Here is an 88875-nt window from a genome sequence, read left to right as displayed (position 1 = left end):
CACATGTATCCGTTGTATTTGCAAGGTATATGATGTTGTCACTAGAGCAGCGCCGGAATGTCGATAAACGGAGCATAGGTGAGCTATTCTATCTCGCTTATGACGAATTGCAGGATCTGCGTTATCTCGATGCCTTGGTGTTGCTCTTGAAAGAACTTATTGCTACGGTAAAGGGAAAGACGTTTTTTATGGAAAAGGAACTGGACATGATGCTCGATTTGTTCTTGGAAAATCTGCCGAATTTATGGAACAAGTGTTTGAAAAGCTGTGCATGAGGCAGACTTTCTAGGAGTCATGGCTCTACACCGCACATAGGTGCTGGCCTGTTTCTCTTGTGCGAAGTTTGAGTTATTAAGATAAGATGCTTAAGTCCTTGTCGCTAATACCAAACATATTTCTATCTGCACGTCAAGAAATCCTTGAACGTGCAGATTTTTTTATTTCGGAAGCCTATCCACAAAATAGACGGGCAGTTGGGCATGGATAATGCTCAAATCCTGGCGGTGGCTTGTCCATTTCTTCGTTATGTCCATCATGGCAAGGTAGAGCATTTTCAGCAGTCTGTTATCTTTGGGGAATACGGACTGGGACTTTGTCGTCTTGCGAAGCTGGTGTATTATTGACAATCTGACCTTCGTTGCTTACCCTTCCTTATTTCCAGAGGAAACCACCTGCCCTTCAAGACTAGGAGCAAAATTTTATAGTTTGATGAATAAAATTTTTCTATGTACAATTTTTTAGACATGCCTACCCCTATAATGTAGATATAGAGGTAGACCAGGTACCATTTAGATAAGAAATATAACTGAAATAGTATATTATTCTCTAATTTACATAAGATTTTGAAGGAGAGACATCACATGATTGTAAAAATTGGATATTGGGCCGAAGAACGACGCGCTATTAAGGTTTGGAAGGAATATGTGCCAAAAATTAGTAACGATAATAAAGAATCAAAAATGGAGTCTATTAAATTAGATGATGAGCGTGTGGATGAACTCTTGAGTGATATCATAAATGCATTAGCTGGCGACTATGAAGGATGGATTAAAGGAGGATTGGGAGGGAAATATAGCAACATAAACACCTATCCTTGGGGGCAACCAAGCGGTATTTCTGATACGTTGTGGGCATCTTGCCTTAATGAAATGACACTGAAAGAGGTCTTGGACTATATCAAGAAGTGGTGTGTGATATCGTTGAATCAATATCCACGTGGTCACAACAAACACGTGATTCTCATCACTGATAAATGGGATGAGAATATCTTCTCTCATTATTCGGATGAATTCCGTAATCTTGCTATGCGTGAAGATTTTTGGTTTATTATAATTTTTAAAACACGTAATGCATGGCTGGAAATTCCATTTTTGTCTAGGTCGTTTTATAAACTCACCCGTCATGCGCCGGATGATTTCTATAAAGCAGATGATTATACAGAGAATGATCAGTTGAATAATATCTTTAAAGATGGCCGAGTATACTCTGTTACGAGACTACCTGTTGATTTTTTCTTTGAGGGTATAGCACATTTTAGAACACTTCCAGGTGGTAAATCGTCTATTTGCTTATTTCTTGAAAACAACAAATATTGTATAATATGTGGAACATGCTATTTTCTGGGAGAAGAACACGCCGTTTTGGCTATTGGAATTAGGGATGATGAGAGAAAGATTTATTCAGCATTGGAAGCAGGATATGCTCCTATTTATTGTAAAAATGGTTTATCTGCAATGTCCTTAGTTAGGGTAGCAAAGCTGAATCCTAAAATCCTGCCTATACCTTAATATGTTAAGAATCTCTGTTAAGGACATAAGATAGCTACCGAACACTTTCAAGGAGGAAAGCCATGAACCTACCCTTTACCCTGACCCAGACCGAACTTTTTGAACTACTGTTGAACCTAGCACCTACCCGGCCCGTCTTTATCTGGGGGGCGCCGGGAATTGGCAAGTCTGCGCTGGTGCAGAAGTTTGCCGATGAGGTGGGAATGCCTTGCGTGTCGCTGTTGGGCAGCCAGCTGGCCCCGGAGGACATCATCGGCATTCCCCAGATCCGGGGCAATACCTCCGAGTTCCTGCCACCCAAGATGATAGCCCGCACCGAGCCTTATGTGCTTTTCCTGGATGAGCTGAATGCCTGTTCCCAGGAGGTACAGAAGGCTTTTTATAGCCTTATCCATGAGCGCAGGGTGGGGGAGTATCATCTGCCTGAGGGCAGTGTGGTCATCGGCGCGGGAAACCGCACCCAGGATGGGGCTATCGTGAAGACCATGTCTTCAGCCCTCATCAACCGCATGTTCCATGTGCAGCTGGTGGCCAATGCCAGGGAATGGCTGAATTGGGCCTATGAAAATGAGCTTCACCCCTGGGTTATTGACTACATCACCCAGCGGCCTGACCATCTTTTCTCCGAGCCTCCCAAGACAGAGGAACCTTACTCCACGCCCCGTTCCTGGCACATGCTTTCCGATGCGCTGAAAGAATACCATGTGGGAGAGGACGGCCAGGACGTTTCTATAGCTACCTTGCGGGTACTGGCTTATGGTTGTCTTACCCCCGGTCATGCGGGAATGTTCCTGGCTTTCACCAAGAATGCAGGCAACAAGCATCTGCTGAATGAAATCATCAAGGGGGATAAGAACTGGCCCGCTAGTCCTGAGGACAGGGATGTGCTCTATTTCGTAGCTCAGTCCTTCCGGGCGAGACTTCTTCATGACCTGCCCCGGGAAAAGCAGAAGTTGAACCAGGAGGCTCAGTACCTCACCCATCGGGCCGAAGCCATGCTCAAACAGCTGGCCCAGATCAATTACGAACTGGCCCAGATGGTGGTTTCGGCTGATGAGGGCAAGACCTTGCCGGAGTGGTTCATGATTGAGATTGTCAGGGATATGCCCCGGCTTGTGACTGATTGAGGGGAGGCCGTCATGAAAGGCAAGAGGTCAAACAAGCTATCCCCACAGGAAAAAGCCATTCGCGAGGGTATAGCCATCATCAAGAGTGCCAGTATCTTTGGCAGCTTTTGGGAACGTGCCAGCTTTGATGTGGAACTTCGTTCCTTTGATAAATGTACTGCCGCCATAGTCAGCTACGGCAGGGGCAAATCCTCCTACTATTCTTGGCGTTATTCCAACCCTTGGCATGGCCGTATCTATCTGAACAAAAATCTCCTGCTGCCTCCCGGCGAATGGGCCTATGCCATGGCTCATGCCATCATGCATCTGGCTTTCGGCCATTTTGATGCTGAACATATGCCGGGCTATGAAGAGTTTGCTGCAGACGGCTCCAGGACATGGAGGGCCTCCTGCGACATCCGGCTTTGGAATGAGGCATGTGATATCTATGTCACCAAATTTCTGGCAGACATCAAATTCGGCAGTCCACTGCGCTATGTTTCTCTGGACGCTTACCACGGCCCTTTGGCAGACGAAATTCGTATTTACAACTACCTGTTGGAAAATGAACATCCTCCCGGCGAATACCGCTTCGGAACTGCTTCCCGTAATGTGATGGATATGCAGGGACTGGAAAAGCCTGCAGTATATGAGCAAGCAAAGAATGCCGCTGGCAATGTAGAGGAGAACCCTTACAGCAAAGCCTTTGCCCGCACTTTGGCCGAAGCTGTGACCAGCGCCGTAGGGGAGGCAGGTGGCATTACCCTCACTGACAAAAATGAGGAAACACCTGCCAGAAAAGCTGCCGCCTGGTTCATAAACCACTATCCCCTGCTGGGAGGGCTGGCTTCAGGTTTCAAGATTGTGGAGGACAATCGTTTCTGCATCAGGAATGAAATATCCGAAGCTGCCGTTAATGTAGAAGTGGCGGAAATCTACGTGAATCCCGCTGCGGGGCTTTCGGATGAGGAACTGAAATTCGTTCTGGCCCATGAATACCTCCATGCGGGGCTGGGGCACTACCACCGCTGTCAGGGACGGAATCCTTATCTTTGGAATGTGGCCTGTGACTTTGTAATCAATGGCTGGCTGATAGAAATGCAGGTGGGGCAGTTTCCTGCCTCCGGGGGACTTTACGATGAGAACCTGAAAGGCAAGTCTGCCGAGGAAATCTACGATGAGATAGTGAAAGAACTGCGCAGGTACAGTAAACTCCCCACCTTCCGTGGCTATGGCAAAGGGGATATGATGGGAGGCAGCCGCAGGTTTGGCGCGGCTGCTTCTCTGGATGATTTTTTCCGCAGCGCTTTGCAGCAGGGGCTGGAGTACCATACAGAGGGAGGCCGGGGATATGTTCCTGCCGGACTGATTGAAGAAATCAGATCTCTTGCCATGCCGCCCATTCCCTGGAATGTGGAACTGGGCCGTTGGTTTGACCTCCACTTCGCGCCACTAGAGCGGCGGCGCACCTATGCCCGTCCCAGCCGCAGGCAGGGCAGTACCCCGGAAATTCCCCGGCCCCGCTATGTCCTGGGGGAATTTCCCGAGTACAGCCGCACTTTTGGCGTGGTCCTGGATACATCCGGCTCCATGAGCGCCCGCCTCATCGGCTACGCCCTGGGAGCCATTGCCAGCTATGCCGCTGCCAAGGAGGTGCCCTTTGCCAGAGTAGTATTCTGTGATGCCGAGGCCTATGATGCTGGTTACCTGGCCCCGGAAGATATTGCCGGAAGGGTGGAAGTCAAGGGTCGGGGCGGCACCATCCTGCAGCCAGGAATCAATCTCCTGCAGAATGCTAAGGATTTTCCAAAAGATGCTCCCATTCTCATCATTACAGACGGATATGTAGAGTCGAACCTCACTGGCAAAAAGGAGCATGCCTTCCTTATCCCCAGAGGAAATCACCTGCCCTTCAAGGCCAGGGGCAAAATTTTTTATTTTGATGAATAAAATTTTGCTATGTGCAATTTTTTAGACATATCTACCCCTATAATGGAGATAGAAAGGGCAACATCTGAAAATTACAAGGGGACTGCAAACAATAATATTATTTGTTTGTCTCGTGCTGAAATTTTAGATTTTATATTTAGGTATAGAAAGATAATGCCAGTAGAAGTGACAAAGATTCCATAATCGTGAACATGTAAAGTTTTCCGATGAATATTGTAGAAATGTAAAGGATGCAGCGATACAGAAAAATGCATTTAATAGTATATCGCCAATGCGAGGCTGTCCCCAAAATTATACATTCCTTTTGCTAAGATAATAATATAATTTCTTTTTAGCCGTATCATTAAATTTTTCATCAAAGGAGCACAGATATGAAATTCATCGACAGTGGCGAGTATATTCGCTTGGACAAAGGACAAAAGATTTCTCAGCCCCAAAAACTTCCCGTTTTCCCTTTACAGACAGTCATCATCATTCACGGAGAACCCTATGACTTTATCTTTGGCACGGAAGGCCTGTGTCAGGAACGTATTACCGTCCCATGGACAGTCTGGACTGATGTTTGGAACAGCAGCACCAATAGCTTTCTGGATAAGTATCTTATGACCTGGTTCCCGGAAAAGAACACCTGCCCTAAAGAACGGGCAGTGGAGAAGTGGCGCTGGAAGGGCGTGACGGAGGTGTTCTCTCTCCAGGAATTCGGTTGTTGCTTGAAGGATGTATTCCTACATGCGGGTTATGACAGGTCTGTATACACGGACTTTCTGCGGGTGAAGCCGAAGGAGGTCTGCCGGGAACCTTTGGTCATGCATTATGAAAACATCATGTGCAACTGCCTAGAATATCTGAATGGCAAGTTCCTATTGGGACATGGTAGACACAATAATATCCTCACAAAATATGATGCTGTCATAGAAATCACCGTTGCCAATGGTCGTCTGAGTGCCGTGCAGGATGTGACTGAACTGGTGAAAAACTTCAAAAGCTGGCTTGTAGCCAACCAAGGAGCTACGGAAGAAAGCATACAGCGAAGTTTTCCTGAAATAGCTGCAGAACACAGTTTTTGGTATAAGTGATGGATATATAGAATCGAGCCTCACTATTAAAAGGGAGCATGCCTTCCTTATACCCAGAGGAAATCACCTGCCCTTCAAAGCCAGGGGCAAAATTTTTTATTTTGATGAATAAAATTTTGCTATGTGCAATTTTTTAGACATACCTCCCCCTATAATGGAGATATAGAAGCAGACCAAACATCATTTAGATAATCGGGGGTAGAGTCATGGGCAGAATCATGGACAGAAAGGCAGAAATTCAGTCACCTGAGATCAGAGTGAAAATCATCGGCGCCGGCGGCGGGGGAATCAGTGCTTTGGAAAGGCTGGTGGAGGATAGTGTCACCAATCTTGAACTGATAGCCATCGACACAGCTGCCAGATCCCTGCGCGATGCTCAGAAATACGGGGCCAGGACCATCCAGATAGGCAAGGCTGTCACCAATGATTATGGCACCGGAGGCAATTCGGAACTGGGGGAGCGGGCAGCCAGGGAAGACAGCGAAGCCATCAGGGAGGCCCTGCGGGAAACGGACATCGTGTTCCTTACAGCAGGTCTGGGCGGGGGTGCAGGCACCGGGGCACTGCCTGTCATTGCGGAAATCATCAAGGAAATGGGCATTCTCTGTGTGGGCATAGTCACCCTGCCCTTCTCTTTTGAGGGAGGCAAGCGCCAGCGGACTGCCGCGGAAGGGCTGGCAAAAATCAAGGATAATCTGGATGCCCTCATCGTCATAGAAAATGACCGCCTCCTGACCCCAACTATTGTGAAGATGAGTATCGAGGCGGCTTTCCGCCAGGCGGACAGCGTTCTCCGTCAGGGTATCCAGCTGATTTTCGAGCTGATTTTGGACATTGGAGATATCAATACCGACTTTGCAGATATTCGCACCATGCTTCGCAGCAGCAACAAATCCGATGCCATTCTGGGCATTGGCGAAAGCGAAACCGGTTCTGTCATCGAAGCAGTGCAGAAAACCATCAACAGCCCCTTCTTTAACCGCAGCCTGAAAGGTGCTAAAGCCATTATCTTCAACGTGACAGCCGGTGAAAATCTGGAACTCATTGCCGTCCAGGAGGCCATGGATTACTTGCGCAAGCAGACACAGAACGAGGACACGGACATCTTCTTCGGTACTGTCATTGACAATGAAATGGGTGAGAAAGTCAGGACGATGCTGATTGCCTCTGATTTTGAGTGATGTTATGCATGTTGGAGGAAAGACTATGCTGCACTTATCAAAAACCAAATACATGAAGGGTGTCCAGTGCCCCAAAAGGCTGTGGCTGTCAGTGCACCAGCCCTGTATTCCTGTGGGGGCCGGGGGAGAATGCCAGACGGATGATGATGTATACGTCCTGGCAAGGAAAATCTTCGGTGCTTATAAACAAGTGTCTGTGGACACGGATGATTTTGCCAGGCTGGTGGAAGAAACGCGGCTGCTCATTCAGGACGGCCATACTGTGATTGTTGAGGGTGTGTTCAGCGGCCAGGACTTGTCCTGTAAGGTGGACTTAGTGAAGAATCTTGGCAATGACCAAGTGGAAATATACTGCATAAAGCGCAGCACGGGGGTAAAGCAGTCATATCTGGAAGAAATTGCTTTCCAGCGGTATGTTCTCACCCTGGCTGGTTATGAGGTGAAAAAGTCTGCCATTATCCATCTGCGCAGGTCTTATGTGCGGCATGGAGAGCTTGATCGGCAGGAGCTTTTTTACATTGCTGATGTAACAGAACAGACGGCGCTCAAGCACTTGAAAGTACGGGACAGGATTGCCATGTTGAATGAATATATGAAGCAGGAAGCTGAACCTGAAAAAGCCACAGGCCAGCATTGCTATAACCCATATACTTGCGAATACTGGAGTTGCTGCTCCGCTGGAGATATCCGGCCGCCAATGGAAATAAAAGAGAAGCTGGATCTGAAAAGTATCGGTTCCTTTCTGGATCAGCTTTCCTATCCCCTGTACTTTCTGGATTTTGAGACCATTTTTCCTGCTATCCCTATGTTTGATGATAGCCGTCCCTATATGCAGATTCCTTTCCAGTTCTCCCTGCACTGGCTGGATAGTGAACGGGGCGTTCCCCAGCATAGGGAATACCTGGCACCAGCTGACGGCAGCGACCCAAGGAATGAGCTGGCAAAGCAACTTTGCGCTGCCATTCCTGAGAATGTATGCACACTGGCCTACTTCGATAAATTCGAGCGAGGACGAATAAGGGAACTGGCTGAGCTGTTTCCCCAGTATGCTGACCATCTGATGAATATACATGACCACATGATTGATTTGTATAAGCCCTTCGGCTACAGATGGTATTGGACAAAGGAAATGAAGGGCTCTGCTTCGCTGAAGTTAGTGCTGCCAGCCCTTTTTCCAGATGATCCCAGCCTGGATTACAGCAAGCTTGAAGAGGTGCAGAACGGTGGTGATGCTTCTTCCTTATTTCTCCGTATGATAAAGGATAAAAACCTGACCGCAGAGGAAATCGACACCATGCGCACTCATTTGTTGGCCTATTGCAAACTGGATACCTGGGCCATGGTGAAGATATGGCAGAAACTTTTGGAAGTAACAGGCAGGATTTGAATCATTGTTGTCGAAAGAAAATACGGCTAGGCCGAACAAAGCTTTGAGAAACTAGAGGTGAGAAAAATGGCAGGCAACAAACGTATGCTGGGAATTTTTATTATTGATATTTTGAGCAGCTATGCCAGCAAGAAGAAACCTATGACACAAAGCGAAATAATTGACAAACTGGATAAAGATTATCAGGAAAGATGTACCCGCAGTACGCTGGCCACACACATTGGAATATTTCAGAGCCCAGAATTTCAAAATACTTTCGGTTGCACTGTCAAATGTGATAAACGCGGGGCAGGTTATTACCTTGAACGTGATATTAGCAATGGGGAGCTAAGGCTGCTCATAGACAGTGTGATGTCTATACGCTCCCTCTCCGATGCTGATGCCAGGAGTCTCATAAAAAAGCTTATTTTCAAGGGAAGCTCTGATTTTCGGGATAAGGCGAACAGCTATACATCATACGATATTGGTGGTCTGCCTTATTCTAATAACAATGAAACTCTTAAAAATATGTCCGTAATCAATGAAGCTATAATTAATAAAAAAAAGATTAGCTTCATTTACAATCAAATTGCACTGGATGCCAAGAATGAAATCATATTAGAACCCAAGCGCATGGAACGCTATCTGGTTAATCCATATCGGATGACGCTGTATGGCGGGCGACTGTATCTGATAGGAAACACAGAAGGACATGAGAATATATCTACCTATCGAGTGGACAAAATAACTGAAATCATGGAAGAAAAAGCCCACATCAAAGAATGGCGTAATATAGACAAAAACTATGATCCTCCCAAAACTATGGTTGAGAGCCTGCATATGTTTCCCTCTGATTCTGAAGATATTGAATTTTGGATAGATGATCATTGCCTGAAGGATGTGGTTGACTGGTTTGGTCGGAAAAATTTCAAAATATGGAGCCATAAGGACAAAAGATTGCTGATTCAGGTAAAGTGCAGCAAAACAGCCATGCAGTTTTGGGCACTGTCTTATGGAGAATACGTAGAAATAACAAAGCCGAAAGGATTAAGGGACGAAGTAAGAAAAGTAGCCCAGAAAATTTATCAAAACCACCAATAATGGGCAATACGGATGTGAAAAGGCATTTATCTGCATTGGATAGATGCCTTTTATTGATTAAAAGTATATAATGCCCAATTTTTTATACAAAGATTGTTTTATAATGAAAATATATAGGATTTGTCAAACAGTATCCAATGCGGAGGTGTGTTTACAATGAGCAAGAACTGGCCTTGCTGGTTCTACGAGATTACCAGGCAGAGAATGGTCAGAAGGGCAAAGAACATGATGAATCATCATGTCAAGACTAAGCTTGAAAAGAAGATTGCCGATGACTATCTGGACTATCTTTATACTTATATGCTCTACCATCTGGATAAAGAAGAACTGGCCGATATGTTGGGGTTCCATTATTATCAGGATACTTTGGATGATGTGAAGAACGGTGAGGCAAAATGGTTTTGGGACAGAGGAAATTATGGCATCAGCCTGATACAAAGCATGTACCACGAGCTATATGAAGATTATTCCTTCGACATAGAAACATTTGATGAGATTCGTTGGCATAAGTATTTGCAAGGCATATCTCCCACAGGCAACCCTGCAGAAAATCCTGTCATCATCAATGGTAGATGTGTGAAGCCGGTGGAATTTTGGCCCTGGCGGAACAAGTTGGCCTGGTTTTATCAGCGCCAGCAAGAAATGAAGGTAACGCAACTTGCTGAGGATAATAACATCAGGCAGCAGGAAATGTATAAGATTGCCTTCCTGGATGAAAACGCCCCTTCCTTTTGCACAGGTTCCACATGCTATCTTACTGATGATATAGATGAGTTCACTGAGAGATGGCTGAAACTGAAACCATCAGAAGACAGGAAAGATCGTTTTCTGATGGCTAAAGCGGGTGAACATATCAGCGAAACTTATGATTCGAAAGAGAGCATAGTTGAAAAATCATCATACAAAATATATGCAAGAAAGTCATTTCTGCTGGAAAATGTTTACTTCCGCAGTACAAACTTTTGGTGCGTTCAGACGTATTACCATGTAGATACTTGGGAACTGGAATTCTTTTGGTTGGCCAGCGGGGGGGCTTATAGGCGCATGGTATCTTACAAAGCTAATGGCGTTTGTATGATAAACATTTTCCCTTGGCGTTTAGAGGCAGTGAGTTCTTATGGAAATAAATTCTTTGAATGTCATACCCCTTATGACCCGTCGGTTTACTTTAGTTCTGATGCCGAATGGACTGATGCATCATTTGCAGATTTTGCGCAAAACAGTATTGCCACGATTTGCTATCAGCCACTAAGATGCTTCTCGACTGAGCAGGAGCTGCTGGAAGACTTGGATGATTTCAAACCTACCTTTGGTGTGCTTGATGTGATATTTGACGAGCTCGACGGTTTGTAAGCAAATCCAACAAGTTGATGTATCTATATGGGATATTTGGTAAGGTGAATTTGTGCTATGAAGCAAAAGATAAACAAACATCCTAAATATGGAGATCTTCCCAAGAAAACACGCTGTAATAATGGTTACAATCGTTCAAGGATAACTCAACACCGCTTGAAATGTGCTTTACAGAGAAATATAATACCCGGATGCAAATATTCCATAATTTGGTTTGACGAAGACAAAGACAGGTATATCTTATATGGTGCATCTATAAATGCAAAGCGTTATTGTAAATATCTAGCTAAAAGAATGCTTCGCCGCACAAGATTTGTTGGCAATTATGGAGGATATAGGAAAATTGGTTGCATATGGTGGTGGCTGAACTGAACATGATGAGTATAATGTTTTGAAGTTCAAGGTTTTGTTACGTGATAGAGGTATGTAAATAATTTTGATTCGAAGGCGTTATGATGAATTTATGAAAACTATAATGCAGATATTAAAATCAATAGATGGTAAAAAATTATTGTCAGCTTATATTAAAGTTGATAAGCCAATGATAAAAATAATGGAGTTAGAGGAAATAGACGGAGAGATATACAGCAATATAAAAAATGGATACAAGGTTGCTTGGCATGAATTTTACAAGGCTGTCCTTTCTTTGAAACCAACAACAAGAGAAATCGGTAAGAGAGGAATTATTATTGGTATTAAGACCGTTGACCATGCTATCTACCATGAGCTAGTTTTTGAGGATGAGGTTATACAGTACGGAGAAAAGGCCAAAGGATATGGTTATTCATTGGTGGATTGGGAGGAAGTCGTGGGTTACTGTGTGGCAGAAACAAGATATACTAGGAAGCATATATATGAAATCATGGCTCAAGTACTTCATAATATGTCCTTTTGGGGTTATACAAAGGAAAAAATTCAGAAGGAGAGAATGTATATTGATGAAGTAGTTGGAGGGGCTGATAATGATATTGAATCTTTATCAGCTGATACAACTGGTTGCTCAGGTTTTCCTACGGAAACAGATAAACATTATCATTCGATAGAGGAAAATAATTATATAATTGCAAGGTCAGCTTATGCTACATTCTTACGCGAAAAGGAAATCAATAACCTTATCAGTTTATTGAAAGTAGATTAGTGATAAAACTTTTGCTGGCGAAGACTTATATCCCGGCATTTGCTTAAAGGCCGCTCGGCTTTGTTTTGGTATTGCGACAAATCACGCTTTTGTGGATGGAAATAAGCGTGTGGCTGTCCATGCTATGGAAGTGTTTCTCTTGGCTAACGGGCTGAACCTGAAGAGTACAGACGACGAAATGGAGAATATCATTTTGGGTGTAGCAGCTGGAGAACTATCTTATAAAGATTTGGCTATATGGATAGAGAAATACATCAGTCGTTGACTTGCATCATGGAATCGGCGGTCACAATATAAGTCTCATAAAGGACGGTTGACGTTTAGGCGTCTATGTGATAGAATTTCCGCTGTAAGATAGATTTGTTATTACCTTGAGAAAATTGCATATACAAGGGAGCTCGCAGACGGGCTGAGAGGAAACTGTGCGTTTCGACCTTTGACCTGATTTGGATAATGCCAACGTAGGGAGGGAAAGCTGCAACGAATGTCCTGCATCAGGTTTCGCTGCAGCTTTTTTGTGTGTAATCTTCTTGAAGATGGAAGGAAACAGGAGGTAATCATCATGCTGGATTTTGAACTTATTCTTGCCAATGTACGCCAAAAAACACCCCTGATACACAACATCACCAACTATGTCACGGTCAATGACTGTGCCAATATCCTGTTGGCCTGTGGCGCTTCGCCTATCATGTCCGATGATGCGGATGAGGTGGAGGAAATCACCTCCATCTGTGGCGGCCTGAACATCAATATCGGTACCCTGAACAGGAACACCATTCCCTCCATGCTTTTGGCGGGTAAACGGGCCAATGAGCTGGGACATCCCGTGCTGCTGGACCCTGTAGGCGCAGGGGCTTCGAAATTGCGCACGGAGACTGCCTGCCAGCTCATAAGGGAGCTGAAACTGGCCGTCATACGCGGCAATGCCTCCGAGATAAAGACACTGGCCGTGGGCACGGGCAGTACCAAGGGGGTGGACGCCGACGAAAGAGACCAGGCTACGGCTGACAATTTGGAGCGCATCATTGCCGAAGCCAGGAAGCTGTCTGTCAGTACTGGTGCAGTGATTGCTATCACCGGTGCAACAGATATCATCGTGGATGGAAAGCAGGCCTGCCTGATTGCCAATGGTCACCCCTTGATGAGCAAGGTCACCGGCACAGGCTGCATGCTTTCCGCTTTGCTGGCGGCTTTTGTGACAGCCAATCAGGAACAGCCCTTTGAAGCCACCTGCGCCGCCGTCATTGCAATGGGGCTCTGCGGCGAAATTGCCCAGCGCCGTCTTTCTTCGCTGGATGGCAACAGCAGCTACCGCAATTACCTTATCGATGCGGTATACAATCTGACCGCAGATCAGCTGCAGGAAGGGGCAAAATATGAAATGCGCTAAGGAATGGCTTCCTCTCTATGCCGTCACTGACAGGAGCTGGCTGGCTGGCAGGACTCTTTATGAAGTGGCAGAAGCGGCCCTGAAGGGAGGCGTCACCTGCCTTCAGCTGAGGGAAAAAGAGCTGAACCATGAGAGTTTTCTGCGGGAGGCAGGTTCCCTCAAGGAACTTTGCGACAGGTATCAGGTGCCGCTGATCATCAATGATGAAGTGGAAATAGCCATAGAAAGCCAGTCTGCAGGTGTCCATATAGGGCAGCATGATGAACCTGCCGCTGAGGTGCGGCGGCGCCTGGGGCCGGATATGCTGCTGGGGGTCTCGGCCCAGACGGTGGAGCAGGCAGTCAAGGCAGAACGTGATGGCGCAGACTATCTGGGAGTGGGGGCGGTATTTCCCACCGGCACCAAGCTGGATGCGGAGGATGTGAGCTATGACACCCTGAAGGAAATCTGCGCGGCAGTTTCAATTCCTGTGGTGGCCATAGGCGGTATCAAGCGGGAAAATCTGGGCAAGCTGTCAGGCATCGGCATCCACGGGGCAGCCGTGGTGAGCGCCATCTTTGCCGCCCCTGAGGCAGAGGTGGCGGCCAGGGCGCTGCGCGCAGCGGTGCGGACAGAACTGGGGGTGTGATGCCATGAAAAAAGTATTGACCATAGCTGGCAGCGATTCCGGGGGTGGCGCCGGCATCCAGGCGGATATCAAGACCATGACCATGAACGGGGTCTTCGCCATGAGTGCCATCACGGCCCTGACAGCCCAGAATACTATAGGCGTACAGGGTATCTTTGAGGTACCGCCGGAATTCCTGGCCAGGCAGCTGGACAGCATCTTCACGGATTTGCGGCCGGAGGCAGTGAAGATAGGCATGGTTTCTTCTGCGCCTTTGATTGAAGCCATTGCGGAGCGCCTGGTCTTTTACAAGGCGGAAAACATCGTGGTGGACCCCGTCATGGTGGCCACCAGCGGGGCAAGGCTCATAGCAGAAGAGGCGGTGGAGGCCCTGACGACACACCTCTTTCCTCTGGCTGCCATACTGACTCCCAATATCCCTGAGGCAGAAGTGCTCTGCGGTGGTCACATTGGGACAGTTCAGGATATGGAAGAGGCTGCCGGAGTCATCGGGGAGAAATTCGGCACATCCGTGCTACTCAAGGGTGGTCATGCGGTAAATGAGGCCAATGACCTGCTGTACAGCCAGGGAGAGCTTGAATGGTTCCAGGGCAAACGCATTGATAACCCCAACACCCACGGCACAGGCTGTACTCTGTCCTCGGCCATTGCCTCCAACCTGGCTAAAGGCTTCACTATGGAGGAGGCCGTAAGGCGGGCCAAAGCATACATCTCCGGCGCTTTGGCTGCCGGACTGGATTTAGGAGCCGGCAGCGGCCCCATGGCACATAATTTTGCCCTGACAGGCTGTTTTGCGGAGGAATGCCATAGCAAGGCCTGAAGACATAAAATTGGGAGACAATATCCTTCAATCTTCCTGCATGTTTAGAACTTCACCATATTTTCCTCATCAATCAGCTCGTGCTCTCTGACGTAGGTTTCCCATCCACTCTGCAAGGCTTGCAGTACATCTGTGGTGTCAGCGGAAAGGGCATCTACGTCTTTTTTCTTGTCAAAAATGCCGCTGTCCTTATACTCGGGCTGCGTTTCCTCTCCTACATGTGCCAATTTCTTGTGCTCTTCCGGGTTGAAGTTGTCATCAGGGGCGCGTGAGGCCAGCACATCGCCTGCTGTTCTGGGCTGGGGATCTTCTTTTTTGTCCCCGGCAATCATCTTATCCATGAGCTCAGCTGTTTCCGACAAATGCTGCTGAAGCTGGTCCAGGTAGGTGAAGCCTTGCTTTTGAGGTTCTTCCTGTTTTTCCTTTTCGGTGCAGGTCATGAATGAGGAAAGCGGCGAGAACCGCTTTGTGGCCATGGCTAAATTTCTCTTTGGAGATAAGTCAGAGCTTTCTCCTCAGGAGCCCCTGCTCAGTCATAAGACGGATTTGCATGAGCTGGATCTTTCCCGTGATGCTGCAATATGGATGGGGCACTCGACCTTCTTTATGCAGCTGGGAGGCAGGCGCATTCTCATTCACCCCTGGCAGGAACCATATCAGAGATTGATGCAGGCCAGCCAGGGAAAGGGCTATAAGCTGTTGACGCCGGAAATTGGCGAAGCTGCATACTTGGATGGAGAGCAGCCAAGGCTGTTTGATAACTGGTGGGAGCGCATGCGCTGAGCAGTAAAGCTTGATTGAAAAAGGTCTCAATGTAATTATTTGTCATTGCTGTGAGGCTTTTTTACTAAATGGTGAGGAAATCACAGGGGAGGTATTTTGGATAATTATATTGACGTTGTGTCATTATAGAGACTATAATATGGGTATCTGATGAAGGTAACGTTAGGTCATTCAAAGGAGGAAACAGATGCCCAAAATTTCGGAAGAGGAGATGCAGGCGCGGCGGGAGAGCATTATTGATGCTTGCGCCAAGTTGTATGAGACCATGAGCTTCAAGGATATCACCTTGAAGGAAGTGGGCAAGGTAACCACTTTCAATCGCACAGCCATCTATAATTATTTCAACACCAAGGAAGAAATCTTCCTGGCGTTGCTGCAGAGAGAATATGAGCTGTGGGTGGCAGATCTGAATGGGATGATAGCAGAGCACACCAGCATGAGCCGCAGAGAGCTGGCCGCTGCTCTGTCCCAATCTCTGGAAAAGCGTCAGCGGCTCCTGAAACTGCTGTCCATGAATCACTTCGACATGGAAGAAAACAGCCGTCAAGAGAATCTGGTGGAATTCAAAAGAGCTTATGGCGCTTCCATCAAGGCGGTGCACCACTGTCTGGACAAGTTTTGCCCGGAGATGAGTGAGGAGGAAAAAGTCAGTTTCCTCTATGCCTATTTCCCCTTCATGTATGGGATCTATCCTTATGTGGTGGTGACTGACAAGCAGCGGCAGGCCATGGAGGCAGCAGAGGTGGGATTCAAATATTACTCCATCTATGAGATAAGCTATAACTGTCTGTGCAAACTCCTGGAGGTAGAAAAGCAGTGAACTGCTCCTGGAAAGGGCCAAGACCTGCCTGCAGATGCTGCCGAAAAATTGCACAAAAGTTACCAAAATCCTACTGGAAGGTTGAGTCCTAAAAGAATATTGCACGCAAAAACAGGCCCCGCAGCTTGAGCAGTGCGGGACCTGTTTGCCATTTAGGCAGCATATCCATCGGTGGGATGTCGTCGGGGAAACCGGATTCTTCGAAAAAGTGTAGGCGGAATATGGAGCGTGGCCAAGCGAAGCTAAAATATTGACACTGTGTCATTATTAGAGATATAATAAGGTCATCTGATAGGAGTTAAACGGTGTTGCGCAAAGGCAATTGCTTTGAGTTTCCCCGGTGCATGCTGACCTTACAGGATTGCCGCCCATGCTGATCCAGACTGGCGGCTATGAGCTTTTCCTGGATGAGAACCTGGCCCTGGCCAGAAAGGCTGCTGAGGCAGGAGTGGATATAACCTTGACAGTATATCCCGCCATGTCCCATGGTTTTGCCCTGCTGCTGCCGGAATTGCAGGAAAGTGTGGATTCCTTCAAAGAGATCCGTGATTTTGTCAGACGGCATCTTGATTGAGGGCCTTCATGGCAGACAAGGGGCATCCTTGCAGCTCAGGGGGTCTGACTTCTTTTTGTGAGCAGGGGGAAAGGACTTTGGGGCACTGGCCGCGAAGTAGGAAACAGGCATGTTGATGGCGGTATGACAGGAGAGCGCGGTTATGTGGCAGAAAAATTACGCATACGAAGATATCCCTCAGGCGATAGAGGCCCTGCCGGAGCTGCGGCGGGAATTGGAGAGGCATCCGGCCTCTAAGGATGCCCTGCTGCAGATTTTCGTGGCGGGCTATGGCTGGCAGGAGGCGACTGAGCTTCTTGACAGTCTGGACAGGGAACTGCCGGGGCTGAAGCGGACAGGCTGCTCCGAGTACATTTCCGGTGACATGGAGCATCCGTGCGGGGTCAAGCTGAACCTGCTGGGAACTGAAGAGGCAGAGATTTTGGTGGTGGAGCTGCCCTGTAATCCCGGAGGAGAGGAAGGGGCAGCCAGTCAGCTGAAGGAGATATTGGACAGGCAGAAGCATGTCCGGGGACTGGAACTTTTTCCCGTGAACCCTGCCCTGGCAGTCACCAGGTTCATGGACAGAGTGGTCGAGGGCCGGGAGGAGCTGCCTGTCTTTGGGGCTATGGCCAATACCATCGGCCAGTCCCTGCGGGGAGAGGCACAGGAGAAGGAGGTCTATGCCATAGGCCGGAAACTGCTTTCTTCCGGCTTTGTGGTGGCCATCTACGCCGGGGAGAGGCTGGACGTTTACATGGATTACATCCTGGGCTGGCAGCCTGTGGGCCGGGAGTTTGAGGTGACACTGGGTGAGAGGAAGCCCGTGGGGGAGGGCTGCGTGAAGGAGATTGACGGCAGGCCCGCCCTGGAGGTGTACAAGAAGTATTTTGGCGTGGAATGGGATGAGTTTTTCGTTGTCAATGTCTGTGAATTCCCCCTGATGGTACAGCGGCGGGGCAAGCCCATCTGCATGGTGCCCTTGGCCAAAAGCGATGCAGGGGCGCTTTATTTCTCTGTTCCTGTCTATGAGGGGGAGAAACTCTGCTTTTCCTATGGCACAGAAGAGGAAGTGCTGGGCTCCACCCTGGCGGGCAGTGAGCGCATGAAGGCCTTTGGCCCCGAAGCTGTCTACATGTCCCTCTGCGGCAACCGCCTGCAATTTCTTCAAGAGGAGGCTCATCTGGAGTGGGACTACTACCGCCGCTATTTCCCGGAGCTGGTATACTGTCACGGCCATTTTGAGATTTCCCTGCAAAGGGGACAGGGCGGGGTGCTGAACAGCTCCTTCGTGGCAGTGGGGTTCCGGGAGGGCAAGGCAGGAGAGGGCGCCCCTGCGGAGGTGCATAGCCAGCCCTACCATCATCAAAGCGATGGCATCATCCCCCTGTCCTACCGCATGAGCCGCTTTTTGCACATGGTCACCCATGAGCTTTCGGAAATGGCGGTGGAGGCCGAGGCTGCCAACCGGGCCAAGTCAGCTTTCCTGTCCAGCATGTCCCATGAGATACGCACCCCCATCAATGCAGTGCTGGGCATGGATGAGATGATCCTGCGCGGCACCGGGGAAGATGACACCTACGGCTATGCCAGGGATATCCAGACCGCGGGCCGCAGCCTGCTGGGACTGGTGAACGATATCCTGGACTTTTCCAAGATCGAGGCGGGCAAGCTCTCCATTATTCCCGTGGAATATTCCCCGGCAGACGTCATGCGTGACCTGGTGAACCTGATCCAGAAGCGGGCCGAGGACAAGGGCCTCAGCCTGAAGGTGGAAATGGACCAGGCCATGCCCAAAGTCCTCTACGGGGATGAGGTGCGCCTGAAGCAGATCATCACCAACCTCCTGACCAATGGGGTGAAATATACGGAAACAGGCACCGTGACACTGCGGGCAGGCTTCAAGAAAGTGCAGGAGGGGCAGATTGCCCTGGAAGTGACTGTGGAGGATACGGGCATAGGCATCAAGGCCGAGGATTTGCAGAAACTCTTTGCTCCCTTTGAGCGCATCGAGGAAAAACGCAACCGCCATGTGGAGGGCACGGGGCTGGGCATGAATATCACCCGCCAGCTGCTGTCCCTGATGGGAAGCAGCCTTGAGGTGCGAAGCGTCTACGGGGAAGGTTCTGCCTTTTCCTTCAGCCTGTTGCAGGATGTCATCAGTTGGGCGCCTGCCGGAGATTTCCGTCAGGCGGCGCAGGCCCCAAGGTTGGAGGAAAGGAAGGCCTACAAGGCCCGCTTCACCGCACCTGGAGCCAGGCTGCTGGTGGTGGATGACACCCCCATGAATCTCACGGTGATGAAGGGATTGCTGAAAGCCACCAAAGTAACCGTGGATACAGCCGGGGGCGGCAGGGAGTGCCTGGAGAAGGTCAGGGAAAATGCCTACGATATCATCTTCCTGGACCACCGCATGCCGGATATGGACGGACAGGAAACCCTGGCAGCGCTGCGCCGTGAGCCAGGCAGATGCCGCCCGAAGATGCCGGTGATTGCCATGACTGCCAACAACGTCATCGGCGCCAGGGATATGTATCTGCAGCAGGGCTTTGCCGAGTACCTGCTGAAGCCCGTTGACCCGGAACTGCTGGAGGAACTGGTGGAGCGTTTCCTGCCCGCCGAGCTGATAGAAAAAGAGGGGGCGGTGTCCCAAGAAGACAGTCAGCCCCTGCCGAAAATAGAGGGCATAGAGACAGAGAAAGCCGCCCAGGCCATGGGCAGCCCGCAGCTTTACCTGGAGGTGCTGAAGGAATTTGCCAGGGCTGCCGGGGAGAACGCCTTTGCCCTGGAGAAGTTTGCAGCTGGCGGTGATATTGCAAACTACACCATCAAGGTACATGCTTTGAAAAGCTCTGCCCGCATCATTGGGGCTGGCAGCCTGTCAGAGCTGGCAGCCGGGCTGGAGAGCCTGGGCGACGAGGGTCGGTTGGAGGAGATCAGGCAAAAGACCCCGGCCTTGTTGGCAGATTATCGCAGGCTGGGGGAGAACCTGCATTTTTTGCTGGAGAGTGAGCCTGCAGAAGTAGCTCAGGATAAGCCTCCTCTGGAGGAGGGGCAGCTCACTGAAGCCATGATGGCCGTAGAGGAATTCCTTCGCGTGTTCGACTACGACAGCGCCGCCGAAGTCCTGACTATGCTGAAAGAGTACGCCCTGCCAAAGCAGGTGTCAGAAAACGTGGGGCAGCTCGAGGCCTGCATCGGCAGCTTCAAGCAGGAAGCTGCTCTTGAACTGGTAAAAGAGGTGCTTTCCTGTGGAGAGCATAATGGATAAAGGCGATGAGAAGTGAAATACTGCCTTGACTTGGAGTCCGCTTCAAGTGGTAAAGTGAGAGCAGGATAGTGCGACAGCTTAAACAGCAGCTAAGGAGGTCAATGTCATGAACCGGAAGATGACGCGCAGGAAATTTGTGAAGCTTGCAGGGGCGGCGGTGGCTATGGCTGCTCTGCCTGGTTGTGCTACTTTTGCCGCTGATGCGGTGGAGAAAGACAAGGGAGCCAAAGAGCAGGTGGGGAAGGCGAAAGTGGCCGGCACCGGCGGGGAGCATTATATTCCCTACAGCGAAAGGCAGGGGGCAGAGTCCGTGGTGTACTTCACCCGCGATCTGTCGGCAGCGGGCCTGCTGAAGCTCTATGACAGGGTGAAAGACAACCTGGGCGGCAAGGTCGCCATCAAGCTGCATACCGGTGAACCCCATGGCCCCAATATCATTCCCCGTCCCTGGGTGAAAGAAATGCTGAATAACCGTCTGCCGGAGGGTACCATTATCGAAACCAATACCTACTATGGCGGCGGGCGTGACACCACGGAAAAGCACAGGCAGACGCTGCAAACCAACGGCTGGACTGATTTCGCTGCTGTGGATATCATTGATGCTGACGGCACAGCCATGCTGCCTGTGCCCCATGGCAAGTGGTTCACAGAAATGTCTGTGGGCAAGGATATGCTGAAATACGATTCCTTCTTGGCTCTTACCCACTTCAAGGGCCATGCCATGGGAGGCTTTGGCGGTTCCAACAAGAATATCGGCATTGGCTGCGCCGATGGCAAGATTGGCAAGAAGATGATTCACGCCGGCGATTCAGGCTCCAAGTGGGGTGTGAGCAATGAGGAATTCATGGAGCGCATGACTGAATCCACCCAGGCCACAGTCAGCCATTTCAAGGATAAGATTGCCTTTATCAATGTGATGCGGAATATGAGTGTGGACTGCGACTGCGCCGGAACCTCGGCCCAGCCTGTGGTCACGCCGGATATCGGCATGGTGGCTTCCCTGGACATACTGGCTGCTGACCAGGCTTGCGTAGACTGCGTCTATGCTCTGCCCGAAGAAAGCAAGCATGACCTGGTGGAGCGCATGGAATCCCGCCACAGCATGCGCCAGCTGACTTACATGAAGGAAATGGGCATGGGCAATGACCGCTATCAGCTGGTTGATATTGATAACGGTGACAAGATTATCACGGCAGCCGAGGCCGTGAAGGGTGTCAAAGGCACCTGGGTGCCGGATGGCAACTGATTATCATACTGCAGAATTGACCGTTATGTTTGACGGTCAATTTTTTTGCCCCGACAGGTTGTTTGGCGGCGAAGGGATGGATTTACATAATGTCATCAGGAATTTTCTTGTTCTTGAAATAATATTGACGGACCACGATAAAGCTTGGGGACATATGTTATTTTTGTCAAAACTTCAACGGACGATTTCTGGTATGTCAATTACAATGGAAAACTGGGATATGTCTTAAGTAGATATTTGGATTGAATTGGTTGGGTTATGCTGTATGGCAGTGTACATGTGGGAAAAATAAATTAAAGGCAAAATCCGCCATTCCAAACGGGAAGGCGGATTTTGCCTTATGAGTATTTACGGATATGTGTGAAAAATAGGGAGAGTTGACTGTCAGCCAGCGCAGGAAATAGGAATCTGATGGAGGGCTTCCGGCTGTGCTTGAGCTTTTGGCAGCTGGACTTTCAGTACGCCGTCCTTGAATTCTGCCGTGGCCTTGGAATCATCAATACCGGCAATGTAGAAGGAACGGGACATCTGGCCGTAGCTTCGCTCCCGACGTAAATATCTGCCTGCCTCATCCTGCTGGTCATTGTTTTCCTCCCTCTGAGCGGAGAGGGTCAGGTAGTCGTGTTCGTAGCTCAGGGTTATATCTTCCTTTTTGAGGCCGGGAAGATCGGCGGTAAGTTCATAGGCTGTGCCGTTGTCTTTGACATCGACTTTGAAGCCAAGGCTGTTTGCGGTGGTTAAGGGGGTATCAAAGGCATCCCACAGGCGATTGAACAAGCTGCCTTCTCTCATGAGCTCATTACTTGATGCAAATGGAACCAGACCAAACATAGTGATCAATCTCCTTTCACGGATGTTTAACTTTGTCTGCTAAGGGGGAACCCTCTATCTGAGTTCCTTTTCCCTTTGCAATTATTATTATACCCCCTAAAGGTCAAAAAGTCAATAGGTCAAAAAGAAGAATATTTTTAGAGATACATCGTAGGTGCTGTGATGAAATGCTTTCACGTTTCATCACAGCACCTTTTTTGTATGCTATATAGTTTTCCAAACTATGTCTCTGGCACCGGGCGGCATTTTTACCTGATTATTGTATGCTATGCTCTGGGCTGTGGCTTCGGCCACTTCTTCGGGGGTGGAGGCAGGATTTTTGCGAATTTCGTAAACTTCGTGGGATGCTTGCTTTATGGCGTAGGAGTTAGGGGTGTGGAACTGCAGCTCAGTCTTTACCCAGGCAGGGCTTAAAAGCTGTACATTGATGCCTTGATAGAATTTGCCTCCCCAGGCATTGTGGAATTTCACCACCTGATAGCCGCTGTCTGTGAGCTTCTGCATGGCCTCAGGTACTTGACAGCTGTAATCCTCATCTCTTATGACCAAAGTGTAGCGCAGTACATCGCTGATGCTGTCAGCAGCCTGTGCCAGATTAACATTGTCCTTTATCGCATCGGCTAATATCTTTTGCATCAGTCTGTCTTCTGCCTTTATGCGATGGGGGAGGCCGGTAAGATAGGCGCCGTTTACCTCCAGCGCCCTGACATCTCTGGTAACGTCAGGCTCAGCGGCCTGGGCCTCGGCAATCAGGCTCTGGGCTAGAACCGTCATAGTCATGACCGCTACTGTCGTGAGCTTGGTCAGGGAGTGGCGGACGTATTGCAAGTATATGCTGTGTGCAACATTATCGGATATGTTTTTGCTGATCTTCTTTATTTGTTTCATGTCTGTTCCCTCCAGTCTTGGTAGGTCAAGCCCTGTGAACAAGATAAAGTGTACCAGAAGTATATGGAAAGAATATGGTTGACTTTGAAAACTAAATGAAAGTTTATAAGCAGGAATGCAAAGCGAAATATAGAACTATTACATTAGTGATGCGGTGTGGAGGCTTGAGGTTTTGCAGTGCGCACCGCAGTTGGTCACGGAAGAACAGACTATGGAACAGATGCGTATACTGGAAGATGCCGGGCAGGAATTGGTATAGGTGGAGATGTATGAAGATTGCTTTACTTTTGGGGGGAGGTGTAATAAGATAGGAAGCGAAAGCTTATTTTGAAATGGAGAATACACGTTGCGAAATCTAATTATTGGCTCTATGCTGCTGTCCTTGGCAGGAAGCATCTGGGGAGCTATGTTCATTGCTGTTCGCCTTACGGTGGGGGTAATCACACCTGTGGCGCTGGTGTGGATGAGGTACGGGGTTGCTTTGGTGCCCCTGGTGCTGATCATGCTCCATCAGAGAATTTCATGGAAAATAGAGCGCAAGGACTGGAAATTGATGCTTGTTGCGGCTTTGACTGGGCAGACAATATCCATTGTCACTCAGGAATCCGGCACAATGCTGACTTCAGCGCAGATGGGCTCGGTGATAACAGCAGCGACACCGGCATTCATGGTGGTTTTTGGCTGCCTGATGCTGCATGAGCGGTTCAATTTGAGTCGACTGATGTCTGTTATCCTGGCCACTGCAGGTGTACTGCTCATAGTGGTAGACCCGGAAAATCTTCAGACTGGCAGTTTGCTAGGGGGAATATACCTCTGTATAGCGGCAATCACTTGGGCCTTGATGTCCATACTCTTGAAGATGCTCAGCCACTACTCTGTTTTTGCCCTGACGTTCTATGGCGTGCTGATATCATTTACGGTGCTGACTCCCTATGGGCTTTGGTGGCTTTTTAACGAAGCTGACTTGAATGCGATGGCTATGCCGCAAATATGGGGTTCGGTGCTCTATGTGGGTGTTGTTTCAACTACAGCAGGCTTTGTTCTATGGAGTAAAGGCCTGACTTACATGGATGCTTCCATCGGTGGACTGTTCATGTTTTTCCAGCCGGTGGTTGGAACTATCCTTGGGTACTGGTTACTGGATGAAGCTATGACCAGATACTTCCTGCCTGGTTTTGCGCTTATTTCAATCGGTGTAGTGCTGGCCATGAGAGGCGGCAACACAACAGCAGAAGAAAAACTGGCGCGTAGCCGCAAAAATGGGGTACTGTATGAGTGAAAACAACTTATGCAGCACCCCATTTACTTATGTCCTGTTCTGCGCTTGGGTAGAGATAACTTGCTGATGTCATTGAGGTAGTCCGTGATTTTCTGCCTTGCGGCCGGAATATCGCTGCTGTAGATATCCAGAGATAGCTTTCTGGGAATTTGGCCTGTGTTGCTTTATGGAGGGCCTTGAGGCTCTCGCCTATACCGCTGCCGCCGTGGGTTACGATAGGGATAAGTGTCTTTCCTGTCAAATCATATTGCTTCAAGAAACCTTCTACGGCCATTGGCAGTGTATTCCACCAAAGCGGGTAGACAAGAAAAATCACATCATTGAAGCGAACAGGCTCATCAGAAAGATGACATGGACAAGATTTATCCTGCCTATCGTGAAGCAGATGTAGTAGTTCTTGCATCGCCGCTATACTACTGGAATCTAAGCGGATAGCTCCGCACGGCCTTTGACCGTTTATTTGCAGTGGCAGAGTGCGACCCCCATTATGCAAATCCCAAGAAGGATTCTGTCCTCCTCATGGCAGCGGGGGGATGGCTTCGATGATGCTCTTGGGTATTATTATCAGAACCTTATGAAGCATCTGGGGTGGAAGGAACTCGGCCAGAAGGGAGGTAAAGAGTCAAGTGCAGCGCTATCTATTTTGGGTAAAATATGCCAGTACTTCTCTTTATCGGCGGTTCTGTAGATGAAGAATGGAATATTTAGCTGAAGGTTTATGCAATGCACGGAAAAGCTTTTTCCTGGCGGAAAATTTTGGTAAAATGTTACTGAGGGTAATTCCTAGGAAAATGTGTATTTTAGGGAGTGTTTGCAATGAAAGTCATGATGGTCAACGGTTCTCCCCATCCCCAGGGCAATACGGCAATGGCTTTGCAGGAAATGAAGCAGGTCTTTGAGGGAAATGGTGTAGAGGTCGAAATGGTTCAGGTGGGCAATAAGGCTGTTCGTGGCTGCATAGGCTGCCGGGCCTGCGCTCAGAAGGGGAAATGTGTCTTTGATGATATCGTCAATGAAACCGCGCCCCTGTTTGCTGAGTGTGATGGCCTGGTGGTGGGCAGTCCAGTCTACTATGCTTCAGCCAATGCTACCTTGGTCGCTTACCTGACCCGCATGTTCTTCAGCACCAGCTTTGACAAGACCATGAAGGTGGGGGCAAGTGTAGTGGTGGCTCGGCGTGGCGGTTTGTCGGCAACTTTTGATGAGCTCAATAAGTTCTTCACCATCTCGGGTATGCCCATTGCAGCCAGTCAATACTGGAATAGTGCCCATGGGGGAGCGCCGGGCGAGGCTGCGCAGGATGCTGAGGGCATGCAGACCATGCGGACACTGGCGCGTAATATGACATTCCTGATGAAGAGCATCCATCTGGGCAAGGAGCAGTTTGGCTTGCCGGAAAAAGAGCCGTGGCAAGCCACTAACTTTATTCGCTGATTGGCGGCGAGGCTTCGGCTGCTGGCTTGTGCCATAGGATTGAGGGAAAATGACCGTTATGTAGGCGGTCATTTTTTTACGGATGATATTGACATTGTGTCATTATAAATATATAATAGTCAGCAAGAAAGATTACATGGTGTCATTTATTTACAGGAGTGGTGTGTGTGAATAGACGAGAGTTTTTGAAAGTCACCACTGCGGGCGCTATAACCTTGTTTTTGTCAGGCTGCGGTCTGTCAGCCTTGACTGATGGCGGGCCTAAGAAAAATGTGGTGCCGGAAAAAGGAAGCGTGTCGGGGGGAACAAAAATGAAAATTGTCGTGATTACCAGCAGTCCACATCCCAAAGAAGAATCAACCTCAATTTACCTGGCGGACAGGTTTACCGAGGGGGCCAGAAGTGCTGGCCATGAGGTCTTTACCTTTGATGCAGCCCATGAGGAAACGCATCCCTGCCAGGGGTGTGACAAATGCGGCATGGACGGCCCCTGTATCTTTAAGGATGCCATCGAAAATAAGCTGATGCCCAAGATGCTGGAGGCTGATCTTATTGTGCTGACGACACCTCTTTACTATTTCGGCATGTCGGCGCAGCTGAAAGTCATCGTGGACAGATTCTATTCCCGCACGGGAAAATTGCATGGCAAGAAATCTATCATGATGGCTACGGCCTACAACAGCGCTGACTGGACGATGGAGGCGCTGGTCAATCACTATGAAACACTGGTACGCTACATGGAATGGCAGGATGTGGGCCAGGTGATGGCCACCGGCTGCGGGGCACGTTCCTTGGTGGAGAAATCTTCCTTTGCCGATATGGCGTATAAAATTGGGGCTGCGTTATAACCTGGCATGGGCTAGGGCGTGTTGATTAAACATATCCTTGCGACAGAAGCGGGCAATCAGCGGGCGGAATATCTGTGCTCTCGAAAATTTTGCTTGACTTGAAGTGAACTTCAAGTGCTAGAGTGGCAGTCAGAGGGTGAAAGGAGCAGGAAAAGGAGACCTGGATGAAGAAAAAAATCATCGCGGCAGGACTAGCAGCCGCAACTTTTATGACAGTGAATTTATTTACCGTGGAGGCAGCAGCAATGGGAGATACGAATAAACGTGCAGCAGTGAAGGTAACACAGACGGCAGGACGGCAGCAGCTCGGTGAGTTTGCTCCGGACTTTGCCCGTTATAATGACGATATCCTCTTTGGCGAGGTCTGGTCGAAGAACGATGTTTTGTCCTTGCATGACCGCAGCATTGTGACGGTATCGGCGCTGGTAGCCAGCGGGATGGTGGACAGCTCCCTGAAATATCATTTGCAGTCGGCCAAGAAGAATGGTGTCACCAAAGCAGAAATGGCTGAAGTCATCACCCAGCTGGGCTTCTATGCCGGCTGGCCCAAGGCCTGGGCGGCCTTCAATCTGGCGAAAGAGGTTTATAACGAGCCGGCAGCTGAGAATGCGAAAACGAATGGAAACGCTGGTATGGATCTGGCAGCCATCCAGGCAACCAGCATGTTCCCGGTGGGCGGTGAAAATGTCAACTATGCCCAGTATTTTGACGGCAAGAGCTATCTCAATATGATTTCCACCGAGCAGGTGGTCATCGGCAATGTGACCTTTGAGCCGGGCTGCCGCAACCATTGGCATATCCATCATGCTGACAAGGGTGGCGGGCAGATGCTTCTGGTCACCGCCGGACGTGGCTGGTATCAGGAGTGGGGCAAGCCGGCGCAGGAGCTGAAGGCCGGTGATGTGGTGCATATCCCTGCTAATGTCAAGCACTGGCATGGCGCGGCCAAGGATTCCGCCTTCCAGCATCTGGCAATAGAAGTGCCGGGAGAGAATGCTTCCAGCGAATGGTGCGAACCGGTAGAGGAAAAAGAGTATAATAAGTTGCCGTAAGAGGCAAAAGGGAGAGCTTGCTTGAGGCAGGCTCTTTTTGCTTGCGAAGGGCTGTTCTTACTTTGAAGGTTGTTCCAGGTGACAAAAATTGAAGCTGGCTTCATAAATAATAGCTGGCACGCTATCCCCAGGTGCGGGTGGTGGTGCCGCATTGCGGTTCCTTCCTGCCCTATATGAAGCAAAGAGCCAAAGCGATGTTCCAGATGCTGGCGGGCATGAAGATGATGGAGCCGGTGGATATGGAACAAAGCATTGGCAGCCTGTACTTTGACCTGGCCGGCGATCCCACGCCGGATGCCCTGCCCATGCTGCTGCAGATAACAGACCAGGAGCACATTCTCTACGGCAGTGACTATCCCTATGTGCCCGCCAGGGCCTTGCTGGGCAAAAAAGCCGCCCTGGATCAGGAGCTGGCAAATCGGGGCTGGCTGGAGCAGGTATATTGCCAAAATTCACAAAGGTTAATTCATTAAGTTAAAGAAGTTTGCCAAAAGGAGTGCATCAAAATGCCATTTATTGCTGTAAAGACCGCCAAAGCAACGACGGAACAGAAAGCCAAATTGATTGCCGACATCACGAGGGTAGCCAGTGAGGATTTGGGCATGCCTCCTCAGGCGTTTTTCGTGCTGGTGGAAGAAAACGAGCCGGAAAACTGGGGTGTGGGGGGCAAGACGCTGCCCCAGATAGCCGCTGAGAAGAACAAGTGAGAGGAGCTTCAGCCATGAAGAAAGATATCGGTTCAGTACTTGGTTTATATCCTACGCCGCTGGTGGTTGTGGGGGCTATGGTGGGCGGCAAGGCCAACTGGCTGCTGGCCGGACATGTGGGCATCATCGGTCATGACCGGGTGATGGTGAGCATGGCCAAGCCCCATTACACCAATAAGGGTGTGAAGGAAAACAGGGCTTTGTCCTTGAATATTGTCAGCGAAGCCATGCTGCCGGCGGCTTCCTATGTGGGCAAGGTCAGCGGTGCCAAGGTGGACAAGTCGGAAGTGTTCGCCTATACCACAGGGGAATCCGGCGCCCCTCTGCTGACCGAATCTCCTCTGACCATGGAATGCAGCGTGGAAGATATTTACGAGACGGAAACCTTTGAAAGCTTCATCCTGAAAATCGACCACACCTTTGTGGAAGAAGATAAGCTCACGGAAAAGGGCAAGATTGACTACCGCAAGCTGCAGCCCATTCTCTTTGAAATGCCTACTTATGAGTATGTGAAAACAGGAGAAGTGCTGGGCAAGTGCCTGGGCTTTGCGGAACAGTATCAGAAATAAGAGAAGGGAGCGTGTTTTGCCGTGAGTGAGAAAAGGAAAGGCGAGAAGAAAATGATGGATTTCAAATTGAATCTGAAAAAGACGATGTTGTTGGCCTTGGGAGGAATTTTTATGGCAAGTTCCCTGTCATTTGCTCAGCCTATCCGCACGCCGGAAGGGAATATGCCCATGGTTCACTGGGCGATGCTGGAAAGCACTCCCAGCAATATGCAGGCCATGGGTGAAATCGGCGCTCGTACCGTGGCGCCGCAAACTGCCAAGGAGACTGGCACCTATGCGCTCTATGGTGCTATCGATGCAAAGAATCACGACCTGATGCGCTTGCTGGAAATCTATGAAAGCTACGAGGCTTACCGCATCCATAGCACCAGCGAGGCTTTTCAGGATTATCGTGCGGCACGGCTGCCGATGCTGAAGAGCCTCAAGATATTGGAGGCTAATGGCATCGCTCTGGAACAAAAAACCAGTGGCGTAGCAACGGTGGTCTTTATGCATCGCTATGAGGTCAAGCCGGAAAACCTGGCTCAGTACCAGGCACTGGCAAAGCAGGAGGCAGTCCGTGCCGTCAGAGATGAGGCAGGTGTGCTGGGCATGTTTGTAACGTCAGAGCACGACAGGCCCAATGTGATCCATACCATGGAAATGTACGAAGATCAGGCAGCATATGAAAAATATGCAGGCTCTGCTGCCTACAAGGACTTCCAAAAGCAGGCCAAGGGATTTTTCGTAAATGTTCATGAGGTGGTCAATCTTCCTGCCAAGATTACGTTGAGCCAGAAGGGCTTCCGCCATTTCTGAGACTTGGCACGGTACAATCTGACTGATTCAAGCAGCCCTGCGGAACAAAATAATTCTGCACTAAACCTAACCGTATAATCAATGAAGCCCTCCTATGCGTTAAAATTGAGAAAGAGGATTTTTTCGCGAAGGGGGCTTTGTTCATGATGAAACGCAGAGACTGGCTTAGGAAAGCACAAAAACGTTTAATTCATAAGCATGATCGTGGTATTGTGGACTTTTTGAGAATTAGCTATCACTTTTTTTGCAGAACTCTGCACATGGTTCAACCAGATGGCAGAACCGCGTGCAAAGGGCTATTGCCAGTATAAATTCTAGAAGCAAAGCTGGTGGTAGGTCCGTTAGTACTAAGCATAGGCACAGAGTTCATTGAAAATGAACATGAAAATGTCACGAAGCAGGACTGTGAGCAGCGGGCAGCCAAGCGGCTGATGGCTAGGCTGAAATGTGATAGTGAAATTCAGCTGGGAATCAGTCGGAAGACGATGGTCTGGGCGGCTATGATCTGGGCGTGGCGGGCGAAGAAGATGGTGCCCTTCTGGGGGGCGCGTATTTCTTCCAGCACCGTTGCCGTATAGGGATCGACGATGTTGGCAATGATTTCGCCAGCCTGTACCTGGCTTGAAGTGGGGCGGCAGTGCAGCAGGATGCCGCCGCAGGTGTTCCTGATGGTGACGAGGTTTTTCTCACTGACGGCCTGGGTGGCTTCGCCTTCGGGCAGAGGCACGTCTTTCAGGAAACCGTGCCTTGACAGGAAGCGCAGGATGCTGTCGGTAGCTTCCTGGGCGCTTTTCTCGTCTATGAAATCCGTGGCCTTGGTGTAAAGGGAAAAAGTGCGGGTTTCCCAGACCTGCCAGTTGTAGTTCAAAGTGGTTGTGTCGTAGGGGCGGGGCTTCCTGGTGATGAGGTAGGGCAGCCCGAAGTCCAGTCCTTCTGCATTTTCCTGCCAGCCCGTATCCATGATGCGGATATGGGGGATAAAATCTCCCGACAGGTAAAGGCTGGTCAGGTGGATGCCGTAAGTATAGCCCTTCAGGGCCTCAAAGATTCGCCAGGCCAGCCGCTGGGTAGTTTCGCCCTTGTCATAGCCCGGGAACATGCGGTTGATATCCGTATTGTCCAGGGGCCAGAAACGCCGGCTGACATTCATGGAGAACTGTCCGGCACAGGGAATGACCAAAAGGCCGCAGTCTCCGGTGAGTTTACCCTCTGCCTCCAGGCGAGTGAGCTCTTGCACCAGTTTGGCTGCCGTATACATCTGCTGGAACTCGTCGCCCCTGATGGCGCCCATGACCGCCAAGGTCTTTTCCTCTGAGCCGAAGAAATAGCCATAGACCGGGATGGGCTGGCGGTAGGGTTGGGCGTCGATGGTGAATAAGGTTTTTCTCTTCATAGGGCGCCTCCCAGGATCCTGGCAATCAGTGAGCCTTCATTGACCACGGGATATTCCCGCAGGGTGAAGATGAGACCGCTGGCGGGGCTGTGCAGTTCCTCCCTGACGCCGCCGCTCAGTGGGTCGGCGATAAGTCCCAGGAGCTGTCCCTCTTCCACCCGCTCTTCGTGCCGTACCCGGGGAATGAAGATGCCCGAGGTGTTGGCGTTGACAAAGGCCACGTTGCCGTCTGTGCTGACGATGGGAGGCGCTACCGGGGGACAGGGCTCCTCCAGCATGAAAAGCTGGGACATGACAGAGAGGATGCCCGTGATGAGCTGGTCGCCGTAACTTTTGGTGATTCTCATGCCCACGCCCATTTCCACCACGAGAGTGGGAGTGCCAAGGGAGTTGAGACTGTAGGCCAGAGTGCTTTCCAGCACCGTGGCTGCACTGTGTACCCAGAGGAAATTCATGTTCAGGAACTTCGCCAGGGGAAGCAGCGTCTCGGCGCTTTGCTCATTGATGCGCACCTGGGGTATCTCCCGCAGGAAGATATTGCTGGCATGGATGTCAATGCAGAGGTCAGCCCCGGCGATATCCTCGATGATGCCGCCAGCGATGTATTCGTACATGGTCTCCTCGCTGCTTCCGGGAAAGATTCTGTTCATGTCCAGGTCAAAGCCCGGCAGTCCCCGGTAAATGGTGCTGATGCCCAGTGGGTTCAAGGCAGGGTAGATGTCCACCGTGCCCCGCAGGAGCGGCTGCCTTTTCTTCAGCACTCTGGCCAGCTGCCAGGCTACATACTGGCCCTCCAGCTCATCGCCATGGGTGCCGGTCACTATGGCCAGGCGGCGCTTTTTGGGTTCTGCGCCCTCGATGCGGTTCTTATGTATCCTCAGGGTCTCGCCCACAGGCAGGTGGGCAGATACCACTTCCTCTATCATGTTCATGCCACCGTCACTTTCATGAATACAGTCTGCGTCTGGTCAGCTCCCCCTGTGAACATGCCACGTTCCAGGGGACAGTCACTGTAATCCCGGCCCACGCAGAATTTCAGGTAGCTCTCATCTGCGGGGCAGTCCCGGGTGGGGTCAAGGCCGTACCAGAGGCCGTCTTCCCAGACTTCAGCCCAGGCATGGCTGGCCCCTTCGCCTATGGGCAGGCCGCTGACATACCGGGCGGGAATCTTTGCCAGGCGGCAGAGGGCCAGGAGCACATGCACATAATCCTGGCAGACTCCCAGTCCCAGCCGGAAGGCTTCCCCTGCGGAGGTGGAGACATTGGTATGGCCCGGCACATAGGTGAAATGCTGGTGAACACGGGCAGAGAACAGCTGCGCCGTAGCCAAGGGGCTGCCCTTTTTAGGCAGGGCGGCAAAGAATTCTTCTATTTCCCTGGTGGGCTGGGTGAGGGGAGAAGGATAGAGATAAAAGGGAGCAGCCTCCGACTTCTCCCGCAGGGAATCGTCACGGCAGCTCCGGCCTTCCAAAGTGTAGCGGAAGACCTCATGCTTTTCCTCTATCCTGCCTGCGCAGTATGCATTGCCAAAAGCATCTTTCCCCCGGCTGGTCACGGCGCAGTGGGGCAGAAGTGTCAGGTTTTGCGTCTCGATTTGCTGCTCCGGGGCTTCGGCAGGGAGGCAGCGCAGGAGGAACTCATGTTCCGCGACAGGCTGGGAAAATTTCAGTTCGGTGTCAAAGTAAAAATCCAGAGAACGCCCCATGGCAGTTCGCCTCCTTTCTTTTGCTACGAAATCATAGTGAGAAAAGCTGCTCAGCAGCTGCCAGCAGCTTCTGCTTGTCTGAGTCGCTGTAGGGTTCGGACAGGTTTTCCAGCACCTGCAGGCAGCCGGGGAAGGCGGAAAGCCTGGCTCTCCTGGTGCGGTAGAGCAGGCGTCCCACTTCGGTGGGAACCCGCTCCAGATGCCAGCCCAGGCGCAGGTACAGGCTCAGCCTTTCTACGCTGGCGCCGCATTTGATGATGTTCCGCACTTCGATATCGGCAATGCAGTCATCATAGCAGCCCCGGAAGGCCATGATGTAGTCGATGGTGCGCTGCAGGGGCAGGGTGGGGGAGAGGCTGCCGACGCCGCTTTCCATGGCAGTCACAGCCAGCTCCAGGTAGGACAGGGTGCGGCTGCCGATGGTCTCCCGGAGCATCATGCCGTTGCCCAGCATATTGTCGGCGGCGGTTCGCAGTGATTCGGGATTGGTGCCGTCAAAGACATAATCCTGAAGGAATTCCTCTGTGCTGAGATAGGGGTAGGAGATTTCCAGGGCCCGGCAGAAGTCCTTGCAGTCCGGCGGCACGCCGTCAATCATCTTGTCGTACCAGTCCCAGAGATAGGTGAGAGTGGCAGCGACCCGTTCGTAGTAGCGTCCCAGCCAGAAGAGCCGGGATGCCTTGCTCAGTGGCATAGAATCCATGTATCCTTGAAACCTCCTCCTTGTGACGAGTTGACAACGAAGCTGTCGGGATTGCGGGAAAAACGGGTCAGGCCGCTGGGCCAGACCACGGGGCTTTCTGCTGTGAGCACAAAGGCCCTGAGGTCCGCCTTGCGTTCGACTGTCGTTTCTCCTTCGGAAACCGGCAGGTCCTGGAAGTCCACTACTTCCTGGGCGATGAAGCGGCGGGGCGCAGCCGTGATGGCCTTCTTCAGTTCCTCCAGTTTTTGCTGAGTGAGGTTGCTGCCGAAGATGACGCCATAGCCGCCGGCCTCTGCCACATCCTTGATGACCAGCTGGTGGGCATGGGACATGACATAGGCGAAATCCTCCGGGAAATAGGGCAGGTAAGTGGGGGCGTTATGCAGTATGGGCTCCTCTCCCAGATAATAGGAAATCATGCGGGGGACGAAGTAGTAAATGCCCTTGTCATCCGCCACGCCGTTGCCGGGGGCATTGATGATGGCCACGTTGCCTGCCATATAGGCATCCATGAGATTTGGTATGCCTATGAGGGAGGAGGCTTCGAAGAACAGCGGGTCGAGATATTCATCGCTGACCCGGCGGTAAAGGGCTCCCACCTGAGTAGCGCCGCAGCTGGTGCGGCAGTAGAGCCTGCGGTTTTCCACGAACAGGTCGCCGCTCTCTGCCAGCACAGCCCCCGCCTGTTCCGCCAGATAGGCATGCTCGAAGTAGGCGGCGTTGTACCTGCCGGGGGTGAAGATGACATTGATGCCTCCCGTGTTGACATGGTCCATGGTGTGCTTCAGGAGCTTGCCGTAGTCCCGGTTGTCCAGTACCCTGTGCTGCTGGAAGGTGGCGGGGCTGCAGCGGCGGCAGAGAGCCCTGGCTATCAGGGGATAGGAGGCCCCTGAGGGAATGCGCAGATTATCCTCCAGCACATACCACTCGCCGTCCTTGCCCAGCACCAGGTCGATGCCAGAAATATGGCTGTAGCAGCCGTGGGGCGGGGTGATGCCCTCGCATTGGGCCAGATATCCCGGGGAACGGTAGACAAATTCCTCTGGTACTACCTGGTCTTTGATGATTTTCTTCTCGTGGTAGATGTCGTAGAGAAAATTGTTCAGGGCCACCACCCGTTGGGCCAATCCCTGCTCCAGCTGCCGGAATTCCTCTGCCCCAATCATGCGGGGATGGGGGTCAAAGGGAAACAGCCGTTCGTTGAAGCTGCCCTCCTTGTAAATCCCGAATTTCACGCCATAGCGGGCCAGTTGTTCATTTATTTCGTCTTTGTGTGCCAGCAATGCTTCCATGAATCTCCCTCCTCCCGGCGGTATTTTGTCAGGCCCTGGCCTTGGCACGTTCTTCCAGCAGCTGGGCTTTGGTATAGTCGTAAATCACTCCGTACTGCAGCCAGCTGTCGATGGAGTCGATGATGATTTCCATCATGACATGGGCGCTGAGCTCCAGGTTGCTGATGGAGCAGATGAGAATCTGCTCACCTGTCTTGACATGCTGGAAGTGTATGTCAAGCTCGTAGGGATGGATGGCCAGGATGTAACAGTTATCAGTGGCTGCCTCAGTCAGCTGCAGGATGCCAGGGGAGGCTTCACTGGCTGGGGCGAAGCCGAACTCCTGCAGGCGTTCCATCAGCACGGGCTTCACATTATGATGAAAGGCCTCATTGGCTTTGTCACGGTGTGCTTCAAGTTCGGAGAATAAAGGGAATGAGCGCATATTACCAATTCCTTTCTGGCGGGAAATTTCGGCAAGAAAAAAGGCGCCAGGCAGCTGGGGATATACCCCTGCTGCTGGACGCCTTTGTCCTGCCTTCGACAGATTTGCATCAATAGCGTGTGCGTGTGAAAACATTTTGTGAAATAACATTGTGAAGGAGAGAAAAAGCCCAAACGAATCATCACAATCCGTTTGGGCTCCGTTGCCTCGCTATTGATGAGATAATTTTATCCAAGAAGTGTAACTTTGTCAACTGCTGGTGAGGAAAAATTTTTGTGGAGAGATAAAACGCATGTATATTTATGCTTGCTTAATATGTTGAGAAACTGTAAAATTTTAAGAGCGATTAACGCAGTAATGTAAATAAGTAATGATTGTCAGGGTATTCATCTCTGGAGGGAAAAATGGATCGTATCAAGCAACATACAGCGCCGGTTTACGAGGCGATGCTGGAACTTCGCAAAAGGCGTGTGGTTCCTTTCGATGTGCCCGGGCATAAGCGCGGCCGCGGCAATCCCGAACTTGTGGATTTCCTGGGTGAGAAATGCGTGGGCGTGGATGTCAATTCCATGAAGATGCTGGACAACCTGAGCCATCCCGTCTCGGTCATCCGGGAGGCAGAGGAACTGACGGCAGATGCCTTCGGCGCCCAGCATGCCTTCTTCATGGTGCACGGCACCACCTCCGCGGTGCAGGCCATGGTGCTGGCCACTGTGCGGGCGGGGGAGGAAATCCTGCTGCCCCGCAATGTGCATAAGAGCGTTATCAATGCGCTGGTGCTATGCGGCGGCATACCCGTGTATGTGCCGGTACGGGTCAATCACACCATCGGCATTGCCACTGGCATGGCTCTCTCTGATGTGGAGCGGGCCATCAAAGAGCACCCCAGGGCCAAGGCCATCTTTGTCAACAATCCCACTTACTATGGCATCGCCTCCGATTTGCAGGGCATCGTGAATCTGGCTCACGCAGCCGGCATGAAGGTGCTGGTGGACGAGGCCCATGGCACCCACCTGTATTTCGGGGATAATCTGCCCATCTCTGGCATGGCAGCCGGGGCAGACCTGGCTGCGGTGTCCATGCACAAATCCGGCGGCAGCCTCACCCAGAGCTCCATCATGCTCTGCGGCAAAGGCGTGGATGCGGAATACGTGCAGCAGATTATCAACCTCACCCAGACCACCAGCGCGTCCTATCTCCTGATTTCCAGCCTGGACCTTTCCCGCCGGAATCTGGCTCTACATGGCCGGGAATCTTTTGAAAAGGTCAGCTCCATGGCGGAATATGCCCGTACGGAAATCAATGAGATAGAGGGCTTCTATGCCTATGGCAGGGAGCTTATCGACGGGGATAGCGTCTTTGACTTTGATGTGACCAAGCTGTCCATCTTCACTCAGGGCATCGGCATGACGGGTATCGAGGTCTATGACATGCTCAGGGATGAGTACGATATCCAGATTGAGTTTGGGGATATCGGCAATATCCTGGCATATATTTCCATCGGTGACCGCATCCAGGATATCGAGCGCCTGGTGGGGGCACTGGAGGACATTGCCGACCGCTTCGCCAAGGACAAGCGGGAGCTGTACTGCGGCGAATTCATTGCGCCGGAACTGGTCATGAGTCCCCGGGAGGCCTTTTATGCCCAGGGAGAGAAAATGCCCCTGCAGGAAACCGTGGGGCGCATCGCCGGGGAGATGCTCATGTGCTATCCGCCGGGAATCCCCATCCTGACTCCGGGGGAGCGCATCACAGAGGAGATTCTTGAGTACATCGAATACGCAAGGGAAAAGGGCTGCTCCCTGCAGGGAACCCAGGATCCTGAATGCCGGGAAATGCGCATTTTGACGGAGGTTTGACCTAATGGAAATATGGTTTTCACAGATGGATACGGAAAACGTCAAGACATCTGTGCGAGTGGACAAGCAGCTTTTCTCCAAACAGAGCGAGTATCAGCGCATAGATGTGTTTGAATCCCGGGAGTTTGGCAGGATGATTGTGCTGGACGGCGAAATCATCTTTTCGGAGGCTGACGAATTCATCTATAACGAGATGGTGGTGCATGTGCCCATGGCAGTGCACCCCCAGGTGAAGAATGTGCTGATCATCGGTGGCGGCGATGGGGGCGTGGCGAAAGTCCTCACCCAGTACCCGGAAATCGAGTCCATTGATGTGGTGGAGCCTGATGAGATGTTCATCGAGGTTTCCCGGGAGTATTTCCCTGAGACTGCCAAGGGCTTTGATGACGAGCGGGTCAAGATCACGAATATGGACGGCCTGCGTTTCCTGCGCCGCTGCCGTGACAAGTATGACCTGATCATCAACGACTCCACGGACCCCTTCGGCCATACGGAGGGGCTTTTTACCCGGGAGTTCTACGGCAACTGCTACCGTGCCCTGCACGATGACGGCATCATGGTCTATCAGCATGGCAGCCCCTTCTATGATGAGGATGAGGCAGCCTTCCGGGCCATGCACCGCAAGGCATATCAGAGCTTTCCCGTGAGCCGCGTCTATCAGGCGGGCATTCCTACCTGTCCGGCGGGCCTCTGGATGTTTGGCTTTGCGTCCAAGAAGTATCACCCGCTGAAGGATTTCAACGCCAAGCGTTGGAATGAGAGGAATCTCACTACCTGGTATTATACGACCCATTTGCATAAGGGAGCCTTCATGCTGCCCAAGTATGTGGAAGATATTCTTTCAGAGGAGGAAATGAAAAAATGAGCAAACTGATGATTATCGGCTGCGGCGGCGTGGCCAGCGTAGCTATCCACAAGGTGTGCCAGAATGACGGTGTCTTCGACGAACTGATGATTGCCAGCCGCACGGTCAGCAAGTGTGACGCTTTGAAAGAGAAGTTACAAGGGCAGACTAAGACCAAGATCACCACGGCCCAGATTGATGCCGACGATGTGGAGGCACTTACCAAACTCATCAAGGAATATCAGCCTGATGCTGTGCTTAATGTGGCTCTGCCCTATCAGGATCTCACCATCATGGATGCCTGCCTGGCTGCCGGGGTGGACTATATCGACACGGCCAACTACGAGCCGGAGGATACGGAAGACCCGGAGTGGCGCAAGATTTATGAGAAACGCTGCCAGGAGCTGGGGTTCTCCGCTTATTTCGACTATTCCTGGCAGTGGGCTTATGAGGAGAAGTTCAAGCAGGCAGGCCTTACGGCTCTGCTGGGCACGGGCTTTGACCCGGGGGTGACTTCGGTCTTTGCCGCCTATGCCAAGAAGCATTATTTCGATACCATTGACACCATTGATATCCTGGACTGCAATGGCGGTGACCACGGCTATCCCTTTGCTACGAACTTCAATCCGGAAATCAACCTGCGGGAGGTTTCCGCCCCCGGCTCCTATATGGAAAATGGCAAGTGGATTGAGATTCCTGCCATGAGCATCAAGCGCGAGTACGATTTCGAGGGTGTGGGCAAGAAGGACATGTACCTGCTGCACCATGAGGAAATCGAGGCCCTGGGCCGCAATATGCCGGAAGTCAAGCGCATCCGCTTCTTCATGACCTTCGGGCAGAGTTATTTAGACCATATGCGCTGTCTGGAGAATGTGGGCATGCTCTCCACTACGCCCATCAATTACAACGGCCAGGAAATCGTGCCTATCCAGTTCCTCAAGGCCCTGCTGCCGGATCCGGCTTCCCTCGGTCCCCGTACCAAGGGCAAGACCAATATCGGCTGCATCTTCACGGGCAAGAAGGATGGCAAGGAACGCTCCATCTACATTTACAATGTCTGCGACCATCAGGAATGCTTCAAGGAAGTGGGTTCCCAGGCTATCTCTTACACCACGGGCGTGCCTGCCATGATTGGCGCCATGCTGGTGGTTACCGGCCAGTGGAAGAAGCCCGGTGTCTTCACCACTGATGAGTTCGATCCGGATCCGTACATGGAAGCCCTGAACAAATGGGGCCTGCCCTGGCAGGTGGAAGAAAACCCGGTGCTGGTGGACTGATTTATGGCAATGAAATTAGACAAGGTGCCTACTCCTGCCTATGTGGTGGACGAGCAGGCACTGGAAAATAATCTGCGGATACTTCGGGAAGTCAAAGAGGCGGCAGGCTGCAAGATCCTGCTGGCTCAAAAGTGTTTCTCCATGTTTGCCGAGTATCCCTTGATTGCCAAATACCTGGACGGCGCCACCGCCAGCGGTCTCTATGAGGCCCGGCTGGGCCACGAGGAAATGGGGGGGGAGAACCATGTGTTTTCCCCGGCCTATCGTCCAGAGGAAATTGAGGAAATCGCCTCCATCTGCGATCATGTCATCTTCAATTCCTTTGCCCAGCTGCGCCGCTTTGGGGCCAGGGTAAAAGAAATACAGGCAAAGCGCGGTGTTCAGCAGGGCATTGGCCTGCGCATCAATCCTGAGTGCTCCACCCAGGACCATGCTATCTATGACCCCTGTGCTCCCGGTTCCCGTCTGGGCGTGACGGCAGAGGACTTTGAGAGGGCAGTGGAAGCCGAGCCTGAGCTGTTTGAACAACTTGACGGCCTCCATTTTCACACCCTCTGCGAGCAGGACAGCGATGCTCTGGCTGAAACTCTCAAGGCCGTGCAGGAGCGCTTTGGCCGCTGGCTGCAGGCAGATTCCATTCACTGGCTCAATATGGGGGGCGGCCATCATATCACCCGCAAGGATTATGATAGGCAGCTGCTGATTGACCTTATCAGGACAGTGAAGGACAAGTATGCGGTGGAAGTCTATCTGGAGCCCGGGGAGGCGGTGGCTCTCAATGCAGGTTATCTTGTCACCGAGGTGATGGATATAGTTGAGAATCACGGTGTAAGGACTCTGATTCTCGATGCTTCCGCTGCCTGCCACATGCCTGATGTGCTGGAAATGCCCTATCGCCCGCCCTTGAAGGATTCTGGCGAAGCAGGGGAGAAGGCTTACACCTACAGGCTTTCCTCCTGCACCTGCCTGGCAGGGGATATCATCGGCGATTATTCCTTTGATAAGTCCCTTGCCCCGGGTGACAGGCTCTATTTTGAGGATATGGCCATTTACTCCATGGTCAAGAACAACACCTTCAACGGCATGGCCTTGCCCGCCATCTGGAAGATGGATGACGCAGGGGACTGTACCCTGGTGAAGAAGTTTGGCTATGAGGATTTCAAGGGAAGATTGTCATGATGATTACCGATACCACACCAAAGGCAGATGGTTTCCATATGCCGGCAGAGTTTGCCCCCCATGAGGGCACCTTCCTGATCTGGCCTGTGCGTCCAGGCTCCTGGACCAATGGTGGCGCAGATGTGCAGCCCATCTTTGTGGAGCTGATCCGGGAGATTTCCGCTATGGAGGAGCTTTACCTGCTGGTGGATGGGGCGCATCGCGCCCCGGCAGAGGCCATGCTGAAAGACCTGCCTCAGGAGCATATCCATTATCTGGAGATTCCCACCAATGATGCCTGGGCCAGGGATATGGGGCCTACCTATGTGGTCAATGGGCAGGGCCAGCGTCGAGGCATCAACTGGCGCTTCAATGCCTGGGGGGGCGATTTTGACGGTCTTTACCCTGATTATGAGCTGGATGATGCGGCGGCGGTGCAGATGTGCGCGGCCTTGGGCGATGATATCTACGATGCAGGTGAATTCGTGCTGGAGGGCGGCTCCATCCATGTGGACGGGGAAGGTACTGTGGTAGTGACCGAAGCCTGCCTGCTGTCAGAGGGCCGCAATCCGCAGTTGTCCAAGGCACAGATTGAAGAGAAGCTGCTGGACTATCTCGGCGCGGAGAAAGTCATCTGGCTGCCCAGGGGCATTTACAATGACGAGACCAATGAGCATGTGGATAATGTCTTTGCCTTTGTGAAGCCGGGCGAAGTTGTACTGGCCTGGACAGATGACAAGTCTGACCCGCAGTACGAGCTGAGCAGGGCAGACTTGGAGGTTTTGGAGCAGGCCACAGATGCCAAAGGGCGCAAGTTCAGAATCCATAAGCTGCCTATCCCTGAAAAGCCTGTCTGCATCACGGAGGAAGAAGCCAATAGCTTTGCCTTCGAGGAAGGCGAGGACAGGCGGGAGCCGGGTGAGCGACTGGCGGCCAGCTATGTGAATTTCTATCTTTGCAATGGCAAGGTCATCGTGCCGCAGTTTGGTGATGTGAGGGACGAAGAAGCTTTGCGTATCCTGCAGGATTGTTTTCCGGAGCGCAGGGTGGTGCCCCTGCAGGCGCGTTCTGTCATAGTGGGGGGCGGCAACTTCCACTGCCTGACCCAGCAGATTCCCCTGGCAGGTCAGAAGGAATAGAGGTGAAGCTATGCGAGAGGTAACCGTGGCTGCCATCCAGATGCAGATGGCGGCAGAGGTCAGTGAAAATATCCGCAAGGCTGAAAAGCTGGTGCGGGAAGCCGCAGGGCTGGGGGCGCAGGTAATCCTGTTGCCTGAGCTTTTTGAGCGTCCCTATTTCTGCCAGCAACGACAGTATGAGTTTTACGCTTTTGCCACGGCTTTGGAGGATAATCCTGCCGTGAGGCATTTTCAGCCTATAGCTAAGGAACTTGAAGTTGCTATGCCCATCAGCTTTTACGAGAAGGACGGCACCCGTCTCTTCAACAGCATTGCCATGCTGGATGCGGATGGCTCTGTTTTGGGGGTCTACCGCAAGACACATATTCCCGATGACCATTATTATCAGGAGAAGTTCTACTTCACCCCGGGCAATACGGGGTTCAAGGTCTGGGCTACCCGTTATGGCAGGATAGGCGTGGGCATCTGCTGGGACCAGTGGTTCCCCGAAGCCGCCCGTACCATGGCCCTGCAGGGGGCTGAGATGCTGCTTTACCCCACGGCCATTGGATCTGAGCCCATCCTGGACACCGACAGTATGCCTCATTGGCGCCGCTGCATGCAGGGGCACGCCGGCAGCAATCTTATGCCTGTTATTGCGGCTAACCGGGTGGGGGTGGAAAAAGTGGAGCCTTGCGAAGAAAATGGCGGGCAGTCCTCTTCCCTGAATTTCTATGGCTCGTCCTTTATCACAGACAATACTGGTGGTATTATCGCTGAGGCTAACCGCACGGACGAAACGATTCTGACGGCCAGCTTCGACCTGGAGCGTCTGGAGAAAGACCGCCTGAGCTGGGGACTTTTCCGCGACCGCAGGCCGGAGATGTACCAGGATATAGTGAAGTAGAGAGCAATGAGTAAAGCCTTCCTCTGGCGGGGAAGGCTTTTTAATGCTCGTCTATTTGTTAAACATCCCTATTTGCGTTATAATGTGTACTATCGACGAAAGGGGGCGGATGGATGAAGAAAATATTGATTTCCTGCCTGCTGACAGCCGTGGTCATGACCGTTTCTTTTGTGCTGGGGGCGGGTTATTTTATTGGCAATTATCTGGTTTCCTTTGGCCTGGAACGTGGCACCTTTGGGGGACATACGGAGCCGCCCCGGGCCTTTGCCCTGCTGATGCCGCCGGAGAGCCGTAAGTATGACAGGCCGGATTACCTCAGCGAACCCTGGGAACTGCAGTCTGAGGATGGGCTGCACCTCACCGCCACTCATTTTTCACCGGAGGAAAGTTCCAATAAGTGGGTGATTGTGGCTCATGGCTACGGCTGCAACCAGACTAATTCATATTATATAGCAGAAAACTATCTAATGATGGGTTACCATGTGCTGACGCCTGACCTCAGGGCTTCCGGGGAAAGCCAGGGGCAGTTTCTCACTATGGGGTATAAAGAAAGCGCGGATGTGACTGCCTGGGCAGGGCTGATAGCCATGCGCTATCCTGAGGCCCATATCGTGCTGCACGGCGTTTCCATGGGAGCCGCCACGGTGATGCTGGCCTCTGATGATGAGAACCTGCCGGCCCAGGTGGTGGCCTGTGTGGAGGACAGCGGCTATACCAGCGCCTTTGACCTTCTGGCTCATCAGATGAAGGATTCTTTCGGACTGCCGCCCTTCCCGGCCATGAACCTCCTGGACTGGCGCTGCAGGGAAGTGGCCGGCTTCAGCCTTAATCAGGCGGTACCTGTCCAGGCGGTGAAAGATTCCAAGGTGCCCATGCTCTTTATTCACGGGCTGAAGGATACCCTGGTGCCTCCTGCCATGGCGCAGGAGCTCTATGATGCGGCTGTGGCTCCCCGCAAGGAGATCCTCTTCATCGAGGAGGCTGTCCATGGGGCTGCCAGCCAGACGGGACAGGAGCAGTATTTCAAGACCATCAGGGATTTTGTGAAGCCCTATATGACGAAAGGATAGATAAATGAAAGCAGTAGTTACGCGGGTGAAGTCAGCCTCTGTCACCATTGAGGGAAAAGTGGAAGGAGCTATCGGCCAGGGCTATCTGGTGCTGCTGGGGGTAGGCCCGGAGGACTCCGAGGCTGAGGCTGATTATCTGGCAGAGAAAATAGTGCACCTGCGGGTCTTTGAGGATGAGCAGGGGAAGATGAACCTGAACATCGAGCAGGTGGGGGGAGACATCCTGGTCATTTCCCAGTTCACCCTCTATGCTGACCTCAGCAGCCGTCGCCCGGGCTTTTCTCATGCGGCGCCGCCCTCCTTGGCAGAGCCTTTGTACAATTACTTCATGGCAAAGCTGGAAGAATTGGGGTTCCCACCCCAGCATGGCAGCTTTGGAGCGGATATGCAGGTGGAGTCCATCAATGACGGGCCCGTTACTCTTATCTTTAACACTGAGGAAATGAGGAATAAGAAGAAATGATGAAAAAGTTGGCAGCAATTCTTGCTGTGGCAGCCTGCCTGGGGATAGCTGCACCATCTGAGATTGCCAATCCTGCCTGCTTTGGCACAGCTGAAGCGGTCAAGTCTTCCTTGCAGGACAGTGACTTTGGCTACAAAGGACTGAAATTGGGGGACGAAATTTCCCAGATGCTTGATATCCTGGGGGAACCTCTGTTTGATAAAGAACAGACGGTACAGGGAGTACCTTTGACCATCTACGAATATCCTGAGGTCAGAGTGGGGATTGTTAAAGCCACAGGCAAAGTGGCAGATATTGCCCTGTCTGGCAGAGATTATACCCTGCGCCATAATGTGCGTCAGGGGGCGACTTCCTACTGGCTGGAGAAAACCTATGGCGAGACGGAGCGTCAGTGGCACGGGGGCGTGCCATATTTCATCTATGAACGGCCTGGTCATGCCCATGAGCATTTGCTCTTTGAACTGGATGTGGAGAAGTGGCATCTGGTGAGCGCCCGTATTACGGCTCTGCCGCTTACGGACGAGGAAGCAGACCGCATGGCCATCGAGGGCGCTGACATTGAAGAGGGGCTGGAAGATGCAGCCTTGGCTGAGAAGCTGGGAGCGAAGGAAATTGACATTTCAGCGCTGCCACAGGAGGAAGTCCCTCAACTCAGAATAGGAGGAAAGGCTGAATGATACAGCTGAAGATGCTCGAACACCGGCTTTTGCGGTATCTTGGTATCTCCCTGGGCTGCCTTATTGCCAGCTGTTCCATCAACCTCTTTCTGGTGCCTGCGCACCTGCTGACAGGCGGCGCCACGGGCATTGCCATCATTGTCTACTACCTGAGCCATCTGCCCATAGGCTTGCAGACCTTTCTTTACAATATCCCGCTGCTTCTGGCGGCCTGGAAGACCTTGGGCAGGGGCTATACCTTCGACGTCATCATAGGCACGGCTATCTTTTCCTTCTTCCTGGATTTCACCAAACCGCTGAATGCCTATGCACCTGTCAATGACATCATGCTCTCAGCTATTTTCGGCGGTGTCTTCAACGGCATCGGCTACGGCATAGTCTTCCGCATGAACGGTAGCACCGGCGGCTTTGACATCATCGGCGCCATTGTGAAGAAGTATTACTCCCTGAATATGGGAGGCGTAATCTTTGCCTTCAACTGCCTGATCATGGCGGCGGCGGCTTTCCTCTTTGGCGTGGCGCCGGCCATGTTCACCCTGATCTGCATGTACATGAATGCCAATGTGACTGACAAGGTCATAGCGGGCTTCAATAAGCGCAAGGCAGTGCTCATCATCTCCGACCAGGCCCAGCATATAGCCGAGGGCATCATCACGGAGGTGGGCCGGGGGGTCACCTTCCTGCACGGTCAGGGGGCCTTTACCCGCCGGGAACGGAATGTGGTGTTCGTGGTAGTGAATCTTACCCAGGTATCCAAGATAAAGCTGATAGCCAACCTCTTTGACCCCGGGGCCTTCATGATTGTCATTTCTGCCAACGAGGTCATGGGCCGGGGCTTCAGCACGCCGGGGGTGGACATCGAAGAAATGCTGAAGCGCAGGAAGAAGAAAATGGAGCAGGAGGCGCTGAAAAGCGCAGAAAGGAAGCAATAGATGGAACAGGAACTGCTGAAAAAATATGCCAGGCTGGTGGTCAGAGTAGGGGTGAACCTGCAGGATGACCAGATCCTGGTCATCAATTCCCCCCTGGAGTGTGCAGAGTTTGCCCGCCTCATTGCGGCCGAGGCCTTTGCGGCAGGCGCCCATGATGTGGTGGTGAGCTGGGGAGATGAAGAACTGGCCCGCATCCGTTATGCGGGTGGCAGGAAGGAAATCTTCACGGAGTTCCCTGAGTGGAGAGTGCGCTTCTATCAGGATTATGCAGAACAGGGAGCGGCCTTTGTGTCCATTGCTGCCCGCAATCCTGAGATTTTCAAGGATATCGAGCAGGAAAAGCTCACTCTTTCCGCCCAGGCGGCGGGGGCGGCTCTCCTGGAGTATCGCGCGCGCCTTATGAACAATGAGAACACCTGGTGCGTGGTGTCCGTGCCTACGGCAGGCTGGGCGAAGAAGGTTTTCCCGGAACTGGGCGAGGAAGAGGCCAAGGCCAGGCTCTGGCAGGAAATCTTCCGCACGGTGCGCATTGAGCCGGAGACAGACCCGGCTGAGGCCTGGAAGGAGCATATCGCTACTTTGCAAAAAGCGGCTGAGTTCCTGAACAAGCAGAACTTCAAGGCTCTGCACTACAAGAACAGCCTGGGCACAGACTTGACCGTAGAACTGCCGGAGGGCCATATCTGGGCAGGGGGAGCGGAGAAAGCCGCCACGGGAGTGACTTTTGCCGCCAATATGCCTACGGAGGAAGTCTACTCCCTGCCCCTGCGGGAGGGCGTGAACGGCACGGTTTACGCCTCCAAGCCCTTGATTTACAACGGCAACCGCATTGAGAATTTCCATCTGACCTTCAAAGAGGGACGTGTGGTGGACTTCGGGGCGGAAGTTGGAGAGGAAACTCTGAAGGAACTTATCAATATGGACGAGGGTTCCCATTATCTTGGCGAGGTGGCCCTGGTGCCCTATGATTCACCCATCTCCAACAGCGGCATCCTCTTCTACAACACCCTCTTCGACGAGAACGCCGCCTGCCATCTGGCTCTGGGCAAGGCTTATCCCACCTGCCTGGAGGGCGGGGAGAAGATGGACAGCGTGACACTGCTGCAGCATGGAGTGAACGATTCCCTGGTCCACGAGGACTTCATGATAGGCACCGCTGACCTCTCCATTGTGGGCATTACCCGTGAGGGGGAGAAAGTGGAGATTTTCAGAAACGGCAATTTTGCCCCCGGAGTTCTTGACTAATTTAGGGAAACTATTGAAAAAACCTCAGGAGGTAAGGTAAAATGAAAAAGATAATGATTTTGGCCCTGGCGCTCATGCTCCTGCTGACTGGCGGGTGCCTGGCCCAGGCGGACAATAATGGAGGCACGAAGAAAGTGGCAAACCGCATCGCAGTTTTTGAAACCAATCTGGGAACTTTTGAAATCGAGCTTTTTGAGGACAAGGCACCGAAGACCACCAAGAACTTCATTGATCTGACGGAGAAGGGCTTCTATGACGGCATTATCTTCCACCGCGTCATTGACGGCTTCATGATCCAGGGCGGCGACCCCACGGGCACCGGCATGGGCGGCCCTGGCTACACCATTGATGATGAGTTCGGTGACGGCCTCCGCCACAGCAGCGAGGGTATCCTCTCCATGGCCAATGCAGGCCCCAACACCGGCGGCAGCCAGTTCTTCATCACTTTGGACAAGACTCCCTGGCTGGACGGCCATCATGCAGTCTTCGGCAAGGTCGTGAAGGGCATGGATGTGGTGAAGAAGATTGGCAAGGTCAAGACTGACTTCTCCGACCGCCCCCTGGAGGACGTGGTGATGCAGAAGGTCACCATCAAAGAGGCGGAGTAATTGCCGGCCTTCACTTATATGCTGGAATGCGGGGACGGCAGCCTATATGTGGGCTGGACCAATGACCTGGAAAAACGCATCAGGACCCATCAGGCGGGGCAGGGAGGCAAGTACACCCGGTCCCGCCTGCCTGTCCGTCTGGCATATTTCGAGGAACTGCCGGATAGGCACACGGCCATGAGCAGGGAATGGCACTTGAAGCGCCTTACCCACAAGCAAAAGCTGGCACTCATTGACAAGGCCAAATAAACTCCGTATACTAAATAAGTTAATCTATATTAGAAAAAGGGGCGTTAAACATGGCAGACAAGAAAGTCATGCTGACCGAAGACGGTTATAATAAACTGGTAGAAAAGCTCAAATACATGAAGGAAGTGCGCCGCATGGAGGTGGCTGACCGCTTGAAGGCAGCTATCGCTCTGGGCGACCTTTCCGAGAACTCCGAGTATGATGATGCGAAAAACGAGCAGGCTTTCCTGGAAGGCGAGATCCAGGAGCTGGAGAACAAGATTCGCAACTCTGAGATCATCAAGGCTGGCAGCGGCGACGTGGTGCAGATGGGCAGCAAGGTCGTGGTGAAGGACCTGGAGTATGACGAGGAGGACACCTTCATGCTGGTGGGCTCCACCGAGGCAGACCCGGATGAGGGCAAGATTTCCAATGAGTCTCCCCTGGGCAGCGCTTTGCTGGGCCAGAAGGTAGGAGCTACCGTGGATGTCCACGCTCCCGCAGGCGTCATCAAGTATCAGATTGTGGAAATCAAGGGCTAATAGATAGGAGCATTTGAGCATATGTCAGACAAGAACCAGCAGGCTCAGGCAAATGAGTCTACTCAGGATATCGGCGCCCTCATGAAGGTGCGCCGTGACAAGATGGAGGCTTTTCGGGAGATGGGGGTGGCCCCCTTCGGCCACCGCTTCGAGGTGAGCGCTTACGCCCAGCCCCTGAAGGAGAAGTATGATTACTTGCAGGAGGATGAAGAAGGCGAAGAGGAAGTGACCATCGCCGGCCGTCTCATGGCTATCCGCGGCCATGGCAAGGCTTCCTTCTCCGTGCTGAATGACCGCACCGGCAACATCCAGATTTACTTCAAGCTGGATGTGCTGGGTGAGCAGAAGTACAAGGAAGAGTTCAAGCGCCTTGACATGGGTGACATCATCGGCGTCAAGGGCCATGTGTTCAAGACCCGCCGTGGTGAAGTCACTGTGCGTGTGGAGGACTTCGACCTGCTGTCCAAGTCCCTGCGTCCCCTGCCGGAGAAGTTCCACGGCCTGAAAGATGTGGATGTGCGCTATCGTCAGCGCTATCTGGATCTCATTGTGAATCCCGAGGTGAGGGACACCTTCCGCAAGCGCAGCCAGATCATCAAGTCCATCCGCAGCTACCTGGATGAGCGCGACTTCCTGGAAGTGGAGACCCCGGTGCTCTCCACCATTGCCGGCGGCGCTGCAGCCCGTCCTTTCGTCACCCATCACAATGCCCTGGACATCGATCTCTACCTGCGCATTGCTACGGAGCTCAGCCTGAAGCGCCTGGTGGTGGGCGGCATGGACCGTGTGTACGAAATGGGCCGTGTCTTCCGCAACGAGGGCATGGACGTGCGCCACAACCCTGAGTTCACCTCCATTGAGATTTATCAGGCTTTCGCTGACTATACTGACCTCATGGACATCACTGAGGGCATTGTCTGCAATGCAGCACAGGCTGTATTGGGGACTACCAGGATCAACTATCAGGGCGTGGATATCGACCTGGCCAATGTCAAGCGCATCAGCATGAATGATGCAGTGAAGGAAGCCACGGGCAAGGACTTCATGGCCTGCCAGACCGTGGAAGAAGCCCGCAAGCTGGCTGATGAGATTGGCGTGGCCTACGAGGAGCGCCATGGCATCGGCGGCATCCTCAACGAGGCTTTTGAGGCCAAGGTGGAGGAGAGCCTGATGCAGCCCACCTTCATCACCGGCCATCCCACGGAGATTTCTCCTTTGGCCAAGCGCAATCCGGAGGATCCCCGCATTACGGACCGCTTCGAGTTCTTCATCTATGGCCGTGAGCTGGCCAACGGCTTTACGGAGCTCAACGACCCCATCGACCAGGAAGGCCGCTTCCTTGAGCAGCTGAAGCAGCGTGAGGCTGGTGACGATGAGGCCCATGTCATGGACCGCGACTTCATCACCGCCCTGGAGTATGGCCTGCCCCCCACGGGCGGCTTAGGGATAGGCGTGGACCGTCTGGTGATGCTGCTTACCGACGCACCTTCCATCCGCGACGTGCTGCTGTTCCCGACTATGAAGCCGGTGGCAGAGTAAGGCAAATTGCATAAGGCTGACTGAAAGAGAGCCTGCCCTTGACCTGAATGGTCAGGAGCAGGCTTTTACTATGTGCAAATAAATTGCAGGGAATTTTCGGGAATGATAGAAATAGTAACTATGATGAAATTTACGCAAGGGAGAGCTGCCTATGAACATGAAGGATCTGCACTTGGCGGAGCTTTCTGTTTTCTCCGGCCTGACCATGGGGGAAATACAGGAGTTCATCCAGCATACGTCGGCAGTGCTGAAGCATTATGGCAAGAAGGAAAGACTGCTGGAGGCCTACGAGAAAAATGATCAGCTGGGGGTTATCGTGACGGGAAAGGCCCAGATCCTCACGGAAGACTGGCTGGGCAATGAGAACGTGGGGCACAGCCTGGAGCGGGGAGCCCTGGTGGGGGTGACCTCTGCCATCCTGTCTTCGGAGTACAGTGGCAGTGCTGTGGAGGCCATCAATGAGATGAAAGTTCTCTGGATTCCTTACAAGTCCCTGCTGATTGCCGGTCCGCGACTGGGGCGCATCCATGGCATTGTCATGAAGCATATCCTGGAAGCCTTGGCCAGGAAGAACTTCCTCATGGTGGAGAAGATGGAGGTGTTGTCGAAGAAATCCCTGCGGGAGCGCATCATCATCTATCTCCTGCAGAGGGAAAAGCGGCAGAAAAATGAGCAGGTGGCGGTGCCCGGACGGGTGCAGCTGGCCAAAGAACTTGACTGCAACCGCAGCGCCCTGACCCGGGAAATCGGCCTGATGCAGGAAGAAGGGCTGCTGGAAACAGGTCCGGACTGGCTGCGGCTCATAAAGTCCCGGGTACTGGGGCGGGATATCGTTTGAAGCAAGAGCATCAGAAAAATTTCAGCAATATATCAATTCAGCATTGGAGGAATATATATGGCAGGGGCTGCGAGCCTGGGATTTACTTTGGCCTTTTCCTTACTGGCCGTGTTCGTGTGTGCCTTCCGCAGGAAGGCCGGGGAGAAGTGGGGGGCTTATCTGGCCTGTGGGGCCTTGGGAGGAACGGCTGTTGCTAGTGTCCTCCTGATGGCTGCCATCTTCCAAAATGACTTCGGTCTGGAGTATGTGGCAAATTACTCGTCAAAGGATTTGGATCCGCTGTACAAGTTTTCTGTTTTCTGGGCAGGGCAGCAGGGCTCCTTCCTACTGTGGCTGCTGATCCACGCCCTGGTGGGCGGGTATCTGGCCTGCAGGAAGAAGCTGGCGCCCCAGGGCATGGCGGTGTATATGCTGCTGCAGGCCCTGCTGGCTGTACTGGTGCTGGGGAAAAGTCCCTTCCTGCCTGTGGCGGAACTCATGGAAGATGGGGTGGGGCTGAATCCCCTGTTGCAGGACCCCTGGATGGCCATTCATCCGCCCATTATCTTCATTGGCTATGCCCTTTTGGCAGTGCCCTTTGCCTACGGGGCAGGAGCCCTTTGGCAGGACCCGAAGGATGATGGCTGGCTGGAGCCTGCCAGGAAATGGACCCTCATAGCCTGGGCTTTTTTGGGAGCGGGCATTTTCATTGGCGGCTACTGGGCCTACAAAGTGCTGGGCTGGGGAGGATACTGGGGCTGGGACCCGGTGGAGAACTCATCCCTGGTGCCCTGGCTGCTGGCGGCTGTGCTGCTGCATTTGCTGAAGGTGGCCAAGGTTCGTCCCAATGTGCGCGTCATGGCACACCTGGCTGCCATCTTCACTTACTCTTTTGTGCTTTATGGCACATTTTTGACCCGCAGCGGCATCCTGGGGGATTTTTCCGTCCACTCCTTCAGCGGCACCAGCATCGGCCTATTGATTGCGGTGGTGAATGCCCTGGTGCTGATGGCCGCCCTTTGCCAGCTTATTTGGAAGCTGAAGGAACTGCCCCAGGGGGAAATCTATGAGGGCTATGGCAACCGGGAATTCCTGCTTTCCCTTGGCATGCTGCTCCTGGTCTTTATGGCGGTGATCATCTTCCTGGGCATGTCCATGCCCCTGCTTACCCAGCTGGCAGGCAAACCTGCGGCGGTGGATACGAATTTCTATGTCAGGACGACCCTGCCTTTGGCCGTGGCCATGCTGGCGGTGCTGATCTGCTGCTCTATGCGGGGCTATGGCGGCAGCCGTCTGCTGCAGGGGCAGAAGATGAAAATGGCTTTGGCCGGGTGCTTCGTGCTGGGAGCGGTCCTGGCCCTGGCAGCAGGTGTCAGGGGAATCCTGCCCTTGCTTCTGGCTGGGACAGCCTTGCTGGGAGTGGGAGCTTCTGTCCTGGGATATCCCCGCAGCGGCCTCAGACTGGGAGGAACCATTGCCCATGTCGGGCTGGGGCTGGGGCTTCTGGCCATCGTGCTTTCCGGCAGCGGCAGCCAGACTCTTTCGGAAGAGTTCCAGGCAGGAGAGACCAAGAGCCTGCTGGGTCATGAAATCACTTATAGGGGACAGGACTTTGCGGAAGATGGCAAAGGGAAGGCCTATGTGTATGAGGTGGACGGGCAGGAAGTCCGCGCCCACACCAAGCTGCACTCAAATGGTTCTGATGCCGCCAGGGAGCCAGCCATCTATAAATCCTTGACAGGGGATATCTATATCGCTCCCACGCCGCCCCAGGAAACGGGGGTGGAGGAACTGACCCTGAAAAAGAAGCAGATTGCCCTGGCAGGAGAGGAGGCATATCTGCTGGAAGATGTGGAGGCCGAGGAGGAGCCCGGGGGACGCCTGAGGCTTACGGCAGAGATTTCCGTGACAGACGGGGATGTGGTTGATACCATAAGGCCCGTTATAGAGGTATCCCAAAACCGCACGGGAAATTCCCAGCCGGTGAGCGTGCTGGAGGGCAGGAAGCGCGTGCGGCTGACAGGCATGACTGAAGATTACAAGAAGGTGCGCCTGGAAATCCTGCCTTCCCTGGAAGAGGCTGAAAAAGCTGCAGTCACCGCTTCCGTCAGCACAAAGCCCTATATCTGGCTGCTCTGGCTTGCCTGCACAGCCGTGACTTGCGGCTGTCTGCTGGCAGCAAAGAAATAAGCAAGAATAGTGTGCCGCCTCGTCCATTGTGGACGGGGCGGTACATTATTATGTGCGGAGTTTGTTGTTCGTACTTGCCAGATGGGGAAAATAAAGTTAGAATAGCATTGTCTACTGTCAAGACAGTAGACAATGCTATTTCTTATGTGAGGAGTTTGTTTATGGAAGATATCATTGAGGAAATCATGGAACTGAAGCGGCAGCGCAAGGCCGTAATCCTGGCCCATGTCTACCAGCCGGAAGAGATTCAGGAAATTGCCGATTTCACAGGGGACTCCTTTGGCTTGTCCCAGCAGGCTGCCGCCACTGATGCGGAAGTCATCGTCTTCTGCGGAGTGCGGTTCATGGCGGAGACCGCCAATATCCTGTCCCCGGACAAGATTACCCTGCTGCCTGCGGTGGATGCTGGCTGCCAGATGTTCACCGATGCCATTACGGGAGAGGTTCGCAGGGCCAAGGCAGAGCGCCCGGAAGCGCTGGTGGTTTCCTATGTGAACACCCCTGCAGCTGTCAAGGCCATGAGTGACATTTGCTGCACCTCATCAAATGCTGCTGCCGTGGTGGCTTCTTTGCCCCGGGAACAGGAGGTCATCTTTGTTCCCGATGCCAACCTTGGCTTCTGGGCCGAGGAGCAGTGTGGCCGGGAACTCCTGAAGTGGCAGGGGGGCTGTCCCATCCATGGACGGCTCACGGTGGAAGATGTGCGCCGGGCCAGGGCAGAGCACCCTGGAGCCCTGGTGCTGATGCACCCGGAATGTCGTCCTGAGGTGCGGGAACTGGCAGATTATATCGGCAGCACCACGGGCATTGTCAATTTTGCGCAAAAAAGCCAGGCAGAGGAATTCATCATCGCCACGGAGGAAGGGGTCATGTACGAATTGACAGAGCGTTGTCCAAGCAAGAAATTCCATCTGGCATCCAGGAAGCTCCTTTGCGTCAATATGAAGAAGACCTCTCTGGAGAAGGTGCGTGACGCCCTGAAGAACATGGAACCCCGGGTGGTGGTGCCGGAGGAAATCCGCCTGAAGTCTGTGGCAGCTTTGGAAAAGATGCTGGCTGTAAAGGGGGAAGCAGCATGCAGCGCTATCTGATGAATTTTGACACCAAACGGATGGAGACCCGCCGGACAGAATGCCTGGTGATCGGCAGCGGCGTGGCCGGCCTCACTGCCGCCTGCCAGCTGGCCCGTCATGGCCATCATGTGCTGCTGGTGGTGCGGGACACTCTGCAGGACAGCAATACCAGCAAGGCTCAGGGGGGCATTGCCGCCGCTTTGGGAAAAGATGACAATCCGCAGCTGCATTTGGAGGATACCCTGGTGGCAGGAGCCGGGCTCAGCAATGAATCCGTCTCCCGCATGGTGGTGACAGAAGGGCCGGAGGAAATCCGCTGGCTGGCAGAAAACGGCGCCGAGTTTGACAGGAATGAAGATGGCAGTCTAGCCTTGGGGCGGGAGGGCTGCCACGGCCGCCAGCGCATTGTACACAGCCATGGTGATGCCACCGGGGCAGAGGTGGCCCGGGCCCTCAATGATATGGCAGCCAAAGAGCCAAACATCAGGACGATGGAGGGCTGCTATGTGGTAGATTTGCTGACCCATCGGGGCCGTTGCTATGGGGTTACAGCCCTCTGGCATGGAAGGAAGATATGTCTGCGGGCAGAGCATACGGTCCTGGCTGCCGGCGGCCTGGGACGCCTCTTTCAGCACACCACCAATCCTGATGGTGCCACCGGTAGCGGCCTGGCCATGGCCTTGCGGGCCGGGGCAGCACTGGCAGATATGGAATTCGTGCAGTTCCACCCCACGGCCCTGGCTCTGCCCGGCTGTCCCAATTTCCTGATTTCCGAGGCGGTGCGTGGGGCTGGCGCCCACCTGCTGGATCTTGAAGGGAGACGCTTCATGCCGGGTTATCATCCCATGGCAGAGCTGGCTCCCAGGGATGTGGTAGCCCGCTGCATCTTCCGGGAGATGACCAGGGCTGAAGCCAGCCATATCTGGCTGGATGCACGCCATATCGAAAAGGTGACGGAAAAATTCCCCATGATTGCTGCCACCTGCCGGGACTATGGGATAGACATGGCCAAAGACCTGATTCCCATTGCCCCTGCTGCCCATTACATGATGGGGGGCATCCACACGGATATTTGGGGGCGCACTGACATTGAAGGCCTGTACGCCTGCGGTGAGGCAGCCTGCACCGGCCTGCAGGGAGCCAACCGCCTGGCCAGCAACAGCCTGCTGGAGGGGCTGGTCTTCGGCCGCCGGGTGGCTGTCATCATAGGCAAGACCAGGCTACCCCAGGCGGAAGCAGGCCTCAGGTGGCGGGAGGAAAGCCTGGCAGAGGAGAAGCAGGGTGAGGTACAGGCTGACATAGCCCAAAGCAGGCAGCTTATGAGCCGCTATCTGGGCATCGTCCGCAGTGAAGAGGATTTGGCTGCGGGCGAGGAAAAACTGCGCCGTCTGGCAAGTGTCTATGCAGGCTGCAGTGCGGATTCCCCGGCAGAGCTTGACCTGCATGCCGCCCTAACCTGCGGCGCCCTGATGTTCAGGGGGGCCAGGCGCCGCAAGGAAAGCCGCGGCGCCCATTATCGGGCAGATTATCCTGAGAAGGATGAAGCCTTTGCCCAGCATTTCGGTGACCAGTGCAGGGTCAACGAAGAGGCAGGGGAGCCAGAAGAAGAAAATACGGCCGCAACTGCTGTTTTGGCCTGGGGCCTGGCATAACTGAAACATCATCGTCATAAGGAGAAGGATAAGATAATGGATATATTAGGACTGGACAAAAAGATTGCGGACTGGCTGCAGGAAGATATTGGCAGCGGCGATATTACCACTCTGGCCACTGTGCCGGCAGGAGCAAAGACCAATGCTGTCATCCACGCCAAGGAAGCTGGCATTCTGGCCGGTGTGGAAGCAGCCAGGCGGGTCTTTGGCCTGTTGGATGGAGAAGTTGAGTTTGCCGGTGTCCTGGCAGACGGGGCTAAGCTGGCACCCGGTTCCGTCATCGCCACGCTGGACGGCAATGCCCGGAGCATTCTCACCGGGGAGCGGCTGGCCCTGAATCTCTTGCAGCATTTATCCGGAGTGGCTACCCGTACCCATAAGCTGGCGGCCATCGCCGCGCCTTATGGGGCCAGGCTGGTGGATACCCGCAAGACCACTCCGGGAATGCGGCTGCTTGATAAGTATGCCGTGAAAGTGGGCGGCGGCGCCAACCATCGCCTGGGACTTTACGATGCCATGCTCATCAAGGACAACCACATCAAAGTGGCTGGCGGCATCAGGGCGGCTTTGGAGCGGGCCAGAGCGTATGCTTCCCACATGACCAAGATCGAGATTGAAGTGGAGGACCTGGCCGGGGTGGAGGAAGCCCTGGCAGGGAAGGCCGATGTCATCATGCTGGACAATATGGCGCCGGACATGATGGCGGAAGCGGTGCGCCTCATTGACCACCGGGCCGTGGTGGAAGCTTCCGGAGGCATTGACGAAACCACTCTGGCAGCCGCGGCTGAAAGCGGCGTGGATGTGATTTCCGTGGGGGCCCTGACACACAGCGTCAAGGCCCTGGATATCAGCATGGACATCGGCAGGATAAAATAAGCTACGCATTTCCTGTTCCATAAAAATGTAACAGTGTTACAAAAATGGACTATTTATGCAATTTTTCTTGTAGCAAAGTTGCAATTGCTGAAAAAAGCCTTCTCAGTTTCGCAAAAAGCATGATATGATTTCTTCTGTCCCCATTCCCCATAAGTTTTATCCCGATGCAATTTCCTTTTTTATTCACAAGAAAATCCCATTTTTGAGATCCCTGAAGATTTGCCGTCCACTTCCCGGTGGATGGCGCTTTTTTTTGCAAAGACCTGACCCATTGAGATGCTTCGAGGAGGAAATAAATGATGGGGGTGGACGAGTGGCTGAAGCCATTCGATGACAGCAAGCTGCCTTTGAGGGCTGAGTACAAGTCCATCAAGTACACTCCATTTGTTGACTGACTGGGGGATGATTTCATGATAAAGAACAAGCAGCTTGGCCGGCTGGTCATGGCAGCCGTAACCGCCATGAGCATTTGGGGCGCCTCTGATTTTGCCGAGGCAGCAGATGCCGGTATGCATGTGGATCAGGTAGGCTACCTCTCCGGCTACAGCAAGGCGGCTATGGTGACGGATTCCGGGGAGGGGGAGTTCTCCCTGGTGGATGTGAAGACGGGCCAGACCGTTTATCAGGGTCAGCTTTCGGCACCCAAGTATGACGCCCCATGTCTGAGGAAACCCTGCGCCGGGCAGATTTCTCTGACTTCAAGGCAGCAGGCACCTATGTCCTCAAGGTGGGAGGCCGCACCTCCCCTGAGTTTGCCATTGGGGATAATGTCTATGCCGTTCCTGCGGTTCAGACCCTGCGCTCATATACCCTTTCCCGCTGCGGCAGCCCCATTGATGACGATATCACCGGGCTGAAGGTGAAGATGGGTCACCCCCAGGACAAGGAAGCCCAGGTTTACTTCACTGACAAGCTGAACAAGAAGGGTGATAAGGTGGATGTCACCGGGGGCTGGTATGATGCCGGCGACTATGGCAAGTATACCACCACCGGGGCTATCGCAGCAGCTGAGTTGCTGCTGGCCTATGAGGCCCATCCTGAGTCTGGACAAGAGCTTCCTGACCGGTGCCGGGGCCAATCCCCCCGAGCATCCTCACAACCGCATCCATGAGAGCACCGGCGCCTATGTGCCCGGCCTCTTGGTAGGCGGCCCCAACGCTGTCATCGGCGGCGACCCGGACCAGACCAAGTATCTGGAAAGCGGCCATGTTCCCACGGCCAAGTCCTATCTTGATGTGCTTTCCTCCTGGTCCACCAATGAGTAAGCCATCGACTATACTGGCACGGCAGCCTATGCCCTCGCCTGGTTTGCCAAGGCTGACCCGGGAATCACGGCAGCCCAGTTGAAGCTGAAGCGCCAGTTCCCGCCGGTGGAAAAATAAGAATTTCTCCGAATAAAATAATTTTGCCAAGCCTCCATATTTCGCTGTTATGCTCCATTTGAATGGCGGGATATGGAGGTTTTTGCTTATTTTATGTCGAATAAACGACATCAAAGTAGTTTGACAACACAACTGAAGCGTGTCATCAACCACAAGATACAGGGAGGGTTCAATATGAAAATGCCGGGCAAACTTATGGCGGCGGCCTGTGCAGCAGTCATGGCCTTGAGCCTTGCTGGCTGCGGCTCAAAGGGAGCAGGGGGGAATACCGTTTACTTTGCTGCCCATGATGAGGCCAAGGATTTTACCGGGCTTCTCTATGAAGGGGTGCAAAAGTCTGTTCAGGGCGTGCAGGTGGAGTTCCTGAACAGCAAGGGTGATTCCAATCTGCAGATTGACCAGGTCAACGAGGCCATCGACAAGGGGGCGGCAGCTATCGTGCTGCTGGCAGTGGATGGCTCGGCGGCCATCCCCGTAGTGGAGCGGGCCAATGAAGAGGGGATTCCCGTCATTGCCACCAACCGTGACCTGAACGGAGGCCAGTTCGCCCAGGTCATGTCAGATGAAAAGCAGGCAGGGAAGCTTCAGGGGGAGTATATGGCCAAGCACCTGCCGCCCAATGCCAAAGTGGTTTATTTCATGGGACAGTCCAGTTTAAGTGCTGCCCAGCAGCGCTGGGAGGGCTTCAAGGAAGCCTGCCTGGACAAGCGGCCTGATGTGGAGCTTTTGATGAAGCAGGACTGCGGCTGGAGCGAGCCTAATGCTTTCAGGACCATGAGCCTGTGGCTGAAGATTTTCCCCCAGATTGACGGGATTATAGCGGGCAATGACAACATGGCTCTGGGTGCTGTACGGGCCCTGAAGTCTGCGGGACGCCTTCAGGGTGTGCTGGTGTCCGGAGTGGATGCCACGGAGCCTGCGGTGAAGGCTGTGGCAGCCGGGGAGATGGTCCAGACTGTGAAGCAGGATGCGGCCAAGAGCAGCGAAGAGATAGGGCGTCTCATTCAGGAGGCAATGGCAGGCAAGGTGCCCACCGAGGATGTGAAGGTGCCCTTTGTGGAAATCACCCGGGAAAATGTGGCCCAGTTCAAATAAGGGGGGAGAGTCATGAACCAGCTCAGTGTAAGAGTGAAGATATTGCTGCTGGCGGCCATCATGCTGGTGGTTACCTGCCTAGTGGCGGCGGTGGGCATCTATTCCAACAGCCAGGCCAAGCAGTCCATTGATGATATGTACAACTACAACCTTATGACCACCCAGTACCTCAGCGATGCCAACAACCAGCTGAGGGGGCTGGAGATGGATATCTCCTATGTATTGCAACAGGACTATGCCCAGGATGACAGGAACCTGATACTTGGGGATATGGAGGGCAAGATCAAGAGTATCCAGGACAATGTGGCCAAGGTGAAGGAAATCGACCGCAGCCAGCGGGCCCAGGAGACTATCCAGGTGCTGGAAAAAGACCTGGCGGACTTCGCCCAGCAGGTGAAGTCCTGTGAAAGCCTCCCCAATACCCCCGAGGGCAGGATTCAGCTCTTGAAGCATCTTTCCGGGGCAGCACCCATCGGTGAGGGCCTTTCGGTGCTGACCCCTGACAATGTGCTTCAGGGCAAGCTGCTCTTTCAGGAAAATAATGTGACCTATAGCAGGACCATCAAGATAAATGTGGCCATCATTCTGTTAGGCCTTTTGGTGGGCATTGGTGCCGCCACCATTATTGCTGGCAATATTGCCACCCCCTTGCAGGAGTCTGTGAACCAGCTCAACGCTGTAGCAGATGGGGACCTCACCCAGGAAATTCCCGGTGAGCTGGCTGACCGCCAGGACGAGGTGGGAATTATGGTCCAGGCCCTGCAGAAGATGCAGAAATCCCTGCGGGCTGTGCTGACGGAAGTGCTGGCAGAAGCTGACAAGAGCGTGGCCATGGCAGAGGAAGTCCATGAGCTGGTTGGCTCCCTCAATGACAGCACCCAGGATATGTCTGCCGTTACCGAGGAAATGGCTGCAGGCATGGAGGAAACGGCAGCTTCCACTGCTAATCTCCAGAACCTCAGCGGCCATATTGGCGAGGGCATAAAGGGCATCACGGAAGAAGCGAGGAATACTGAGGACTACACTGAGCAGGTGGCAGAGCGGGCCAGCCGCTTGAAGGAAACCATGAAGGAATCTTCCCGTTCGGCCCAGAGCGTCTACACGGAGACCAAGACTGCCGTGGCGGAGGCCATCGAGTCTGCCAAGGTAGTGACGGAGATCACCAATCTCACCCAGGGCATTACGGAAATCGCCGAGCAGACCAACCTGCTGGCCCTGAATGCCGCCATCGAGGCCGCCCGGGCCGGGGAGCAGGGCCGGGGCTTTGCCGTGGTGGCTGATGAAGTCAGGAAGCTGGCGGAGCAGTCCCATGATACAGCCATGAATATCCAGTCCCTTACCGGCAAGGTGACGACTTCTGTCCAAAATCTCTCCAGTGGTGCCGATGACCTGCTGTCCTTTATGGAAAACAATGTGGGCAAGGATTATGACCTCATCAATGAGACAGCCACCCAGTACCAGAACGATGCGGACTATCTCCGGGGCTTCGCCCGGAAGAGCAACCAGTCTTCCCGGGAGGTGGCCAAGTCGGTGGAGACCATGAACAATGCCATGGGCGAGATTGCCAAGGCCACCCAGGAGGGGGCCGTGGGCAACACCACCATTGCCGAAAAGGTGGCGGATGTGGCAAGCAAGGCTAATGAAATCCTGAGCAAGGTAAACATGTCCCGCCAGGGCGCAGAAAACCTCAAGAAGCAGGTGGCGAAGTTCAAGGTTTGAGATTGTAATCAACACGCCAAAAATAAGCCAGCAAAATTTTTTTCTTGAACCAGCCGATTTTGGCTGGTTTTTTCTTATATGTGTTGCTGGGGCAACATATACATTTGTGTTTAGGTGATATAATCTAGACAAATCGGATTGGTGTGAAAATTTTAGCAATACCGAAGCAGGAGAGGAGGGAAGCGGTTTGGAAGCAAAAGACCTGTTTCAGAAACACACCCTGGCTTGTCTGGCAGGCGGTTTTGCCCTTGGGGTCATTGTCCTGGGGATTGGGGCGGCCTTCAATTCTATTTCTGGGTCCCCTGAGTTCTGCGGCACCTGCCATGCCATGAAGGGAGAAGCGGCCAGCTTCATGGAATCATCCCACAAGAACCAGCAGTGCGTGGAGTGCCACCTGCCTCATGACAACACGGTGGTCTACTTCATGGAGAAGGGACGCACGGGCATGGTGGATATGTACCATGAGCTCATGCGGGATTATCCGGCACATATCAAGCTGTCGCAGGATGCCCACAAGATGGTGAATGACAACTGCCTGCGCTGCCACAGTGCCACCATGGGTGAGGTTCACGCCACCAAAGAGGCCATGGACACCGGCGGCGACTGCCTGAAGTGCCACAGCCGTATTGCACACGGTTCGAATCACCTTGAAGGGGGGATAAAAGTTGAGTAAGATGCAGAAATATCTGATTGGGATTGCAGCCGCATGCGTGCTCTTCTTCGGGTTCGTCATCGTGCGCATCGGCATCGCCCAGCCCAACGACAATAGCGTGAAGCTGGCGCAGATTTCCCATGAGAACTACGCCCATCTGGGCAAAGAGGCCTACAAAGATGCCTATCCTTTGGAATACAATTCTTACATGAAGAACAATCTGGGCGGTGCTTCGCCTACCGGCTACGGCGGCAGCGACCCGGGCAAGTCCTACATAGAGATGCAGCCGGAAATCCTGGAGAATTTCAAGGGCTACAAGTTCTCCGTCCAGTATGATGTGGCCCGGGGCCATACCTGGGCAGGGGTTGACCAGCTCAATTCCCAGCGCATCCCGCCCCAGAAGGGCAACTGCATAGTCTGCAAGGGTTCCTGGATGTATGACAAGTGGTATAAGGAAAGCGGCTGGGATTTCGCATCCAAGCCCTTTATGGATGCTACGCCTCCCTTCACCAACAAGGACACGGTGGAGGGCACGGACCTCTACTTTGGCTGCTCTTCCTGCCATGATCCTGACACCATGGAACTGCGGGTCTATCAGCAGGGCTTTGTGGAATCCATGGCTATGAAGGGCATCGACATCAGCCAGGCTTCTCACAACGAGATGCGCAGCTATGTCTGCGGCCAGTGCCACAATGAGTATTACTTCATGAAGGAAGACGGCAGGGTCCGCCATCCCTTCATCGGCGGCTGGGAGCCGGAGGAACAGTTCCAGTGGTATCAGAGCGGCCAGGCTGGCGGCTTTACCCAGGACTGGGTGCATCCCGACTCCAAGACCCTCATGCTGAAGGCCCAGCATCCTGATTTCGAGATCTGGAAGACCAGCGTCCATGCAGATGCTGGCGTGACCTGTGTGGACTGCCACATGCCTTATATGCGTGAGAGCGGCAAGAAGTACACTTCTCACTGGATGACCAGCCCGTTGAAGACGGTAGAGGAATCCTGCCTCAAGTGCCATGACGAGAGCAAGGAAACTCTTATCGCCCGGGTCAAGACCATCCATGACAACAACTACAAGCTTCAGCGCACTGCAGGTCAGACTGTGGCCCGGGCGCATCTGGCTGTGAAGGCAGCTATGGATGCAGGCGCCACCGATGACCAGCTGGCAGGCATCCGCCTGAAGCTCCGCGAAGCACAGTGGTATTGGGATTGGGTAGCTGCAGAGAACGGCAACGGCTTCCACAACCCCGACAAGTGCATGCGCATCAGCGGCGAGGCCATCGACCTTGGCCATCAGGTCATTGAAGAGGCCAATGCTTTGATAAAAGGTTCTTTGTAAGATTAAAGAAGAAAAAGTGAATCAGTCTTTGGCATGTCCCGCCCAGGTTTCAGACTTGGGCGGGATTTTTATGGCAAAAGACTTGCTTTTTATTGTTTCATACCGTATAATGTAAATTACATAAAGAAAACGTTTACAGAATCCTGCATATATTTGGAGGCATGGAGTATGGTTACTGCTAATTTCACTTTAGAAAAATTGGGCGACCCGGCTTTTTTCCAGGAAAATCGTCTGGAGGCTCACAGCGATCATGAGTATTTCCGCAATGGGGAGGAAATGGCCCGGGGCATTTCTGGCTTCTGCCGCAGCCTGGACGGCCTGTGGTACTTCCACCATGCCAAGAATCCTGCCCTGCGGCCCGTGGGATTTGAGGCAGAGAGTTATGATTGCCGTGTCTGGGACACCATCAGGGTGCCGGCCCACTGGCAGCTGGAGGGCTATGGCCGCCCCCAGTACACCAACCAGACCTATCCCTGGGACGGCCATGAGGTAGTGAGGCCTGGGGAGATTCCGGAGCGTGAAAACCCTGTAGGTTCTTACGTCAAGTACTTCTCTTTGCCGGCCAATTGGGAAAACGCTTACATTTCCCTTCAGGGCACGGAATCTGCAGTAGCAGTATGGCTAAACGGACACTATGTGGGTTACAGCGAGGATAGCTTCACCCCCGCAGATTTCGACCTGACCCCATATCTGGTACAGGGGGAGAATAAGCTGGCCCTGCAGGTCTACCGCTTCACCTCCGGCAGCTGGATCGAGGATCAGGATTTCTGGCGCTTCTCCGGGATTTTCCGTGAAGTTTTGCTCTACACCAAGCCCCAAGTCCACATTGAAGATGTGGAGGTTAAAGCTGTTCCTGTCCACGAGTACAGAGACGGGGAAATCGAGCTCAAAGTCAAGTGGAACAGCCCTGCTTCTAAAGCCTTGCAGGTGAAGCTCTTCGACCCGCAAGGGGAACTGCTGGCCGAAGAAAGGCAGGCAGTGGAAGGGGCAGAAGAATCAAGCGTCATATTCTCTGTGAGAGAGGCAAAACTTTGGAGTGCCGAGGCACCGAACCTTTACAGGGCTGTCCTTTGCGTTTATGACGGGGCAGGGGAGCTGCAGGAAGTGGTGCCCCAGGAAATCGGCATCAGGGAATTCAGGCTGGACCCTGAGGACAAGCTCATGAAGATCAACGGTCAGCGTATTGTCTTCAAGGGCACCAACCGCCATGAGTTCGACTGCTATCGCGGCCGGGCCATGGAGCAGGCTTCCTTTGAGCAGGACATCATCACCATGAAGCGGCACAATATCAACGCCCTGCGCTGCTCCCATTATCCCAATTCCAGCTATATTTACAAGCTCTGTGACAGATACGGCCTCTATGTCATTGATGAGACCAATCTGGAGACCCATGGCAGCTGGCAGAAGAACGGGCAGCTGTCCATTGATGAGTACACACTGCCCAACGACCATGAGGAATGGCTGGAGATTATCCTTGACCGGGCCAAATCCATGCTGGAGCGCGACAAGAATCATGCCAGCATCATCATCTGGTCCTGTGGCAATGAGTCCTGCGGCGGCAGGGACGTATATGAGATGAGCGAGTATTTCCGCCAGCGCGACCCTTCCCGGCTGGTGCATTATGAGAGCACCTTCTGGGACCGCTGCTACAATGATACCAGCGATATGGAAAGCCAGATGTATCCGAAAGTTGCTGAGATTGAGAAGTTCCTCTCTGAGCATCGTGACAAGCCCTTCCTTTGCTGCGAGTACACCCATTCCATGGGCAACAGCAATGGCGGCATGCACAAGTACACAGAACTGACGGAGACAGAGCCCTTGTATCAGGGGGGCTTTATCTGGGACTTCGTGGACCAGGCTCTCTGGCATAAGGACAGGTATGGCAAGGACGCCCTGGGCTATGGCGGGGACTTTGGCGACAGGCCCACGGACTATGATTTCAGCGGGGATGGCATTCTCTTTGCCGACCGTCGTCCCACCACCAAACTGCAGGAAGTGAAGTTCAATTATCAGAACTTCACCCTGCTTCCCAGCAAGGAGAGTGTGACCATCGCCAACAAATCACTCTTCACGGATACGAAGGATTTTGACCTGCGCCTTGCCCTGTTGCTGGATGGCAAAGAGGTTTGGACAAGGAAAATGGCAGCTCCTTCCGTCCTGCCAGGAGGGAAGGGCACTGTCGAGCTTGCCCTGCCGGACTTCGGTGCCGGGGAATATGCGTTGACCGCTTCCCTTTGCCTGAAGGAGGAGACTGCCTGGGCACAGGCAGGTTTTGAAATTGCCTTTGGCCAGGGTGTATGGCAGCAGGAGGCAGAAGCTGTGCAGGCACCTGAGAGCCTGCCTGTCCATTTTGTGCCACGCCTGCCTTTGGAGAGCACGGAAAAGCTTAAGGTGGTGCGCGGAGACATCAATCTGGGGGTGCAGGGAGAAGGCTTTGAAATCCTCTTTTCCAGCGCTCAGGGCAATATGACCTCTTACAAGGTAAATGACAGGGAACTGCTGGACCGCATGCCCCAGCCCGGCTTCTGGCGTGCTCCCGTCAACAATGATTACGGCTGCCGCCGTGATTTCGAAACAGCCCAGTGGAAGCTGGCCAGTCTCTATCAGCGCTGCGTGAAGCGTGAAATGCTGGTCAAAGGGCAGTGGCAGGAGTTTGATTGGTTTGGCCAGCTGGGGCAGAAGGAATACGAAGCAGAGGAAGTTAGCCTGCGTTTCACCTGGGAAATGGCTACCCAGCCGATTTCCTCCTGCACAGTTGCTTATACGGTCAAAGCTGGCGGCATCGTAAAGGCAGAGCTGGATTACGAGAAGGTGGAAGGCTTGCCGGAATTGCCGGACTTTGCGCTGGTGCTGGCTCTGCCCGCTGACTATGACAGGATCCGCTTCTACGGCTATGGTCCCCTGGACAACTACTGCGACAGGCAGCAGGGCGTGAAGCTGGGCATTTATGAACAGACGGTGGCAGGACAGATGGAGCCTTATCTAATGCCCCAGGAGTGCGGCAACCACGGCGGCATCCGCTGGTTCGAGGTGCTGGACAACCGGGGCAGGGGCCTCAGGATTTACGGCGACCTGCCCTTTGAGGCTTCGGCTCTGCCTTACACCGCCCACGAATTGGAAAATGCCCGTCATGGCTACGAGCTGCCGGCTGTGCATCACACTTATCTAAGGGCTTCCCTGGGCCAGTGCGGCGTAGGCGGCGATGATACCTGGGGAGCGCCTGTGCTGGAGGAATATCGCCCCCAGAATGAGACAAAGCATTTTGAGTTCTATATCCGCGGCATCTGAAAGGAGCATCGTGATGATTTCATATAATGAAAAGACAGGAGTATTCCATCTCAAGAACAAGAAGATGAGCTACGTCATGCAGGTGGTGCGGGGCAGGTATCTCCTGCACCGCTACTGGGGCAGGCCCATCAGGGAATTCCGGGATGGACGGGCTTTCCAGGCCATTGACCGCGCCTTCTCTCCCCAGCCCGGGGACTATGAGAATGAGCGTACCTTCTCCCTGGATGTGCTGCCTCAGGAATATCCTGCCTACGGGCATCTTGACTACCGTACTCCTGCCTACGAAGTGAAGCTGGCAGACGGCACTGCCGCCACGGAGCTTCGCTATGACAGCTATGAGATAAGGCAGGGCAAGCCTGCCCTGGCGGGCTTGCCGGCAGCTTACGCCGAGGACCAGGAGGCAGAGACGCTTATTATCAGGCTGCGGGATCTGGCAGGCAATCTTGCGGCAGAGCTCAGTTATACCATCTTTGCCAGTCTGCCGGTGCTGGCCCGCAGTGCCAGATTGGAAAATACCAGCGACAAGGCCCTGGCCCTCACCGGAGCTGCCAGCTTTGTCCTGGATTTCCCCGACCATGATTTTGACCGCCTTTCTCTTTACGGCGGCCATGCGGCAGAGCGGAGCCTGGAGCGGGTGCGCCTGATGCGGGGGATACAGGAGAACAGCAGCCGCAGGGGGGCCAGCTCCCACCAGCAGTCTCCTTTCCTGGCGCTGGCCCGTCCGGACACGGGGGAGACCAGTGGCGAAATCTACGGTTTCAGCCTGGTTTGGAGCGGAGAGTTCTCCTTCAGGACCGAGGTGGAGCAGTTCGGCACAGTGCGCGTGGTGGGGGGCATCAATCCTCAGGGCTTCAGCTGGCAGCTGGAGCCGGGGGAGAGCTTCCAGACTCCTGAGGCCTGGCTGGCCTACAGCCATGAGGGCATGAACGGCATGAGCCAGTCCTTCCATGAGCTGGTGCGTCACCATATTGTCAGGGGCAAGCACCGCGATGCCCTGCGGCCCATTTTGGTGAACAACTGGGAAGCCACCTACTTCGACTTTGATGATGAGAAGATGGACAAGCTGGCAGAGACTGCCAAAGAGCTGGGCATTGAGCTCTTGGTGCTGGACGATGGCTGGTTTGGCAAGCGGAACGATGACAATTCTTCCCTGGGGGATTGGCAGGTGAATACTGCCAAGCTGAAAAATGGCCTGAAGGGGGTGGCAGATTCTGCCCACAAGCGGGGCCTGAAGTTCGGCTTGTGGTTTGAGCCGGAGATGGTGAGCGTGGACTCTGACCTGTATCGCGCTCACCCGGACTGGGCTTTGCAGGCACCGGCTTATCCGCTTACTTATGGTCGCCATCAGCTGGTGCTGGACCTTTCCCGACAGGAGGTGCGGGATTATGTGGTGGAGTCTGTGAGCAGGATTCTCAGGGAAAATCCCATCGATTATGTGAAATGGGATTTCAACCGCCATATTACGGACGCTTACTCTGCCAAGCTGCCGGCTGAAAGGCAGGGAGAGGTGCGCACCCGCTTTGTGCTGGGCCTCTATGAGGTGCTGGAACGCATCACCCAGTCTTTCCCGGAGGTGCTCTTTGAAAGCTGCTCCGGGGGCGGCGGGCGCTTTGATGCGGGCATGCTTTACTATATGCCCCAGACCTGGACCAGCGACGATACTGATGCTGTCCAGCGCCTCTCCATTCAGAGCGGCACCAGCCTGGTGTTCCCGCCCATTACCATGGGTGCCCATGTCTCCGTGGTGCCAAACCACCAGGTGGGACGTGTCACCAGCCTGCAGATGCGCGGTCTCTGCGCCATGATGGGAGACTTCGGCTATGAGCTGGACATCACCAAATTCACGGCAGAGGAGCGCCGTGAGGTGAAGGCCCAGATCGAGCTGTACAAGAAAATCCGCCCCACCCTGCAGCTGGGCAGTTTCCATCGCCTGCTGACGCCCTTTGCAGGCACGAAGAACGAGACGGCCTGGCAGTTCATCAGCCCCGATGGCAGCCAGGTGGTGCTGCTGTACTTCAAGACCCTGGCTGAGCCGGCCTCTCCTATCCGTCTCCTGAAGCTCACGGAGCTGGACCCTGAGGCAGAGTATGAGCTGACTGAGTACCTGCCAGCCCAGCGCACCTCCATGGACTTCGGCGGTGAGCCGGGCATGGATATCAAGGGCAGGGGCTTCTATGGCGATGAGCTGATGTACAGCGGTCTTAATGTGGAAAAGATTGATACTGACTTTGCGGCCTATTGCTGGGTCTTTGATAAGAAACAGAGATAAATGACAGGTGATGTCCCATTTCCTGCGGGAAGTGGGGCATTTTCTTTTCACTTTTGGGCAAAATATATTGCACTTTTGTGCGCCTGATGTTACAATTTACAGGAGATGTTACATTGTGGTAGAACAATAGTGCTTCAGCACTGTATCTGATATGATGAAAGAGGCGATTGACTTGAAGTATAGCAGCACCAGAGGCAAGGCAGAGATTTGTGATTCCGCAGAGGCTATCATCAAGGGGCTGGCGGCAGATGGGGGTCTTTTCGTCCCCAAGGCATTCCCGCAGGTCTCCCTGCAGGACATTGAGGCCATGGTGCCGCTTAGCTATGAGGAAAGGGCTGTGAAGGTCCTTTCTCTGTTCCTGACGGATTATACCAAGGAAGAAGTGGCAGGCTGTGTCAGCCGCGCCTATGGCTCTGGCAAGTTCGACACGGAGAGGCGCGCCCCGGTGAATTCCATGGGGGATTTCCATGTGCTGGAGCTCTGGCATGGTCCCACCAGCGCCTTCAAGGACATGGCCCTGCAGCTGCTGCCTCAGCTTTTGAGCACTGCCCTGCCCAAGTGCCAGGTGCAGGACCAGGTGCTGATCCTGGTGGCTACCTCTGGTGATACGGGCAAGGCAGCGCTGGAGGGCTTTGCCGATGTGGAGCAGACCAGGATCATGGTCTTCTATCCCCAGGATGGTGTCAGCCGCATCCAGCAGTTGCAGATGCTCACCCAGCAGGGGGGCAATGTGAAGGTCATGGCTGTGCAGGGCAATTTTGACGATGCCCAGAGCGGGGTCAAGGCTATTTTCAGTGATGAGGAATTTGCCAGGACTTTGGCGGAGAAGGGGGTGCGCCTGTCCTCTGCCAATTCCATCAACTGGGGCCGTCTGGTGCCGCAGATTGTCTACTACTTCAGCGCTTATGCCGACCTGCTGGCAGAGGGTGCCATCAAGGCTGGGGACGAGATTGACTTCACTGTGCCCACGGGTAATTTCGGTGATATCCTGGCAGCCTACTACGCCAAGCGCATGGGCCTGCCGGTGCACAAGCTCATCTGTGCCTCCAATGCCAACAACGTGCTGACAGAGTTCCTGCGCACGGGCATCTACGACAGGCAGCGTGATTTCTTCAAGACCATTACCCCGTCTATGGATATCCTGATCTCCAGCAATCTGGAACGCCTGCTCTATCATGTTACCGAAGACTCTGCCAAGGTGGCAGGCTGGATGAAGGAGCTTGCTGGGCAGGGCAGCTATGAGGTGGACAAGGAAACTCTTAAGGCTATCCAGGAGCTGTTCTGGGCAGACTGGGTCAGCGATACGGAAACCAAGGCAGAGATTGATGCTGTGTACCGCAAGCATAAGTATGTCATGGACACTCATACGGCAGTAGCGGCCAAGGTGGCAGAGAAATACGCCGAAGCCAATCCCAAGGATAAGTGCCCCATGGTGATAGTCTCCACCGCCAGCCCCTACAAATTTAACGGCAGCGTGCTGGAGGCTCTGGGGGCGGAGACTGAGGGGCTGGATGAATTCCAGCTGCTGGACAAGCTCCACGAAGTCAGCGGCCAGGCTATTCCCCAGGGGCTGGCAAAACTCAGGCATGCCGAAGTGCTGCACCAGGGCAGCTGCAGGGCAGGGGAGATGAAGGACACTGTGCTGGAGTTTGCGGCAGGGAAGGTATTCTGACAAATTAAATGGAAAAAGGGCCTCCCTGTGCTAGAATTTAGGCATAGGGAGGCTTTTTCCAATCATTCAAGGGGGCAGGACGTATGGAAGCATTGGCAGATTATCAGAAGTCTGAGCTGATTGACGGAGTGGTGTATGATATGAGCCCTGCCCATACTAAGCACATATTCATACAGGGGAACTTATTCAACATTATCAGTAACTTTCTCAGAGGCAAGCGCTGCAAAGTGATGTTTGGGGCCGAGGTGCGCTTTGATGAAAGGAATAAGTTCATTCCCGACATTGCCATTGTCTGCAAGCCCGAACAGATAAAGAGCAGCTACAACTGGTGAACAGCAACTGGTGAGTTCTGCGGACAAGATAATATGTGCGGCTCCCTCCGGCAGGTATACACCAAACCCGGCAGTTGGTTCGCCCGCCTGGACTACGCCAGACGCATAGGCTCCGACGAGCTCATGTCCAAAGAGGCAGAGAGCAAGGGCAGGATCTGGTTCATGGCGGGGAAGGTGTTCTGACAGAATTTGAAAAAAATAGCCTATATGAGCCAGGATTTAGGCACATGTAGGCTTTTTGTTTGGTTATTGCTAAGACCGTTCTGTCCAAAGAGAAATGGGGAGAACAGTCTTATAATATTCAAAGTCTTTATCAACCGTGTAGATGGCAAACTCATTTTTGACAGCCACGGCGCATATAAGAAAATCCACAGCCGAGCCTTGTATCCCTTTGCGCCTGCAAATATTGGAATATTGGGCGGCCAATTCATAGTCTGAGGTCAGTATAGGAACGTCTGGCAAAAAGGAAAGTCGGTCTTTCAAGTCCATAAACTTAGTTTCATCAGAGATACCAGACAATATTTCCTACCGTATAGGTCCTATGATAACAGCTTGCAGGTCACGGAGCATTTTTGTGAGAGTCTCACATATTGTCGGTGAAGGATTCTTTCTCCTTAAAACCTCCGACCAAATACAGGTATCAACTAAAACCTTAGACATGACGATTCCTTTCTGTTTTGTAATCATAGGTTTCATCAAAATCCACGGTGCCGAAAGCAGCAATGAGATTCTCTGCCTGACGGCGCTGAATAAACTCCTTCAGGGCCAAAGTTATGGTTTCATGCTGAGTTTTTAAGCCGCCAACACGCACGGCTTGATTTAACAGGTTGCTGTCAAGCGCTAAATTTGTTGCCATGCCTAAAACGCTCCTTTCAGGATTTTAGCTTTTCCATGTCTGGAAAACGTCCATTTCTATGGAGTTATTTTACCATAAAATGAAGGTTCAGACAATGGAGAGGCGTTGTCCTCCCTGGGTGATGAAGGAGAGTTGAGTGTGCGGTCCCTTCCGGCAGGTATTTGCTTGCCGGAGGTGGGGCTTGCGGTTTTGCTTGTCTTTGGGGTTGACGTTATGATAGAAATAGCCCGCTCCGGCGACGAAGGCAGCATGACACTCAAAGGCTGGGGCGTAGGCCTAGCCTACACCAAACCGGGCAGCTGGTTCGCCCGCCTGGACTACGCAAGGCGCATCGGCTCTGACGAGCTCATGTCCAGAGAGGCAGAGCGCAGGGGCAGGATCTGGTTCATGGCGGGGAAGGTGTTCTGACAGGATTTAAGCTAAAGGGTCTCGCTGCGTACGAGGCTCTTTATTTTCACATGATATATTCATTGTATTCAGATAAATGGCAACTGCAAGATTTGACCTAAATAATTATTGACATTTATGGAGAAATAAGCTAATATAATAGCCGTGGGCTGAATTGCATGAAAATGTGAAATTTATCTCACAAATAAAGAGTACCTAATATCCAATGAAAGAGGTTGAATGTCAATGGCAAACATCGATCTGAGTCAGTATGGAATCACGGGTGTGAAAGAAATTCTCCACAACCCTTCTTATGAAGTGCTTTTTGAGGAAGAGACCAAAGAGGGCCTCACCGGTTTCGACAAGGGCCAGCTTACTGAGCTTGGCGCAGTAAACGTTATGACCGGCGTCTACACGGGCCGTTCTCCTAAGGACAAGTTCATCGTCATGGACGAGAACTCCAAGGATACCGTTTGGTGGACTTCCGATGAATACAAGAACGACAACCATCCTGCTTCCCAGGAAGCCTGGGCAGCTGTGAAGGAGATTGCCAAGAAAGAGCTCTCCGACAAGAAGCTCTATGTAGTGGATGCTTTCTGCGGTGCCAACAAGGATACCCGCATGGCTGTCCGCTTCATCATGGAAGTGGCTTGGCAGGCTCATTTCGTCACCAACATGTTCATCCAGCCTTCCGCTGAGGAACTGGAGAACTTCAAGCCTGACTTCGTGGTTTACAACGCTTCCAAGGCTAAGGTTGAGAACTACAAGGAACTGGGCCTGAACTCCGAGACTGCTGTGGTGTTCAACATCACCAGCAAGGAGCAGGTCATCATCAACACCTGGTATGGCGGCGAGATGAAGAAGGGCATGTTCTCCATGATGAACTACTTCCTGCCGCTGAAGGGCATTGCTGCTATGCACTGCTCCGCCAACACGGACAAAGAGGGCAAGGATACTGCTATTTTCTTCGGCCTCTCCGGCACCGGCAAGACCACCCTTTCCACCGACCCGAAGCGCCTGCTGATTGGCGACGACGAGCACGGCTGGGATGACGAGGGCGTCTTCAACTTCGAGGGCGGCTGCTATGCCAAGGTCATCAACCTGGACAAAGAGTCTGAGCCGGACATCTACAACGCCATCAAGCGCAACGCTCTCCTGGAGAACGTCACTGTTGACGAGAACGGCAAGATTGATTTCGCTGACAAGAAGGTCACGGAGAATACCCGTGTGTCCTATCCTATCGACCATATCAACGGCATCGTGAAGGGCAAGGTCAACGACCGTAGTGCAGCTCCTGCCGCCAAGAGCGTTATCTTCCTTTCCGCTGATGCTTTCGGCGTGCTGCCCCCGGTTTCCATCCTGACTCCGGAGCAGACTCAGTATTACTTCCTCTCCGGCTTCACTGCCAAGCTGGCAGGCACGGAGCGCGGCATCACTGAGCCCACCCCGACCTTCTCCGCTTGCTTCGGCCAGGCTTTCCTTGAACTCCATCCCACCAAGTACGGCAAGGAACTGGTGAAGAAGATGGAAGCCAACGGCACCAAGGCTTATCTGGTGAACACCGGCTGGAACGGCACCGGCAAGCGCATCTCCATCAAGGATACCCGCGGCATCATCGATGCTATCCACAGCGGCGCTATCAAGAATGCACCCACCAAGAAGATTCCGTACTTCAATCTCGAAGTTCCCACGGAGCTGGAGGGCGTAGATTCCAAGGTTCTCGATCCCCGCGACACTTATGCAGATCCTGCTGAGTGGGAGACGAAGGCCAAGGACCTGGCTGGCCGCTTCATCAAGAACTTCCACAAGTACGAGGGCAACGAGGCAGGCAAGGCTCTGGTGGCTGCTGGCCCGAAGCTCTAAGCTGAATACGACTTTTAGGAAAGAGTCCCAGTCTGGGGCTCTTTTTTTTGTGCGCTTTCTTGGGTATAATATACATAGAACAAAATTACGGAAGTGAAGCCTATGAAATTATCTGATTCTGTGAAATACATCAAGGGCGTGGGGCCCAAGAAGGCAGAAGCCCTGGGCAAGCTGGGCATAAATACTGTCTATGACCTCCTGACCTATTATCCCCGCACCTATGAGGACCAGAGTGTCCTGACTTCCATTGGGAAACTGAAGCCGGGGGTCCAGGCTACGGTGGCGGGGACTATCCTGAACCTGCAGGAAAAGCAGGGAGGCAGGCGGGGCATGAGCATCCTAACTGCCATGGTGGGGGACGGCACAGGTTTCCTTACCGTCACCTGGTTCAATCAGAAATTCCTGAAGAACAAGCTGAAGCCCGGCAAGCGGCTCTTTGTGACGGGCAAGGCCGCCTATGCCTACGGGGGCCGGGGACAGCTGGCCATGAGCCAGGTTCATTCCTTCGAGGTGCTGGAGGGGGAAGAGGACGCTGAGGAAAGGTGCGGGATACTGCCTGTATATCCCTCCACAGAGAAGCTGAACCAGAAGTACTTCCGCAAGATTCTGGGCGAGCTGTTGGAGAAGGATTTGCCGGATTTGCAGCTGCCTGAGCTGATTCCCGCAGGAATACGCAGGCACTATGAGCTGCTGCCCAGAGCAGCAGCGCTGAAGGCTATACATTTTCCCGAGGATTTTGTGCAGCTAAAAGAAGCCAGGAACGCTCTGGCCTTTGAGGAGCTTTACCTGATTCAGTGCGGCCTCATGTTGCTGAAGAAGAAGAATCAGCAGGAGGGGAAGGGCATCAGGCATTTGGTGAACAGCCGCAAGGTGGGAGCTTTGCTGGCAAGCCTGCCCTTCAAGCTGACCCGTGACCAGCACAAGGCCTGGCAGGAAATCTGCAAGGATATGGAAAGCCCCCTGCCCATGCGGCGGCTGGTGCAGGGGGATGTGGGCTCCGGCAAGACCGTGATAGCCATGCTGGCCCTGGTAAAGACGGTGGAAAACGGCTTTCAGGGGGCCATGATGGCCCCCACGGAAATCCTGGCCAGCCAGCATTACGAGAGCTTCAAGGCGCAGCTGGAGCCGTTGGGGCTAAGGGTGGGGTTCCTCTCCGGCAGGCTGACGAAAAAGAAGCGGGAGGAAATGTATGCAGCCCTCTCTGCCGGGGAATACGATATCGTCATCGGCACTCATGCTCTGATACAGGAGGGGGTGGACTTTGCCAGGCTGGGGCTGGTGGTAACGGATGAGCAGCACCGTTTTGGCATCGACCAGCGGGCGGCGCTGGAGAAGAAGGGGAATCTTACCCCTGATGTACTGGTCATGACCGCTACCCCCATCCCCCGCACCATGACCCTGACAGTGTATGGGGATCTGGACGTATCCCTTATCAGGGAATTGCCCCCAGGGCGCCAGCCCATCAGGACCTTCCTGCGGCAGCCGGACAGGCGGGAGCTTATCTATCAGTACGTGCGCACCCAGATAGAAGCCGGCCGGCAGGCCTATGTGGTCTGTCCCCTGATAGAGGGCAGCGAGGACAGTGACCTGCCTTCGGCAGAGGAAGTCTATGATGAGCTGCGCTACGGCATCTTTTACGGCATTCCCTGCGGCCTGGTGCATGGCCGCATGAAGGGGACTGACAAGGAAGCCGTGATGGAGGCGTTCTATGAGAACAAGGTGAAGCTGCTGGTGTCCACTACGGTCATAGAAGTGGGGGTGAATGTGCCCAATGCCAGCATGATGGTCATTGAAAATGCAGACCGCTTCGGCCTGGCCCAGCTGCACCAGCTCAGGGGGCGCATCGGGCGCGGCCAGTACAAGTCTTACTGCATATTGGTGTCCGAGGGCAAGACGGAAAATGCCAGGGAGAGGCTGAAAATCATGGAAAGCACCTCCGATGGCTTCCAACTGGCTGAGGAAGACCTGCGGCTGCGCGGCCCCGGCCAGTTCTTCGGCCACATGCAGCATGGCCTGCCGGACCTCAAGATTGCCGATGTGCTGGGGGATATGGATATCCTGCTGCAAGCCAGGGAAGCAGCAGCCGCTACCCTGGAGAACCGGGAAGATATGGACTTCGTGCTGCCTGTGCTGGCTGCCCAGTACAGGGAACAGTTTGCCAGGATAACAGAACTTTAAGGAATAAATGTTCTAAAAAGCATAGACAAGCGAACATAAGTATGGTAGTATATAAGCAGAACATAGGTACGGAAATATAGACAAAGGAGATATTACTGCTATGGATGCTATACTTATCAGCTTGTTTGTTCTTTCCATTCATGTGGTCTTGAAGTTTGGGTTCAGGCTTTGCCATATAGGCAGGTACTTGCTGGTCAGGAGGCGCAGAACCAGCATGAGCCTCCAGGACAGAGAGGTGGCTTTTCCTTGTTTTGAGGACAGGACGGCACAAAGGGCAAGGCATCAATTTCAATCTTTAAGGGCAGGATGAGCGCAGAGCTGTCATACGCAATAAGCGTGTGGCAGCTTTTTTCTGTTAACATAAAATAATCCCGGCACTTAGACGTGAGCCGGGATTTGGTGAATAGCATTGTTAAGTTGGATTCTGGCTGTCAGTTGTCAAGGACTGTTTCAAGCTCCTCCAGTGACTTCTGCTTGCTCTCATGTCCCAGGGCAATGACTACTGCCGAAATAATGACGAAGACAGAGGCAAACATCAGGAAGATGGTGTTCATGCCGAAGCTGCTGGCAATCATGACGCCTACCAGCATGGGAGCCAGCATGCCCCCGATGCGGCCGAAGCCTGCGGCCCATCCGCTGCCCAGGGCACGCATGGAGGTGGGATACTGCTCCGGGGTGTAGGTGTAGATGACGCCCCAGGCCCCCAGGTTGAAGAAGCTCATGGCTGCGCCCCAGGCGAGAAGAGTCTCAGAGGATGAAGCGTTGCCGAAGAAGAAGCTGCAGACACCGCTCATGAGCAGGAAAAGGGACAGGGTATACTTGCGGCCGATCACGTCCACCAGATAGGCGGCGGCAAAGTAACCGGGGAGCTGTGCCAGAGTCATAATCAGCACATATTCGAAGGTCTTCACCACGGCAAAGCCCTGGGCAAAGACGATGGAGGGCAGCCACATGAAGATGCCATAGTAGCTGAAGACAATGCCGAACCAGGCCAGCCACAGCATCAGCGTCCGCATGCGGAACTGGCGGTTCCAAAGTTTGGTGAAGCGAGGAGTTTCTTCCTTTACCTGGCCTTTTTCCACGGGGGTAAGTTCGCCTTCAAAGGGCTGGCTCACTACAGAGAGCTTCTTCTCCAGGCTGAGGATGATATCCTTGGCTTCTTCTACCCTGTTTTTGGAAAGAAGGTAGCGGACAGACTCAGGCATGTGCAGGCGGATAAGGAAGACGTAGAGAGCGGGGAGGGTGCCGATGACAAAGGCAATCTTCCAGCCGAACATGGGAATCAGCAGATAGGCGATGCAGGCAGCTACCAGCCAGCCCAAAGCCCAGAAGCTTTCCAGCAGCACGATGAAACGTCCCCGCAGGTGGGAGGGAGCGTATTCGCTCATGAGGGTGGCTGCCACCGGCAGTTCGCCTCCCAGGCCGAAGCCCACCAGGAAGCGGAAGAAAAGCAAAGACTCATAGCTCCAGGACAGGGCGCACATGCCGGTGGAAAGGCTGTAGAGCAGCACCGTGATGGAGAAGACTTTCTTGCGGCCGATGCGGTCAGCCAGAGTGCCGGCCAGCACCGCCCCCAGGGCCATGCCGATAAGGCCGATGGAACCAATCCAGCCCATCTGGGCAGGCGTCAGGCTCCAGTCTTTGGCCAGCACCGGCAGCACGAAGGCGATAAGCCCCGTATCCATGGAATCAAAAAGCCAGCCCAGTCCGGTCACTGCCAGCAGCTTGTACTGGAAGGACCCCACCGGGAGCTTTTCCAAGCGTTCAAGAATCATGTACCAAGACCTCTTTCTGTTAATAAGGATAATAATGACATTCCTGCTGTCTTGACACTTAGATAAACAGCATGTTTGCATTGTACTTAGACATAAAAAATTTGTCAAGTCATTTCCCCAGGCGTATACTAAGTTCTGTAAGCATGATATCAGTGACTTGACAGAAAGCGGAGGTGCTTTAGATGGAAATAAAGGAAATCAAGCCGGGGATGAAGCATGAAGTGACAGACAGGGTGACAGAAGATAAAACCGCAGGTGTCATGGGCAGCGGCAGCCTGCCGGTTTATGCTACCCCCGCCATGTCGTGCCTGATGGAAAAGGCAGCAGCAGAGCTGGCTGAGACCTTGCTGCCTGAGGGATATACTTCTGTGGGAGGAGCCATCAATATCCTGCATAAAGCACCTACGCCCCTGCGTGGACGTGTCAGGGCTGAGGCTGTGGTTGAGTCCGTGGAAGGACCCAAAATAACCTATAGGATTGCGGCTTATGATGAAGTCGGACTGATAGGTGAGGGCACACATGAGCGCTTTGCTGTGAATGAAGAAAAGTTCATGAACAAGGCCGCTGCACGCCTTCAGTCCTGAGAGAAAAGGCCGTCTATACATTGACGGAGTGACGGGTAAATGTTAGAATAAAGAAGTTTAGTAATCAAAGAAGGAGCGGTGTTCTTTTATGTCAGGACATTCTAAATGGGCCAACATCAAGCGGAAGAAGGGCGCAAATGACGCTATCCGCGGCAAGATAACCACGAAGATTGGCCGTGAAATCACTATAGCTGTGCGCATGGGCGGCGGGGATCCCACCGGCAATATGCGCCTGAAGTTGGCCCTTTCCAAGGCCAAGGCTAACAATATTCCCAAGGATAACATCAACCGTGCTATCCAGAAGGGCCTGGGCGCTACTGAGGGCAGCAACTACGAGGAGCTCATGTACGAGGGCTACGGTCCTGGCGGCACGGCTGTCATGCTGGATATCCTCACGGATAACCGCAACCGCACGGCTGCAGATGTGCGCCACCTCTTCTCCAAGTACGGCGGCAACCTGGGCCAGGATGGCTGCGTGGCCTGGATGTTCAAGAAGAAGGCTGTGTTCCTGGTTGAGAAGGAAACCTTCGATGACGAAGACGCTCTGATGGAAATTGTCCTCGAGGCCGGTGCTGATGACATGAAGGTCGATGAGGATGTCTTCGAGATTACGGCTGAGCCGGATGCTTTCGATGCTATCGAAGCAGCTCTGGGTGAGAAGGGTATTGAGACGGCTTCTGCAGAAGTCACCATGGTGCCTGACAACACGGTTCATCTGGAAGGCAAGGATGCAGAGAAGATGCAGACTCTCATCGATGCACTGGAAGACAATGATGATATCCAGAACGTCTACAGCAACCATGAGATTGATGAGGACTGATTGTCCCCATAATATTTGAGAAGGGCGGCCAGTTTGGCCGCCTATCTTGCGTATATACGGAGATTTTATGCTAGCATTAGGAATAGACCCGGGCACCGCTATCTGCGGCTACGGCTTTGTGGAGCAGGTGGGCAGCCGCCTGGTGCCCCGTGCCTACGGCGCCATCACCACCAGTCCCAAGATGCCCATGGAGGAAAGGCTCATGAAGCTCTACGATGAGCTGGATGCCCTCATCAAGGAGCACAAGCCTGATGTGATGGGCGTGGAGCAGCTTTTCTTCAACCGCAATATCACCACGGCTATTCCCGTGGGGCAGGCCAGGGGGATAGTGCTGCTGGCGGCGGCCAAGAATGGCCTGCAACTGGTGGAGCGCACTCCCCTGCAGGTGAAACAGTCTGTCACGGGGTATGGCAAGGCTACCAAGGAGCAGGTCATCTACATGGTCACCAAGATCCTGAACCTGCGGGAGCCGCCCCATCCCGATGATACGGCAGATGCCCTGGCCATTGCCATCTGTACCACTCACTGCATGAACAGCATCACCTGGCGGAATAAGCTGGGCTGATCTTCTAGCAGGTATTTCAGCAAAGGATATAGATTATGATTGGTTATTTACGAGGCAAAGTTGCATACCTTATGGCAGACCATGCCTTCCTGGATGTACATGGCGTGGGATATCGGCTCTTTATCTCTGAAGCTACCCGCAGGGAATTGCGGCTGAATGAGGAAGCACAGCTTTTCACTTATTTAAGCGTCAGGGAAGATGCTTTGCAGCTTTATGGCTTTGCTACCCAAAGGGAATACGACACCTTCCAGCTCCTGATTTCCGTTTCAGGCATTGGTCCCAAGGTAGCTCTTGGAATACTGTCCCACATTACACTGGACGGCCTCAGCCGGGCTATCCAGAACAAGCAGCTCACCATTCTTACCAAGCTGCCTGGCATCGGCAAAAAATCAGCAGAAAGGCTGGTGCTGGAGCTGAAGGACAAGCTTTCCTTCACGGGCGACGAAGCAGAGGAACTGCTGCTGGTCAGCGAGGATGAGGTGGCGGATGACAAGGTGGCAGAAGCCCAGGCAGCCCTGATTTCTCTGGGCTATACTCAGGCGGAGATCACTCCGGCCCTGAAACAGGCCGCCAGAGGCAAGGATTCTGCCGAGATCATCAAGCTGGCCCTTAAATTCTTGAGCAGAGCCTAAGGAGGGGAACAGTGGAAGATTTCAATGATATGAGCCTGGAGGACAGCCGCATCGTCTCCATGGGGGAGCAGATGGCAGACGACTGGCAGTACAGCCTGCGCCCTCGGAAGCTCAGTGAATACATAGGCCAGGACAAGGCCAAGAACAATCTGGATATTTTCATCAGGGCAGCCCTGAACCGCGGGGATGCCCTGGACCATGTGCTGCTCTATGGCCCCCCGGGACTGGGCAAGACTACCCTGGCCGGCATCATCGCCAATGAGCTGGGGGTCAATTTCCGCCAGACCTCCGGTCCCGCCATCGAGAAGCAGGGTGACCTGGCAGCGCTGCTTACCAATCTGCAGGAACGAGATGTGCTTTTTATCGATGAGATCCACAGGCTTTCCCGCAGTGTGGAAGAGGTGTTGTACTCCGCCATGGAGGACTATGCCCTGGATATCATCATCGGCAAGGGGCCAAGTGCCCGCTCTATCCGGCTGGATATTGCCCCCTTCACCCTGATAGGGGCTACCACCAAGGCAGGAGCCCTGGCACCTCCTCTCCGGGACCGCTTCGGTGTCATTTCCCGTTTGGAATACTATACGCCGGATTCACTGGTGCATATTGTGAAGCGGGCCGCTGAGATTTTGGAGATTCCCATCGAGGACCAGGGGGCGCTGGAAATAGCCCGCCGTTCCCGCGGCACCCCCCGCATTGCCAACCGCCTGCTGAAGCGGGTCCGTGATGTGGCGCAGATAGAGGGGCAGGGCATCATCACCGATGAGATTGCGGACAAGGCCCTGCGCATGCTGGAAGTGGATGAGGTGGGACTTGACCACACAGACAGGCGCATGCTGAATACCATGATCAGGAAATTCGCTGGCGGTCCTGTGGGTCTGGATACCCTGGCTGCTGCCATCAGCGAGACTACGGATACCATCGAAGACGTATACGAGCCCTTCCTTATACAACTGGGTTTTATCAACCGTACACCCAGGGGGCGTGTAGTCACCCGGGCAGGGTATGAACATTTGGGGATTCCCTATCCCACAGATTAAAGATTGAGGTGAGACGATGAGGCTTCTCCTGCATATGTGCTGCGGTCCCTGTTCCTGCTATCCCGTGAAGAAGCTGCGGGAAGAGGGCATTGAGCCCGTAGGCTATTTCTTCAACCCCAATATCCACCCCTACAAAGAGTGGGAAATGCGCTTGAAGGCCGCCAAAGAGTTTGCGGAAAAAGTGCAGCTGGAAATCCATACAGACGAGGAATACCGCCTGCGTGACTTCCTGAAAAGGGCGCTGATAGCGGAAACGGAGCCCAACGGGCGCTGTACCATGTGCTACACCTGGCGTCTGGAGCAGGCTGCCAAATTTGCCGCAGAGCAGGGCTTTGAAGCCTTTACCTCCACGCTTTTTTACAGCATTTACCAGCAGCATGACCTCATGCGCCGCACAGCAGAGCATTTTGCCGATGTCTACGGCGTGAAATTCTATTATGAGGATTTCCGTCCCGGCTGGCAGGAGGGCATTGACATCAGCCAGGAACTGGAGCTTTACCGCCAGCCCTACTGCGGCTGCATTTTTTCTGAAGAAGAGAGATATTCCAAGGCTATCCGCAAGGCACGGAAAAAGGAAAACAAGGCCAAAAAACGTGCCCGGCTGGAAGCCGCTGCTGCTTTGGGAGAAGGAGGAGCCTTATGAAAAAAAATGTTCTTGCTTTAGCCTGCCTGTTTTCCTGTTTTGCCTTGACGCCTGCAGAGGCGGCCTGGCAGCCGCAGCTTTCCATTGGCCTGACAGATGGTCAGGAGGCCCTTACCCTCAAGCTGCCCTGCAAGAGCCAGATTTTTGAGGGGAATGCGAAAAAACCAGCTTTGACCTTGCCCGCAGGAAGCCAGCTTTCCATTACCCATGGCGGCAGCCATTTTTCAGTCAATGGCAAAAAACTGAAGAATAACGGGGAAGGGCTTTTCATCAAAGCTGCACCTGATGTGAAAGATTATGTTTTCACTTTAAGCCAAAAAGATTACAGAGGAACGGCCAAAATCATGGTCAGGCACGGCAAGCTGGCCCTCATCAATGTGGTGGATACGGAAGATTATCTGAAGGGGGTAGTTCCCGAGGAAATGCCCCCTGACTGGCCTGTCGAGGCTTTGAAAGCCCAGGCAATAGCGGCTCGCACCTATGCTTTGGAAAATCGCAAGCGCCATGAGGGGGAGGGCTTTGACCTCTGCGCCAATACCCACTGCCAGCAGTATCTGGGCCGGAAGTCGGAAAAGGCGGCTGCCGATAAGGCCATTGAAGCTACGGCAGGGGAAGTGCTGACTTATCAGGGCCAGCTCATTGATGCTCTTTTCCATACTGATTCCGGCGGCATGACGGAAAACAGCGAAGATGTCTGGGGCAGCAAACTGCCCTATCTCCGGGCAGTGGAGGAGAAGGAGAAGTATACCAAGCCCTGGAAGAATACCTTCACAGCTGAGCGTGTGGCTTCCCTGGCTGGCAAGAGCAGCCATAAGGACATAGGCGACTTGAAGAGAATAGAGCTGTCCAGCCTCAAGATAGGCCAGAGCAGCAAGGAACGTACGGTCTCCGGCAGGGTAAAGCAGGTGGTCTTCGTGGGCAGCAAGGGCAGGGCCGCAGTCAGCGGCAATGACCTGCGCAGCCTGCTGGGGCTGCGCAGCACCATGTTCGATATGAAGATGAGCCACAAGCAGGTCACGGTGGAAGGATATGGCTGGGGCCACGGCCTGGGACTTTCCCAGTGGGGAGCAAAGAAATGGGCAGAAGCGGGAAAGGGTTATCGGGATATACTGAAGCATTACTATCAGCATACGGCGCTGAAAAAACTATACTGACTTGATTCACGGAAAAGAAGGATTTTAAGCATGTTATTATCAGATTTTGACTACGACCTGCCAGAAGAGCGCATTGCCCAGACTCCCATAGAGCCGCGCAATGCCTCCCGGCTCATGGTACTGAACCCTCAGGATAAATCTATCCAGCATAAGCATTTCTACGACCTCAAGGAATTTTTGGTGCCCGGTGATACCCTTATCTTCAATGACACCCGCGTGCTGCCCGCCCGCCTGATTGGCCATCGTGCCCAGACTGGGGGCAAGGTGGAGGTCTTCCTGCTGCGCCGCATAGATGCCACCCATTGGGAAACTCTGGTGAAGCCCGGCAAGAAGGCCCGCCCCGGCAACGAGATTGAATTCAGTGAGGAACTTTCCTGCGTGGTTACTGACCATACGGACTTCGGCGGCCGCATTGTGGAATTCAAGTTTGACGGCATTTTTGAAGAGATCCTTGACAGGCTGGGAGAGACTCCTCTGCCGCCCTATATCCATGAGAAGCTGGAGGATAAGGAACGCTACCAGACGGTTTACAATCGTGAGGAGGGTTCCGCTGCCGCTCCCACGGCGGGCCTGCACTTCACCAAGGAACAGATGCAGGAACTGAAGGACATGGGCATCAACCTGGGCTTTGTGACCCTTCATGTAGGCTTGGGCACTTTCCGTCCCGTCAGCACGGAAAAAATCGAAGAACATGAGATGCACAAGGAATATTATTCCATTCCCCAGGAGACAGCAGACCTGATCAAGCAGACCAAGGAAGCTGGGCACCGTGTCATCGCCGTGGGCACTACTTCTATCCGCACCCTGGAATCTGCCGCCACGGCCAAAAATGAGATTGCAGGCAAGAGCGGCTGGACCCAGATTTTCATCTATCCCGGCTATGACTTCAAGATCGTAGACGCTATCATCACCAATTTCCACCTGCCCAAGTCCACTTTGATTATGCTGATAAGTGCTTTTGCGAACCGCAAATTTATTTTGGAGGCCTACAAGACGGCAGTGGAAGATAAATACCGGTTCTTCTCTTTTGGTGATGCAATGTTCATATCCGGACCTCAGACTGAAGCAGATCGGGAAAGAGACGTTGCAGAACTAAGGGAAAAGTAAGCTGTTTTGCCCTTGCCTTGCACGTATTTGCTGTTCGTGCCTATGTACTGGAGTAACAGAAAATGACTGAAATAGTGGAAGAAAAACTGAAGCTTTTGCCGGACAGCCCCGGGGTCTACCTTATGAAGAACGAACAGGGCAGGATTATCTATGTAGGCAAGGCCGTGGTGCTGAAGAACAGGGTACGGCAGTATTTCCAGAGCAATAAGAACCACTCTCCCAAGGTGCGGGCCATGGTATCCCATATTGCGGATTTTGAGACCATCATGACTGGCACTGAGGTGGAGGCCCTGATCCTGGAATGCAACCTCATCAAGAAGCACCGCCCCCATTACAATATCAGCCTCAAGGATGACAAAAGCTATCCCTATGTGAAGGTCACGGTGCAGGAGGAGTTTCCCCGTGTTTTCATCACCCGCCGGCTGACCAGGGATGGCTCACGCTATTTCGGTCCCTATACCAATGCCATGGCAGTGAAGGACAGCTTGAAGCTTTTGCGCCGGCTGTTTCCCCTGCGTACCTGCAAGCACCTGCAGGACAGGCCCTGCCTGGAATTCCACATCAAGCGCTGCCTGGCTCCCTGTGTGGGCAAAGTCTCCGAAGAAGACTATCAGGTTATGATCAAGGCGGTGCTGCTGTTTTTGGAAGGCCGCACGGATGAGGTGGAAAAGGAACTCACTTTCCGCATGGAAAAGGCAGCAGAGGATTATAATTTTGAACTGGCTGCCAGGGTGCGCGACCAGCTGCTGGCTGTGCAGAAGGTGGCGGAAAAGCAGAATATCATCACGGGGGCGGGGGACCAGGATGCCATCGGACTGGCCCGCTCTGAAATGGGTGTCTGCGTGGAGATTTTCTTCATACGCAGCGGCAAGATGATAGGCCGGGAGCATTTCCTGCTGGGAGGCAGCGAGGAAGAAAAGGATGAAGATATACTGCTGGCTTTCATGCAGCAGTATTATCATAGAGCTGCCTTCGTGCCGCGGGAGATACTGCTTCCTTTGGAGATTCCTGCTGAGGAGCAGCTGCTGCTGGAAGAATGGCTGACGGAGAAGAAGGGCAAGGCCCAGGTGCATCTTATCCGTCCCCAGCGCGGCACCAAGCGGGACATCGTCTCCATGGCCGCCAGCAATGCCGAGAAATACCTGCAGGACGAGGCAGCCAAGCTCAAGCAGGCCAATGAGCAGACCATGGGAGCGGTGCGGGAACTGGGGCAGTACCTGGGATTGTCGAAGCTGCCCAACCGCATGGAATGTTTCGATATTTCCCATATACAGGGCTCCGAAACTGTGGCTTCCATGGTGGTCTTCGAAGGCGGGCTGCCCAAAAAGGAGGACTACCGCCGCTTCAAGATCCAGAGCACCGAAGGCAAGCCTGATGACTTCCTTTCCATGAGGGAGGTCACCACCCGCCGTTATGTGGGGCTGCCAGAGGAAGAACTGCCGGATCTTATCGTCATTGACGGCGGCAAGGGACAGCTTTCCTCTGCTTTGGAAATCATCAGGCAGCAGGCAGGGCATCTGCAGGTGCCGGTGGTAGGTCTGGCCAAGCAGTTTGAACTGGTATTCAGGGAAGGTGAGAGCGAACCCGTGGTGCTGCCGCGGCACAGCCAGGCACTCTACCTTATCCAGCGCATCCGTGATGAAGCTCACCGCTTTGCCATCACTTATCACAGGAAACTTCGAGGCAAGCGCAATATGGTGTCTGTGCTGGACCATATCGTAGGCATCGGCCCCAAGCGCAGGCAGGCCCTTTGGGCTCATTTCGGCAGTTTGGCAAAAATCAAGGCGGCGGGAGTGGAGGAACTGGCCTCTGCTCCCGGCATGAACAGGCCTGCAGCAGAGGCCGTGCATAATTTTTTCCTCATGCAGCAGAAGCTGATAGAGGGCAAGGGAAAGGACAATCAAGTTGGAGAAGATAATTGACCTGCATGTGCATTCCTATATTTCAGATGGCAGCTACAGCCCCGCAGGGCTGGCTGAGCTGGCAAAAGAGCGGGGGGTGGCGGCCTTTGCCCTGACGGACCACGACAGCATGCTGGGGTGCCAGGAGGCGGCTGAGGCTGCTGCTTCCTGCGGTGTGGGCTTTATCAACGGCATGGAGCTCAGCGCTGATTTTGAGAGCCATAAGGTGCATATCGTGTGCCTGGGCTTTGACCCTGAGCACCCTTCCTTCCGAAAACTCTATCAGAAAGTGCGCGGCATCAAGGAAGCCAGGATTCCTGAGATGATAGATTTTGTCCGGGATAAGGGCATTGACATTTCCCTGGAGAAAGTGCGTCCCTTTGCCAGAGGCAATGTGGACAGGTATGCCCTCATGCGCTTCATGGTATCTCTGCACATGTATGAAAGGGCCCAGCCCATCTGGGACAATTTCCTTGACCCTGCTGCCAGGGAACTGGGGATAAATGTCAATATCACTGCTGAGGAAGCCCTGCCTTTGCTTCACGAAGCAGGGGCAGTTACGTCCCTGGCACATTTTCACAAGGCCATCGGCCTCAAGGGGCTTGACCGCCACGAGCAGGAGCAGGCTATCCTGCGCCTGCATGAGATGGGGCTGGACGGCATGGAGCGTTTTTATCCCAACTACACCGCCGAGGACGAGGCTTTTGCCGCCTATATGATAGACAAGTACAGCCTGCTGCCCACCGGCGGCACGGACTTCCATGGCACGAACCGCCCCGGCATTGAACTGGGAACGGGGATTGAGGGCAGGATGCAGGTGCCTTATAGTTATTTTGAGCAGATAACTGCCCTGACCAGGCAGGAATAAGACCTCTCTATGAAGAAGATACCAATTAAAGAAAGTCTGTTGATGGTATCTGAATAGGAGGGCCTGTTATGAAGGTATGGGTTTGCTCAGTATGCGGCTGGATTTACGATGAGGCAAAGGGAGATGCGGATTACGACCTGGCTCCCGGCGTGAAGTTCGAGGATTTGCCGGAGGATTTTGTCTGCCCCTTGTGCGGCGTAGGCAAGGATCAGTTTGAAGAACAGTAGGAATATCATGATTTTCTGGGGACGCCTGAGGGCGTCCTTTTTTGCTGTAAAGTTTTATTTGTCAGACGATTTTTGAATGCAAGGACATATGTCCCTTTTTGTTGACAGAGAATGGATTTGCATATATTATGGGAGAGTAGCCAAGTTAATCACTCATTAGAGAAGGGGAGACGATCTAAGCTCATGAAAGAGTACAAACCGTTCAAATCCGGCAAGGTCCGCGAAATCTATGACCTGGATGACAGCCTGGTACTGGTGGCCACTGACCGCATTTCGGCCTTTGACCATATCCTTGAGAACGATATTACGGACAAGGGCGCTATCCTCACCCAGATGTCCAGGTTCTGGTTTGATTTCACCAGCGATATCCTGCCGAACCATGTGCTTTCCACGGACACGGCAGACCTGCCGGAGTTCTTCCAGAAAGATGAGTTCCAGGGACGCACCACCAAGTGCCGGAAACTCAAGATGATTCCCATGGAATGCATTGTGCGTGGCTACATCACCGGCAGCGGCTGGGAAAGCTATCAGGAAAACGGCACTGTCTGCGGTATCAAGCTGCCTGCCGGTCTCAAAGAGTCCCAGCAGCTTCCTGAGCCCATTTTCACCCCCAGCACCAAGGCTGAGCTGGGTGACCATGACGAGAACGTAACCCTGGAGCAGGGCGCAGCCTGTGTAGAGAAAGTCTTCCCCGGCCATGGTCAGGAATATGTGGAGAAAATCCGCGACTACACCATTGCCATCTACAAGAAGTGCGCCGAGTACGCCAAGTCCAAGGGCATCATCATCGCTGATACAAAGTTTGAGTTCGGCGTGGACGAGGAGGGCAACATCGTCATTGGTGACGAGATGCTGACTCCCGACAGCTCCCGTTTCTGGCCTCTTGAAGGCTATGAAGCAGGCCATGGACAGCCTTCCTATGACAAGCAGTTCGTTCGTGACTGGCTGAAGGCTAATCCTGACAAGGGCTATAAGCTTCCCCAGGACATCATTGACAAAACTATTGCCAAGTACAAGGAAGCCTATAAGATGCTGACTGGCAAGGATTTCTGAGAGAATGACTGTGGGACCGGGGCTCCCGGTCCTGCGGTATGTGCATATATTGAAGGAGGCGGAGCGAAGTGAAGACAGCTATTCTGATGGGCAGTGATTCCGACTGGCCAATCCTGAAGCCTGCAGTAGAGGTTCTGAAGCAGTTTGGCATTGAGCCCGTGGTGGAAGTAGCATCTGCCCACCGCACCCCGGACAAGGTCCGCAATTTCGTCACCAAGGCTGTCGAGGACGGCGTAGGTGTGTTCATTGTGGCGGCAGGAGCGGCTGCCCATCTGGCCGGAGTGGTGGCAAGCTATACCACCAGGCCTGTTATTGGTGTGCCCATCAATGCTACTCCCCTGAACGGCATGGATGCCCTGCTTTCCACTGTGCAGATGCCCTCTGGCGTGCCGGTAGCGACTATGGCAGTTAATGGCGCCAAGAATGCAGCTATCCTGGCAGTGGAGATTTTTTCTGTGGCTGATGCCGCCCTCCAGCAGAAGCTGGCTGATTATCGCGAGGAAATGGTACAAGGTGTAGAGAAGAAGGCAGCCCGTGTAGCTGCACAGCTTTAAGCTGCGCGCTGGCGGACTGTTTTTGTATTATTTGAAAGAGAGAACTGTAGAACATGTATGAAAATGACTGCGCATTAAAACCCCAGTGGCATGAGGAATGCGGTGTCTACGGCGTTTATTCACGCACAGAAGACGTATCTACCATGACCTATCTTGGTCTGTATGCCCTGCAGCACCGCGGCCAGGAAAGTGCCGGCATTGCCATTACGGATGGTGCCTGGATGGATGTTTCCCGTGGCATGGGCCTGGTGAACGAAGTTTTCCGCCATCAGGTTCCCCACATGGAGAATCAGACCATTGCCATTGGCCATGTCCGTTATTCCACCACGGGCTCCAGCCTGCTGGCCAACACCCAGCCT

General features: G+C 53.2%; 90 protein-coding genes, 1 pseudogene and 1 riboswitch (1 of these 92 running past the window's edge). Of the genes and pseudogenes, 78 read left to right on the top strand and 13 right to left on the bottom strand.

Annotated elements, in window-relative coordinates:
• The 15 genes and pseudogenes from BLW59_RS17630 to thiD form a co-directional block, all read left to right on the top strand.
• Window positions 1-275, top strand: a pseudogene (locus tag BLW59_RS17630) (transposase); the annotation flags it as partial.
• A 204-nt stretch (window positions 276-479) separates the two neighbouring features.
• Window positions 480-623: a hypothetical protein gene (locus BLW59_RS17625; RefSeq protein ID WP_175463326.1), complete on the top strand. Its 144-nt coding sequence runs from the start codon at window positions 480-482 to the stop codon at window positions 621-623.
• A 237-nt stretch (window positions 624-860) separates the two neighbouring features.
• A complete protein-coding gene (locus BLW59_RS01495; RefSeq protein WP_074695518.1) occupies window positions 861-1787 on the top strand; it encodes a hypothetical protein in 927 nt (308 codons plus the stop codon).
• A 62-nt stretch (window positions 1788-1849) separates the two neighbouring features.
• On the top strand, window positions 1850-2914 hold the full coding sequence (locus BLW59_RS01490) for an AAA family ATPase (protein WP_074695516.1): 1065 nt from the start codon (window positions 1850-1852) through the stop codon (window positions 2912-2914).
• Between the two features lie 12 nt (window positions 2915-2926).
• The gene (locus BLW59_RS01485; protein ID WP_081348320.1) at window positions 2927-4843 is read left to right on the top strand and encodes a DUF2201 family putative metallopeptidase; all 1917 of its coding nucleotides are present in this window, start codon (window positions 2927-2929) and stop codon (window positions 4841-4843) included.
• A 371-nt stretch (window positions 4844-5214) separates the two neighbouring features.
• A complete protein-coding gene (locus BLW59_RS01480) occupies window positions 5215-5919 on the top strand; it encodes a hypothetical protein (protein WP_074695514.1) in 705 nt (234 codons plus the stop codon).
• Between the two features lie 206 nt (window positions 5920-6125).
• Entirely contained in the window at window positions 6126-7100 is a 975-nt protein-coding gene (locus BLW59_RS01475; protein WP_074695512.1) for a cell division protein FtsZ, read from the top strand.
• A 25-nt stretch (window positions 7101-7125) separates the two neighbouring features.
• Complete coding sequence (locus tag BLW59_RS01470) at window positions 7126-8487, top strand: DUF2779 domain-containing protein (protein WP_175463325.1); 1362 nt, start codon at window positions 7126-7128, stop codon at window positions 8485-8487.
• Between the two features lie 66 nt (window positions 8488-8553).
• Window positions 8554-9567, top strand: a complete 1014-nt coding sequence (locus BLW59_RS01465) for a helix-turn-helix transcriptional regulator (protein WP_074695510.1) — start codon at window positions 8554-8556, stop codon at window positions 9565-9567.
• 156 nt (window positions 9568-9723) lie between these two features.
• The gene (locus BLW59_RS01460; protein WP_074695508.1) at window positions 9724-10920 is read left to right on the top strand and encodes a hypothetical protein; all 1197 of its coding nucleotides are present in this window, start codon (window positions 9724-9726) and stop codon (window positions 10918-10920) included.
• Between the two features lie 463 nt (window positions 10921-11383).
• Window positions 11384-12058, top strand: coding sequence for a DUF6557 family protein (locus tag BLW59_RS01455; RefSeq protein WP_139283493.1), 675 nt, complete (start codon window positions 11384-11386; stop codon window positions 12056-12058).
• Window positions 12054-12323 carry a type II toxin-antitoxin system death-on-curing family toxin gene (locus tag BLW59_RS01450; RefSeq protein WP_074695504.1) on the top strand — a complete coding sequence of 90 codons (270 nt, stop codon included), beginning with the start codon at window positions 12054-12056 and terminating at the stop codon, window positions 12321-12323. Before BLW59_RS01455 ends, BLW59_RS01450 begins: the two co-directional genes overlap by 5 nt.
• A 115-nt stretch (window positions 12324-12438) precedes the next feature.
• Window positions 12439-12543: riboswitch (TPP riboswitch) on the top strand.
• 77 nt (window positions 12544-12620) lie between these two features.
• On the top strand, window positions 12621-13448 hold the full coding sequence (thiM, locus tag BLW59_RS01445; RefSeq protein WP_029544292.1) for a hydroxyethylthiazole kinase: 828 nt from the start codon (window positions 12621-12623) through the stop codon (window positions 13446-13448).
• On the top strand, window positions 13435-14076 hold the full coding sequence (gene thiE / locus BLW59_RS01440) for a thiamine phosphate synthase (protein ID WP_074695502.1): 642 nt from the start codon (window positions 13435-13437) through the stop codon (window positions 14074-14076). Before thiM ends, thiE begins: the two co-directional genes overlap by 14 nt.
• A gap of 4 nt (window positions 14077-14080) precedes the next feature.
• Entirely contained in the window at window positions 14081-14896 is an 816-nt protein-coding gene (gene thiD / locus BLW59_RS01435; RefSeq protein WP_074695500.1) for a bifunctional hydroxymethylpyrimidine kinase/phosphomethylpyrimidine kinase, read from the top strand.
• Window positions 14897-14940: 44 nt separating this feature from the next.
• Here thiD and BLW59_RS01430 read toward each other — a convergent pair whose 3' ends face one another.
• Window positions 14941-15372: a hypothetical protein gene (locus BLW59_RS01430; RefSeq protein ID WP_175463324.1), complete on the bottom strand. Its 432-nt coding sequence runs from the start codon at window positions 15370-15372 to the stop codon at window positions 14941-14943.
• Here BLW59_RS01430 and BLW59_RS17620 point away from each other — a divergent pair.
• The 6 genes from BLW59_RS17620 to BLW59_RS01400 all read left to right on the top strand — a co-directional run bounded on the left by BLW59_RS17620 (window position 15335) and on the right by BLW59_RS01400 (window position 21798).
• The gene (locus BLW59_RS17620) at window positions 15335-15679 is read left to right on the top strand and encodes a hypothetical protein (RefSeq protein WP_175463323.1); all 345 of its coding nucleotides are present in this window, start codon (window positions 15335-15337) and stop codon (window positions 15677-15679) included. The two genes, BLW59_RS01430 and BLW59_RS17620, sit on opposite strands and share 38 nt — an antisense overlap.
• A gap of 187 nt (window positions 15680-15866) precedes the next feature.
• The gene (locus BLW59_RS01420) at window positions 15867-16499 is read left to right on the top strand and encodes a TetR/AcrR family transcriptional regulator (protein WP_074695496.1); all 633 of its coding nucleotides are present in this window, start codon (window positions 15867-15869) and stop codon (window positions 16497-16499) included.
• 340 nt (window positions 16500-16839) lie between these two features.
• A complete protein-coding gene (locus BLW59_RS01415; protein WP_318258204.1) occupies window positions 16840-17073 on the top strand; it encodes an alpha/beta hydrolase in 234 nt (77 codons plus the stop codon).
• A gap of 142 nt (window positions 17074-17215) precedes the next feature.
• Entirely contained in the window at window positions 17216-20323 is a 3108-nt protein-coding gene (locus BLW59_RS01410; RefSeq protein ID WP_074695494.1) for an ATP-binding protein, read from the top strand.
• Between the two features lie 106 nt (window positions 20324-20429).
• Window positions 20430-21569: a DUF362 domain-containing protein gene (locus BLW59_RS01405; protein ID WP_074695492.1), complete on the top strand. Its 1140-nt coding sequence runs from the start codon at window positions 20430-20432 to the stop codon at window positions 21567-21569.
• Window positions 21559-21798, top strand: coding sequence for a hypothetical protein (locus tag BLW59_RS01400; RefSeq protein ID WP_074695490.1), 240 nt, complete (start codon window positions 21559-21561; stop codon window positions 21796-21798). Before BLW59_RS01405 ends, BLW59_RS01400 begins: the two co-directional genes overlap by 11 nt.
• Before the next feature lie 155 nt (window positions 21799-21953).
• Here BLW59_RS01400 and BLW59_RS01395 read toward each other — a convergent pair whose 3' ends face one another.
• Both BLW59_RS01395 and BLW59_RS01390 read right to left on the bottom strand, forming a co-directional pair.
• Window positions 21954-22400, bottom strand: a complete 447-nt coding sequence (locus BLW59_RS01395; protein ID WP_029544275.1) for an Hsp20/alpha crystallin family protein — start codon at window positions 22398-22400, stop codon at window positions 21954-21956.
• 204 nt (window positions 22401-22604) lie between these two features.
• Window positions 22605-23288 (bottom strand): hypothetical protein, encoded by a 684-nt coding sequence (locus tag BLW59_RS01390; protein ID WP_074695488.1) that lies wholly within the window; start codon window positions 23286-23288, stop codon window positions 22605-22607.
• 346 nt (window positions 23289-23634) lie between these two features.
• On the opposite strand from BLW59_RS01390, the gene BLW59_RS01385 reads away from it, so the two are divergent.
• The gene (locus BLW59_RS01385; RefSeq protein WP_074695486.1) at window positions 23635-24567 is read left to right on the top strand and encodes a DMT family transporter; all 933 of its coding nucleotides are present in this window, start codon (window positions 23635-23637) and stop codon (window positions 24565-24567) included.
• A 7-nt stretch (window positions 24568-24574) separates the two neighbouring features.
• On the opposite strand, the gene BLW59_RS18290 is transcribed toward BLW59_RS01385, so the two are convergent.
• Window positions 24575-24970 (bottom strand): flavodoxin, encoded by a 396-nt coding sequence (locus BLW59_RS18290; RefSeq protein ID WP_081348317.1) that lies wholly within the window; start codon window positions 24968-24970, stop codon window positions 24575-24577.
• Window positions 24971-25383: 413 nt separating this feature from the next.
• Between BLW59_RS18290 and BLW59_RS01370 the strand changes: the two genes are divergently transcribed.
• From BLW59_RS01370 to BLW59_RS01340, 7 genes are all read left to right on the top strand, one after another.
• Window positions 25384-26001: a flavodoxin family protein gene (locus BLW59_RS01370; protein ID WP_074695480.1), complete on the top strand. Its 618-nt coding sequence runs from the start codon at window positions 25384-25386 to the stop codon at window positions 25999-26001.
• Window positions 26002-26312: 311 nt separating this feature from the next.
• On the top strand, window positions 26313-26849 hold the full coding sequence (locus BLW59_RS01365; RefSeq protein WP_029544265.1) for a flavodoxin family protein: 537 nt from the start codon (window positions 26313-26315) through the stop codon (window positions 26847-26849).
• Window positions 26850-27094: 245 nt separating this feature from the next.
• The gene (locus tag BLW59_RS01360; RefSeq protein ID WP_074695561.1) at window positions 27095-27901 is read left to right on the top strand and encodes a carboxymuconolactone decarboxylase family protein; all 807 of its coding nucleotides are present in this window, start codon (window positions 27095-27097) and stop codon (window positions 27899-27901) included.
• Between the two features lie 113 nt (window positions 27902-28014).
• Window positions 28015-28374, top strand: a complete 360-nt coding sequence (locus tag BLW59_RS01355) for an amidohydrolase family protein (protein ID WP_318258212.1) — start codon at window positions 28015-28017, stop codon at window positions 28372-28374.
• A 33-nt stretch (window positions 28375-28407) separates the two neighbouring features.
• The gene (gene dmpI, locus BLW59_RS01350; protein WP_074695478.1) at window positions 28408-28608 is read left to right on the top strand and encodes a 4-oxalocrotonate tautomerase DmpI; all 201 of its coding nucleotides are present in this window, start codon (window positions 28408-28410) and stop codon (window positions 28606-28608) included.
• A 14-nt stretch (window positions 28609-28622) separates the two neighbouring features.
• Window positions 28623-29177 (top strand): flavin reductase family protein, encoded by a 555-nt coding sequence (locus BLW59_RS01345; protein ID WP_029544258.1) that lies wholly within the window; start codon window positions 28623-28625, stop codon window positions 29175-29177.
• Between the two features lie 111 nt (window positions 29178-29288).
• Window positions 29289-29975, top strand: coding sequence for an antibiotic biosynthesis monooxygenase (locus tag BLW59_RS01340; RefSeq protein ID WP_074695559.1), 687 nt, complete (start codon window positions 29289-29291; stop codon window positions 29973-29975).
• Between the two features lie 460 nt (window positions 29976-30435).
• Here the strand turns inward: BLW59_RS01340 and BLW59_RS01335 are convergent, their stop codons facing one another.
• From BLW59_RS01335 to BLW59_RS01310, 6 genes are read right to left on the bottom strand one after another with little or no spacing between them, the layout of a single operon-like run.
• Complete coding sequence (locus BLW59_RS01335) at window positions 30436-31368, bottom strand: M14 family metallopeptidase (RefSeq protein ID WP_074695476.1); 933 nt, start codon at window positions 31366-31368, stop codon at window positions 30436-30438.
• Complete coding sequence (locus BLW59_RS01330; protein WP_318258200.1) at window positions 31365-32300, bottom strand: M14 family metallopeptidase; 936 nt, start codon at window positions 32298-32300, stop codon at window positions 31365-31367. Before BLW59_RS01330 ends, BLW59_RS01335 begins: the two co-directional genes overlap by 4 nt.
• Window positions 32297-33073 carry a transglutaminase family protein gene (locus BLW59_RS01325; protein WP_074695474.1) on the bottom strand — a complete coding sequence of 259 codons (777 nt, stop codon included), beginning with the start codon at window positions 33071-33073 and terminating at the stop codon, window positions 32297-32299. The genes BLW59_RS01330 and BLW59_RS01325 overlap by 4 nt, the downstream gene beginning before the upstream one ends.
• A gap of 31 nt (window positions 33074-33104) precedes the next feature.
• Window positions 33105-33776, bottom strand: coding sequence for an alpha-E domain-containing protein (locus BLW59_RS01320; protein ID WP_074695472.1), 672 nt, complete (start codon window positions 33774-33776; stop codon window positions 33105-33107).
• Window positions 33758-35068 (bottom strand): circularly permuted type 2 ATP-grasp protein, encoded by a 1311-nt coding sequence (locus BLW59_RS01315; protein ID WP_074695470.1) that lies wholly within the window; start codon window positions 35066-35068, stop codon window positions 33758-33760. Before BLW59_RS01315 ends, BLW59_RS01320 begins: the two co-directional genes overlap by 19 nt.
• Window positions 35069-35096: 28 nt before the next feature.
• Window positions 35097-35492 carry a hypothetical protein gene (locus BLW59_RS01310; RefSeq protein WP_029544244.1) on the bottom strand — a complete coding sequence of 132 codons (396 nt, stop codon included), beginning with the start codon at window positions 35490-35492 and terminating at the stop codon, window positions 35097-35099.
• A 404-nt stretch (window positions 35493-35896) separates the two neighbouring features.
• Here BLW59_RS01310 and BLW59_RS01305 point away from each other — a divergent pair, with 404 nt between their 5' ends.
• From BLW59_RS01305 to BLW59_RS17605, 32 genes are all read left to right on the top strand, one after another.
• Window positions 35897-37351 (top strand): aminotransferase class I/II-fold pyridoxal phosphate-dependent enzyme, encoded by a 1455-nt coding sequence (locus tag BLW59_RS01305; RefSeq protein WP_029544242.1) that lies wholly within the window; start codon window positions 35897-35899, stop codon window positions 37349-37351.
• A 4-nt stretch (window positions 37352-37355) separates the two neighbouring features.
• Entirely contained in the window at window positions 37356-38216 is an 861-nt protein-coding gene (speE, locus tag BLW59_RS01300; RefSeq protein WP_029544240.1) for a polyamine aminopropyltransferase, read from the top strand.
• Window positions 38213-39472 carry a saccharopine dehydrogenase family protein gene (locus BLW59_RS01295; protein WP_074695468.1) on the top strand — a complete coding sequence of 420 codons (1260 nt, stop codon included), beginning with the start codon at window positions 38213-38215 and terminating at the stop codon, window positions 39470-39472. The genes speE and BLW59_RS01295 overlap by 4 nt, the downstream gene beginning before the upstream one ends.
• Before the next feature lie 9 nt (window positions 39473-39481).
• The gene (nspC, locus tag BLW59_RS01290) at window positions 39482-40651 is read left to right on the top strand and encodes a carboxynorspermidine decarboxylase (RefSeq protein WP_074695555.1); all 1170 of its coding nucleotides are present in this window, start codon (window positions 39482-39484) and stop codon (window positions 40649-40651) included.
• Window positions 40648-41769 carry an agmatine deiminase gene (gene aguA, locus BLW59_RS01285; protein ID WP_074695466.1) on the top strand — a complete coding sequence of 374 codons (1122 nt, stop codon included), beginning with the start codon at window positions 40648-40650 and terminating at the stop codon, window positions 41767-41769. The genes nspC and aguA overlap by 4 nt, the downstream gene beginning before the upstream one ends.
• 10 nt (window positions 41770-41779) lie before the next feature.
• Window positions 41780-42655: an N-carbamoylputrescine amidase gene (gene aguB / locus BLW59_RS01280; protein ID WP_074695464.1), complete on the top strand. Its 876-nt coding sequence runs from the start codon at window positions 41780-41782 to the stop codon at window positions 42653-42655.
• Between the two features lie 113 nt (window positions 42656-42768).
• Window positions 42769-43725: an alpha/beta hydrolase gene (locus tag BLW59_RS01275; RefSeq protein ID WP_074695462.1), complete on the top strand. Its 957-nt coding sequence runs from the start codon at window positions 42769-42771 to the stop codon at window positions 43723-43725.
• Between the two features lie 4 nt (window positions 43726-43729).
• Complete coding sequence (gene dtd, locus BLW59_RS01270; RefSeq protein WP_074695460.1) at window positions 43730-44188, top strand: D-aminoacyl-tRNA deacylase; 459 nt, start codon at window positions 43730-43732, stop codon at window positions 44186-44188.
• The gene (locus tag BLW59_RS01265; protein ID WP_074695458.1) at window positions 44185-44865 is read left to right on the top strand and encodes a hypothetical protein; all 681 of its coding nucleotides are present in this window, start codon (window positions 44185-44187) and stop codon (window positions 44863-44865) included. The genes dtd and BLW59_RS01265 overlap by 4 nt, the downstream gene beginning before the upstream one ends.
• Complete coding sequence (locus BLW59_RS01260; RefSeq protein WP_029544228.1) at window positions 44862-45797, top strand: YitT family protein; 936 nt, start codon at window positions 44862-44864, stop codon at window positions 45795-45797. The genes BLW59_RS01265 and BLW59_RS01260 overlap by 4 nt, the downstream gene beginning before the upstream one ends.
• Window positions 45798-47042 (top strand): aminopeptidase, encoded by a 1245-nt coding sequence (locus BLW59_RS01255; RefSeq protein WP_074695456.1) that lies wholly within the window; start codon window positions 45798-45800, stop codon window positions 47040-47042.
• A 41-nt stretch (window positions 47043-47083) separates the two neighbouring features.
• Window positions 47084-47650: a peptidylprolyl isomerase gene (locus BLW59_RS01250; RefSeq protein ID WP_029544224.1), complete on the top strand. Its 567-nt coding sequence runs from the start codon at window positions 47084-47086 to the stop codon at window positions 47648-47650.
• The gene (locus tag BLW59_RS01245) at window positions 47651-47899 is read left to right on the top strand and encodes a GIY-YIG nuclease family protein (protein ID WP_217634593.1); all 249 of its coding nucleotides are present in this window, start codon (window positions 47651-47653) and stop codon (window positions 47897-47899) included.
• Between the two features lie 50 nt (window positions 47900-47949).
• Window positions 47950-48420 carry a transcription elongation factor GreA gene (gene greA / locus BLW59_RS01240; RefSeq protein ID WP_029544221.1) on the top strand — a complete coding sequence of 157 codons (471 nt, stop codon included), beginning with the start codon at window positions 47950-47952 and terminating at the stop codon, window positions 48418-48420.
• Between the two features lie 21 nt (window positions 48421-48441).
• A complete protein-coding gene (gene lysS / locus BLW59_RS01235) occupies window positions 48442-49959 on the top strand; it encodes a lysine--tRNA ligase (RefSeq protein ID WP_074695454.1) in 1518 nt (505 codons plus the stop codon).
• A gap of 151 nt (window positions 49960-50110) precedes the next feature.
• Entirely contained in the window at window positions 50111-50797 is a 687-nt protein-coding gene (locus BLW59_RS01230) for a Crp/Fnr family transcriptional regulator (RefSeq protein ID WP_029544217.1), read from the top strand.
• Between the two features lie 57 nt (window positions 50798-50854).
• The gene (ccsA, locus tag BLW59_RS01225) at window positions 50855-52966 is read left to right on the top strand and encodes a cytochrome c biogenesis protein CcsA (RefSeq protein WP_074695452.1); all 2112 of its coding nucleotides are present in this window, start codon (window positions 50855-50857) and stop codon (window positions 52964-52966) included.
• A gap of 161 nt (window positions 52967-53127) precedes the next feature.
• Entirely contained in the window at window positions 53128-54057 is a 930-nt protein-coding gene (gene nadA / locus BLW59_RS01220) for a quinolinate synthase NadA (RefSeq protein WP_175463322.1), read from the top strand.
• Complete coding sequence (gene nadB / locus BLW59_RS01215; protein ID WP_074695448.1) at window positions 54042-55691, top strand: L-aspartate oxidase; 1650 nt, start codon at window positions 54042-54044, stop codon at window positions 55689-55691. Before nadA ends, nadB begins: the two co-directional genes overlap by 16 nt.
• Window positions 55692-55727: 36 nt before the next feature.
• Window positions 55728-56567, top strand: coding sequence for a carboxylating nicotinate-nucleotide diphosphorylase (gene nadC / locus BLW59_RS01210; RefSeq protein ID WP_074695446.1), 840 nt, complete (start codon window positions 55728-55730; stop codon window positions 56565-56567).
• Window positions 56568-56977: 410 nt separating this feature from the next.
• Window positions 56978-57424 carry a cellulase N-terminal Ig-like domain-containing protein gene (locus BLW59_RS18070; RefSeq protein WP_074695444.1) on the top strand — a complete coding sequence of 149 codons (447 nt, stop codon included), beginning with the start codon at window positions 56978-56980 and terminating at the stop codon, window positions 57422-57424.
• Window positions 57325-57678, top strand: a complete 354-nt coding sequence (locus BLW59_RS17615; protein WP_318258210.1) for a glycoside hydrolase family 9 protein — start codon at window positions 57325-57327, stop codon at window positions 57676-57678. Before BLW59_RS18070 ends, BLW59_RS17615 begins: the two co-directional genes overlap by 100 nt.
• Entirely contained in the window at window positions 57593-57832 is a 240-nt protein-coding gene (locus tag BLW59_RS17610) for a glycoside hydrolase family 9 protein (protein WP_074695440.1), read from the top strand. Before BLW59_RS17615 ends, BLW59_RS17610 begins: the two co-directional genes overlap by 86 nt.
• Window positions 57833-58123: 291 nt before the next feature.
• A complete protein-coding gene (locus tag BLW59_RS01190; RefSeq protein ID WP_074695438.1) occupies window positions 58124-59044 on the top strand; it encodes a sugar ABC transporter substrate-binding protein in 921 nt (306 codons plus the stop codon).
• A gap of 12 nt (window positions 59045-59056) precedes the next feature.
• Complete coding sequence (locus BLW59_RS01185; RefSeq protein WP_074695436.1) at window positions 59057-60763, top strand: methyl-accepting chemotaxis protein; 1707 nt, start codon at window positions 59057-59059, stop codon at window positions 60761-60763.
• Window positions 60764-60950: 187 nt separating this feature from the next.
• Window positions 60951-61436 (top strand): cytochrome c3 family protein, encoded by a 486-nt coding sequence (locus tag BLW59_RS01180; protein WP_074695434.1) that lies wholly within the window; start codon window positions 60951-60953, stop codon window positions 61434-61436.
• Entirely contained in the window at window positions 61429-62751 is a 1323-nt protein-coding gene (locus BLW59_RS01175; protein WP_029544202.1) for an ammonia-forming cytochrome c nitrite reductase subunit c552, read from the top strand. The genes BLW59_RS01180 and BLW59_RS01175 overlap by 8 nt, the downstream gene beginning before the upstream one ends.
• Before the next feature lie 168 nt (window positions 62752-62919).
• On the top strand, window positions 62920-66039 hold the full coding sequence (locus BLW59_RS01170) for a glycoside hydrolase family 2 TIM barrel-domain containing protein (protein ID WP_074695432.1): 3120 nt from the start codon (window positions 62920-62922) through the stop codon (window positions 66037-66039).
• 13 nt (window positions 66040-66052) lie between these two features.
• On the top strand, window positions 66053-68308 hold the full coding sequence (locus BLW59_RS01165; RefSeq protein WP_074695430.1) for an alpha-galactosidase: 2256 nt from the start codon (window positions 66053-66055) through the stop codon (window positions 68306-68308).
• Between the two features lie 151 nt (window positions 68309-68459).
• Window positions 68460-69980 (top strand): threonine synthase, encoded by a 1521-nt coding sequence (gene thrC / locus BLW59_RS01160; protein WP_074695428.1) that lies wholly within the window; start codon window positions 68460-68462, stop codon window positions 69978-69980.
• Window positions 69981-70063: 83 nt separating this feature from the next.
• Window positions 70064-70312: a Uma2 family endonuclease gene (locus BLW59_RS01155; protein WP_029544194.1), complete on the top strand. Its 249-nt coding sequence runs from the start codon at window positions 70064-70066 to the stop codon at window positions 70310-70312.
• Window positions 70313-70345: 33 nt separating this feature from the next.
• A complete protein-coding gene (locus BLW59_RS17605; protein ID WP_175463320.1) occupies window positions 70346-70495 on the top strand; it encodes a hypothetical protein in 150 nt (49 codons plus the stop codon).
• Between the two features lie 69 nt (window positions 70496-70564).
• Here BLW59_RS17605 and BLW59_RS18285 read toward each other — a convergent pair whose 3' ends face one another.
• Entirely contained in the window at window positions 70565-70831 is a 267-nt protein-coding gene (locus tag BLW59_RS18285) for a PIN domain-containing protein (RefSeq protein WP_413778173.1), read from the bottom strand.
• Between the two features lie 133 nt (window positions 70832-70964).
• Complete coding sequence (locus BLW59_RS01145; protein ID WP_029544190.1) at window positions 70965-71168, bottom strand: type II toxin-antitoxin system VapB family antitoxin; 204 nt, start codon at window positions 71166-71168, stop codon at window positions 70965-70967.
• A 213-nt stretch (window positions 71169-71381) separates the two neighbouring features.
• Here BLW59_RS01145 and BLW59_RS17245 point away from each other — a divergent pair, with 213 nt between their 5' ends.
• The 3 genes from BLW59_RS17245 (at window position 71382) to recG (ending at window position 75596) form a co-directional block, all read left to right on the top strand.
• Entirely contained in the window at window positions 71382-71576 is a 195-nt protein-coding gene (locus tag BLW59_RS17245) for a hypothetical protein (protein ID WP_139283492.1), read from the top strand.
• Between the two features lie 225 nt (window positions 71577-71801).
• Window positions 71802-73418, top strand: coding sequence for a phosphoenolpyruvate carboxykinase (ATP) (pckA, locus tag BLW59_RS01135; protein ID WP_029544187.1), 1617 nt, complete (start codon window positions 71802-71804; stop codon window positions 73416-73418).
• A 102-nt stretch (window positions 73419-73520) separates the two neighbouring features.
• A complete protein-coding gene (gene recG, locus BLW59_RS01130) occupies window positions 73521-75596 on the top strand; it encodes an ATP-dependent DNA helicase RecG (RefSeq protein WP_074695424.1) in 2076 nt (691 codons plus the stop codon).
• Between the two features lie 431 nt (window positions 75597-76027).
• Here recG and BLW59_RS01120 read toward each other — a convergent pair whose 3' ends face one another.
• Window positions 76028-77371, bottom strand: coding sequence for an MFS transporter (locus BLW59_RS01120; protein WP_074695422.1), 1344 nt, complete (start codon window positions 77369-77371; stop codon window positions 76028-76030).
• Window positions 77372-77553: 182 nt separating this feature from the next.
• Here BLW59_RS01120 and BLW59_RS01115 point away from each other — a divergent pair, with 182 nt between their 5' ends.
• The 14 genes from BLW59_RS01115 to purF form a co-directional block, all read left to right on the top strand.
• Window positions 77554-77955 carry a thioesterase family protein gene (locus BLW59_RS01115; protein ID WP_074695420.1) on the top strand — a complete coding sequence of 134 codons (402 nt, stop codon included), beginning with the start codon at window positions 77554-77556 and terminating at the stop codon, window positions 77953-77955.
• Between the two features lie 88 nt (window positions 77956-78043).
• Window positions 78044-78775: a YebC/PmpR family DNA-binding transcriptional regulator gene (locus tag BLW59_RS01110; protein WP_029544178.1), complete on the top strand. Its 732-nt coding sequence runs from the start codon at window positions 78044-78046 to the stop codon at window positions 78773-78775.
• A 67-nt stretch (window positions 78776-78842) separates the two neighbouring features.
• Window positions 78843-79340 (top strand): crossover junction endodeoxyribonuclease RuvC, encoded by a 498-nt coding sequence (ruvC, locus tag BLW59_RS01105; protein ID WP_029544176.1) that lies wholly within the window; start codon window positions 78843-78845, stop codon window positions 79338-79340.
• 35 nt (window positions 79341-79375) lie between these two features.
• On the top strand, window positions 79376-79972 hold the full coding sequence (gene ruvA / locus BLW59_RS01100) for a Holliday junction branch migration protein RuvA (RefSeq protein ID WP_029544175.1): 597 nt from the start codon (window positions 79376-79378) through the stop codon (window positions 79970-79972).
• Between the two features lie 29 nt (window positions 79973-80001).
• Entirely contained in the window at window positions 80002-81009 is a 1008-nt protein-coding gene (gene ruvB, locus BLW59_RS01095) for a Holliday junction branch migration DNA helicase RuvB (protein ID WP_029544174.1), read from the top strand.
• 16 nt (window positions 81010-81025) lie between these two features.
• Entirely contained in the window at window positions 81026-81652 is a 627-nt protein-coding gene (locus tag BLW59_RS01090) for an epoxyqueuosine reductase QueH (protein ID WP_029544173.1), read from the top strand.
• Entirely contained in the window at window positions 81649-82806 is a 1158-nt protein-coding gene (locus BLW59_RS01085; RefSeq protein WP_074695418.1) for a SpoIID/LytB domain-containing protein, read from the top strand. The genes BLW59_RS01090 and BLW59_RS01085 overlap by 4 nt, the downstream gene beginning before the upstream one ends.
• 30 nt (window positions 82807-82836) lie before the next feature.
• Window positions 82837-83913, top strand: coding sequence for a tRNA preQ1(34) S-adenosylmethionine ribosyltransferase-isomerase QueA (queA, locus tag BLW59_RS01080; protein WP_029544170.1), 1077 nt, complete (start codon window positions 82837-82839; stop codon window positions 83911-83913).
• A gap of 62 nt (window positions 83914-83975) precedes the next feature.
• A complete protein-coding gene (gene uvrC / locus BLW59_RS01075; protein ID WP_074695417.1) occupies window positions 83976-85835 on the top strand; it encodes an excinuclease ABC subunit UvrC in 1860 nt (619 codons plus the stop codon).
• Window positions 85819-86682, top strand: a complete 864-nt coding sequence (locus tag BLW59_RS01070; RefSeq protein WP_318258196.1) for a PHP domain-containing protein — start codon at window positions 85819-85821, stop codon at window positions 86680-86682. The genes uvrC and BLW59_RS01070 overlap by 17 nt, the downstream gene beginning before the upstream one ends.
• A 68-nt stretch (window positions 86683-86750) precedes the next feature.
• Window positions 86751-86909 carry a rubredoxin gene (locus BLW59_RS01065; RefSeq protein ID WP_029544165.1) on the top strand — a complete coding sequence of 53 codons (159 nt, stop codon included), beginning with the start codon at window positions 86751-86753 and terminating at the stop codon, window positions 86907-86909.
• Window positions 86910-87092: 183 nt separating this feature from the next.
• Entirely contained in the window at window positions 87093-87962 is an 870-nt protein-coding gene (locus BLW59_RS01060) for a phosphoribosylaminoimidazolesuccinocarboxamide synthase (protein ID WP_074695415.1), read from the top strand.
• A 68-nt stretch (window positions 87963-88030) separates the two neighbouring features.
• Window positions 88031-88516 (top strand): 5-(carboxyamino)imidazole ribonucleotide mutase, encoded by a 486-nt coding sequence (gene purE, locus BLW59_RS01055; protein ID WP_029544162.1) that lies wholly within the window; start codon window positions 88031-88033, stop codon window positions 88514-88516.
• Window positions 88517-88569: 53 nt separating this feature from the next.
• On the top strand, window positions 88570-88875 hold the 5' end (the start) of the coding sequence (gene purF / locus BLW59_RS01050) for an amidophosphoribosyltransferase (RefSeq protein WP_029544160.1). 1134 nt of this gene lie beyond the right edge of the window; only the first 306 of its 1440 coding nucleotides appear in the window; it begins with the start codon at window positions 88570-88572; its stop codon lies off the right edge, out of view.

The sequence above is a fragment of the Selenomonas sp. KH1T6 genome (assembly GCF_900108415.1).
Classification (GTDB): Bacteria; Bacillota; Negativicutes; order Selenomonadales; family Selenomonadaceae; genus Selenomonas_B; species Selenomonas_B ruminantium_A.
This window is presented reverse-complemented; position numbering and strand designations above follow the sequence as displayed.

Coding starts and splice junctions, on each gene's coding strand:
- BLW59_RS01255 (WP_074695456.1), top strand. CDS start 45,798: ATGGAACAGGAACTGCTGAAAAAATATGCCAGGCTGGTGGTCAGAGTA.
- BLW59_RS01320 (WP_074695472.1), bottom strand. CDS start 33,776: ATGGATTCTATGCCACTGAGCAAGGCATCCCGGCTCTTCTGGCTGGGA.
- BLW59_RS01490 (WP_074695516.1), top strand. CDS start 1,850: ATGAACCTACCCTTTACCCTGACCCAGACCGAACTTTTTGAACTACTG.
- thiM (WP_029544292.1), top strand. CDS start 12,621: ATGCTGGATTTTGAACTTATTCTTGCCAATGTACGCCAAAAAACACCC.
- BLW59_RS01400 (WP_074695490.1), top strand. CDS start 21,559: ATGGCAACTGATTATCATACTGCAGAATTGACCGTTATGTTTGACGGT.
- BLW59_RS18290 (WP_081348317.1), bottom strand. CDS start 24,970: ATGCAAGAACTACTACATCTGCTTCACGATAGGCAGGATAAATCTTGT.
- BLW59_RS01185 (WP_074695436.1), top strand. CDS start 59,057: ATGAACCAGCTCAGTGTAAGAGTGAAGATATTGCTGCTGGCGGCCATC.
- dmpI (WP_074695478.1), top strand. CDS start 28,408: ATGCCATTTATTGCTGTAAAGACCGCCAAAGCAACGACGGAACAGAAA.
- BLW59_RS01305 (WP_029544242.1), top strand. CDS start 35,897: ATGGATCGTATCAAGCAACATACAGCGCCGGTTTACGAGGCGATGCTG.
- uvrC (WP_074695417.1), top strand. CDS start 83,976: ATGACTGAAATAGTGGAAGAAAAACTGAAGCTTTTGCCGGACAGCCCC.
- BLW59_RS17620 (WP_175463323.1), top strand. CDS start 15,335: ATGAATGAGGAAAGCGGCGAGAACCGCTTTGTGGCCATGGCTAAATTT.
- BLW59_RS01395 (WP_029544275.1), bottom strand. CDS start 22,400: ATGTTTGGTCTGGTTCCATTTGCATCAAGTAATGAGCTCATGAGAGAA.
- BLW59_RS01495 (WP_074695518.1), top strand. CDS start 861: ATGATTGTAAAAATTGGATATTGGGCCGAAGAACGACGCGCTATTAAG.
- BLW59_RS17625 (WP_175463326.1), top strand. CDS start 480: ATGGATAATGCTCAAATCCTGGCGGTGGCTTGTCCATTTCTTCGTTAT.
- BLW59_RS01405 (WP_074695492.1), top strand. CDS start 20,430: ATGAACCGGAAGATGACGCGCAGGAAATTTGTGAAGCTTGCAGGGGCG.
- BLW59_RS01430 (WP_175463324.1), bottom strand. CDS start 15,372: ATGGCCACAAAGCGGTTCTCGCCGCTTTCCTCATTCATGACCTGCACC.
- BLW59_RS01345 (WP_029544258.1), top strand. CDS start 28,623: ATGAAGAAAGATATCGGTTCAGTACTTGGTTTATATCCTACGCCGCTG.
- thiD (WP_074695500.1), top strand. CDS start 14,081: ATGAAAAAAGTATTGACCATAGCTGGCAGCGATTCCGGGGGTGGCGCC.
- BLW59_RS01330 (WP_318258200.1), bottom strand. CDS start 32,300: ATGAACATGATAGAGGAAGTGGTATCTGCCCACCTGCCTGTGGGCGAG.
- recG (WP_074695424.1), top strand. CDS start 73,521: ATGAAATTATCTGATTCTGTGAAATACATCAAGGGCGTGGGGCCCAAG.
- BLW59_RS01475 (WP_074695512.1), top strand. CDS start 6,126: ATGGGCAGAATCATGGACAGAAAGGCAGAAATTCAGTCACCTGAGATC.
- BLW59_RS01265 (WP_074695458.1), top strand. CDS start 44,185: ATGATGAAAAAGTTGGCAGCAATTCTTGCTGTGGCAGCCTGCCTGGGG.
- BLW59_RS01115 (WP_074695420.1), top strand. CDS start 77,554: ATGGAAATAAAGGAAATCAAGCCGGGGATGAAGCATGAAGTGACAGAC.
- BLW59_RS17245 (WP_139283492.1), top strand. CDS start 71,382: ATGATAGAAATAGCCCGCTCCGGCGACGAAGGCAGCATGACACTCAAA.
- BLW59_RS01120 (WP_074695422.1), bottom strand. CDS start 77,371: ATGATTCTTGAACGCTTGGAAAAGCTCCCGGTGGGGTCCTTCCAGTAC.
- BLW59_RS01390 (WP_074695488.1), bottom strand. CDS start 23,288: ATGAAACAAATAAAGAAGATCAGCAAAAACATATCCGATAATGTTGCA.
- BLW59_RS01455 (WP_139283493.1), top strand. CDS start 11,384: ATGAAAACTATAATGCAGATATTAAAATCAATAGATGGTAAAAAATTA.
- BLW59_RS01090 (WP_029544173.1), top strand. CDS start 81,026: ATGAGGCTTCTCCTGCATATGTGCTGCGGTCCCTGTTCCTGCTATCCC.
- BLW59_RS01165 (WP_074695430.1), top strand. CDS start 66,053: ATGATTTCATATAATGAAAAGACAGGAGTATTCCATCTCAAGAACAAG.
- BLW59_RS17605 (WP_175463320.1), top strand. CDS start 70,346: ATGTGCGGCTCCCTCCGGCAGGTATACACCAAACCCGGCAGTTGGTTC.
- BLW59_RS01230 (WP_029544217.1), top strand. CDS start 50,111: ATGAACATGAAGGATCTGCACTTGGCGGAGCTTTCTGTTTTCTCCGGC.
- BLW59_RS01155 (WP_029544194.1), top strand. CDS start 70,064: ATGGAAGCATTGGCAGATTATCAGAAGTCTGAGCTGATTGACGGAGTG.
- thrC (WP_074695428.1), top strand. CDS start 68,460: ATGATGAAAGAGGCGATTGACTTGAAGTATAGCAGCACCAGAGGCAAG.
- BLW59_RS01190 (WP_074695438.1), top strand. CDS start 58,124: ATGAAAATGCCGGGCAAACTTATGGCGGCGGCCTGTGCAGCAGTCATG.
- thiE (WP_074695502.1), top strand. CDS start 13,435: ATGAAATGCGCTAAGGAATGGCTTCCTCTCTATGCCGTCACTGACAGG.
- BLW59_RS01370 (WP_074695480.1), top strand. CDS start 25,384: ATGAAAGTCATGATGGTCAACGGTTCTCCCCATCCCCAGGGCAATACG.
- BLW59_RS01360 (WP_074695561.1), top strand. CDS start 27,095: ATGGGAGATACGAATAAACGTGCAGCAGTGAAGGTAACACAGACGGCA.
- ruvC (WP_029544176.1), top strand. CDS start 78,843: ATGCTAGCATTAGGAATAGACCCGGGCACCGCTATCTGCGGCTACGGC.
- BLW59_RS01325 (WP_074695474.1), bottom strand. CDS start 33,073: ATGGGGCGTTCTCTGGATTTTTACTTTGACACCGAACTGAAATTTTCC.
- BLW59_RS01340 (WP_074695559.1), top strand. CDS start 29,289: ATGGCAAGTTCCCTGTCATTTGCTCAGCCTATCCGCACGCCGGAAGGG.
- BLW59_RS01335 (WP_074695476.1), bottom strand. CDS start 31,368: ATGAAGAGAAAAACCTTATTCACCATCGACGCCCAACCCTACCGCCAG.
- lysS (WP_074695454.1), top strand. CDS start 48,442: ATGTCAGACAAGAACCAGCAGGCTCAGGCAAATGAGTCTACTCAGGAT.
- greA (WP_029544221.1), top strand. CDS start 47,950: ATGGCAGACAAGAAAGTCATGCTGACCGAAGACGGTTATAATAAACTG.
- speE (WP_029544240.1), top strand. CDS start 37,356: ATGGAAATATGGTTTTCACAGATGGATACGGAAAACGTCAAGACATCT.
- pckA (WP_029544187.1), top strand. CDS start 71,802: ATGGCAAACATCGATCTGAGTCAGTATGGAATCACGGGTGTGAAAGAA.
- BLW59_RS01420 (WP_074695496.1), top strand. CDS start 15,867: ATGCCCAAAATTTCGGAAGAGGAGATGCAGGCGCGGCGGGAGAGCATT.
- BLW59_RS01315 (WP_074695470.1), bottom strand. CDS start 35,068: ATGGAAGCATTGCTGGCACACAAAGACGAAATAAATGAACAACTGGCC.
- BLW59_RS01085 (WP_074695418.1), top strand. CDS start 81,649: ATGAAAAAAAATGTTCTTGCTTTAGCCTGCCTGTTTTCCTGTTTTGCC.
- BLW59_RS01065 (WP_029544165.1), top strand. CDS start 86,751: ATGAAGGTATGGGTTTGCTCAGTATGCGGCTGGATTTACGATGAGGCA.
- dtd (WP_074695460.1), top strand. CDS start 43,730: ATGAAAGCAGTAGTTACGCGGGTGAAGTCAGCCTCTGTCACCATTGAG.
- BLW59_RS01260 (WP_029544228.1), top strand. CDS start 44,862: ATGATACAGCTGAAGATGCTCGAACACCGGCTTTTGCGGTATCTTGGT.
- queA (WP_029544170.1), top strand. CDS start 82,837: ATGTTATTATCAGATTTTGACTACGACCTGCCAGAAGAGCGCATTGCC.
- BLW59_RS01145 (WP_029544190.1), bottom strand. CDS start 71,168: ATGGCAACAAATTTAGCGCTTGACAGCAACCTGTTAAATCAAGCCGTG.
- nadA (WP_175463322.1), top strand. CDS start 53,128: ATGGAAGATATCATTGAGGAAATCATGGAACTGAAGCGGCAGCGCAAG.
- BLW59_RS17610 (WP_074695440.1), top strand. CDS start 57,593: ATGAGGCCCATCCTGAGTCTGGACAAGAGCTTCCTGACCGGTGCCGGG.
- BLW59_RS01470 (WP_175463325.1), top strand. CDS start 7,126: ATGCTGCACTTATCAAAAACCAAATACATGAAGGGTGTCCAGTGCCCC.
- BLW59_RS01365 (WP_029544265.1), top strand. CDS start 26,313: ATGAAAATTGTCGTGATTACCAGCAGTCCACATCCCAAAGAAGAATCA.
- BLW59_RS01275 (WP_074695462.1), top strand. CDS start 42,769: ATGAAGAAAATATTGATTTCCTGCCTGCTGACAGCCGTGGTCATGACC.
- ruvA (WP_029544175.1), top strand. CDS start 79,376: ATGATTGGTTATTTACGAGGCAAAGTTGCATACCTTATGGCAGACCAT.
- BLW59_RS01485 (WP_081348320.1), top strand. CDS start 2,927: ATGAAAGGCAAGAGGTCAAACAAGCTATCCCCACAGGAAAAAGCCATT.
- BLW59_RS01480 (WP_074695514.1), top strand. CDS start 5,215: ATGAAATTCATCGACAGTGGCGAGTATATTCGCTTGGACAAAGGACAA.
- nspC (WP_074695555.1), top strand. CDS start 39,482: ATGAAATTAGACAAGGTGCCTACTCCTGCCTATGTGGTGGACGAGCAG.
- BLW59_RS01410 (WP_074695494.1), top strand. CDS start 17,216: ATGTGGCAGAAAAATTACGCATACGAAGATATCCCTCAGGCGATAGAG.
- BLW59_RS01460 (WP_074695508.1), top strand. CDS start 9,724: ATGAGCAAGAACTGGCCTTGCTGGTTCTACGAGATTACCAGGCAGAGA.
- BLW59_RS01295 (WP_074695468.1), top strand. CDS start 38,213: ATGAGCAAACTGATGATTATCGGCTGCGGCGGCGTGGCCAGCGTAGCT.
- BLW59_RS01170 (WP_074695432.1), top strand. CDS start 62,920: ATGGTTACTGCTAATTTCACTTTAGAAAAATTGGGCGACCCGGCTTTT.
- aguB (WP_074695464.1), top strand. CDS start 41,780: ATGCGAGAGGTAACCGTGGCTGCCATCCAGATGCAGATGGCGGCAGAG.
- ruvB (WP_029544174.1), top strand. CDS start 80,002: ATGAGCCTGGAGGACAGCCGCATCGTCTCCATGGGGGAGCAGATGGCA.
- BLW59_RS01310 (WP_029544244.1), bottom strand. CDS start 35,492: ATGCGCTCATTCCCTTTATTCTCCGAACTTGAAGCACACCGTGACAAA.
- BLW59_RS18070 (WP_074695444.1), top strand. CDS start 56,978: ATGATAAAGAACAAGCAGCTTGGCCGGCTGGTCATGGCAGCCGTAACC.
- BLW59_RS01060 (WP_074695415.1), top strand. CDS start 87,093: ATGAAAGAGTACAAACCGTTCAAATCCGGCAAGGTCCGCGAAATCTAT.
- nadC (WP_074695446.1), top strand. CDS start 55,728: ATGGATATATTAGGACTGGACAAAAAGATTGCGGACTGGCTGCAGGAA.
- nadB (WP_074695448.1), top strand. CDS start 54,042: ATGCAGCGCTATCTGATGAATTTTGACACCAAACGGATGGAGACCCGC.
- BLW59_RS01250 (WP_029544224.1), top strand. CDS start 47,084: ATGAAAAAGATAATGATTTTGGCCCTGGCGCTCATGCTCCTGCTGACT.
- BLW59_RS01465 (WP_074695510.1), top strand. CDS start 8,554: ATGGCAGGCAACAAACGTATGCTGGGAATTTTTATTATTGATATTTTG.
- aguA (WP_074695466.1), top strand. CDS start 40,648: ATGATGATTACCGATACCACACCAAAGGCAGATGGTTTCCATATGCCG.
- ccsA (WP_074695452.1), top strand. CDS start 50,855: ATGGCAGGGGCTGCGAGCCTGGGATTTACTTTGGCCTTTTCCTTACTG.
- BLW59_RS01110 (WP_029544178.1), top strand. CDS start 78,044: ATGTCAGGACATTCTAAATGGGCCAACATCAAGCGGAAGAAGGGCGCA.